At 59.0% G+C, this 114262-nt stretch carries 107 protein-coding genes and 2 tRNA genes (1 of these 109 cut by a window edge); 57 read left to right on the top strand and 52 right to left on the bottom strand.

Going from position 1 to position 114262, the window contains the following annotated elements:
* Together ACG74X_RS06400 and ACG74X_RS06405 are read left to right on the top strand one after the other, a co-directional pair.
* Positions 1 to 185, top strand: a 185-nt coding sequence (locus tag ACG74X_RS06400) for a hypothetical protein (protein ID WP_411233344.1), incomplete at its 5' end; no start/stop codon positions are given.
* Between the two features lie 129 nt (positions 186 to 314).
* Entirely contained in the window at positions 315 to 836 is a 522-nt protein-coding gene (locus ACG74X_RS06405; RefSeq protein ID WP_411233345.1) for an acyloxyacyl hydrolase, read from the top strand.
* Positions 837 to 844: 8 nt separating this feature from the next.
* Here the strand turns inward: ACG74X_RS06405 and ACG74X_RS06410 are convergent, their stop codons facing one another.
* Together ACG74X_RS06410 and ACG74X_RS06415 are read right to left on the bottom strand one after the other, a co-directional pair.
* A complete protein-coding gene (locus ACG74X_RS06410; RefSeq protein WP_411233347.1) occupies positions 845 to 1897 on the bottom strand; it encodes an ABC transporter ATP-binding protein in 1053 nt (350 codons plus the stop codon).
* On the bottom strand, positions 1878 to 2714 hold the full coding sequence (locus ACG74X_RS06415) for an IclR family transcriptional regulator (protein ID WP_411233349.1): 837 nt from the start codon (positions 2712 to 2714) through the stop codon (positions 1878 to 1880). The genes ACG74X_RS06410 and ACG74X_RS06415 overlap by 20 nt, the downstream gene beginning before the upstream one ends.
* Before the next feature lie 149 nt (positions 2715 to 2863).
* Between ACG74X_RS06415 and ACG74X_RS06420 the strand changes: the two genes are divergently transcribed.
* The 9 genes from ACG74X_RS06420 (at position 2864) to ACG74X_RS06460 (ending at position 12398) form a co-directional block, all read left to right on the top strand.
* On the top strand, positions 2864 to 4117 hold the full coding sequence (locus ACG74X_RS06420) for an ABC transporter substrate-binding protein (RefSeq protein ID WP_411233351.1): 1254 nt from the start codon (positions 2864 to 2866) through the stop codon (positions 4115 to 4117).
* Positions 4118 to 4252: 135 nt separating this feature from the next.
* Positions 4253 to 5179, top strand: a complete 927-nt coding sequence (locus ACG74X_RS06425; RefSeq protein WP_411233353.1) for a carbohydrate ABC transporter permease — start codon at positions 4253 to 4255, stop codon at positions 5177 to 5179.
* Positions 5179 to 6027: a carbohydrate ABC transporter permease gene (locus tag ACG74X_RS06430; RefSeq protein WP_411233355.1), complete on the top strand. Its 849-nt coding sequence runs from the start codon at positions 5179 to 5181 to the stop codon at positions 6025 to 6027. The genes ACG74X_RS06425 and ACG74X_RS06430 overlap by 1 nt, the downstream gene beginning before the upstream one ends.
* A gap of 13 nt (positions 6028 to 6040) precedes the next feature.
* A complete protein-coding gene (locus ACG74X_RS06435; protein WP_411233357.1) occupies positions 6041 to 7381 on the top strand; it encodes an alpha-glucosidase/alpha-galactosidase in 1341 nt (446 codons plus the stop codon).
* Positions 7381 to 8154, top strand: a complete 774-nt coding sequence (locus ACG74X_RS06440; protein ID WP_411233359.1) for an SDR family NAD(P)-dependent oxidoreductase — start codon at positions 7381 to 7383, stop codon at positions 8152 to 8154. The genes ACG74X_RS06435 and ACG74X_RS06440 overlap by 1 nt, the downstream gene beginning before the upstream one ends.
* Positions 8154 to 9053: a 2-dehydro-3-deoxygalactonokinase gene (locus tag ACG74X_RS06445; RefSeq protein ID WP_411233361.1), complete on the top strand. Its 900-nt coding sequence runs from the start codon at positions 8154 to 8156 to the stop codon at positions 9051 to 9053. Before ACG74X_RS06440 ends, ACG74X_RS06445 begins: the two co-directional genes overlap by 1 nt.
* Positions 9050 to 9655 (top strand): 2-dehydro-3-deoxy-6-phosphogalactonate aldolase, encoded by a 606-nt coding sequence (locus ACG74X_RS06450; protein ID WP_411233363.1) that lies wholly within the window; start codon positions 9050 to 9052, stop codon positions 9653 to 9655. Before ACG74X_RS06445 ends, ACG74X_RS06450 begins: the two co-directional genes overlap by 4 nt.
* Positions 9652 to 10500, top strand: a complete 849-nt coding sequence (locus ACG74X_RS06455; protein ID WP_411233365.1) for an SMP-30/gluconolactonase/LRE family protein — start codon at positions 9652 to 9654, stop codon at positions 10498 to 10500. Before ACG74X_RS06450 ends, ACG74X_RS06455 begins: the two co-directional genes overlap by 4 nt.
* Complete coding sequence (locus ACG74X_RS06460; protein WP_411233367.1) at positions 10497 to 12398, top strand: beta-galactosidase; 1902 nt, start codon at positions 10497 to 10499, stop codon at positions 12396 to 12398. Before ACG74X_RS06455 ends, ACG74X_RS06460 begins: the two co-directional genes overlap by 4 nt.
* A 33-nt stretch (positions 12399 to 12431) precedes the next feature.
* Here the strand turns inward: ACG74X_RS06460 and ACG74X_RS06465 are convergent, their stop codons facing one another.
* The 3 genes from ACG74X_RS06465 to ACG74X_RS06475 are packed head-to-tail and all read right to left on the bottom strand — an operon-like array spanning position 12432 to position 15760.
* Positions 12432 to 13388, bottom strand: a complete 957-nt coding sequence (locus tag ACG74X_RS06465; RefSeq protein WP_411233368.1) for a glucokinase — start codon at positions 13386 to 13388, stop codon at positions 12432 to 12434.
* Between the two features lies 1 nt (position 13389).
* Positions 13390 to 14718 (bottom strand): GH1 family beta-glucosidase, encoded by a 1329-nt coding sequence (locus ACG74X_RS06470; RefSeq protein ID WP_411233370.1) that lies wholly within the window; start codon positions 14716 to 14718, stop codon positions 13390 to 13392.
* Between the two features lie 16 nt (positions 14719 to 14734).
* Positions 14735 to 15760, bottom strand: coding sequence for a substrate-binding domain-containing protein (locus tag ACG74X_RS06475; protein ID WP_411233371.1), 1026 nt, complete (start codon positions 15758 to 15760; stop codon positions 14735 to 14737).
* A 243-nt stretch (positions 15761 to 16003) separates the two neighbouring features.
* Here ACG74X_RS06475 and ACG74X_RS06480 point away from each other — a divergent pair, with 243 nt between their 5' ends.
* The 6 genes from ACG74X_RS06480 (at position 16004) to uvrA (ending at position 25413) form a co-directional block, all read left to right on the top strand.
* Complete coding sequence (locus tag ACG74X_RS06480) at positions 16004 to 17272, top strand: ABC transporter substrate-binding protein (protein WP_411233373.1); 1269 nt, start codon at positions 16004 to 16006, stop codon at positions 17270 to 17272.
* 119 nt (positions 17273 to 17391) lie between these two features.
* Positions 17392 to 18411 (top strand): carbohydrate ABC transporter permease, encoded by a 1020-nt coding sequence (locus ACG74X_RS06485; RefSeq protein WP_411233374.1) that lies wholly within the window; start codon positions 17392 to 17394, stop codon positions 18409 to 18411.
* A gap of 27 nt (positions 18412 to 18438) precedes the next feature.
* Positions 18439 to 19602, top strand: a complete 1164-nt coding sequence (locus tag ACG74X_RS06490) for a carbohydrate ABC transporter permease (RefSeq protein ID WP_411233375.1) — start codon at positions 18439 to 18441, stop codon at positions 19600 to 19602.
* A gap of 69 nt (positions 19603 to 19671) precedes the next feature.
* Positions 19672 to 21330 carry an alpha-amylase family glycosyl hydrolase gene (locus ACG74X_RS06495; RefSeq protein WP_411233376.1) on the top strand — a complete coding sequence of 553 codons (1659 nt, stop codon included), beginning with the start codon at positions 19672 to 19674 and terminating at the stop codon, positions 21328 to 21330.
* Between the two features lie 27 nt (positions 21331 to 21357).
* Entirely contained in the window at positions 21358 to 22446 is a 1089-nt protein-coding gene (locus ACG74X_RS06500) for an ABC transporter ATP-binding protein (RefSeq protein ID WP_411233378.1), read from the top strand.
* Between the two features lie 105 nt (positions 22447 to 22551).
* Positions 22552 to 25413 (top strand): excinuclease ABC subunit UvrA, encoded by a 2862-nt coding sequence (gene uvrA / locus ACG74X_RS06505; RefSeq protein WP_411233380.1) that lies wholly within the window; start codon positions 22552 to 22554, stop codon positions 25411 to 25413.
* Positions 25414 to 25418: 5 nt separating this feature from the next.
* Here uvrA and ACG74X_RS06510 read toward each other — a convergent pair whose 3' ends face one another.
* The 8 genes from ACG74X_RS06510 to ACG74X_RS06545 all read right to left on the bottom strand — a co-directional run bounded on the left by ACG74X_RS06510 (position 25419) and on the right by ACG74X_RS06545 (position 34200).
* Positions 25419 to 27023 carry a Hint domain-containing protein gene (locus ACG74X_RS06510; protein ID WP_411233381.1) on the bottom strand — a complete coding sequence of 535 codons (1605 nt, stop codon included), beginning with the start codon at positions 27021 to 27023 and terminating at the stop codon, positions 25419 to 25421.
* A gap of 138 nt (positions 27024 to 27161) precedes the next feature.
* Complete coding sequence (locus ACG74X_RS06515) at positions 27162 to 27362, bottom strand: DUF2892 domain-containing protein (RefSeq protein WP_411233382.1); 201 nt, start codon at positions 27360 to 27362, stop codon at positions 27162 to 27164.
* A gap of 86 nt (positions 27363 to 27448) precedes the next feature.
* Positions 27449 to 28321 (bottom strand): 3-hydroxyisobutyrate dehydrogenase, encoded by an 873-nt coding sequence (mmsB, locus tag ACG74X_RS06520; RefSeq protein ID WP_411233383.1) that lies wholly within the window; start codon positions 28319 to 28321, stop codon positions 27449 to 27451.
* Entirely contained in the window at positions 28318 to 29367 is a 1050-nt protein-coding gene (locus ACG74X_RS06525; RefSeq protein ID WP_411233385.1) for an enoyl-CoA hydratase/isomerase family protein, read from the bottom strand. Before ACG74X_RS06525 ends, mmsB begins: the two co-directional genes overlap by 4 nt.
* Before the next feature lie 88 nt (positions 29368 to 29455).
* Positions 29456 to 30595, bottom strand: a complete 1140-nt coding sequence (locus ACG74X_RS06530) for an acyl-CoA dehydrogenase family protein (RefSeq protein ID WP_411233387.1) — start codon at positions 30593 to 30595, stop codon at positions 29456 to 29458.
* Positions 30596 to 30669: 74 nt separating this feature from the next.
* Positions 30670 to 31797 (bottom strand): carboxylate-amine ligase, encoded by a 1128-nt coding sequence (locus ACG74X_RS06535; RefSeq protein WP_411233389.1) that lies wholly within the window; start codon positions 31795 to 31797, stop codon positions 30670 to 30672.
* A 58-nt stretch (positions 31798 to 31855) separates the two neighbouring features.
* Positions 31856 to 32287: a hypothetical protein gene (locus tag ACG74X_RS06540; protein ID WP_411233390.1), complete on the bottom strand. Its 432-nt coding sequence runs from the start codon at positions 32285 to 32287 to the stop codon at positions 31856 to 31858.
* 413 nt (positions 32288 to 32700) lie between these two features.
* Positions 32701 to 34200 (bottom strand): CoA-acylating methylmalonate-semialdehyde dehydrogenase, encoded by a 1500-nt coding sequence (locus ACG74X_RS06545; RefSeq protein WP_411233392.1) that lies wholly within the window; start codon positions 34198 to 34200, stop codon positions 32701 to 32703.
* Positions 34201 to 34298: 98 nt separating this feature from the next.
* Here ACG74X_RS06545 and ACG74X_RS06550 point away from each other — a divergent pair, with 98 nt between their 5' ends.
* The 4 genes from ACG74X_RS06550 (at position 34299) to ACG74X_RS06565 (ending at position 37158) form a co-directional block, all read left to right on the top strand.
* Positions 34299 to 35192 carry a LysR family transcriptional regulator gene (locus ACG74X_RS06550; RefSeq protein WP_411233393.1) on the top strand — a complete coding sequence of 298 codons (894 nt, stop codon included), beginning with the start codon at positions 34299 to 34301 and terminating at the stop codon, positions 35190 to 35192.
* A 68-nt stretch (positions 35193 to 35260) separates the two neighbouring features.
* Positions 35261 to 35695: a CBS domain-containing protein gene (locus ACG74X_RS06555; RefSeq protein ID WP_411233395.1), complete on the top strand. Its 435-nt coding sequence runs from the start codon at positions 35261 to 35263 to the stop codon at positions 35693 to 35695.
* 79 nt (positions 35696 to 35774) lie between these two features.
* Positions 35775 to 36272 (top strand): pantetheine-phosphate adenylyltransferase, encoded by a 498-nt coding sequence (gene coaD / locus ACG74X_RS06560; protein WP_411233396.1) that lies wholly within the window; start codon positions 35775 to 35777, stop codon positions 36270 to 36272.
* Between the two features lie 34 nt (positions 36273 to 36306).
* On the top strand, positions 36307 to 37158 hold the full coding sequence (locus ACG74X_RS06565) for an Mbeg1-like protein (RefSeq protein WP_411233397.1): 852 nt from the start codon (positions 36307 to 36309) through the stop codon (positions 37156 to 37158).
* 60 nt (positions 37159 to 37218) lie between these two features.
* On the opposite strand, the gene ACG74X_RS06570 is transcribed toward ACG74X_RS06565, so the two are convergent.
* The 4 genes from ACG74X_RS06570 to gap (ACG74X_RS06585) form a co-directional block, all read right to left on the bottom strand.
* On the bottom strand, positions 37219 to 37383 hold the full coding sequence (locus ACG74X_RS06570; RefSeq protein WP_411233399.1) for a hypothetical protein: 165 nt from the start codon (positions 37381 to 37383) through the stop codon (positions 37219 to 37221).
* 148 nt (positions 37384 to 37531) lie between these two features.
* The gene (gene gap / locus ACG74X_RS06575) at positions 37532 to 38533 is read right to left on the bottom strand and encodes a type I glyceraldehyde-3-phosphate dehydrogenase (RefSeq protein WP_411233401.1); all 1002 of its coding nucleotides are present in this window, start codon (positions 38531 to 38533) and stop codon (positions 37532 to 37534) included.
* A gap of 135 nt (positions 38534 to 38668) precedes the next feature.
* Positions 38669 to 38812 (bottom strand): hypothetical protein, encoded by a 144-nt coding sequence (locus tag ACG74X_RS06580; RefSeq protein WP_411233403.1) that lies wholly within the window; start codon positions 38810 to 38812, stop codon positions 38669 to 38671.
* Between the two features lie 153 nt (positions 38813 to 38965).
* Positions 38966 to 39970, bottom strand: coding sequence for a type I glyceraldehyde-3-phosphate dehydrogenase (gap, locus tag ACG74X_RS06585; RefSeq protein ID WP_411233405.1), 1005 nt, complete (start codon positions 39968 to 39970; stop codon positions 38966 to 38968).
* 258 nt (positions 39971 to 40228) lie between these two features.
* Between gap (ACG74X_RS06585) and ACG74X_RS06590 the strand changes: the two genes are divergently transcribed.
* Positions 40229 to 41185: a DUF808 domain-containing protein gene (locus ACG74X_RS06590; RefSeq protein ID WP_411233407.1), complete on the top strand. Its 957-nt coding sequence runs from the start codon at positions 40229 to 40231 to the stop codon at positions 41183 to 41185.
* Positions 41186 to 41220: 35 nt separating this feature from the next.
* Complete coding sequence (locus ACG74X_RS06595; protein ID WP_411233409.1) at positions 41221 to 41535, top strand: N-(5'-phosphoribosyl)anthranilate isomerase; 315 nt, start codon at positions 41221 to 41223, stop codon at positions 41533 to 41535.
* Positions 41536 to 41597: 62 nt separating this feature from the next.
* Here the strand turns inward: ACG74X_RS06595 and tkt are convergent, their stop codons facing one another.
* Entirely contained in the window at positions 41598 to 43643 is a 2046-nt protein-coding gene (gene tkt / locus ACG74X_RS06600) for a transketolase (protein WP_411233410.1), read from the bottom strand.
* 237 nt (positions 43644 to 43880) lie between these two features.
* Here tkt and ACG74X_RS06605 point away from each other — a divergent pair, with 237 nt between their 5' ends.
* Entirely contained in the window at positions 43881 to 44438 is a 558-nt protein-coding gene (locus tag ACG74X_RS06605) for a hypothetical protein (protein ID WP_411233411.1), read from the top strand.
* Positions 44438 to 44830, top strand: coding sequence for a cell division protein ZapA (locus ACG74X_RS06610; protein ID WP_411233412.1), 393 nt, complete (start codon positions 44438 to 44440; stop codon positions 44828 to 44830). The genes ACG74X_RS06605 and ACG74X_RS06610 overlap by 1 nt, the downstream gene beginning before the upstream one ends.
* A 73-nt stretch (positions 44831 to 44903) precedes the next feature.
* Here ACG74X_RS06610 and grxD read toward each other — a convergent pair whose 3' ends face one another.
* The 4 genes from grxD to xth all read right to left on the bottom strand — a co-directional run bounded on the left by grxD (position 44904) and on the right by xth (position 46599).
* Positions 44904 to 45266, bottom strand: coding sequence for a Grx4 family monothiol glutaredoxin (gene grxD / locus ACG74X_RS06615; RefSeq protein ID WP_411233414.1), 363 nt, complete (start codon positions 45264 to 45266; stop codon positions 44904 to 44906).
* On the bottom strand, positions 45259 to 45396 hold the full coding sequence (locus tag ACG74X_RS06620) for a hypothetical protein (RefSeq protein WP_411233416.1): 138 nt from the start codon (positions 45394 to 45396) through the stop codon (positions 45259 to 45261). The genes grxD and ACG74X_RS06620 overlap by 8 nt, the downstream gene beginning before the upstream one ends.
* Positions 45397 to 45502: 106 nt before the next feature.
* Positions 45503 to 45745, bottom strand: a complete 243-nt coding sequence (locus tag ACG74X_RS06625) for a BolA/IbaG family iron-sulfur metabolism protein (RefSeq protein WP_411233418.1) — start codon at positions 45743 to 45745, stop codon at positions 45503 to 45505.
* 71 nt (positions 45746 to 45816) lie between these two features.
* Positions 45817 to 46599 (bottom strand): exodeoxyribonuclease III, encoded by a 783-nt coding sequence (gene xth, locus ACG74X_RS06630; RefSeq protein WP_411233419.1) that lies wholly within the window; start codon positions 46597 to 46599, stop codon positions 45817 to 45819.
* Between the two features lie 343 nt (positions 46600 to 46942).
* On the opposite strand from xth, the gene ACG74X_RS06635 reads away from it, so the two are divergent.
* Both ACG74X_RS06635 and ACG74X_RS06640 read left to right on the top strand, forming a co-directional pair.
* A complete protein-coding gene (locus tag ACG74X_RS06635) occupies positions 46943 to 47551 on the top strand; it encodes a hypothetical protein (RefSeq protein ID WP_411233421.1) in 609 nt (202 codons plus the stop codon).
* Between the two features lie 60 nt (positions 47552 to 47611).
* Positions 47612 to 48682: a DUF6902 family protein gene (locus ACG74X_RS06640; RefSeq protein ID WP_411233423.1), complete on the top strand. Its 1071-nt coding sequence runs from the start codon at positions 47612 to 47614 to the stop codon at positions 48680 to 48682.
* A 46-nt stretch (positions 48683 to 48728) separates the two neighbouring features.
* Here ACG74X_RS06640 and ACG74X_RS06645 read toward each other — a convergent pair whose 3' ends face one another.
* Positions 48729 to 49052 (bottom strand): HesB/IscA family protein, encoded by a 324-nt coding sequence (locus tag ACG74X_RS06645; RefSeq protein WP_411233425.1) that lies wholly within the window; start codon positions 49050 to 49052, stop codon positions 48729 to 48731.
* Positions 49053 to 49136: 84 nt separating this feature from the next.
* On the opposite strand from ACG74X_RS06645, the gene ACG74X_RS06650 reads away from it, so the two are divergent.
* The 8 genes from ACG74X_RS06650 (at position 49137) to ACG74X_RS06685 (ending at position 57777) form a co-directional block, all read left to right on the top strand.
* Positions 49137 to 50297: a deoxyguanosinetriphosphate triphosphohydrolase gene (locus ACG74X_RS06650; RefSeq protein WP_411233426.1), complete on the top strand. Its 1161-nt coding sequence runs from the start codon at positions 49137 to 49139 to the stop codon at positions 50295 to 50297.
* A gap of 11 nt (positions 50298 to 50308) precedes the next feature.
* Positions 50309 to 52138, top strand: a complete 1830-nt coding sequence (locus ACG74X_RS06655) for a cation:proton antiporter (protein ID WP_411233427.1) — start codon at positions 50309 to 50311, stop codon at positions 52136 to 52138.
* Positions 52139 to 52196: 58 nt separating this feature from the next.
* Positions 52197 to 53942: an arginine--tRNA ligase gene (argS, locus tag ACG74X_RS06660; protein WP_411233429.1), complete on the top strand. Its 1746-nt coding sequence runs from the start codon at positions 52197 to 52199 to the stop codon at positions 53940 to 53942.
* Positions 53943 to 54015: 73 nt separating this feature from the next.
* Positions 54016 to 55029 (top strand): SPOR domain-containing protein, encoded by a 1014-nt coding sequence (locus ACG74X_RS06665; protein ID WP_411233431.1) that lies wholly within the window; start codon positions 54016 to 54018, stop codon positions 55027 to 55029.
* Positions 55026 to 56039 (top strand): glycoside hydrolase family 3 N-terminal domain-containing protein, encoded by a 1014-nt coding sequence (locus tag ACG74X_RS06670; protein ID WP_411233432.1) that lies wholly within the window; start codon positions 55026 to 55028, stop codon positions 56037 to 56039. Before ACG74X_RS06665 ends, ACG74X_RS06670 begins: the two co-directional genes overlap by 4 nt.
* Positions 56036 to 56830 (top strand): segregation and condensation protein A, encoded by a 795-nt coding sequence (locus tag ACG74X_RS06675; protein ID WP_411233434.1) that lies wholly within the window; start codon positions 56036 to 56038, stop codon positions 56828 to 56830. The genes ACG74X_RS06670 and ACG74X_RS06675 overlap by 4 nt, the downstream gene beginning before the upstream one ends.
* A 40-nt stretch (positions 56831 to 56870) precedes the next feature.
* Complete coding sequence (gene scpB / locus ACG74X_RS06680) at positions 56871 to 57482, top strand: SMC-Scp complex subunit ScpB (RefSeq protein ID WP_411234175.1); 612 nt, start codon at positions 56871 to 56873, stop codon at positions 57480 to 57482.
* Between the two features lie 145 nt (positions 57483 to 57627).
* On the top strand, positions 57628 to 57777 hold the full coding sequence (locus ACG74X_RS06685) for a hypothetical protein (RefSeq protein WP_411233436.1): 150 nt from the start codon (positions 57628 to 57630) through the stop codon (positions 57775 to 57777).
* Here ACG74X_RS06685 and ACG74X_RS06690 read toward each other — a convergent pair.
* From ACG74X_RS06690 to ACG74X_RS06725, 8 genes are all read right to left on the bottom strand, one after another.
* A complete protein-coding gene (locus tag ACG74X_RS06690) occupies positions 57774 to 58853 on the bottom strand; it encodes a 2'-deoxycytidine 5'-triphosphate deaminase (RefSeq protein ID WP_411233438.1) in 1080 nt (359 codons plus the stop codon). The genes ACG74X_RS06685 and ACG74X_RS06690 overlap by 4 nt on opposite strands.
* Positions 58854 to 58952: 99 nt before the next feature.
* Positions 58953 to 59029, bottom strand: a tRNA-Pro gene (locus ACG74X_RS06695).
* A gap of 69 nt (positions 59030 to 59098) precedes the next feature.
* Positions 59099 to 60031 (bottom strand): MerR family transcriptional regulator, encoded by a 933-nt coding sequence (locus tag ACG74X_RS06700; protein WP_411233440.1) that lies wholly within the window; start codon positions 60029 to 60031, stop codon positions 59099 to 59101.
* Positions 60032 to 60037: 6 nt separating this feature from the next.
* Positions 60038 to 60340 carry an integration host factor subunit alpha gene (ihfA, locus tag ACG74X_RS06705; RefSeq protein ID WP_411233442.1) on the bottom strand — a complete coding sequence of 101 codons (303 nt, stop codon included), beginning with the start codon at positions 60338 to 60340 and terminating at the stop codon, positions 60038 to 60040.
* Positions 60341 to 60432: 92 nt separating this feature from the next.
* Complete coding sequence (locus ACG74X_RS06710) at positions 60433 to 61404, bottom strand: beta-ketoacyl-ACP synthase III (protein ID WP_411233444.1); 972 nt, start codon at positions 61402 to 61404, stop codon at positions 60433 to 60435.
* Positions 61401 to 62510 (bottom strand): phosphate acyltransferase PlsX, encoded by a 1110-nt coding sequence (gene plsX, locus ACG74X_RS06715; RefSeq protein ID WP_411233445.1) that lies wholly within the window; start codon positions 62508 to 62510, stop codon positions 61401 to 61403. The genes ACG74X_RS06710 and plsX overlap by 4 nt, the downstream gene beginning before the upstream one ends.
* A gap of 25 nt (positions 62511 to 62535) precedes the next feature.
* Complete coding sequence (gene rpmF, locus ACG74X_RS06720; protein ID WP_411233446.1) at positions 62536 to 62742, bottom strand: 50S ribosomal protein L32; 207 nt, start codon at positions 62740 to 62742, stop codon at positions 62536 to 62538.
* Between the two features lie 166 nt (positions 62743 to 62908).
* Complete coding sequence (locus tag ACG74X_RS06725; protein WP_411233447.1) at positions 62909 to 63466, bottom strand: YceD family protein; 558 nt, start codon at positions 63464 to 63466, stop codon at positions 62909 to 62911.
* 87 nt (positions 63467 to 63553) lie between these two features.
* Between ACG74X_RS06725 and ACG74X_RS06730 the strand changes: the two genes are divergently transcribed.
* The 4 genes from ACG74X_RS06730 to ACG74X_RS06745 all read left to right on the top strand — a co-directional run bounded on the left by ACG74X_RS06730 (position 63554) and on the right by ACG74X_RS06745 (position 67820).
* The gene (locus ACG74X_RS06730) at positions 63554 to 64009 is read left to right on the top strand and encodes an outer membrane protein assembly factor BamE (protein ID WP_411233448.1); all 456 of its coding nucleotides are present in this window, start codon (positions 63554 to 63556) and stop codon (positions 64007 to 64009) included.
* A gap of 29 nt (positions 64010 to 64038) precedes the next feature.
* Positions 64039 to 64785: a GNAT family N-acetyltransferase gene (locus ACG74X_RS06735; RefSeq protein ID WP_411233450.1), complete on the top strand. Its 747-nt coding sequence runs from the start codon at positions 64039 to 64041 to the stop codon at positions 64783 to 64785.
* A gap of 31 nt (positions 64786 to 64816) precedes the next feature.
* On the top strand, positions 64817 to 66643 hold the full coding sequence (locus ACG74X_RS06740) for an ABC-F family ATP-binding cassette domain-containing protein (protein WP_411233452.1): 1827 nt from the start codon (positions 64817 to 64819) through the stop codon (positions 66641 to 66643).
* A gap of 73 nt (positions 66644 to 66716) precedes the next feature.
* A complete protein-coding gene (locus ACG74X_RS06745; RefSeq protein ID WP_411233454.1) occupies positions 66717 to 67820 on the top strand; it encodes an acetoin utilization protein AcuC in 1104 nt (367 codons plus the stop codon).
* Here ACG74X_RS06745 and ACG74X_RS06750 read toward each other — a convergent pair.
* Entirely contained in the window at positions 67788 to 68429 is a 642-nt protein-coding gene (locus ACG74X_RS06750; protein WP_411233456.1) for a histidine phosphotransferase family protein, read from the bottom strand. The genes ACG74X_RS06745 and ACG74X_RS06750 overlap by 33 nt on opposite strands.
* Positions 68430 to 68462: 33 nt before the next feature.
* Here ACG74X_RS06750 and ACG74X_RS06755 point away from each other — a divergent pair, with 33 nt between their 5' ends.
* The 3 genes from ACG74X_RS06755 to ACG74X_RS06765 all read left to right on the top strand — a co-directional run bounded on the left by ACG74X_RS06755 (position 68463) and on the right by ACG74X_RS06765 (position 70365).
* Positions 68463 to 68645, top strand: a complete 183-nt coding sequence (locus ACG74X_RS06755) for a DUF3553 domain-containing protein (protein WP_411233458.1) — start codon at positions 68463 to 68465, stop codon at positions 68643 to 68645.
* A gap of 125 nt (positions 68646 to 68770) precedes the next feature.
* Positions 68771 to 69541: a GNAT family N-acetyltransferase gene (locus ACG74X_RS06760; RefSeq protein ID WP_411233460.1), complete on the top strand. Its 771-nt coding sequence runs from the start codon at positions 68771 to 68773 to the stop codon at positions 69539 to 69541.
* A complete protein-coding gene (locus ACG74X_RS06765) occupies positions 69538 to 70365 on the top strand; it encodes a lysophospholipid acyltransferase family protein (protein WP_411233462.1) in 828 nt (275 codons plus the stop codon). The genes ACG74X_RS06760 and ACG74X_RS06765 overlap by 4 nt, the downstream gene beginning before the upstream one ends.
* A gap of 581 nt (positions 70366 to 70946) precedes the next feature.
* Here ACG74X_RS06765 and gyrA read toward each other — a convergent pair.
* On the bottom strand, positions 70947 to 73646 hold the full coding sequence (gene gyrA, locus ACG74X_RS06770; RefSeq protein ID WP_411234176.1) for a DNA gyrase subunit A: 2700 nt from the start codon (positions 73644 to 73646) through the stop codon (positions 70947 to 70949).
* Between the two features lie 242 nt (positions 73647 to 73888).
* Between gyrA and ACG74X_RS06775 the strand changes: the two genes are divergently transcribed.
* Complete coding sequence (locus ACG74X_RS06775; protein ID WP_411233464.1) at positions 73889 to 74161, top strand: usg protein; 273 nt, start codon at positions 73889 to 73891, stop codon at positions 74159 to 74161.
* Positions 74162 to 74250: 89 nt separating this feature from the next.
* Here ACG74X_RS06775 and ACG74X_RS06780 read toward each other — a convergent pair whose 3' ends face one another.
* Genes ACG74X_RS06780 through ACG74X_RS06790 form a run of 3 tightly spaced genes read right to left on the bottom strand, consistent with a single transcriptional unit; the run spans position 74251 to position 77669 of the window.
* Positions 74251 to 75723 carry a carboxypeptidase M32 gene (locus ACG74X_RS06780; RefSeq protein ID WP_411233466.1) on the bottom strand — a complete coding sequence of 491 codons (1473 nt, stop codon included), beginning with the start codon at positions 75721 to 75723 and terminating at the stop codon, positions 74251 to 74253.
* Positions 75720 to 76868, bottom strand: coding sequence for a heme A synthase (gene ctaA, locus ACG74X_RS06785; protein WP_411233468.1), 1149 nt, complete (start codon positions 76866 to 76868; stop codon positions 75720 to 75722). The genes ACG74X_RS06780 and ctaA overlap by 4 nt, the downstream gene beginning before the upstream one ends.
* Before the next feature lie 57 nt (positions 76869 to 76925).
* Positions 76926 to 77669 (bottom strand): RNA methyltransferase, encoded by a 744-nt coding sequence (locus ACG74X_RS06790; protein ID WP_411233470.1) that lies wholly within the window; start codon positions 77667 to 77669, stop codon positions 76926 to 76928.
* 131 nt (positions 77670 to 77800) lie between these two features.
* Here ACG74X_RS06790 and ACG74X_RS06795 point away from each other — a divergent pair, with 131 nt between their 5' ends.
* Positions 77801 to 78424, top strand: a complete 624-nt coding sequence (locus ACG74X_RS06795; RefSeq protein ID WP_411233472.1) for a thiamine phosphate synthase — start codon at positions 77801 to 77803, stop codon at positions 78422 to 78424.
* Positions 78425 to 78524: 100 nt separating this feature from the next.
* Here ACG74X_RS06795 and ACG74X_RS06800 read toward each other — a convergent pair whose 3' ends face one another.
* Both ACG74X_RS06800 and hemB read right to left on the bottom strand, forming a co-directional pair.
* Entirely contained in the window at positions 78525 to 79082 is a 558-nt protein-coding gene (locus ACG74X_RS06800; protein WP_411233474.1) for a YSC84-related protein, read from the bottom strand.
* 117 nt (positions 79083 to 79199) lie between these two features.
* Complete coding sequence (hemB, locus tag ACG74X_RS06805; RefSeq protein WP_411234177.1) at positions 79200 to 80198, bottom strand: porphobilinogen synthase; 999 nt, start codon at positions 80196 to 80198, stop codon at positions 79200 to 79202.
* 103 nt (positions 80199 to 80301) lie between these two features.
* Here hemB and ACG74X_RS06810 point away from each other — a divergent pair, with 103 nt between their 5' ends.
* Together ACG74X_RS06810 and mfd are read left to right on the top strand one after the other, a co-directional pair.
* Positions 80302 to 80829 (top strand): component of SufBCD complex, encoded by a 528-nt coding sequence (locus ACG74X_RS06810; RefSeq protein ID WP_411233476.1) that lies wholly within the window; start codon positions 80302 to 80304, stop codon positions 80827 to 80829.
* Between the two features lie 33 nt (positions 80830 to 80862).
* Positions 80863 to 84366: a transcription-repair coupling factor gene (gene mfd / locus ACG74X_RS06815; RefSeq protein WP_411233478.1), complete on the top strand. Its 3504-nt coding sequence runs from the start codon at positions 80863 to 80865 to the stop codon at positions 84364 to 84366.
* A gap of 20 nt (positions 84367 to 84386) precedes the next feature.
* Here the strand turns inward: mfd and ACG74X_RS06820 are convergent.
* Positions 84387 to 84460, bottom strand: a tRNA-Gly gene (locus ACG74X_RS06820).
* A 189-nt stretch (positions 84461 to 84649) separates the two neighbouring features.
* Between ACG74X_RS06820 and ACG74X_RS06825 the strand changes: the two genes are divergently transcribed.
* The 3 genes from ACG74X_RS06825 (at position 84650) to ACG74X_RS06835 (ending at position 87922) form a co-directional block, all read left to right on the top strand.
* Positions 84650 to 85636, top strand: a complete 987-nt coding sequence (locus ACG74X_RS06825; protein ID WP_411233480.1) for a tripartite tricarboxylate transporter substrate binding protein — start codon at positions 84650 to 84652, stop codon at positions 85634 to 85636.
* 281 nt (positions 85637 to 85917) lie between these two features.
* Positions 85918 to 86400 (top strand): tripartite tricarboxylate transporter TctB family protein, encoded by a 483-nt coding sequence (locus ACG74X_RS06830; protein ID WP_411233482.1) that lies wholly within the window; start codon positions 85918 to 85920, stop codon positions 86398 to 86400.
* 1 nt (position 86401) lies between these two features.
* On the top strand, positions 86402 to 87922 hold the full coding sequence (locus tag ACG74X_RS06835) for a tripartite tricarboxylate transporter permease (protein ID WP_411233483.1): 1521 nt from the start codon (positions 86402 to 86404) through the stop codon (positions 87920 to 87922).
* A gap of 348 nt (positions 87923 to 88270) precedes the next feature.
* Here the strand turns inward: ACG74X_RS06835 and ACG74X_RS06840 are convergent, their stop codons facing one another.
* The 4 genes from ACG74X_RS06840 to ACG74X_RS06855 all read right to left on the bottom strand — a co-directional run bounded on the left by ACG74X_RS06840 (position 88271) and on the right by ACG74X_RS06855 (position 94790).
* Positions 88271 to 89512 carry a hypothetical protein gene (locus ACG74X_RS06840; protein WP_411233484.1) on the bottom strand — a complete coding sequence of 414 codons (1242 nt, stop codon included), beginning with the start codon at positions 89510 to 89512 and terminating at the stop codon, positions 88271 to 88273.
* Positions 89513 to 89707: 195 nt separating this feature from the next.
* Entirely contained in the window at positions 89708 to 91756 is a 2049-nt protein-coding gene (locus tag ACG74X_RS06845; RefSeq protein ID WP_411233486.1) for an ASKHA domain-containing protein, read from the bottom strand.
* A gap of 825 nt (positions 91757 to 92581) precedes the next feature.
* The gene (locus tag ACG74X_RS06850) at positions 92582 to 93733 is read right to left on the bottom strand and encodes a CaiB/BaiF CoA transferase family protein (RefSeq protein ID WP_411233488.1); all 1152 of its coding nucleotides are present in this window, start codon (positions 93731 to 93733) and stop codon (positions 92582 to 92584) included.
* 100 nt (positions 93734 to 93833) lie between these two features.
* A complete protein-coding gene (locus ACG74X_RS06855) occupies positions 93834 to 94790 on the bottom strand; it encodes an agmatinase (RefSeq protein ID WP_411234179.1) in 957 nt (318 codons plus the stop codon).
* Positions 94791 to 94937: 147 nt separating this feature from the next.
* Between ACG74X_RS06855 and guaB the strand changes: the two genes are divergently transcribed.
* From guaB to ACG74X_RS06870, 3 genes are all read left to right on the top strand, one after another.
* Positions 94938 to 96386: an IMP dehydrogenase gene (gene guaB / locus ACG74X_RS06860; protein ID WP_411233490.1), complete on the top strand. Its 1449-nt coding sequence runs from the start codon at positions 94938 to 94940 to the stop codon at positions 96384 to 96386.
* A gap of 18 nt (positions 96387 to 96404) precedes the next feature.
* Positions 96405 to 97556, top strand: coding sequence for an RsmB/NOP family class I SAM-dependent RNA methyltransferase (locus ACG74X_RS06865; protein WP_411233492.1), 1152 nt, complete (start codon positions 96405 to 96407; stop codon positions 97554 to 97556).
* A 94-nt stretch (positions 97557 to 97650) separates the two neighbouring features.
* Complete coding sequence (locus ACG74X_RS06870) at positions 97651 to 99975, top strand: ATP-binding protein (protein WP_411233494.1); 2325 nt, start codon at positions 97651 to 97653, stop codon at positions 99973 to 99975.
* Positions 99976 to 99982: 7 nt separating this feature from the next.
* Here ACG74X_RS06870 and ACG74X_RS06875 read toward each other — a convergent pair whose 3' ends face one another.
* The gene (locus tag ACG74X_RS06875) at positions 99983 to 100591 is read right to left on the bottom strand and encodes a gamma-glutamyl kinase (protein ID WP_411233496.1); all 609 of its coding nucleotides are present in this window, start codon (positions 100589 to 100591) and stop codon (positions 99983 to 99985) included.
* A gap of 181 nt (positions 100592 to 100772) precedes the next feature.
* On the opposite strand from ACG74X_RS06875, the gene recA reads away from it, so the two are divergent.
* The 4 genes from recA (at position 100773) to ACG74X_RS06895 (ending at position 105471) form a co-directional block, all read left to right on the top strand.
* Positions 100773 to 101849 (top strand): recombinase RecA, encoded by a 1077-nt coding sequence (recA, locus tag ACG74X_RS06880; RefSeq protein WP_411233497.1) that lies wholly within the window; start codon positions 100773 to 100775, stop codon positions 101847 to 101849.
* Positions 101850 to 102028: 179 nt separating this feature from the next.
* Entirely contained in the window at positions 102029 to 104704 is a 2676-nt protein-coding gene (alaS, locus tag ACG74X_RS06885; protein ID WP_411233499.1) for an alanine--tRNA ligase, read from the top strand.
* Between the two features lie 3 nt (positions 104705 to 104707).
* Complete coding sequence (locus ACG74X_RS06890; protein WP_411233501.1) at positions 104708 to 104995, top strand: DUF1330 domain-containing protein; 288 nt, start codon at positions 104708 to 104710, stop codon at positions 104993 to 104995.
* Positions 104992 to 105471 carry an MOSC domain-containing protein gene (locus ACG74X_RS06895; RefSeq protein ID WP_411233503.1) on the top strand — a complete coding sequence of 160 codons (480 nt, stop codon included), beginning with the start codon at positions 104992 to 104994 and terminating at the stop codon, positions 105469 to 105471. Before ACG74X_RS06890 ends, ACG74X_RS06895 begins: the two co-directional genes overlap by 4 nt.
* Before the next feature lie 6 nt (positions 105472 to 105477).
* Here the strand turns inward: ACG74X_RS06895 and typA are convergent, their stop codons facing one another.
* Both typA and ACG74X_RS06905 read right to left on the bottom strand, forming a co-directional pair.
* The gene (gene typA / locus ACG74X_RS06900) at positions 105478 to 107298 is read right to left on the bottom strand and encodes a translational GTPase TypA (protein WP_411233505.1); all 1821 of its coding nucleotides are present in this window, start codon (positions 107296 to 107298) and stop codon (positions 105478 to 105480) included.
* A 38-nt stretch (positions 107299 to 107336) separates the two neighbouring features.
* The gene (locus tag ACG74X_RS06905; protein WP_411233506.1) at positions 107337 to 107519 is read right to left on the bottom strand and encodes a hypothetical protein; all 183 of its coding nucleotides are present in this window, start codon (positions 107517 to 107519) and stop codon (positions 107337 to 107339) included.
* Positions 107520 to 107622: 103 nt separating this feature from the next.
* Between ACG74X_RS06905 and ACG74X_RS06910 the strand changes: the two genes are divergently transcribed.
* Positions 107623 to 108204, top strand: a complete 582-nt coding sequence (locus ACG74X_RS06910) for an outer membrane protein (RefSeq protein ID WP_411233508.1) — start codon at positions 107623 to 107625, stop codon at positions 108202 to 108204.
* Positions 108205 to 108277: 73 nt separating this feature from the next.
* Here ACG74X_RS06910 and ACG74X_RS06915 read toward each other — a convergent pair whose 3' ends face one another.
* From ACG74X_RS06915 to ACG74X_RS06940, 6 genes are all read right to left on the bottom strand, one after another.
* On the bottom strand, positions 108278 to 108607 hold the full coding sequence (locus tag ACG74X_RS06915) for a DMT family transporter (RefSeq protein WP_411233510.1): 330 nt from the start codon (positions 108605 to 108607) through the stop codon (positions 108278 to 108280).
* Positions 108608 to 108723: 116 nt separating this feature from the next.
* Complete coding sequence (locus tag ACG74X_RS06920; RefSeq protein ID WP_411233512.1) at positions 108724 to 110259, bottom strand: trimethylamine methyltransferase family protein; 1536 nt, start codon at positions 110257 to 110259, stop codon at positions 108724 to 108726.
* A gap of 371 nt (positions 110260 to 110630) precedes the next feature.
* Positions 110631 to 111863 carry a multidrug effflux MFS transporter gene (locus tag ACG74X_RS06925; protein WP_411233514.1) on the bottom strand — a complete coding sequence of 411 codons (1233 nt, stop codon included), beginning with the start codon at positions 111861 to 111863 and terminating at the stop codon, positions 110631 to 110633.
* Between the two features lie 79 nt (positions 111864 to 111942).
* A complete protein-coding gene (locus ACG74X_RS06930; RefSeq protein WP_411233515.1) occupies positions 111943 to 112308 on the bottom strand; it encodes a potassium channel family protein in 366 nt (121 codons plus the stop codon).
* Positions 112305 to 112949 carry a DsbA family oxidoreductase gene (locus tag ACG74X_RS06935; protein ID WP_411233517.1) on the bottom strand — a complete coding sequence of 215 codons (645 nt, stop codon included), beginning with the start codon at positions 112947 to 112949 and terminating at the stop codon, positions 112305 to 112307. The genes ACG74X_RS06930 and ACG74X_RS06935 overlap by 4 nt, the downstream gene beginning before the upstream one ends.
* A gap of 69 nt (positions 112950 to 113018) precedes the next feature.
* Positions 113019 to 114262 carry the 3' portion of a class I adenylate-forming enzyme family protein gene (locus ACG74X_RS06940; protein ID WP_411233519.1) on the bottom strand. Its footprint extends 265 nt past the window's final position, so only the last 1244 of its 1509 coding nucleotides appear in the window; its start codon lies off the right edge, out of view — the gene reads right to left on this strand; it ends in the stop codon at positions 113019 to 113021.

Raw genomic sequence — 114262 nt, forward strand, 5'->3', positions numbered from 1 at the left:
TGACCTGCAGCGTCGATCCCGACCGTCAAACGCCACCGCGCCAATGGCACGGACGTCTCAAGACCTGGGAAAGTAGATCACCGCCAAACCTACTAAAACGTGAAACCAAAATACACATATCTCTCAATACGATGAAAAAAATTCAATCAGGCCGGTGCGCAAGCGCCGGTTTTTTTGTATTTTGACTTACGCATATTGCAGCCTGGCTTCTTATCGCTTTCACCCTCACTCACACCGAAAACGCATCGGTCGCCAATTGCGCATTCAGGTGCGGTTTGGCATGGTGCCGGCGGGTATGACACAAAGGCAGGCACATGGCAGACGGAACTTTTGCGGCACTTCTGTTTATTATCGGACTGACCGATATGGGCATGAACCACTGCGGTACAGATGCCGGATGTCTTGGTAAGTCCGAGACACCGCCGCGCCTGTCGCTATCGGGTGGAGAGGTTCTGGAACGGCGAGCTGATCCGGCGGCAGAGGTGTATATACGCTATGATCTGGGCCACATGCGCGGCCCATTCGGCAGCGCGGCCGGTCTTTCGATTGGCGAAGACGGGGAAACCTGGGTTGGTTTTGGCGCGACCTATACGCACAATTTTGGCCGCAGCGGAGTCTATGCCGAATTGCATGCCATGCCGGGGCTGTATTTTGACAATGGGGGATTCGACCTTGGTGGGCCAATCGCCTTTCGGTCCGGACTTGAATTGGGTTACGAGACGCGACAGGGGTGGCGGATGGCGCTAAGCTATGACCATCGCTCCAATGCCGGGATCTATGAAGACAACCCGGGTGTGGAAACGGTGCAGTTCAAAGTGTCTGTTCCGCTGAACTAGGCCAAAGCTTATCGCAGGCGCTGTTCGGTTTGCGCGTCAAAAAGAAAAAGATGGTCCGGATCAATCTGCAAATTGACCATGTCACCCTCGGATGACCTGTGATCTCCGCGTTCTTCGACAACGATTTTTTCACCGCTGGGGCAGGTGATATAGGCATATGACACCCCGCCCAGACTTTCGGTGAGGTCAACACGATGCGCGCCGCCTGCGGTGATGGCAAGATGTTCGGGCCGCAGGCCGATCAGCACGTTCTGGCCGTCTTGGGCCGCGATGGTTTTGGCCACCGGCGCGCCCAGCCCGGCGGACGAGATCGTGTCGCCTTGCACCGTACCGGACACAAAATTCATCGCCGGAGAGCCGATAAACCCCGCAACAAACCGGTTGTCCGGGTCACGATACAGATCCATCGGGGCACCGACCTGTTCGATCCGGCCTGCCCGAAGCACCACAATCTTGTCGGCCAGGGTCATTGCTTCGACCTGATCATGGGTCACATAGATCATTGTGGCCCCGATTTCCTTGTGCAAACGGGCGATTTCAACACGCATTTCAACGCGCAATTCGGCATCCAGGTTGGACAGGGGTTCATCGAACAGAAACACCTCTGGTCCGCGCACGATGGCGCGGCCAATTGCGACGCGCTGACGTTGGCCGCCAGACAAGGCCGCCGGTTTCCGCGTGAGATAGTCATCAAGTTTCAGAATGCGGCTGGCCTCGGCGACTTTGCGGGTGATTTCAGATTTGGGATGGCCGGTCATCTTGAGCCCAAACCCCATATTTTCCTGAACGGTCATATGCGGATAGAGGGCGTAGGTTTGAAACACCATCGCGACGCCGCGATCTGAGGGATCAAGCCGGGTGACATCCCGTGTGCCAATGGTGATCCGGCCTTCCGTCGTTTCCTCCAAACCGGCCACCATGCGCAGTAATGTGGATTTGCCACAGCCAGAGGGGCCGACAAAGACGCAGAATTCGCCGTCTTGAATATCAAGATCGACCCCATGGATCACCTGTGTGGCTCCATAGCGTTTGATCACATGGTCAAGCGTCACTCCGGACATAGGTTTGTTCTCCCTGTGACATGATCTGCGGTGTTTGTGGCTGGGGAAAGATCCAGTTTTCCGCGTCTTGCGCAATAGATTGCGCGGCCTGTTTCAGACGCGGCCCAAGCTGGCGCAATGTGTCCAGATCGGTGCGCCGGGTGCTGTCGGTGATCGACAGGGCACCAAGAGGGCGCATCTGCCGGTTGAGGATTGGCACCGCCACACAGATGATTCCGACCTCGTGTTCTTCGCGGTCAAAACTAAGCCCCGTGGCGCGGATATCGGCCAGATCGACGCGCAATTCCTCGGGCGAGCCGTGGGTTGCATGGGTGAAGCGGTGCCAGCTTTGCTGCGCCAGAGCATGGCTCAAGTCCGGCTCCGGCAGAAACGCCAGCATCGCCTTGCCGACCCCGGTACAATAAGCCGGGCCGACTTTGCCGGCTTGACTGAACATTTCGATCGGATCGTGCGCGTTGCGTTTGTCAACATACAGCACTTGCGCGTGGTCCAGCTGGGCCAGATGAACGGTTTCGCCTGTTTCGGCGCTTAGCGCATCCACATGGGGGCGGGCAACCGGGGCCAATGACGATTGCGCCCAGGCCGCATGTGCCAGTCGGACAAGCCGCAAACCGGGGGCGTAGGTCTGTCGTTCCGGATCATATTGCAACATTGCCTGATTGGTCAGCGTTTGCACAAAGCGGTACAGCGTTGCTTTGGGCAACGAAGATGCCGCCAGCACTTCGCCAAATCGGACAGGCCGCCCGTAAGATGCGATCTGGTCTAGCACAGCCAGCGCTTTGCCCACGGTTCCGTCGTTTTTATCGACTGCCGACATATTCGCGAAAATCCTCCCTAAGCCGCCCGTCGCGTCGCTGCGGCTGTTGACAATGATAGGCGATGTGCTGTTATGATTTCAATATGCAAAACAAGGTTTCAAATAATGAAACCATTTGTACCAGATTTGGATGCATTAGGGAGGATACCATGCGTTCCACATTGAAAGCGTCAGCGTTGGCGCTTGCGGCGGCGTTTGCCGCTCCGGCTGCATTTGCAGAGACACTTAGCGGCGACCTGAAGATTTTCCTTGATACATCGAACCCGGCACCGCGCGCGACGATGGAGGCGATGATCGAGCGGTTTGGCGAAAAACACCCGGACTTGAACATCGAAACAACGGTGATCGACCGCGAAGCCTACAAGACGCAGATCCGCAACTTTCTGACCGCAGACGCACCGGACGTGGCCACGTGGTACGCCGCCAACCGAATGCGCCCCTATGTAGAGGCGGGGCTGTTCGAGGATGTGTCCGATCTTTGGGCAGAGCCTGCGATTGCCGAAAACCTTGCCTCGACAAAGGGCGCGATGACCATCGACGGCAAGCAATGGGGCGTGCCCTATACGTATTACCAATGGGGCATTTACTACCGCAAAGACATTTATGACGAATTGGGCCTGTCAGAGCCGTCCAACTGGGACGAGATGAAGTCCAACTGCCAGGCCATCGTCGAGTCAGGCCGCGCATGCTATACAATCGGGTCGAAATTCCTGTGGACCGCGGGTGGTTGGTTTGACTACCTGAACCTGCGCACCAATGGGTTTGATTTTCACATGCAACTGGCGGCAGGTGAAATCCCATGGACCGATGACCGCGTGCGTCAGACCTTTGCCAATTGGCGCGAACTGATCGACATGGGGGCCTATGTCGACAATCACCAGAACTACAGCTGGCAGGAAGCGTTGCCCTTTATGGTGAACGGCGAAGCGGCGGCGTACCTGATGGGCAATTTTGCCGTCGCCCCGTTGCGTGAAGCGGGACTGACGGATGATCAGCTTGATTTCTACCAATTCCCCCCAATCAACCCCGATGTCGAGCTGGCCGAGGACGCCCCGACCGACACGTTCCACATCCCGGCCAATGCCGAAAACAAAGACGCGGCGCGTGAATTCCTTCGCTTTGTGGTGTCGGCCGAGGAACAGACGATCATCAACAATGGCGAAAACCTGGGTCAGCTTCCGGTCAACGCATCGGCCTCCATTGACGATGACAAATTCCTGAACGAGGGCTTTGCCATGCTGTCGTCCAACAGCCCTGGTGGTGTGGCGCAGTTCTTTGACCGGGATTTTCCGGCCGAAATGGCCGCCGAAGCGATGCAGGGTTTGCAGGAATTCATGGTGATCCCCGACAATCTGGATGACATTCTGAACCGGTTGGAACAGGTGCGCCAGCGCGTTTACTAAAAATAATGGGGTGCGTGAAATCACGCACCCTACGCCAACCATCGTAGGGTGCGTGCTCTGCTTGCACCATGCTGCGCGACATATCCGCAAGCCGCCCAAAGGTTTTCGCATGTGCCGTGCGCAGGAGACCCGACCATGACCGTCACAGCTTTGCCAGACACCAAAGCCCCCAAACGCGGGTGGTACAAGCGCAACGAGATTGCGATCACGCCATGGCTGTTCCTCGCGCCGGCGCTGCTGTTTTTCGCGGTTTATGTGATCATCCCGATCTTTCAGAGCTTTTCGATCTCGCTTTACGATTGGGACGGGCTGGGAGAGGCCGAATATGTCGGTCTGCGCAATTATTCCGAATTGATGACCGACCGCGCGTTCGAAGTGTCACTGTGGAACAACCTCAAATGGCTGTTGTTCTATCTTCTGGCCATTCCGGCGGGATTGTTCATTGCGCTGTTTCTGAACCAGACGGTGGCGGGGATACGGATTTACAAGTCGCTGTTTTTCTTTCCCTTTGTGCTGTCTCAGGTTGTGGTTGGGCTTGTGTTTGCGTGGTTTTATCTGCCGAATGAAGGGCTATTGTCCAACATGCTGGGTTGGTTCGGGTTTGATCCGATCAACGTGTTGGGTGATCCGACGCTGGCAACCTATGGGATTATAGCCGCAGGGCTGTGGCCGCAGACCGCCTATTGCATGATCCTTTACCTGACCGGCCTGAACGCTGTTGATCCCGAACAAGTCGAGGCCGCGCGGCTGGACGGGGCCAAGGGGTGGAAAATGCTGTGGTACGTGATTGTGCCCCAGCTCAAGCCCGCGACGTTTATCGCGTTTGTCGTCACCATCATCGGCGCGCTTCGGTCGTTTGACCTGATCTCGATCATGACCAATGGCGGACCGTTTGGGCAAACCCGTGTGCTGTCGTTCTATATGTTTGAAAAGGCGCTATCGGAATACGGGTTCCGCATGGGCTATGGCGCGGCCATTGCGGTGGTGCTGTTTCTGATCATGCTGCTATTCATCGCCTATTTCCTGTGGTCGATGTACCAAGACGACAAGGGGGCGCGCTGATGTTTCCCCGTCCGATCCAACACTCTAGTCCGGTCGCGCAAACGGCGTATAAAACGATGCTGCCCATTGCGCTGATCATGTGGTTGCTGCCGCTGATCGCGGTGGCGATGTTTTCGATCAAGCCTGCATCTGACTTTACCCAAGGCAATTATTGGGGCGTGCCGGGATCGTTTAACCTGGTGGAAAACTACGGTCAGGTGTTCTTCAATTCGGACATGCCGCGCTACATGCTGAATTCGGTGCTGATCACTGTGCCGACCGTGATCGGGGCCGTGACGCTTTCGGCGATGGCCGGGTTTGCGTTGGGGATTTACAAGTTCAGATCGAACCTCTGGGTGTTTTTCATGTTTGTGGCCGGCAATTTTGTGCCGTTTCAAATCCTGATGATCCCGGTCCGCGATCTGACGCTGGATTTGGGGTTGTATAATACAAAAACCGGTCTGGTGCTGTTTCACATTGCGTTTCAGACGGGGTTTTGCACGCTGTTCATGCGCAATTTTATCCGGCAATTGCCGTTCCCGCTGATCGAAGCGGCCCGCGTTGAAGGCGTCGCCGAATGGCGCATCTTCTGGTTTGTGGTGTTGCCCTTGATGAAGCCTGCATTGGCTGCTTTGGCCGTATTGATCTTCACCTTCATCTGGAATGATTATTTCTGGGCCATCGTGCTCACCCAAGGCCCGGACGCACAGCCCGTCACCGCTGGCATCACCAGCTTTAACGCACAATTCCGCGCCGCCTATCACCTGATGAGCGCGGGCAGCATCGTTGCCGCCTTGCCGCCGGTGCTGATGTTCTTCCTCATGCAGAAACACTTTATCGCGGGTCTGACCTTGGGCGCGGTGAAATAAGGACATACGACAGATGACACGGATCGCCTTTATCGGGGCAGGCTCGACCATATTCATGAAAAACATCGTGGGGGATGTGCTGCACTTTCCGGCATTGGACGATGCAACTTTTGCGTTGATGGATATTGACGCGGCCCGGCTAGAGGAGTCGGCGCTGGTTGCGCGCAAACTGATTGCGGCGTCGGGGCAGTCGGCCACGGTGGAGACGACGACAGACCAGCGCCGGGCGTTGGCGGGCGCGGATTTCGTTGTGACCGCGTTCCAGATCGGCGGGTACGAGCCGTCGACCGTCATCGACTTTGACATCCCCAGGCAATATGGCCTGCGTCAGACCATCGGCGACACGCTGGGGGTTGGGGGCATCATGCGCGGCTTGCGCACAGTGCCGCATCTCTGGCGCGTCGCCGCTGACATGGCCGAGCTGTGCCCGGACGCGACGCTGTTGCAATACGTCAACCCGATGGCGATCAACACTTGGGCGCTCGCCGAGCGGTTTCCTCAGGTCAAGCAGGTCGGGCTGTGCCATTCGGTGCAGAACACGGTGGAAGAACTGGCGCATGACCTTGATCTGCCCAAAGACGAGATCCGCTACCGTGTGGCGGGCGTCAACCATGTCGCGTTCTTTTTGGACCTGACGCACAAGGGCCAGTCGCTCTATCCGGCCTTGCGCGATGGCTACCGCAATGGACGGCTGCCAAAGCCGCCGCTTCTGATGCCGCGTTGTGCCAATAAAGTCCGCTACGAGGTGATGGCGCATCTTGGGTATTTCTGCACCGAAAGCTCGGAACATCTGGCCGAATACGTGCCGTGGTTCATCAAGGACGGGCGCGATGATCTGATCGAAGCGTTTAGCGTGCCTCTGGATGAATACCCGCAACGCTGTGTGGAGCAGCTGGCGGATTGGTCGAAACAGGCCCAAGCCTATCGCACGGGCGAGGCAATCACCCTTGCCAAAAGCCACGAATTCGCCGCCGAGATCATGAACGCGATGGTCACGAACCAGCCCTACACGATCTATGGCAACCTGCCGAACCGCGGACAGGCACCGCAACTGCCCACAGGGGCGGCGGTCGAGGTGCCGTGCCTGGTGGATCACACCGGTGTGCAGCCTTCGGTGGTCGATGACATCCCGCCGCAACTGGTGGCGCTGATGCGGACGCAGATCAATGTTCAGGAACTGGTGGTGCGTGCCTTGGTTGATGAAGACGTGGAACACGTCTACCACGCCGCCATGATGGACCCGCACACCGCAGCCGAGCTGGACCTGCGCCAGATCCGCAGCCTCGTGACCGATCTGCTGGTGGCGCATGGGGAGATGCTGCCCGACTTTGCCCGACTGAAAAAGGCTGCTTAATGACATCTTACGCGACATTCCACGATCTCAAGGATGCCTCGGTCTTCATCACCGGCGGCGGGTCCGGCATTGGTGCGGCATTGACAGACGGCTTTCTGGAGCAGGGGGCGCAGGTGGCCTTTGTCGGCCGCTCTGACGCCTCCGCTTTCGCCGCCGAGATGGGCGAAAAGCACGGGCGCGCGCCGCTTTTCATCCCGTGTGACATCACCGATACCGATGCATTGCGCGCCGCAATTGCGCAGGCCTCTGATGCGCATGGCCCGGTGCAGGTTCTGATCAACAACGCGGCCAATGACAAACGCCACAGCGCTCTTGAGATCGACCCCGCGTTTTGGGATTGGTCTCTGTCGATCAATCTGGATGCCTACTTCTTCGCCTGTCAGGCGGTGATCCCCGGCATGCAGGCGGCGGGCGGGGGAGCCATCGTGAATTTCAGCTCGATCAGCTACATGATGGGCAATGCAGGCTATGTCGCCTATACCACGTCAAACGCAGGGATCACCGGCATGACCCGATGCCTCGCGCGGGAGGTCGGCGCGGACAACATCCGCGTCAATGCGCTTGCCCCCGGCTGGGTGTTGACCCCAAAACAAAAAGAGCTGTGGGCAGACCCCGCATCGCTGGCCGCGCATCTGGAAAAGCAATGCCTGAAAGAGCATCTGGTCGAACAGGACATCGTCGATGCGGTGCTGTTTCTGGCCTCAAAAACCAGCCGAATGATGACCGGTCAGACAATTGCGGTGGATGGCGGCGTTGTCACGGTGAGCGCGTGATGGACTGGATTGCGGTCGATTGGGGAACATCGCACCTGCGGGTTTGGGGCATGACGCGGGATGGTCAGGTCAAATTCCGCAAAGACAGCGATGCCGGAATGGGAACGCTGGACCGTGATGGATTCGAGCCCGCGTTGCTTGATCTGCTGGGCGATGCCTTGGGTGATGACACCATGCCGGTGATCATATGTGGCATGGCCGGTTCGCGACAGGGCTGGTCCGAGGCCACGTACCATTCCGCCCCTTGCGCGCCACCCGGAGCACGCTTTGCAACCTATGTGCCCACCCAAAGCAGCAACATCTCGGTTCATATCCTGCCCGGCGTCAAACAAGACAGTCCGGCCGATGTGATGCGCGGCGAAGAAACCCAGATCGCCGGGTTTCTTGCGCTCAACCCCAAATTTGACGGGGTGATCTGTTTGCCGGGCACCCACACGAAATGGGTGCATATCAGCGCAAACGAAATCGTCAGTTTCCGCACCTTCATGACCGGAGAGATGTTCGCGCTGCTGTCAGAGCAGTCCGTCCTGCGGCATTCGGTTGACGCAGACGGCTGGTCGGCTGACGCGTTTGAAGACGCGGTCGCCACCGGCATGTCGCATCCCGCAGAGCTGGCTGGACGGCTTTTTTCGTTGCGTGCTGAAGGGTTGCTGCACGATCTTGATGCGCAAACCGCGCGGACACGGTTGTCTGGTCTGCTGATCGGGGTCGAACTTGCCGCGGCGCGTCCATATTGGCTGGGTCAGCATGTGGCGCTGATCGGTGATGATGAATTATGCCAGGCCTATGCCAAGGCGTTGGGTGCGCAGGGCTTGCCGGTGGAACGTACCGATGCGGACCGCATGACGTTGGAAGGTCTCAAGGCCGCCTATACCCACATAATGGAGCGCCTGACATGAGCCGCAAGATCATCGCCATCCTGCGCGGCATAACTCCGGACGCGGTCATGCCCGTTGCCGAAGCGCTTGTCGACGCAGGGATTGACCGGATTGAAGTGCCGTTGAATTCACCCGACCCGTTTGTGTCAATCGAACGGATGCTTGCAACTCTTGGCCAATCGGCCCTGATCGGTGCCGGTACGGTCCTGTCGCCAGATGATGTCCACCGTCTGTCGCGCCTTGGAGCGGGCATGGTGGTGTCGCCCGATTGCAATCCCCGCGTGATTGTTGCGACCAAACAGGCGGGTCTGCAAAGCTATCCGGGTGTGATGACACCGACGGAATGTTTCGCCGCGCTGCGCAACGGCGCAGATGGGCTCAAGATGTTTCCCGGCGCGCTGATCGGACCGGATGGGCTCAAAGCCATGAAAGCGGTGCTGCCGGACGACACCGAAACCTATGCGGTGGGCGGGGCCGGCCCCGAGACCTTTTCGGCCTGGGCCGCCGCCGGTGCAAGCGGTTTTGGCATCGGTTCCGCGCTTTACACACCCGGCATGTCGGCTCAGGAGGTCAAGACCCGAGCGCAGGACATCGTCGCGGCCTATGATGCGGTGATGCGATGACGGTGGAGATATTCAGCGACACGATCTGCACTCTGGGCGAGGGGCCTTTGTGGCATCCGCAGGAACAGCGGCTTTACTGGTTCGACATTCTGGGCAAACGCCTGTTCCGCAGCGATGGCACCGACGAACAGGTGTGGGATTTTGACGAATATGTGTCGGCCGCAGGTTGGATCGACAGCGGGGTGCTTTTGATTGCCAGCGAAACGGCCCTGTCGGTGTTTGAGACAGACAGCGGGGAAAGCACGTTTTTGCAACCGCTGGAGATCGACACAGACAGGACCCGGTCCAACGATGGGCGTGCCGATCCCTGGGGCGGGTTCTGGATTGGGACCATGGGCAAAAACACCGAACACGGTGCCGGTGCGATCTATCGCTACATAGATGGCAGGCTGCACCGGTTGTTCGACAGCCTTACAATTCCAAACGCGATCTGTTTCGCCCACGACAGGTCCTGCGCTTATTTCACAGACACACCAACCCGGACCATCATGCGCGTGATGCTGGATGCAGATGGCTTTCCCGATGGCGCGGCCCAGGTGTTTGTTGATCTGAACCCAGAGGCGTTGAACCCGGACGGGGCGGTCGTGGATGCCAATGGCAAGCTTTGGGTCGCGCAATGGGGCGCATCGCGCGTCGCTTGCTATGGGCTGGACGGCGGATTTGAAACGGCGATTTCCGTGCCCGCACGCCAAGCGTCCTGCCCGGCATTTGGGGGCCCGGATCTTGGCACATTGTATATCACCTCGGCCACAGAGGGGCTGACCTCTGCCAATGCCGGCGATGGCAAGCTGTTCTCGGCTCCGTCGGGCACCACGGGCCAGTCAGAACATCGGGTTTTGCTATGAAACGCACGCTTGGCACCTGCTATTATCCCGAACACTGGCCGCAGGAGATCTGGGAACAGGATGCTGCCCGCATGGCGGCGCTTGGCATGACCTGGGTGCGGATCGGAGAGTTTGCGTGGTCCCGGATCGCCCCGTCAGAGGGCATTTTCGACTGGGCCTGGATGGACACGGCGATTGACATTCTTGGGGCGGCGGGGCTGAAGGTTGTGTTGGGCACACCCACCGCAACACCGCCGCGTTGGGTGTGTGACAAACACCCCGATATGTTTGCCCGTGATGCGATGGGGCATCCGCGCGGCTTTGGTTCCCGCCGTCATTACTGCTTTAGCCATGCCGGATATCTATCTGAAAGCAAACGTATAGTCACCGCTCTGGCCGAACGATACGGGCGCAACCCGCATGTTGCGGCATGGCAAACAGACAACGAATATGGGTGCCATGACACGGTTTTATCCTATTCTGATGCCGCCATGGCCGCTTTTCGCCACTGGTTGCGCGACCGGTACGGGACGATCACTGCCTTGAACCAGGCATGGGGCACGGTGTTCTGGTCGATGGAATACGATGATTTTGATCAGGTCGATCTGCCAAATAGGACAGTCACAGAACCGCACCCGGCCCATATGCAGGCGTTTAGACGGTTTTCATCCGATCAGGTCGTGGCGTTCAACCGCGCACAGGTTGAGTGCATTCGTCCCGTCTCAGACGCGCCGATATCGCACAATTACATGGGCCGCATCACCGAATTTGACCACTTTGCGGTGGGGCAAGACCTGGATTTTGCAACATGGGATTCCTATCCGCTTGGGTTCTTAGAGGATCGTGTCGGAGCCACACCCGAGGCGCAACGCCATTTTGCGCGACAAGGGGACCCCGATTTTCAGGCCTTTCATCATGATCTATACCGGGCGGTTGGGAAAAACCGCTGGTGGGTGATGGAACAACAGCCCGGTCCGGTGAATTGGGCCCCGTACAACCCGGCACCTTTACCGGGGATGGTGCGCCTCTGGACATGGGAGGCGTTTGCGCATGGGGCTGAAGCCGTTTGTTATTTCCGTTGGAGGCAGGCCCCGTTTGCGCAGGAACAGTTGCATGCCGGTTTATTGCGACCCGATTCTGTGGCGGCACCGGGCTATTTCGAAGCCGAGCATGTCGCAGAAGAGTTGAAAGAGTGTGAAGATATTGCGCACCAGACGGCTCCGGTCGCGATAATTTTCGATTATGACGCTGCATGGGCCTGGGATGTGCAGCCTCAGGGGCGGGGTTTAGACTATTTCAGCCTTGTTTTTGCGCTCTATCGCGCGATGCGAAAGCTTGGGCTTTCGATTGATATTCTTCCGCCCAAATGCCGGGATTTTGGCGCATATCGGCTCGTCTGTGCGCCGGGAATGGTCGTTATGCCCGACGACTTGAAAGCGGCCTTATCGACCAGCGGCTGCGAGGTTCTGATCGGGCCGCGATCGGCCGCGCGGGATGCGGAATTCAATATCCCGACACCCTTGCCGCCCGCATGGCCAAATCTTGATGTAGCCGTGTCGCGTCTTGAAACCTTACGGCCAGACATGCCGATTGCGATTGCCGGTGGCGGGCAGTGTCAGCATTGGTTTGAACATCTTGAAGGATCGGCCGAAACGGTCTTCGAGACCGAAACGGGCCTGCCCGTGGTGATGCGATCTGCACAGATAAGCTATTGCGGTGGATGGGGTGATGAAGTATTTTTCGAACGTCTTATCAGTGATCTATGCGACCGTGTTAATGTAAAAATACGCGCTCTTCCACGCGGGGTTCGTGTGCGTGAGACGGGGACTGAACGGTTCTGGTTCAATCACAATCCGCATCCTGTCACCTGTGAGGCCGGAGACCTGCCAGCGGCGGGTGTGATCCGTGAGAGCCTCTAACACTCTGCCCTGCGGTGGTTTCGGGAAAAAATGCTAACCGATAAGCTCTGTCAGATGCGCCGCAGAGCCAGACAGCGCCGCAAAGTCATCTTCGATGACGTGCACCGGAAACTGGGTCAGGAACTCTGCAAATCGGCCTTTATCCAAAAAGGCAGCTTCGAATTCCAACCGCTTGAGGTGGCGTGAAAAATGCCGTGCGACACCGCCGCAAAGATAGATGCCGCCAAACGGCAGGTGAACCAAAGCAAGATTGCCGGTGGCGCGTCCCAGGATGCGCACAAACAGACGCGCGGCGGCCTCGGCCCGGGGATCGGTGCCTGTGTTGACCGCCGCCATGATCTGGCCCGCGTTAAGCAAGCTATCGGCACCGTCTTCATGACACAGCCAGGCGTAAACCCTTTCGAAACCTCTGCCCGATAGAACGTCCTCCAAACCCGGCGGGCCATATGTGGCCGTGATCCAGTTCAGCAAGCGCAGTTCGGTGTCGTCCTGCACGGGAAGCGATACGTGACCCGCCTCGGAAGGGGGCACCAGCGTGCGTTCATCAAGTCGGTAGACCGCGGCGGCGTTCATCCCAGTGCCGATGCCAATCACCAACCGCGCCGCGTGGTCGCTTGCGGGATGACCGGCACGGATGGTGTGCACCGTGTCCGGTGTCAGATGGCCAAGGGCATGGCCCTGCGCCTGAAGGTCGTTCAGGACAGCGACGGTGTGCGCGCCGGTGACTGCGGCTATGTCATCGCGCGACACTGTCCAGCTGAGGTTCGTCAGCGCGCCGACACCGTCGCGCACGGGGCCTGCCATGGCGACACAGGCGGCGTCCGGCGTCACCGGCTGGTCGGCCATATACGCCCGCAAAACTGCCGGAAGATCAGGATGGTCGGCATTGCGGAACCGTTTGATCGTGTCGGTGCGCACGTGCGCGCCCTTGGTCAGGGCCACGCGTGTGTTGGTGCCGCCAAGGTCGGCGACGAGGGCGGTCAGGGGCATGTCAGCTCCGGGTCAAGGCGGATTGAAGCGCGTGATAAGAGGCTTTGGGCGTGCGGTCCAGACTGTCAAAATCCGTGTGAACCAGGCCAAATCGCTTTTCATACCCAAGCGCCCATTCGAAATTGTCCAGCAGCGACCAGATGAAATACCCCTGTACCGGCACCCCTTCGGCCAGCGCTTTTTGCACCATGCCGACATGCTGGTTGATGTAGTCGATCCGCTGTGTGTCGATGACGGCCCCGTCGCGGATCACATCCGGCGAAGCAAGCCCGTTTTCGGTCACATAAAGCGGTAGGGTGCCGGTATAGTCGCGCGCCGTTCGGGTTAGGAATTTATAAAGACCTTCCGGGTAGATTTCCCAATTCATGAGGGTCTTGCGCAAGGGGCCCTCAACCTCGTGATGGCTTGGCCATGGGCCATCGTTCGGGGCGATGATCTTACGGGTATAATAGTTGATGCCACACCAATCGAGGGGGGCTTGAATTACATCAAAATCATCCTGCCAGCCTTTCGGCATATGCGGGCCAAGACCGTCCAGAACAGTGTCGGGATAGCTGCCTTTGAACACGCCGGACATGAAAAAATGGTTGTAGTACCCATCATACAGCGCGGCTGAATCCTGTGCCGCTTGGCTGTCATCGACTGGGGTTGCCCATTCCATGTTGAACACGCCGCCAAGGTTCGACAGGCCCAATCCGCGCATGGTTTGGATGGCGTGACCATGGGCCAGCAGAACATGGTGCATTGCATGGGCCGTCGCCCGGATATCGCGAAGGCCGGGCGCGTGGTGGCCGAGGAAATGCGACAGCCACGCAACGCACCAGGGTTCATTGATCGGCGCGACCGAAAACATGCGATCTCCGATGCGGGACATCAGGATCTGTGTGTAATCGGCAAACCATTTGGCAATGTCGGGATTACGCCAGCCGCCAAGATCGGCCAAGGCGGCGGGCAGTTCCCAGTGATACAGCGTGGCGCAGGGTTTCAATCCCCGCTCTAGCATGGCATCGGTCAGACGGTCGTAGAAATCCAGCCCCTCGGGATTGGGTGTGCCGCGCCCATCAGGCAGGATGCGCGCCCAGCTGGTGGAAAACCGGTACGCATCCAGACCAGCGGCTGCGACAAGATCAAGGTCTTGTTCGAACCGATGATAGTGATCACAGGCACGGTCGCCGTTTTCGGCACGCACCACATTGCCAGGTGTGGCGGCGAAGGTATCCCAATGCGTTGGGCCAGCACCGCCAAAGGCGTGGCCTTCGATCTGGTAGCTGGAGGTTGCTGTGCCGAAAAGAAAATCGGCGGGAAACTCCGCGCGGGAAAACGTGAACATAAAATAAAAATGTCCTTCAGTTTGGGGCAGGGCCGGTGGAGCGGCCAATGATCAATTCTGCTTCCAGCAGCCGCGATGAGGGCGGATCGACGGGGGCCGCAATCAGCGACAGAAGCATCTCGGCGGCTTCGCGCCCGGCATAGCGGACAGATGACCGCAGCGCGGTGAAGATCGGAACATCGTCACCGTTTTCAAGATAGCTGAGCGCGTCGTCAAACGTGATGATCGAGACATCCCGCGCAAGGGTCAGACCGGCCTCGTGCACCGCGCGACGGGCCCCGATGGCGGTGATAATCGAAGAACAGACCACGGCGGTTGGGGCAGCTTTCTGCGCCAAGAGATCCTTGGTGGCGCGATAACCGTATATTTCGGTCATTTCTTCGCTGCGCATCAGGTGAGGGTCGATCGGCAAGCCATTATTTTGCAACGCAGTTTCATATCCCTTCCGTCTGCGAAAGGCGAAATCCATATGTTCCAGACCATTGAGCAAGGCAATTCGGCGATGGCCAAGTTCGATCAGGAATTGCACCCCCCGTTCAAACGCGCCGCGATTGTTCACGTCAATCCACGCATAAGGGATGTTCACATCCGTTGACCGCCCATGCACCACAAACGGCAACCCGATCCGCGACAGCAGGGCGATCCGGACATCGTTGATCACCGGTCCATGCACGATGATGCCGTCAACCATGCCGCGGGCGCGGATGTCCTGATAGGTGTGAGCCTCGTCCTGATCGGCGACCAGCGACAGCACCATGTCATACCCCGCCTTGGCATAGCTTTCCCCGGCACCGGCGATGAAATCCCCGAAAACCGGGTTCACCATTTCATGTTGGTTGGACACCGGGATGACATGGCCAATGGCCAACGCGCGCCCCGTGGCCAGACCTTTCGCGCGGGTGTTGGGGCGATAATTCAGGTCTTTCGCGGCTTTCAGAACGCGGCTGCGGGTGGTTTCATTCACCTCTGGATACCCGTTCAGCGCACGGCTGACCGTGGTTTGTGACAGATTCAGATATTCGGACAATTGTTTGAGGTTCACGATCCAAATCCCAAAGCGCTTTGATAATCATGTCTGACTAACACATAAAACGCTGACTCGGGAAAGCCCTTTTCTGATGGCAGTAATGCTGCAAAGCAGCGAAAAATAGTCGGTTTTTAAGAGGTGCTATGAATTGACAGGTGAGGGGAAATAAGCGACCGTCGCGCATCCAAAGCGCTTTGGACTGATTCCGGAGCAGCGACTTGACTACAGTGCCAACGTGCGCACCTTGGGAGGTATTTCATGAAAAAGACGCTCATATCGAGTGTGGCAAGCGCAGCGCTTTGCGCAACCGCCGCATCCGCAGAAAACCTGACCGTGTTCGGCCCGTGGCTGGGCCCGGACCAAGCGCTGGTTGAGCAGGTTCTTGCGGATTTCGCTGAAAAGTCCGGCCACTCGGTCAGTTACGTTGGCTCGGACAGCTTTGAGCAGCAGATCGTCGTGGACGCCGAAGCGGGCTCTGCGCCGAACGTGGCCGTCTTTCCCCAGCCGGGTCTGGCCTCTGACATGGCTGGACGGGGCTTTTTGACTCCATTCCGCGATGGCACCGCGGACTGGGTGCGCGACAATTATGCGGCCGGTCAAAGCTGGGTGGATCTGGGCACCTATGCCGGTCCGGACGGAGAAGAGGATCTTTACGGATTTTTCTATAAGGTCGATGTAAAATCACTGGTTTGGTACTCTCCCGAGAATTTTGAGGATGCCGGGTACGAAATCCCGGAAACCATGGAAGAGCTGAAGGCGCTCACCGATCAGATCGTGGAAGATGGGGAAACGCCCTGGTGCATCGGTCTGGGATCGGGTGGGGCTACCGGCTGGCCCGCGACGGACTGGGTCGAGGAAATGATGCTGCGCACGCAGCCGCCCGAAATCTATGACCAGTGGGTTGCCAATGAAATCCCGTTCAATGATGACCGCGTGGTTGCCGCCATCGAGGAATTCGGCGAGTTTGCCCGTAATGACGATTACGTGGCCGGGGGCGCGGGTGCCGTGGCGTCGACCGATTTCCGCGACAGCCCCAAAGGATTGTTTTCGGCCCCGCCCCAGTGCTACCTGCATCGCCAGGCGTCGTTTATCCCGGCCTTTTTCCCGGCGGGCACCGAAGTTGGCGCGGACGCGGATTTCTTTTATTTCCCGGCCTATGAAGGCAAAGACCTGGGCGCACCGGTTCTGGGCGCTGGCACGCTTTGGGCGATCACCAACGAAAACGAAGCAGCGCATGATCTGATTGCGTATCTGCAAACCACGGACGCGCACGAGATCTGGATGGCCAATGGGGGCTTCCTGACGCCGCATAAGGGTGTGGATCTGTCCAAATTCATTGACGAACCTACGGCCAAGATGAACCAGATCCTGCTTGATGCGACCACCTTCCGGTTTGATGCCTCTGACCTCATGCCCGGTGGTGTGGGGGCAGGGACGTTCTGGACCGGTATGGTCGATTATGCCGGGGGTGCCGATGCCGCAGACGTGGCAAGCGAAATTCAGAACAGCTGGGACGCGTTGAAATAGTCACGGCGGTCCATGCGCCCCGGGGACGACGCGGGGCGTTTTTGTAAAGCCGGGGCAAACATCGGTGTCGACGTTTCGGCGTTCGTCCGGAACAGGTTTTCAGCTTGGGAGGGGCAATTATGAATCCCGCGATACAAGGTCTATTGACCATCGCCATCGGTGTTGGTGGGTGTCTGAGTTATTTCTATTTCTCCAATCAGGTGTTGGACAAGGTGATCTTTCCGGCCAAGGGGCCGAATGCGGGCAAGAACATCAACCGCGCCAATCTTGTGCGCCCCTGGTTGTTCATGCTTCCTGCGCTTTTGGCGCTTGGTCTGTACCTGGCCTATCCGGTGGTCGAAACGATCCGTCTGTCGCTGACAGAGCGCGCGACGATGGCCGATGGCACAACCACCTACGATTTCGTGGGGTTCGCGAATTACGTGCAGATGGCGTCCGAGCCGAAGTTCTGGGAAGCCATGCGCAACAATATGCTGTGGCTGATTGTGGTGCCTGCGATGTCAACGGCGTTTGGTCTTTTGGCAGCACAGCTGACCGACCGGATCAGCTGGGGCAATATTGCCAAATCACTGATCTTTATGCCGATGGCGATCTCGTTTGTCGGCGCGGCGGTAATCTGGAAGCTGGTCTATGACGCGCGGCCGCCGGGCACGGAACAGATCGGCGTGCTGAACGCAATCTATGTCTGGCTGACGGGCAATGATCCGAACCAGTGGTTGACCATTCCGTTCTGGAACAGCTTTCTGCTGATGACCGTCCTGATCTGGATTCAGACCGGCTTTGCCATGGTGATCCTGTCAGCTGCGTTGCGCGGTATTCCAGAGGAAACCATCGAGGCGGCGATCGTGGACGGGGCCAGCCCGTTCCAGATCTTCTTCAAGATCAAAATCCCGCAGATTGCCGGGACCATCGTGGTGGTCTGGACGACGATCACGCTGGTGGTTCTCAAGGTGTTTGACATCGTGTTCGCGATGACCAACGGCCAATGGGAGACGCAGGTTTTGGCCAATTACATGTTCGACAAACTTTTCCGCGCCAATGACTGGGGCGTGGGGTCGGCCAGTGCGATTGTGATCATGCTTCTGGTGACGCCAATTCTGGTCTGGAACGTGCGCAACGCACGCAAGGAGATGCGCTGATGGCTCGCGACCAAAGGGAAGCAAATCATGGATAATATTGCAGGAACCAAATCGTCGCTAACCTGGGCGGTTCACATCTCGGTTGTGGTGCTTGTGGCGCTGTGGCTGTTTCCGACGGTGGGTCTGTTTGTGTCGTCGTTTCGTACTGCGGACCAGATCTCAACCTCGGGCTGGTGGAACGCCATGTTCCCGACCGAACAAAGCCTCACATTGCGGGCTGCCGGACCGGATGCGCAACAGCAGGTTGACGGGGTCTATGTGATCGAGGGCAACCTGTTCACAGACGCCGAGGCCGATGTGCCCGAAGGCATCGAAATGTCGGCATGGGGCACGTCCTCGCGGGATGTCGGGGCGTACCAGCCGGGGGAAACGGCCGAATTGCGCCGTGGCGGAACGGTTACTTTGAACGCCGATGGCAGCTACCGAATGGAAAACACCGAGGCGTTCGAGGGCAGTCGGGGGCAACGGATCTTTGTCACTGCCGAAGTGCCTCCGGATTTCACCACCGAGAATTATCAGCAAGTGCTGTTTTCAGGCGATGCGACCGACAGTATGGCCAAGGCGTTCTTTAACACGCTGACGGTGACAATCCCGGCAACGATCATTCCCATCGTGGTTGCGGCATTTGCCGCTTACGCACTGGCGTGGATGGATTTTCCGGGCAGGGCGCTTTTGATCGCCGTGGTGGTGGGTCTGTTGGTGGTGCCGCTGCAACTGGCGCTTATTCCGCTGTTGAAGCTGCATCTGGGGATCGGCATCGGCAAGGGGTATCTTGGCACCTGGCTGGCGCATACCGGGTTTGGCCTTCCGCTCGCCATATACCTTTTACGAAATTACATGGTCGGCCTACCACGGGACATCATTGAGAACGCCCGCGTGGATGGAGCGACGGAGTTTCAGATCTTCGTCAAGATCATCCTTCCGCTGTCATTCCCGGCGCTGGCCAGCTTTGCGATCTTCCAGTTCCTGTGGACTTGGAACGATCTGCTGGTGGCCAAGGTGTTCCTGATTGACGCCACGGGCCAGACCACGGTGATGACCAACCAGATCGTTGAATTGCTGGGCACACGGGGCGGCAACTGGGAAATCTTGGCCACGGCTGCGTTTGTGTCGATCTCGGTTCCGCTTTTGGTGTTTTTCGCGATGCAGAAATACCTCGTGCGCGGCCTGCTGGCAGGCTCTGTCAAATAACGTGTCGCGTCCGATGTGGCGCGGCCAATGTCAAAAGGTGCGGGCGCACCAGTTGAAGGAATGCAAATAATGAACGTGGCACATGCAAACGCCGCTGTGAAACCCGAGGTGGACAAGGACTGGTGGCGGGGGGCGGTGATCTATCAGATCTACCCGCGCAGTTTTCAGGACAGCAATGTTGACGGCATCGGCGACCTTTTGGGCATTGCGCAGCGGTTGCCCTATGTTGCGTCGCTTGGCGTTGATGCGGTCTGGATCAGCCCGTTTTTCACCTCACCGATGAAAGATTTTGGCTATGACGTGAGCGATTATTGCGACGTCGATCCGATGTTCGGGTCTTTGGCGGATTTCGATGTCCTGGTGCAAACCGCGCACCGGTTGGGCATCCGCGTGATGATTGACCTTGTGTTGTCACACACCTCGGATCAGCATCCATGGTTCATCGAAAGCCGTGCGGATCGGACCAACGACAGGGCCGATTGGTACGTGTGGAGCGACCCCAAAGACGACGGCACGCCGCCGAACAACTGGCTGTCCATCTTCGGCGGTTCGGCCTGGCAATGGGACGCGAGACGCGAACAGTATTATCTGCACAATTTCCTGACATCGCAGCCCGATCTGAACTTTCACAATCCCGATGTGCAACACGCGTTGCTGGACGTGACGCGGTTCTGGCTGGATCGGGGGGTTGATGGCTTCCGGCTTGATACCATCAATTTCTATTTTCACGACAAGGACTTGCGCAGCAATCCGGGTCTGCCCAAAGAGCAGCGCAATTCAACCATCGCGCCATCGGTAAACCCGTATAACCACCAGGATCACATCTATTCCAAAAACCAACCCGAAAACCTTGAGTTTCTGACCCGGTTTCGTGCGCTGCTGGACGAATACGATGCCACAACATCGGTGGGCGAAGTCGGAGACGCGCAGCGCGGGCTGGAATTGATGGGTGAATACACCAAGGGCGAGGACCGCGTCCATATGTGCTATGCCTTTGAATTCCTGTCAGGCGTTACGCCCACGGCGGATCGTGTCGTCTCGGTGCTGGGGCAGGTGGATCAGGTGGCCGCAGATGGCTGGGCCTGCTGGGCGTTTTCCAATCATGACGTGGTGCGCCATGCCACGCGCTGGGATTTGACGCCAGCGGCGCAACGTCTGTTTGCAACGCTGCTGATGTGCCTGCGCGGATCGGTGTGCCTGTATCAGGGCGAAGAGCTGGGCTTGTCCGAGGCTGACGTTGGCTTTGAAGATCTGCAAGACCCGTATGGCATTGAATTCTGGCCCGAATTCAAGGGCCGCGACGGGTGTCGCACGCCGATGGTCTGGGAGCTGTCAAACCAGAATGGTGGCTTTTCTGAAGGTCAGCCCTGGTTGCCGGTGAGCCATGAGCATCTGCAGCGCACCGTGGCCCATCAAGAGGATGATCCGGCCGCCATTCTGCATCATTACCGCCGCGCTATCGCATTCCGCCACGCGCAGCCTGCGCTGGCCAAGGGCGATCATGACGGCGTCAAGAAAACCGATAGCATCGTGTATTTCACGCGCAGCTATGAAGGCACCACGATTTTTTGCGCTTTCAACCTAAGCGATCAGCCCGCGACCATGAACATGCCAAAAGGCAGCTGGGCGCAAATCGGTCTTGAATTGGGCAGTGCCGGACCTCAGCCGGACGGCAAATTGCATCTTGGCCCGTGGCAACCCAGCCTCGCGCTGAAAATGAAATCCTGAGCGGTCAGGGTAAGGGAGGGACAGATCATGGCAAACCTGAAGCTGACGGATGTCGAAAAGACCTATGCTGGCGCGGTGAACGTGCTGAACAACATCAATCTTGATATCAAACAAGGCGAATTGATCGTGTTTGTCGGGCCATCCGGTTGCGGCAAGTCCACGCTTTTGCGCATGATTGCCGGGCTTGAAAAAATCACTGGCGGCACGCTCGAAATTGATGGAGAGATGGTCAATGACATGCCGCCTGCGATGCGCGGCATTGCGATGGTGTTCCAGTCCTACGCGCTTTACCCGCATATGACCGTGCGCGAAAACATGCAATTCGCGCTCAAGATCGCCAAGAAACCACAAGCCGAGATCGACGAGGCCGTGAACCGCGCAGCCAAGATGCTGCAGCTTGACGAATATCTTGACCGTCTGCCCAAGGCCCTATCAGGGGGACAACGCCAACGCGTTGCCATTGGCCGCTCGATTGTGCGCGATCCCAAAGTGTACCTGTTCGACGAGCCGCTTTCCAATCTTGATGCCGCGCTGCGGGTGGCGACCCGGATCGAGATTGCCCAGCTCAAGGAACAGATGCCTGAAAGCACCATGATCTATGTGACGCATGATCAGGTCGAAGCCATGACGCTGGCGACCCGGATCGTGGTTCTGGCCAATAAGGGTATCGCACAGGTCGGCGCGCCGCTTGAGCTTTATGAACGTCCGAACAGCGAATTCGTGGCGCAATTCATCGGCTCGCCCTCGATGAACCTTTTGCCCGGCGAAATTGTGGGCACTGGTCAGCAGACCACGATCAAGATGGACGGCGGCGGCACGGCTGTGTCGGATTACCCGACAACGGATGCGGATATGGGGTTGACGGTGAATGTCGGGGTGCGTCCCGAGGATTTCCTTGAAACCGATGGTGACTATATCTTTGAAGGCAAGGTCAACATCACCGAAGCCCTGGGCGAGGTGACGCTGCTTTATTTCGAAGAGCAGGGCGATGGCGAACCGGTGATCGGCAAACTGCCCGGTATTCACGCGGACCTGCGCGGCAAGCCGGTTAAGCTGGGCGCGGCTCCGGACAAGGTTCATGTCTTTCACAACGGAACGTCACTGCTCTATCGCTAGACGTTTCCTGCGGGTCACTGCCGCATGTTCCGCCTTCGTTCTCACTTTTCCATTGGCTAAACCGGCGCGCTCCCCTATGTGTTAATGCACGAGCATGGGGGCAGTATGGCTGAGTTGAAACAGATCGAAGTGCGCGGCGCGCGCGAACACAATCTTAAAAATATCGACGTGGATATCCCGCGCGATCAGCTTGTGGTGATCACTGGCCTTTCGGGGTCGGGAAAATCATCGCTGGCCTTTGACACGATCTATGCCGAAGGGCAGCGCCGCTATGTGGAATCGCTCTCGGCCTATGCGCGGCAATTCCTTGATATGATGGAAAAGCCCGATGTAGATCATATCGCGGGCCTGTCCCCGGCGATTTCCATCGAACAAAAAACGACATCGAAAAACCCCCGCTCGACCGTGGGCACCGTCACCGAGATTTACGACTACATGCGCCTTCTGTTCGCGCGCGTCGGCACGCCGTACAGCCCCGCAACCGGTCTGCCGATCGAGGCGCAGCAGGTGCAGGATATGGTTGACCGCGTGATGGCGATGGAGGAAGGCACGCGTGCCTACCTGCTGGCCCCCATCGTGCGCGACCGCAAAGGCGAGTATCGCAAGGAATTCCTGGAGCTGCGCAAGCAGGGCTTCCAGCGCGTCAAAGTGGACGGGCAGTTCTACGAATTGGACGAGCCGCCCACGCTCGACAAGAAATTCCGCCATGACATTGACGTTGTGGTGGACCGGTTGGTGGTCAAAGAGGGGCTGGAGACACGCCTGGCAGATAGTTTCCGCACGGCCCTGGATCTTGCTGACGGGATCGCAATTCTTGAAACTGCGCCCAGCGAAGGTGAGCCGGAACGTCACACGTTTTCCGAGAAATTTGCCTGTCCGGTCAGTGGCTTCACCATCTCTGAAATCGAACCGCGGCTGTTTTCGTTCAATGCCCCGTTCGGGGCCTGCCCGGACTGTGATGGGCTGGGTGTTGAATTGTTTTTCGACGAGCGGCTTGTCGTCCCGGATGCGACGCTGAAAATCGCGGATGGTGCGTTGGCCCCGTGGCGCAAGGGCAAATCCCCGTATTTCCTGCAAACCATCGAAGCCATCGCCAAACATTACGAATTCAACAAAAATTCCCGCTGGAAAGATCTTGATCCCTTTGTGCAGCAGGTCTTCCTTTACGGCTCCGGTGATGAAGAAATCCCGTTCCGCTATGACGAAGGCGGCCGCGTTTACTCGGTCACGCGCACGTTCGAAGGCGTCATTCCCAACATGGAGCGCCGCTACCGCGAAACAGACAGCAATTGGATTCGCGAAGAATTTGAACGCTATCAGAACAACCGCCCCTGCGGCTCCTGTGGCGGCTACCGCCTGCGGGAAGAGGCGTTGGCGGTCAAGATCGCGGGTCTGCATGTCGGGCAGGTGGTCCAGATGTCGATCAAAGAAGCGTTTGATTGGTGCAATACCGTGCCGGAGCACCTGACCAACCAGAAGAACGAGATTGCAAAGGCGATCCTGAAGGAAATTCGCGAACGGCTTGGGTTCCTGAACAATGTAGGTCTTGAATACCTGACCCTGTCGCGCAATGCCGGCACGCTGTCAGGTGGCGAAAGCCAACGGATCAGGCTGGCGTCGCAGATCGGGTCGGGGCTGACAGGTGTTCTGTATGTGTTGGACGAACCCTCTATCGGGCTGCACCAACGTGACAATGACCGACTTCTTGGTACGCTGAAATCCCTACGGGATCAGGGCAATACCGTGATCGTGGTGGAACATGACGAAGAGGCGATCCGCGAGGCGGACTACGTCTTTGACATCGGCCCCGGTGCGGGTGTGCATGGCGGTCAGGTGGTCAGCCACGGTGTGCCGAAACAGGTGGCCGATGATCCGGCGTCATTGACCGGTCAATACTTGTCCGGCGCGCGCGAAATCGCGGTTCCGACGACGCGGCGCAAAGGCAAGAAAAAGACGGTCAAGGTAGTCAAGGCCACGGGGAACAACCTTCAGAACGTCACCGCCGAATTTCCGCTGGGTAAGTTCGTCTGCGTGACCGGTGTGTCCGGCGGCGGCAAGTCAACGCTGACGATTGAGACCCTGTTCAAGACGGCTTCCATGCGCCTCAACGGCGCGCGCCAGACGCCAGCACCCTGCGAGACGATCAAGGGGTTGGAGCATCTGGACAAGGTGATCGACATTGACCAGCGACCGATTGGCCGCACGCCCCGGTCCAACCCTGCGACCTATACGGGCGCGTTCACGCCAATCCGCGACTGGTTCGCCGGTCTGCCGGAGGCCAAGGCGCGAGGCTACAAGCCGGGGCGGTTCAGCTTCAACGTCAAGGGCGGGCGCTGCGAAGCGTGTCAGGGCGATGGTGTCATCAAGATCGAAATGCACTTCCTGCCCGATGTCTACGTCACCTGCGAGACTTGCAAAGGCGCGCGCTACAATCGTGAGACTTTGGAAATCAAGTTCAAAGGCAAAAGCATAGCTGACGTTCTTGATATGACGGTTGAAGATGCGCAAGAGTTCTTCAAAGCGGTGCCCAGCATCCGCGAAAAGATGGATGCCTTGGTGCGGGTCGGGCTTGGTTATATCAAGGTCGGCCAGCAAGCGACGACGCTGTCCGGCGGAGAAGCGCAGCGTGTGAAGCTGTCGAAAGAGCTGGCAAAACGCTCGACCGGGCGCACGCTCTATATTCTCGATGAGCCGACAACTGGCTTACATTTCGAGGATGTACGCAAACTTCTTGAAGTGTTGCACGAACTTGTGGATCAAGGCAATTCGGTGATCGTGATCGAACATAACCTGGATGTGATCAAAACGGCAGACTGGCTGATCGACATTGGCCCCGAAGGCGGTGATGGCGGTGGTCAGATCGTGGCGACCGGCACGCCGGAACAGATTGCCGAAGTTGCCGCATCACATACCGGGCGATATCTCAAACCGATGCTGGACGCCAAAAAACAGATCGCTGCGGAATAAGGGGCTCAGGCCGCGCGCGCTTGCAAGGCGCGCGCTTCATGCGTCTTAAGGATCGGGCGCGCGGCTTGCCATTCATTTGAACCTGTGTCTGCAAGCTCGGGAAATAGCGTGATTATTTCGTTCTGCGCCTCGGCGTCAAAGCTTTTGGACATCATGGGGCCGGGCAAATAGCTTTCAGAAGCCAGCCCACAACTCTCTAGGATTTGATGGCGATCGAACAGCAGGTGAACATAGGTCACATTTGTCCCGGTCGCGACACGCTTCACACTGGTTCCGTTCACGAGATCCTTGGCTTTGACCAGAACCTCCGGCTCTCCGAAAAGCAGTTCGGCCCAGATATCACGCACCAGAACGCGATGCTGTGGCGACAGCCAGATATCCGATGTCGCGCCATGATGACCGGCGGCGATGCAAATGGGCGCAAAATCGCCTTCGGCGATGGTGTCCCGCGCACCGGCCCATCGCACCGGTTGCGGCCCGTCATCCAGCGTCAGAACAACGTCCCCGGCCTTTAGCGTTTGGACAGGCACGGGACCACCGGGTGTGTCGATCAGTGTTCCGGCGACAAAACACGGCATTTGCGTAACCTGCACGATGGCCGTGTCGGAATTCCCAAGACCATTTTCGACGGTATAGTTGAAATATGCGGTTTCGGCGTCCGCATCGGCGTCAACTGTCAACGTCCCGTCCGCGTTCAGCGTGACCACCTGACCAGAGGTGAGTGTCACAGAGTCGCCCGGGTTCACGGCAATTCCGTTGATTTCAGTGACCACCAAGGTGCCACCATTTGCAACGTCATTGCCCAGAACGTCGATCACTTTGGTGCTGTTCAGCCCGACATTGGCCGCATCGTCAACCGCCACAAGGTTCGATTGCGCAGACCCGCCTGCGATCAACAGATTGGTGTCGTATCGAAAGTCGGTCAGGTCAGCCACACCAATCTTGATCGTGTTCGGCTCCCCCGGATTAACCGGTGCCGATACGCTTAGAGTGACGGTGAAGCCGTCCATTTCGGTGTTGAAGGCATCGTTGTTGGCCCCAGTGAAATTATCATTGTACAGGTTTGGGGCAGTGGCACCGTTGATGTTGCCAACCGTCACCTGACCACTGCCTATGCTGACGGTCGCTTGCACGCCGTTGATCCAGATCCCAACCGCGTCAAGATATTGCGAGGTTATGAATTCCGGATATTCTTCAGAGCTGATCACGAAATCCAGCGTCAACACATTTCCGTTCGGGACGAATTCGGCCTGAAGGAAAGCCACGTCATACACCTGTGCCGCGCCGGCCAATGCGTTGAAATCGGCGTCCGAGCTTGGGAAAAAGTTGTTGCGCGAGGACGTTGACCCAGACGTGTTGGTGTTCAACGATCCTGAATTGTTGGTGATGTCCCGGGCGTCGCCGGTGGACAGGATGACCCCGCTGTCGCCAGGTGTCAGTTCCGGGGATATCGTATCGCCGTTGGAATAGATGCCAGACGCGCGGCCCGCGCCGCTGTAAAAGGTCACGGCCGCGCCTGGATTTACGGTGATGCCAGCGCCAAAAATGGCTTGTGCCATGTCGAACGCAGATGCGCCCGTATTGATGGGAAGATCCTGAGCTATTGGCATACCAACACCGCCTTGAGAAACATCAAACGATTTGACGTTTGATCGCGGAACAAGGCGGCATCAGTGCGCAGGAATTTAGGTTAATTATTGGTTGTTAAGCGGCGATTGTTTCCAATTTCGCCGCAATTGGTCACGTGGTTACGGTTTCGGGCAGGTTCTGATCCCGAACAGGCTATAGGCTGGGCAGGTCTTGGTCAGGCCGGTGACAAGCGGCACAATGCCGATCAGAAACAGCCAGTTCCAACTGCCTCCGACCCCGGCAAAGAAGGCAACCAACAAGGCCAGACCGACGACAATGCGGACAGTCCGATCGACGGTCCCGACGTTTTTCTCAAACATATCACTCTCCTGTTCAGTTCAACCTCCATCATAGGTGATATTCCGTCGCTCGCATATGACACAGGTCAAAAAGCTGAATCTCAGTTTCAGGTTCTGCGCCGTGTTTCAAACCGAGGCAACATCGCGGAAAAGTCTTTGCCCTTGCCATCTTCGTCCTCGACAAAGGTCGTATACAGATCGGTTGCGGACTGCCCCAGGGGGGTGTCGGCATCCACAGCCTGCGCGGCTTGCTGGCTAAGTCTGAGGTCTTTCAGCATCAATTCCGCGGCAAAACCCGGTTGATAGGAATTGTCTGCCGGGCTTTGTGGGCCCACGCCGGGGGCGGGGCAATAGGCGTTCATTGACCAGCTATACCCAGAGGAGGTGCTGACCACGTCAAACATCGCCTGACGATCCAGACCCAGCTTGTCGGCCAGCGCAAAGGCTTCGCAAGTGGCGATCATGGTCACGCCAAGGATCATGTTGTTGCAGATTTTGGCGGCCTGACCGTTTCCGGATGCGCCACAATGCACCGCCTTTTGTCCCATGATGTCGAACAAGGGCAGGGCGGTGTCATAGGCTGTGTCTGATCCACCCACCATAAAGGTCAACGTCCCTGCTGATGCGCCGCCAATGCCACCGGACACAGGTGCATCCAGCGGCAGCAAACCAGCCGCATCGGCATCTGCGGCCACCGCACGGGCACTTTCGACATCGACCGTCGAACAATCCAAAAGCACGGCCCCCGTCTTCATCGCGGGAATGATCTGTGCCGCAACCGCGCGCAGGATGTCGCCGTTGGGCAGCATGGTGATCACAACATCCGCATCTGCCACGGCGTCGGCCGCGGATGTGACCATCGAAACACCCTCGACCGTCACATCTACCGTGTCGAAGCCGACAACATTGTGGCCAGCCGCCGCCAGGTTGGCCGCCATGGGGGCCCCCATATTTCCCAATCCGATAAACCCGATATTCATTCCGCGCTCCTTTTTTCGAATGTCAGCCGGTCGCCTGAAACCGGACGCAGCATCGCGGCGATGTCGGCCTTTGGCACCCGGCCCATGTCATGCCGCCACTTGGGCGACTTGTCTTTGTCAATAATGGCCGCGCGGATGCCTTCGAGGAAATCACCCTGTTGCATGCTGCGCGATGTGAAGCGGTATTCCAGATCAAGCGCGCGGCGAAGGGTAGGCGTTTCCGCGCGCAAGCGTTGCAGGATATCCAGCGTACAGGCCATCGACAGCGGTGAATTGCGCGACAGTTTCTTAAGAGCCTTTGACGCGAAGTCGCTGCTGTCGTCCGACAGGGCGTCGACAATATCCTGGACCGACGCCCCTGAAAACAGCGTGTCGATCCTGGCTTGCACGTCGCGCAGCGGTGCGTTGTGTGTCGGGGTTGCGGCCTGAGACAGCCCGGCGACATCGCCGCTTGCGCAAAGCTGCGATTTGATCTTGTCCCACTGCGCTTGCGGGATAAACAGATCGGCAAACCCCACATGAATCGCATCGCCAGGGCCCATTCTGTCGGTCGTCAGCCCCAGATATTCTCCAAGCCGACCTGGCGCATGCGCCAGAAGATACGAGCCGCCCACATCCGGGATCAAACCAATCCCACATTCGGGCATCGCGATCTGGCTGGTTTCGCCGACGATGCGATGCGAGCCGTGGCAGCCCACGCCCACACCGCCACCCATGATAAAACCTTGCAGGAAACTGACCACCGGTTTGGGGTATTCCGCAATCAGCGCATTCATCCGATATTCATCACGCCAGAACCGCTGACCATAGCTATAATCGCCGGCGGTGCCTGTGGCATACATTTCAGCGATATCGCCACCGGCGCAAAACGCCTTGTCGCCTTCGGCGTCGATCAAGATCAGCTTGATCGTCGGATCGGTTCGCCAGGCCCATAACGCGTCTTCAATCGCCAGACACATATCATATGTCAGCGCATTCAGCGCTTTCGGCCGTTGCAGGGTGATATGTCCGGCATGGCCGTCTTGGCGAATGTGGATATCAGTCATCGCGCTTTGCCTTTTGGTCGCGGGGGCAGGGGGCGTTGCCCCCTCGGCCTGCGGCCTCACCCCCAAGATATTTATGAAACGAAGAAAATCAGGACGCCAGCATCTGTCGTGCCACGATCAGTCGCATGATTTCATTGGTGCCTTCAAGGATCTGATGCACCCGCAGATCGCGCACCAGTTTTTCGATGCCATAATCGGACAGGTAGCCATATCCGCCATGCAATTGCAGGCACTGATCGACCACGGTGCTGCCGGTTTCGGTGACCAGTTTCTTGGCCATGGCGCAGAATTTTGGGGCGTCCGGCGCTCCGGTGTCGAGCTTCCAGGCGGCTTGCCGCAGGAAGGTGCGCGCGGCTTGCAGGTCGATCTCCATATCCGCCAGGCGGAATTGCAGCGCCTGGAACTGGTCGATGGGTTTTCCGAACGCCTTGCGTTCGTTCATATAAGCCAGCGTCGCATCCAGCGCGGATTGCGCGGCCCCCAGCGAACAGGCGGCGATGTTCAGGCGCCCGCCATCGAGACCGGCCATGGCATATTTGAAACCCTGGCCTTCCTCGCCCAGCAGGTTGTCTGCCGGGATCTTGCAATCGTCAAACTGCACCTGGCGTGTGGGTTGCGACCGCCAGCCCATCTTGTCTTCCAGCCCGCCAAAGCTAAGCCCCGGGGTGCCATCCTCGACCAGAACGGCAGACACGCCTTTGGGGCCATCTTCGCCGGTGCGCACCATGGCGATATAAAGATCGGAATAGCCGCCGCCAGAAATAAACGCCTTGGTGCCGTTGAGCGTGTAGCCTTCATTGGTCCGATCAGCGCGGGTTTTCAACGCCGCCGCATCCGACCCGCTGCCCGGTTCGGTCAGACAATAGCTTAGCACGCTGTCCATAGTGATGGCCTTGGGCAGCACGCGGGCCTTGATGGTGTCATCGGCATATGTGTCGATCATCTTGGCACACATGTTGTGGATCGACAGAAAGGCCGCCACCGACGGGCAGGCCATGGAGAGGGCCTCAAACACCAGCGTCGCATCGAGGCGCGACAACCCGGTGCCGCCGCTGTCTTCGGAGACGTAAAGCCCGGCAAAGCCCAATGCGCCGATCTGCGACCACAGGTCTTTGGGGATGGTGCCCTGCGCCTCCCAATCGCGTGCATGGGGCGCGATGTTGTCCTGGCCAAACGCATAGGCCATATCGAAAATCGCGGTTTGCTCTTCACTCAGGGCAAAATCCATGGCGTCGCTCCTCTTGTGGGCCATACTTTTGGGCTGCGTGTACGTGCCAACTGTTTCAGAAGTTTTGCAAGCCCTCACAGCCCCTCGTGAAACGCCTCGACCAGATCGGCAACCACGGCGCGCATCTGGGCATCGGTGTCTTTGCCGTCTGCTTGCACTTTGGCGGCGACAGCGCGTTGGCGCGATGTTCCATTGCCTTTGGCGACAATCGTCTTGCTGTGTTCAACTTCGCGCACGCAGTGCAACACGCCGGCATCTTCTTCGATCAGCAGCATCAGTTCGTCCATAAGATCGGACATCGAGACAATTTCGCCCCGGCCAAAATCAATTAGCCCGTCGGTGATGCCGTACCGCTGCGCGCGCCAGCGGTTTTCGCCGATCAGAAAGGGGTCATAGCGCCGCCAGCGTTGGTTGCGCACCCGCAGACGCCACAGCATGCGCATCAGGCATTGGTTGAGCGCGGCCAGCGTCAATGTGTCCTCAATGCGGGGCTGCACATCCATGATCCGGGTTTCAAGCGTGGGAAACTGCGCCGAAGGGCGAAGATCCCACCAGATCTTGGAGCTGTCTTCAATGATGCCGATATCAATCAGCACCTGCACCGACCGTTGATATTCCGACCAATTGTCAAATTGCGGCGGCAGGCCGGTGCGCGGCAGGTTGTCAAAGACCGAAATGCGATAAGACGCAAGGCCGGTGTCTTCGCCCTGCCAAAACGGGGAAGAGGTGGACAGCGCCAATAGATGCGGCAGGAAATACGCCATTTGACCCATCAAATCGGCGCGCAGCGCATCATCGTTCAGGCCCACATGCACATGCATGCCACAGATCAGCATCCGCCGCACAACACCGCCAAGCGCATCCTGAAGATCATTATAACGGTCCTTGTCGGTGTGGTGCTGGGTCTTCCAGTCGCCGAACGGATGGCACGAGGCAGCAATCGGCGCGAGATTGTGCTGCCTGGCACAGCGCGCCACCGTGCTGCGCAGGCGCTTGAGGTCATCACGGGCCTCTTTGATATCGCCGCAGACCTTGGTCCCGATTTCGATCTGACATTGAAGAAATTCAGGGCTGACCTGTTTTTCCAACTCTGCCGCGCAGTCGGTCATCAAGTCAGGCGGCGCTTCGGCCAGTGCATAGCTGTCAAGATCGACCAGCAGGTATTCTTCTTCTATGCCCAATGAAAATTCGGGTTCCTGCATGCCGCACCTCATGTCTTGTTCATCGCATCTTAGCCCCTCGGACGCATTTGTCACCGGCTCAGGCGGATTGCGATGATCCCGCTTCCAGCAGCGCGGCAAATGTTTCAAACGGCACTCCCAGGGATGACAGGGCCGCGGCTTCGGAATCCTGAACAATGGCCACCACGCCATGCGCGTGCGACCAGCCGTTTTTGGCCAAGGCCGCCGCTTTTTGTGAAATCGGCGATATGGCATAGTAGACCATCATCGTTTCAAGCTCGCGCGCGGCAAGGTCTTCGCCTTTGCGCGCCTGCAGGGCCATCACGCGTGCAAAATCGCGTTCCATATCGGTGATGCGGGACAGGTCGATCAAATGGCGCTGCCCCGGTCGCGCCTCTGGATGTTGTGCATATGCGCCAAACGCTTTGAGGCTGTCTTCGACCAGCATGAGGCCGCTATATTGCACATAGACCAGGTTATGATCTGCGAGGATTTGAAACGTTGCAGGCATGACATCTCTTTTGAATAATGAGGGTGAGGGATGCAAAAATCTGGCACCGTCTGTTCGCACTGGACCGCGTGTGCGGCTGGGAGAAGGGCACGCCGATATTGCGCGGAAACCCAAGGTTTCGCTTTGGCGTGGTGTCGACTGCGATGGGCATAATGACTTTCGAGAAAACGGTGTGAACCGGATCAGCTTTTCCGAAGTCTTGCAAAAAATCAATGGATTAAAGATATTATCGCGCGGTCTTTCGCAATGAATGACGACCGGAACCAGAACCCGCCCCAACCGTAGCAGGCGAGATATGCGGTTTCGCATGTCGAGGACAGCCGGGCCGGCAGGACACGCGGCCATGTTTTCCAGCGCGACACAGGCGCGGCCAATGCGGCGGGCCGCCCCGAAATGGAGCGGCCCGGTCTGATTTAGTCCATTGCTTTGAAGTTAAACTCGCCGCCTTCTTTGATGCCCGAGGGCCAGCGCGACGTGATTGTCTTGGTGCGGGTGTAGAACTTGAAACTGTCCGGTCCGTGCTGGTTCAGGTCGCCAAACATGGATTTCTTCCAGCCGCCAAACGTATGATAGGCCAGCGGCACCGGGATCGGTACATTGATGCCGACCATGCCGATATTCACGCGGTGCGCAAAGTCGCGGGCCGTGTCGCCGTCGCGGGTAAAGATCGCGGTGCCATTGCCGTATTCGTGATCCATCGCCAGCTTGAGCGCCTCTTCGTAAGACCCTGCGCGCACGGTGCTGAGGACGGGACCAAAGATTTCCTGACGGTATATGTCCATGTCGGGCGTCACCTTGTCGAAAAGGTGCGGACCAACAAAAAAGCCGTCCTCATAGCCCTGCAATTTGAAGTCGCGGTTGTCGACGACCAGCTCCGCGCCTTGATCGACACCCGATTGGATCAGGCCCAGAATCCGCTCTTTTGCTTCGCGGGTGACAACGGGGCCGAAATCCACATCATCCCCGTCTGTATAGGGAGCGACACGCAGCTTTTCGATGCGCGGCACCAGCGCGCCAATCAGGCGGTCGGCGGTTTCTTCGCCGACAGGCACCGCAACCGACACCGCCATGCAGCGTTCGCCAGCCGCCCCGAAACCAGCCCCGATCAGGGCATCGGCGGCTTGGTCAATGTCGGCATCCGGCATGACGATCAGGTGGTTTTTCGCCCCGCCAAAGCACTGCGCGCGTTTGCCGTTCGCGGTGGCGCGGCTGTAGATATACTGCGCGATGGGGGTGGACCCGACAAAGGACACGCCCTGGATGATCTCGTGATCGAGCAGGGTATCCACGGCTTCTTTCGTGCCATTCACAACCTGGAACACACCGGCAGGCAGGCCCGCTTCGACAAAGAGTTCCGCCAGCATCAGCGGCACGGATGGGTCGCGTTCAGACGGTTTCAGCACCACGGCATTGCCGCAGGCAAGCGCAGGGCCGACATGCCACAGCGGCATCATCGCCGGGAAGTTGAACGGCATGATCGCCGCGACCACACCCAAAGGCTGACGCATGGAATACATGTCAATGCCGGGGCCTGCGTCATCGGTGTATTCCCCTTTGAGCATCTGCGGCGCGCCGATGCAGTATTCGATCACCTCAAGCCCGCGCTGCAGATCGCCTTTGGCGTCCGGGATCGTCTTGCCATGTTCGCGGCTCAGCGCCTCGGCCAGCTTGTCCATGTCGCGGTTCATCAGCGCGACCATCTTCATCATCACCCGCGCGCGTTTCTGCGGGTTGGTGGCGCCCCAGGCGACCTGCGCCTCTGCCGCGTCTTCGACGGCTTTCGACACCTCGTCCGGTGTGGCCAGCGGCAGTTTTGCCTGAACCTCACCGGTTGCCGGGTTGAAGACATCGCCGAAATCGCCAGAGGTGCCTTTGACCTGTGCGCCATTAATAAAGTGCGTAAGCTCTTGCATGATAATTCTCCCAATCTGCATGCAGGATAGCCTTGCAAATTTGCGTATCAAAGAGGCAATGTGCCAAAGGAGTTTTGCAAAAATGCAAAGGATGACCTGTGCAAAGCTGGGATGATCTGCGAATTTTCCTGTCCGTGACCCGCAATGAAACCCTGTCGGGCGCGGGCAAAGCGCTGCGCATGGACCCGGCGACAGTGGGTCGGCGGATTGCGCGGCTGGAAGAGGCCGTAGGGCAGGCGCTGTTTGTCAAAAGCCCCCAGGGCTATGCCATGACCGACGCGGCCACGCGGCTGGTCGATCATGCTGAACGAGCCGAACAGGCAATGCAGGGCGCGCGCTCTGTGCTGACGGGGGATGCGGAAACGCTGTCCGGTCAGATCCGTATCGGAGCTCCGGATGGCTGTGCCAATTTTGTCCTGCCACGCGTCTTTGCCGATCTGTCCAAGGCCAATCCGGATCTGGACCTGCAAATCGTGGCCCTGCCGCGTGTGGTGAACCTGTCACGTCGCGAGGCGGATATGGCGATCACGGTCAGCCCGCCAACTGCATCGCGCCTGTCTTACAAGCGGATCACCGATTACCGTCTGCATCTGGCGGCCAGCGACACCTATCTTTCGACCCTGCCACCGATCACGTCGCTGCAGGATCTGCACGGACACCGGATCGTCGGCTATATCCCCGACATGATCTTTGACAAGGAACTGGATTACCTCAGTGACCTGACCCTTGACCGCGTCGCGCTGGCGTCCAATTCGGCCTCAGTCCAGCTTCAGCTTTTGCGCCACCACGGCGGGATCGGGATCGCGCATGACTTTGCACTGCCGTTTGCGCCGGGTGTGCGGCGTTTGCTGATCAACGAGGTGTCGTTTTTGCGCAGCTTTTATCTGGTCCGTCATGCCGAAGACCGGCGTCTCGACCGGATCAGCCGGTTTGCCAACGCGCTTGCCCAGGGCGTCAAAGCCGAAGTGATGCGGCTGGAGGCGTTGTTATGATGACTTGACAGATCGTTGTCAGGTGAGGACGCTATAGAAAATGCGTCGCTACTGGAGGAGGAGCCGCTATGACCGTGCAAAAAATCCTGAAAAGTAAAAACAATGACGCTGTCGTGACGGTTGCATCCGGGACGATGGTGTCGGAAGCGGCAAAAATCCTTGCCGAAAAACGGATAGGGACCGTTGTCGTTTCGGATGATGGTGTGACCGCCAAGGGCATTTTGTCGGAACGGGATATCGTGCGGGAATTGGCGACACGCGGCAGTGCCTGTCTGACCGAAAGCGTGGATGCCTATATGACATCGAAACTGGTGACCTGCGAACGGCAGGAAAAAGCCGATGATGTGCTTGCCAAGATGACGGCGGGCCGGTTTCGGCACATGCCTGTGGTCGAAGACGGCAAGCTGGTGGGTCTTATCACCCTCGGGGATGTGGTCAAAGCCCGGTTGAATGAACTCACGATGGAGAAAGATGCGCTCGAAGGGATGATCATGGGGCACTAAAAGCGGATCTGGGTGCCTTGCACTTCCCAGAGTTTTGATGCCAGACAGGCGAAACACCACCACACGCCGGAGATCGCCCATGCGCATCGCTCTTTACCCCGGGACATTTGATCCGATCACAATGGGCCATATCGACATCATCCGCCGGGCCTCGGCGCTGGTGGACAGGCTGGTGATCGGTGTGGCCATAAATCGCGACAAGGGCCCGTTGTTCACGTTAGAGGAACGTGTGGCCATGATCGAAGCGGAATGTGTGGCGCTGGCGGAACAGACCGGGATCGAGATCATCGCCCATCCGTTCGAAAACCTGCTGATCGATTGCGCGCGGGATGTCGACGCAACCTTGATTGTGCGCGGTCTGCGGGCGGTGTCTGATTTCGAATATGAATTCCAGATGGTCGGCATGAACCGCGCGCTTGATGACAGTGTTGAAACGGTGTTCCTGATGGCCGAAGCGCGCCACCAGGCCATTGCCTCCAAGCTGGTCAAGGAAATTGCCCGTCTGAATGGCGATGTGAGCAAATTTGTGACAGCACCTGTGCGGGATGCCTTGGTCAAACGGTTCTCGGACGCGTAACGCGCCTTGCTGGTTGATCGGGGCGGAGCGTGACATGCCAACGGTGTATCAACTGGCGCTGATGGCGGAAGATATCTACACGCGGGACGACTCCGGTATTTATGCCGCGTCTTTCCCAGATCCTGCGCCTGCCGATCTGCCCGACGCTGCCACGCTCAACCGACTGTCCTATACCAGCGACAATGGCTTTGCGGCGGCCGTGTACGAAACGCATGATGCGGCAACGATCACCTATCGTGGCATTGATGCGTCGGCAGATCCGATACCGGTTGACGCAGCACCCGAAGATGTCCCGCCCCAATTCGCGCGGGCCATTGCCTTTGCCGAGGCCATGATCAAAGACCATCATCTGGTCCCGGACCGAACCTATCTGTGTGGTCATTCGCTGGGCGGTGCTTTGACGAAATACGTCGCCCATCATCTTGCCGGGCAGAATTGGCTTGCGGCGGCGGCGGTGTCGTTCAATGGACCGGGTTTGAGTGTCTCGATGCTAGATCGGGCACTGGTGGCGGGGATGTCCCGTTTGACCGATGACCTGCCGGTGGGTGTGGGCGTCCGTGCGGTGCATCGTTTGATGCAGCAGGCGGATGTGCCTTTGCGCGACCAGACCAAAGCCCATCTGATCAACATCAATCTTGACGGTGACATCGTCAGCAGGATCGGCGATGCGGCAGGTGTGACCTTTACGCTGACCGCGCCGGATTTTGTGTGTCCGGCGCAGTATAGCTATGGCGGTCGTGCCAGATTGCCCATTCATCCCCAGGCCAGAATCGCGTTGCTGCGCGAAGTGTATCTGCACAGCATGCATACCCTGCGCCGGGTGTTGGCAGACGATCCCTTGGGGCGCGCACAGGCGCGTGACCTGTTGGACCACCAGACGTCCTGAAACGACAAAAGCCGCGCAAGGACCGCGCGGCTGTGTCAGAGTGGCTTTGGGAATCGACGATCAGCGGCCGTAAACAGCCTCATATGCGATTTTCTCGGCATCGCCGGGATAAATATCCAGATCAAGCGCCACATCCAACGGCATAGAGCGGATTTCGCTGACAGTCTGATAATAGGCGGCCCGTTTTTGAAGACGGGTCCGCAGGGAAGACATAAATTGGGCCATGTACTAGTCCTTTCCGTGCTTTATGGTCCTGCGCTGCAGCGCTGTGAGCGCTAACAGCTACAAGAGACTAAATAGTCATGCTGCAGCGCAGCACAATGCACAGAAAGGAAAGGCCGCCTTGCATGTGCTGCAAGGCTGGATCAGGTGCCTAGATCAGCTTGCCCATGGCAACAGCCGTGTCCGCCATCCGGTTCGAAAAGCCCCATTCATTGTCATACCACGTCAGGATGCGCACCATCCGCCCATCCATGACCTTGGTCTGGTCGGTGTGAAAGATCGACGAATGAGGATCATGGTTGAAATCGGACGACACCAGCTTTTTGTCGGTATATCCAAGAACGCCTTTCAGCGGACCATCCGCAGCCTGCCGAATGGCGTCGTTGATCTCTTCGACGCTGGTGTCGCGGGTGGCGGTGAATGTCAGATCGACGGCCGACACGTTCGGGGTTGGCACACGGATCGCCACACCGTCGAGTTTACCATTCAGTTCCGGCAACACCAATCCCACCGCCTTGGCCGCGCCGGTCGACGTAGGGATCATGCTTAACGCCGCCGCGCGGGCGCGGTAGAGGTCGTTATGCATGGTGTCCAGCGTCGGCTGGTCGCCGGTGTAGGAATGGATCGTGGTCATAAAGCCGCGGTCGATCCCGATCGCGTTGTTCAAAACATAGGCCACGGGGGCAAGGCAATTGGTGGTGCAGGACGCATTTGAGACAACGATGTCGTCTTTGGTCAGGGCATCGTCATTCACGCCATATACAATTGTTTTATCGGCATTTTTACCCGGTGCGGAAATCAGGACACGGCTGGACCCATTGTCAAGATGCGCCTGACACGCCTCTTTGGAGTTAAAGACGCCGGTGCATTCCATCACCACATCCACATCCGACCACGGCAAATCCGCCGGGTTGCGCATGGCTGTGACCTTGATCGGGCCACGCCCCACATCAATGCTGTCCTCTGACGCACTCACTTCGACCGGGAAACGGCCATGGACGCTGTCATATTGCAGCAGATGCGCATTGGTTTCCACCGGACCAAGATCATTAACCGCCACCACCTCAAGGTCGGTGCGGCCGGATTCAATGATGCTGCGCAAGACGTTTCGGCCAATGCGGCCAAAACCATTAATCGCAACTTTGATGGTCATGGGATGTCCCTCGCTCAGTCTGAATTGGCCCACGCATTAAACCGCGCCGGAATGACCTCCGGAGGATAACACGCAGGTGTGTTACCGCTAACAATCAGAACAGCGCAGAGCTGTCAAGCAACCTGCGGATCGCGCTCAGCGCCAGAAGGCGATCCATTCGAGAAGGTCCAGAAATTTGACCGCGATAAATGTGATCCCGTCTCCGCCGGTCAAAACCGCGTCAAGAGTCAGACCTCCAACGATCAAAACCCCCAAGCCAATCGCGATTGAATTGGTCATCGCCTGTTCGCCCTTCTGCTCTGCGCCGCACCATGCCAGAGAGGATGAGGCTTGTCACGCCAGCGGGATTGATTGCCATGAAAGCGCGGCGTGACAAGCAAAAACGCCCCGCGTTTTCAGCGAGGCGTTGCAAATGTACGGACGAGGTGCTGATCAGTGCAGCAAACGCCCCATCGCGCCAGCAACATCTGCCATGCGCGCCGAGAAACCCCATTCGTTGTCATACCACGCCAGAACGCGCACCAACCGCTTGCCGACAACCTTGGTCTGGTCCGGCGCAAAGATCGAGCTGTGCGTGGTGTGGTTGAAGTCAATCGACACCTTGGGTTCGGGGTCATAAGACAGGACCGTACCCATATGTGTTGCGGCGGCTTCGGCGACGACCTCATTCACATTGTCTAGCGTCACATCCTTCTTGGCATAGAAGGTCAGGTCAACCGCCGACACATTCGGCGTGGGCACACGCACGGCCGAGCCGTCCAGCTTGCCTTTCAGGTTCGGCAGAACCTCACCCAGCGCCTTGGCGGCCCCGGTGGATGTCGGGATCATCGCCATCGCAGCGGCGCGCGCGCGATAAAGGTCAGCATGGCGGCGGTCGAGCGTCGGCTGATCGCCGGTGTAGGAGTGGATCGTGGTCATGATGCCCGACTCGATGCCAATCGCTTCGTCCAGCACTTTGGCCAGCGGTGCGAGACAGTTGGTGGTGCACGACCCGTTCGAGATCATCGTGTCGCCCGCCACCAGATCGCGGTGATTGACGCCGTAGACGACGGTTTTCTGAACATTCTTGGCAGGGGCGGAAATCAGAACCGATTTGGCCCCACGCTCCATGTGAACGCCCGCTTTTGCGCCATCGTTGAATTTGCCCGTGCATTCCAGAACCACGTCACAGCCGGACCAATCCAGCTCTGCGGGGTTGTAGGTCGAAAAGACCTCCATCGGACCACGACCCAGATCCATCGTGGACCCGCTGATTTTGACATCCCCGGCAAACCGGCCATGGACGCTGTCATAGCGCAGCAGGTGAGCATTGGTTTCAATCGGGCCGGTCGCGTTGATCTTGACCACCTGAACGTCATTTCGGGAACTCTCGGCGATATGCGCCAGCGTGCAGCGGCCAATGCGCCCGAACCCGTTTATCCCCAAAGTCACCGTCATGACACCATACTCCTGCAATCGCCGTTGCCTTGCGTATACGGGGCGCGGCATCTTTAAGGAAGGAAAAACATGTTTTCCGACAATATGTTAGCGTTAAATGTGACGGGCTGTCCCGTGCTTGCGCTAACATTTCCGCATTTCCAGGAAACCGTTTGCGGTAACGCCGCATTTGATTCAGCTTGGTCACGGAATCACAGGGCTGGCAGGTCACACCGCCGGACGGTACAGTTTTAACGAACGATACAGTGGAGAACCCATATGAGCGGCTTGTTGGCCTTGCTGGATGATGTCGCAGGCATTGCCAAAGTTGCAGCGGCGTCGGTCGACGACATCGGGGCCGCCGCCGCCAAGGCAGGCACCAAAACCGCCGGTGTTCTGATTGACGATGCCGCGGTGACGCCGAAATACCTGCAAGGGTTTGAACCGGCTCGCGAACTTCCGATCATCTGGCGGATTGCCCGTGGGTCCATCATCAACAAGCTGATCTTTCTGCTGCCTGCGGCCATGCTCATGTCAGCCTTTGCGCCGTGGCTTATCCCGCCCTTGCTGATCTTGGGCGGAAGTTACCTGTGTTTCGAAGGGGCCGAGAAGATTGTTCATGTGCTTAGGCCACATGACGCCCAGTCTGGCGGGCCGGATGGCAGTCACGATGTGCAAGATCCCACCCATCTTGAAGAGGAAAAGATCAAGGGCGCGATCAAGACCGACTTTATCCTGTCCGCCGAGATCATGACCATCGCCTTGTCCGTGATTGAAAGCCCGAATGTCTGGATGCAGGGCGCGACACTGGCGCTGGTGGGGCTGATGGTGACGGCCGCTGTCTATGGCGCGGTGGCGGTGATTGTGAAAATGGACGATGTTGGGCTTTGGATGACCAAGGTGGGACGCACCGGGATCACACGGTCTTTGGGACGTGGGATCGTGAAATTCATGCCGTGGCTTTTGAAAACGCTGACTGTGGTGGGCACGGCAGCAATGCTGTGGGTCGGTGGGTCGATCATTGTGCATTCGATCGCACAAATGGGCTGGCACAGGCCCGAGGACACGATCCATGCGCTTGCCGTGTCGCTGGGTGGCGGCTCGGGGTTTCTTGAATGGGCCGTGACGGCGGCTGTTGATTTTGTCCTGGGCCTGATGTGGGGGCTTTTACTGGTCCCCGTTGGGGTGAAAATTGTTGGTCCGGTTTGGAATGCCGTGACACCCAAAGGCATTTAACCCGGTGTTAACCCTCAGGCGGTCATGGTTTTGGCATGACAGCCTCAATTCATCCCGATCCTGATCTCTGGATTCGCACCATCTTTTCGGCCCAAGAGGTCGGGCAGGGTGGGGTGATCCATCATAGCATTCACGATGTTGACCACTATGCCGGGCGCGACCGGTTTTTGGCAGCGGTGCGAAAACGCGGTTTCACACTGGTTGAAAACAGCGACCATTACGTGATTTTCTGCAATCGCAACCCGGTGCGTCTGGTGACGCCGCATGCCACGCAAAGCTTGTCGGCACGGGCCTTTCCGGTTTTTCGTCGGTCATCAATCGCAAATGAAAACGCGACAACCCCGCCTTAGCGCTAGACGTCCTGGTAACATCGGTCCGACAGATCTGCCGGACCGATAAGGCGTGTCCCCGCTCAGGTGCGTGGATCGGCCTGCCAGCGGCCTTCGACCAGATCGCGCACTTTCTGCGCCACCGCTTCGGCAGTGATGCCGAATTCCTGGTAAAGCCGGTCCGCCGGGGCAGAGGCTCCGAACCCGTGCATGCCCACAAAACCGGATTTCTCGCGCTTGCCGCGTTCGCCGAACAGCCACCGGTCCCAGCCAAAGCGGATGCCCGCCTCGACCGCGACACGCACCGGACCGCCGGGCAGAACCCGTTTGCGGTATTTTTCATCTTGTTCTTCAAACAGCTCCCAACAGGGCATGGACACAACCCGCGTGCCAATGTCCTCGGCTTGCAGAATGTCCCGGGCAGCCAATGCAATCTCGACTTCTGATCCGGTTGCCATCAAGATCGCCTGACGTTTGCCCTCGGCATCGGCCAGCACATAGGCCCCTTGGGCCACCATGTTCTTGGTCTTGTGTTCGGTCCGCACGGTCGGCAGGCCCTGACGGGTCAAGGACAGCACCGATGGCGTGCTTGTCTGTGTCAGCGCGATTTCCCAGGCCTCGGCAGTTTCCACCGTGTCGGCGGGGCGGAACACCAATGTGTTGGGCGTCGCGCGGCTGATTGCCAGATGTTCAATCGGCTGATGCGTCGGCCCGTCTTCGCCCAGCCCAATGCTGTCATGTGTCATCACATAGACCGTCGGCACCTGCATCAGCGCAGACAGGCGCATCGCGGGGCGGGCGTAATCGGTGAAACACATGAACGTGCCGCCATAGGGGCGGATGCCGCCATGCAGCGCCATGCCGTTCATTGCCGAGGCCATGCCATGTTCGCGGATGCCCCAATAAACATAGCGGCCTTTGCGGTCGTCGATGTCGAACACGCCCATGTCACCGGTCTTGGTGTTGTTCGATCCGGTCAGGTCTGCCGAACCACCGATGGTTTCCGGCAAGATCGGGTTCACAACCTCCAGCACCATTTCCGAGGATTTGCGTGTCGCCACCTTAGGCGCGGTTTCGGAAATCTGCTTTTTCAGGGCCTTGATGGTCGAGGAGAGTTTCTTGGGCGCCTCTCCTGTCATGGTGCGGGCAAACTCCGCCTGTTTGGAGCCGGACATCTTCTCAAGCCGGGCGTTCCAGGCGTCGCGTTCGGATGCGCCGCGCGCGCCAATCGCTTCCCATGCGGATTTTGTCTCGGCTGGCACTTCGAACGGGCCGGTGGTCCAGCCCCAGAGCGCCTTGGCGGCGGCGTTCTGATCGTTATCCGTCAACGCGCCATGCCCCTTGGACGTGTCCTGTGCCGCGTGGCCCAGGGCGATATGCGTCTTGCAGGCAATCATCGACGGGCGGTCGTCTTTTTTGGCAGCCGTGATTGCGGCGTCGATGGCGGCCGGGTCATGGCCGTCGATTTCCTGCACATGCCACCCGGCTGCGGTAAAACGTGCGACCTGATCGGTGCGGTCGGACAGATCGACTGTGCCGTCGATGGTGATGTTGTTGTTGTCCCAGAACACAATCAGGCGTGACAATTGCTGACGTCCGGCGATGCCAATGGCCTCGTGACTGACGCCTTCCATCAAACAGCCGTCACCAGCGATGACATAGGTGTGGTGATCGACCAGCTTGGGTCCGAACCGGGCGCGCAGGGCCTCTTCGGCCATCGCAAAGCCAACCGAATTGGCAAGGCCCTGACCCAGCGGACCGGTTGTGGTCTCGATGGCTTGGGCAAGAAAGTTCTCGGGGTGACCCGCGGTCTTTGCGCCCCACTGGCGGAAATTCTTGATCTCGTCGAGCGTGATCTCCGGATCGCCACACAGGTAGAGCAGCGCATAGAGCAGCATCGAGCCGTGGCCAGCGGACAGGATAAACCGGTCACGGTCGTGCCAATCGGGGTGGGCCGCGTCGAATTTCAGGTGTTTTTCATAAAGCACGGTGGCAACATCTGCCATGCCGATGGGCATCCCGGAATGACCGGAATTTGCGGCTGCCACGGCATCAAGCGTCAAGGCCCGAATGGCTGCGGCTTTGCTCCAATGGTCAGGGTTCTGGGCTTTCAGGGTCTCGATATCCACGGGCCGTGTCGTCCTTGTCATTAAGATGATGGGGTCTGTTAACGCGCTCCATATCAGTGTTGCGCCAGAGTTCAAGCGGCACACCATTGCCGGTTGCGTATAGGGGGGCGCATTTTTGGTCGCGGATTGTTAAACTTTCACATTAAGAGGACGGAGCGATTCGTTTCGAGAGCACGGAAAAATGCGCCGCACCCTGCATTAGGTCGGCCAGGCGAACAACAAACAGGGATCAGGCAAATGACCCAGATCGACGAGCTTCAACACCGCATCACAGCGGCCCTTGACCGGGTGGCGCAGGGCGTCGCCCAAATCGAGGCGCGCGTTGCTGACGTGCCCGAGACCCCACCCGAGCCACAGGTGGACCCCGAGGAAATAACCCGTCTCAAAGAGGCGTTGGAGGATGAAAAGCTGGCAAATGCGCAATTGGAAGAGCGCGTGCGCAAGCTACACGAGACCCATCAGCGCGAGCTGGAAGAGGCCCGCGCCGCGTCGGTTCCGGCCCCTGCGCCGGCCCCGGAACCCGCGCCAGAGGTGCCAAGTGTTGATGTCGCGGCGCTTGATCTTGATATGCAGCGCTTGCAGCAATCCAACGAAATGTTGCGTCGCACCAACGAAGAGCTGCGCCGCGCCCTGGCCGAAAACGTCGGAGAGCCGCATCTGATCAACAAGGCCATGCTGGCCGAGCTGGAAGGGCTCCGCGCCGCGCGGGCTGTGGAAACGGCCGAAACCAAAGCGGTTTTGGCATCACTGACACCGCTGCTGGAGGCTGCAGCCGAAACACAGGAGGCCACCTGATGCCCGAAGTTGAAATCTCGATCGGTGGGCGCAGTTTTGATGTTGCCTGCCAAGAAGGGGAAGAACAGTACCTGCGTTCGGCGGCCAAGATGCTGGACACCGAAGCCCAGGTTCTTGCCCAACAGGTCGGACGTATTCCCGAAAGCCGGATGCTTTTGATGGCGGGTCTGATGCTGGCGGACAAGACAGCCGGTCTGGAAGACAAGCTTCGGGCCCTGGAGGATCGGGCGGCCGGGTATCTGTCAGAGCTGCAAACGCTCAAGGCCGCGCCCCCGCCAGAGCCAGAGCGGATCGAAGTGCCGGTTGTTCCAACCGAGGTGACAGAGACGCTGCAAGAGGTGGCCGCCCGCGCGGAAGCACTGGCGCGCGATGTCGAAGAGAAGATCGGCTAGGGCGCATGGCCCCGGACACAGAAAACGGCACCGCATCGGGTGCCGTTTCGAAACATCGCCCAGTGGTCTGGATCTAAGCGTTGGCTTCGCGGATTTTCTCGGCAGCCTCTTTGTCGAAGGCAACACCGTTTTCCTCAAGCAATGTGTCCAGCTCTCCGGACAATGTCATTTCGATGATGATGTCGCAGCCGCCCACAAATTCGCTTTTGACATAAAGCTGCGGGATTGTTGGCCAGTCGGAATAATCCTTGATGCCCTGACGGATGTCTTCATCGGCCAGCACGTTCACATCTTCAAATTCGACGCCCATATAATTCAGCACGCCCGCGACTTTGCTGGAAAACCCGCATTGCGGCATGGTTTTGGTGCCTTTCATATACAGCACCACATCATTCGCTTTGACGGTGTCTTCGATGGTTTGTTTTGCGTCAGTCATTCTTTTGCTCCAATTCTTCGCGACGTTTCCGGTCTTTGCGGATATACGGCATGGTCGCGCCAACGGTGATCAGGGTGACAAGACCAATGGCAAAGAACATCGGCCAGGTGTTTGTCAGAAACTCTATCATGTCGGTCCTGCCTGTCCCGGTGCGTCGCGATCCGGTGACCGCCACAGGAAATAGGCAAACGGGCCGATCATGGCAAGCATGAGACCATTCCACAACGCGCGTGACATCACTCGGGTGCCTTTGTGGTCAGCGCCAGCGCGTGAAGCTCTCCTGCAGAGCCGTCCATCTTTCCCTTGAGTGCGGCATAGACCGCGCGTTGTTGTTGCACCCGGTTCTTGCCTTTGAAGCTTTCGTCAATCACTTCGGCGGCGTAATGGTTTCCGTCACCGGCAAGATCGGTGATGGTGATCTTGGCTTGGGGAAACTCTGCCCGGATGAGATCTTCGATTTCCCGCGCTTGCATGGCCATGGGGCAGCCCTCCGTCGTTTGTTGATAAAGATGTATGTTGAACAAAGGTATTACGCAAGGCGACGCAACGCCTATGCGTCAAGTGTCACCCAGACGGGCACATGATCCGATGGTTTTTCCCGCCCGCGCACCGCGCTTTCGATCCAGCACTCTGTCAACAGATCGGCGCATTCCGGGGTCAGCAGGAAATGATCAATGCGGATGCCATCGTTGCGGTCCCAGGCACCGGCCTGGTAATCCCAGAACGAATAATGCCCGTCACCAGAGGTGCGCGTGCGGAACGCTTCGGTAAAGCCAAGGTTCAGGATTTCGCGAAAGGCCTGACGGGTTTCAGGCCGATACAAAGCGTCTTCCACCCAGCGTTCCGGTTTCTTGGCATCCTCGGCCTGCGGGATCACATTGTAATCCCCGGCCATCAATGCGGGCATTTCGTCATCCAGCAACGCTTGCGCCCGCGCCTTGAGCCGTTTCATCCAGGCCAGTTTGTAATCGTATTTCGGGCCTGGTGCCGGGTTCCCGTTGGGCAGGTACAGCCCGCACAGACGGACGGCGGTGCTGTCGCCGATCACGGTGGCCTCGATCCATCGGGCCTGTTCGTCGCTGTCATCGCCGGGCAAGCCGCGGGTGACGTCTTCCAACGGCAGCTTCGACAGGATCGCCACGCCGTTAAAGCCCTTCTGGCCATGTGTCTCGACAGTGTATCCCAGATCTTCCAACGCCTCGCGGGGAAAAGCCTCGTCCACGGATTTGATCTCTTGCAACAGGGCCACGTCCGGTGCGCTGTCTTGCAGCCAATCGGTCAGGGCTGGCAGGCGTGCTTTGATGCCGTTGATGTTGAATGTGGCGATTTTCATGCTGCACCTTTCGAAGTTGTCCTCTCTATCCCAAGTTGGCGCGGGGCGTACAAGGTGCCATTGCATCGAATCGTGCCTGCGATTCTTGCTGATTTTTCTGTGAGGCACCGGCGTATTGGCCCGATTGGCCGTTCAATTCTGACAGCGTCGCGAAGACGCGCGGACTTATCCCCAGTTTTCTTGCGTCTGTGCATAAGCCAAACTCCGTTGTCGCTTGAACAACCTATGCGAGAAACTTCTTGTGGATAAGTTGAATAGACACACGCTATACGTTATTTTAACTTTATAAAATCAACTTTGACGTGCCAGCCTGAGGTCATCAACCCAGCCACAGGAGGCAAACATGACCGCACTTCGTAAAATCCAAAATACTGAATATTCCGTTGACGCCCACATTTCAGATTCCGCTATCGCCACGCTTCATGGCGGCGATGCTACAGCGCTGTTCACATCCGGCTCGGCCCCTGTGTCGTCCGCCGACGCGGTGCTGGGCGATGCGGTCGAGATGTTCACGTCTGGCTCTGCTCCGCTGCAGCAAACCACCGCCCTGACAGGTGAGGCGACAGGCCTTTTCACCTCCGGCTCCGCGCCGCAAAGCACTATGGCATCGACGGGTGACGCGGTTGAACTGTTCACCTCTGGCTCTGGCCCGATAACATCGGATGCGCGTATAGGTGATGCGGTTGAGGTGTTCACCTCTGGCTCTGCACCCACCACATCGGATGCCCGCACAGGTGACGCGGTTGAGGCGTTCACTTCTGGCTCTGCACCCACCACATCGGATGCGCGTACAGGTGACGCGGTCGAGGCGTTCACCTCCGGCTCAAGCCCGGTCACCAGCGATGCGACGACCGGGGGTGCGGTTGAGGCGTTCACCTCCGGGTCCAGCCCAGCGATGGCCGAAAAGACCTTTGGCGGCGACGGTTGTGCGCTGTTCACATCTGGTTCCTAAGCGCTTGATGTGACCCGGGGCGGGGTGGCCGTCCTTTGTATCCCCAAGGAGACATGGATCATGACCAACATTGTCCAACTTACCCCCCCGTCCCGGATCGATCCTCAGGAAGCGCGTCTTGGCGCGCTTCTGAGCTGCTTTGCCGAGCACCGCCGGTTTGGCGATGATGTGTTCTGGCTCAAGGAAAATGCTGAAATCCTGAATATTCTGGAAAGCACAGGCACGGCTGCGGGCGACGCAGCGCTGGCCCCGTATCAGTCTTTTTACGACAGTCTGGAAAAACGCATGCGGTTTTTTCCGCAATATTACCGCTTTTTCCTGTCTTTGGCGCTGGATCTCGAAGACTTGGGCATGGCAGGTGATCAGGCGCAAAACCTGATTGACTGGGCCCATGCACAAGACCTGCCACAGGCGGAATTGTCGGATCTGCAGCGTCTTGAAGCGGTGCGTCTGATGGCGCGTCGGGGCGTGACGCCGAATGGCGATTGTGCGGCGCTGGAACAGCGCGCGCGCGATTTCATGGCCCGGTCCGACACGTTTGCCCTGCCAAACAAAAAGGCCGCTTATGAATTGACGCATATCGTATTCTATTTGAGCGAATATGGCCGCAAGGACCCGATGCTTGATCCGGCGGCAAAGCGCAGCCTTCATTTTGCCGGTCTGCTGGCCTTTATCGAACAAAACGCGGATTTGCTGGCCGAAATCTGCATCGCGCTGCAGTTTGCGAAAGACGTGCCGCCGCCGCTTTGGACAGACTGGCTGCGTCGCGAAACGGCGCTGTTTTCTGTGCAGGACGGGGCCGAAGTCAGTATCCATGACGATTATCATGAATTTCTGGTGTGCAATTGGCATCAGGCCGTGGTGGGCGATGCAGCCTTTGCCAAGGGTTTTGTTTACGACCGGATGCGCTTTGACCACAGTCCAACACGTGCGGCACCGATGCGTGAAATGTCCGAAGCAATGTTCAACCTCGACGACGCGCGCAGCGGCGACTGGATGTCCATGCGCCTGCACATGCAAGACGCATTGTCACCCGAGGCCATGACCGTCCTGTCACAGGCCGAAACCTCTTCCTTGCATTTCGAAGAGTTCTTCCACGGCTTTGCCCGCGCCGAACCCGCGTTATCCTGACGTTGATCGGACTGGCGCAAATGCGCGCCAGATGCGCCGCAATGGGCTACATTGAAAAACTGGTGCCGCATCCGCAAGAGGATGTGGCATTTGGATTTTCAATCACAAACCGCGCGCCGATCAGTTCTTCTGAAAAGTCGATGACGGCATTCGACAAAAACGGCAATGACACCGAATCCACCACCACCTGTTCGCCTTGCCCTTCGAGAACAAGATCGTCCTCGGCCGGTTCGTCCAGTTTGATTTCGTATTGAAACCCGGAACATCCGCCGCCTTCAACAGCGATGCGCAACGCCTTGCCATCAGCGCTGGCACCGATTTCGGACAAACGTTCGAATGCGCGGGGGGTGACAGTGGGGGGAAGCTGCATCTCGGCCTCGGCTTTGCTTTAACTCATGGTCATCTCTTCATATAAGGGCCAATGGGACAGGCGACAAGAACAGGCGGTGCGGCGATGACGGCGCGATTTGCGTGCGACCCAGATGGATCGCGCGGCAGGCTTTATCCAGAGGACGAAAGTGAATTCCGATCCTGCTTTCAGCGGGACCGGGACAGGATCATTCACGCATCCGCCTTCCGGCGTCTGAAACATAAGACACAAGTCTTTATCGAACATGAAGGCGATTACTTTCGCACCCGGCTGACGCATTCCATCGAAGTCGGTCAGGTCGCGCGGACAATCTCAAAGACACTTGGGCTGAATCTGGAACTGACCGAAGCGGTGGCGCTGGCGCATGATCTGGGGCACACCCCTTTCGGCCACACCGGAGAGGACGCGTTGAATGCACTGATGCAGCCCTATGGCGGCTTTGATCACAACGCGCAGGCCATTCGCATCGTCACCTCGCTTGAACGGCACTATGCCGAGTTTGACGGGTTGAACCTGACCTGGGAAACCCTTGAAGGCATTGCAAAACACAATGGCCCGGTGGGTGATCCGGTGCCGCTTGCGCTGGCCGATTACAACGCGCGGCACGATCTGGAACTGCACACCCATGCCAGCGCCGAAGCACAGGTCGCGGCCTTGTCCGATGACATCGCCTACAACCATCATGATCTGCATGACGGATTGCGCGCCGAGCTGTTTTCAACCGACGAGCTGGCCGAGCTTCCCATCGTAAGTGACTGCTTTTCCCGGGTCGATCAAAAATACCCCGGCCTGAATTACTACCGCCGCCGCCACGAAGCCCTGCGCCGCTTTTTCGGCATTCTGGTGTCCGACGTGATCGAGGTCAGTCGCGCAAATCTTCGGGATCTGGACCCGCACACACCACAAGACGTGCGTGCGGCGGGCCGTATGATGGTGCAATTTTCGCCCGATCTTTGGTCAGATCTTCAGGTTATCCGGAAATTCCTGTTTCACCGCATGTACCGAGCGCCCGATGTGGTCGAGATGCGCAAACAGGTCACGCACGTGATCAACGAGCTGTTTCCGCTGTTCATGTCGGACACGTCGCTGTTGCCCAAACAATGGCGCAAAGATGTGGCCGAGGTGCAGAACGATATCGAACTGGCCCGTATCGTGGCCGATTACATCGCAGGAATGACCGACCGTTTTGCCCTGCAGGAACATGCGCGCCTGACGGGGGCGGATGTCATTATTGCCCGGTCCTGAAAGGAACGTCCATGGCCACACCAACCGAAGCCGGTCTGAGCCCCGTTGCGGCATTTGCCCTTGTGGGGTGTCTTGGGGTTGGCGCGCAATGGCTGGCCTGGCGGCTGAAATTGCCGGGCATTGTTCTGATGCTGGCGGTTGGGCTTTTGGTGGGACCGGTCTTTGGGATTCTAAACCCATCGGACGCGCTGGGTGATCTGTTGCCCGCGTTGGTTTCGATCGCTGTGGCCATCATTCTGTTCGAAGGCGGTTTGACGCTCAAATTCAAATCCCTGTCGGATGCCGCAACCGGTGTCAGGCGACTGGTGATTGTGGGTGCCCCTGTCGGTTGGATCACTTCGGCCGCGGTTCTGCACTATGTCGGCGGGCTTAGCTGGGCAACATCGGCCGTGTTCGGAGGCATTATGATTGTCACTGGCCCCACCGTGATAGCACCGCTATTGCGGCAGGCGCGACTGAAACGGCGTCCGGCTGCCTTGTTGCAATGGGAAGCCATCTTTAACGATCCGGTCGGCGCGCTTGCGGCTGTTCTGGCGTTTCAGGTGGTTTTGGTCACCATGACCTCTGCCAGCGCGGCCGAGGCTATCTGGTCGCTTGTGCTCGGCGTTGTTGTGGCGACGTTCGCCGGCATCGCTGCGGGTTGGGGCATTTCCACCGCGTTTCGTCGGGCCTATGTTCCGGAATACATGAAAGTGCCGGTGCTGTTTGTGACCGTGCTGGGCACATTTGCCGCGACCGATGCGGTGCTGCATGAAAGCGGGCTTCTGGCGGTGACCCTTATGGGGGTCTGGATCGCCAATGCCCATTTGCCCAGCTATGCGGAAATGCACCGTTTCAAGGAACACGCCACGATCCTTTTGGTGTCGGGGGTGTTTATTCTGCTGGCCGCGAACATGTCAGCGGACACGTTGCTTGGCCTGAACTGGCAAAGCCTGGCAACCGTCGCTGCGGTGGTTCTTGTTGCGCGTCCGCTCACCGTCCTGGTGTCCTTTGCCTTTTCCGGCGTGCCATGGGCCGAACGCCTGCTGGTGGCCTTCACCGGACCGCGCGGTGTGGTTCTGGTTGCGGTGGCGGGGCTTTTTGGCGAACGGCTTGTGCAGGCCGGGGTCGAGGATGCGGCAGGGATTGCGCCGCTGGCCTTTGCGCTGGTGGCGGGCACCGTGGTGCTGCACGGCTTTACCCTGACCCCATTGGCGCGCCTTTTGGGACTGACCGCATCGACCACGCCCGGGGTTCTGATTGTTGGCAGCAATCGCTGGTCCGTCAGTCTTGCGCAGGTGTTGGCAAAACTTGAACTGCCGGTGATGATCGCTGATCCGAACCGCAGCCGTCTGCGGGTCGCGCGTGACGCGGGATTGCGGGTGTATTCCGGCGATATCCTGTCCGAAGCCGCCGAGCATCGGCTCGACCTCATGGCCTATGGACGTATCATCGCGGCCACCGACAATGATGCCTATAACACTCTTGTGGCAACGGATCTTGCGGCGGAATTCGGCCGGGAAAACATCTACCAACTGGCCCGTGATACATCCGAAAGCGCCCGCTATGCCTTGCCGCCGAAACTGGGCGGCAGGTCCATCGGGACCGGAGAAACCTATTGGGATCTGCAAAACCGCATGTGGAACGGCTGGGAATTTCGCGCCACGAAACTGTCCGAGGAATTCCCACTGGAGCGCTGGTTCGAGACCAATCCAGACGGCATCCCCTTTGCCGAGATGGACGCCAAGGGAGAGTTGCGAATTCTGGATGCCGACAGCGCCCCCAAGGGTGGTGAGGACGTGCATCTGATCGCAATGGTTCCGATGAAAGAAAAACGTGCCTTGGCCGAAGGGCAGGGCTGAGCCATTTGACCTTGGGCACCAAGGTGGTAGAGGACGTGCCGAACAAAGGACGTGAGACATGAACCTCTTTTCCGATATTCGGACCCTGGTGATCGACAATCTGGACGCAATGGTGGCAAGCGGCGCTTTGCCCGGCGGGCTGAGCTTTGACAACGTGACGGTGGAGCCTCCGCGCGATCCGCTGCATGGCGACATGGCGACCAATGCCGCGATGGTTCTGGCCAAACCAGCCGGTCAGAAACCGCGTGACATCGCCGACGCCTTGGCGGTGAAGCTTGCGGATGATCCGCGTGTGTCCAGCGCCGACGTGGCCGGACCAGGTTTTTTGAACCTGCGGCTTGATCCGTCGGTCTGGCAATCACTGCCCCGTGCAATTCTGACCGAAGGTGTCGCCTATGGGACATCGACCATGGGGCAGGGCAAGCGGGTCAACGTGGAATTCGTCAGCGCCAATCCCACCGGCCCGCTGCATGTCGGCCATACCCGCGGAGCGGTGTTCGGCGATGCGCTGGCCGCGTTGCTGGATTACGCAGGCTACGATGTTACCCGCGAATACTATATCAATGACGGCGGCGCGCAGGTCGATGTGCTCGCCCGGTCGGTTTACCTGCGCTATCTTGAGGCGCATGGCAAAGAGGTCGCCTTTGAAGACGGCACCTATCCCGGCGATTACCTGATCCAGGTCGGTCAGGATCTGAAAGCCAAGGTGGGCGATGCCTATGTCGATAAGGGCGAACACCTCTGGCTTGAAGAGGTGCGCGAGTTCGCCACCGACGCGATGATGACGCTCATTCGCCAGGATCTGGCCCAGCTTGGCGTCAAGATGGACACGTTCTTTAGCGAAAAGTCGCTTTATGGCACCGGTCTGATCGAAGCTGCGATCAAGGATCTGGACGATAAGGGCCTGATCTATCGCGGCACGCTTGAACCACCCAAAGGCAAAAAGCCCGAAGATTGGGAGCCGCGCGAACAGACCCTGTTCAAGTCTACGGCACATGGCGATGATGTGGACCGGCCCATCATGAAATCAGATGGGTCGTGGACCTATTTCGCCCCCGATATCGCCTATCACTATGACAAGGTGCAACGCGGCTATGATCTGTTGATCGATATTTTCGGTGCCGATCACGGCGGCTATGTCAAACGGATGAAGGCCGCGGTTTCGGCGTTGTCCGAGGGCAAGACGCCTTTGGATATCAAGCTGACGCAGCTGGTAAAACTGTATAAGAATGGCGAGCCGTTCAAGATGTCGAAACGGGCAGGGACATTTGTTACCCTGCGTGACGTGGTTGACCAGGTCGGCCCAGACGTGACCCGCTTTGTCATGCTGACACGCAAGAACGATGCGTCGCTTGATTTCGACTTCGACAAGGTGCTTGAGCAATCCAAGGACAACCCGGTCTTTTACGTGCAATATGCCAACGCCCGTGTGCATTCGGTGCTGCGCAAGGCGGCCGAGGCGGGCATTGCCGTAGATGATGCCACCCTTGCACAGACCGATCTTGCCAGCATGACACATGACAGCGAACTGGCCGTTGCGCGCAAGCTTGCCGAATGGCCGCGTCTGGTAGAGATCGCCGCGCGCACCAATGAACCGCATCGCATCGCGTTCTATCTGTTTGAATTGGCCTCTGATTTGCACGCGCTCTGGAACAAGGGCAACGACGTGCCCGAGCTGCGGTTTTTGCAAGACGGCAACACCCAGGCGACACAGGCGAAAATCGCCGTCGCACGGGCCGTGTCTGTTGTTATTTCCGCCGGTCTTGGTATCTTGGGCGTGACGCCAGTCGAAGAAATGCGCTGACAAAAGCGCCATGGCTGGCCGAGGCAAAGGCAAGGAACACCGGCGACCGTAATCGCCGGCACATGAGGCAGACATGGCAGACATGCATATGACGGGCTCCGTGCAGGGGCAGGAGTCGTCGGGCAATATCGCCTCGGCGGCCAATTGGCTGGGCGCGGCAATGTCACTGGCGTTGATTGTTGGTGTATCGGTCTGGGGATACCGGCTGATCATGCGGGACGTGTCAGGCGTGCCGGTGGTGCAGGCCATTGAGGGCCCGATGCGGGTGGCCCCCGACAATCCCGGCGGTCGCATAGCGCGGCACGAAGGTTTGGCGGTCAATGATGTGGCGGGCACGGGCGCGTCGACACCGCCGCCAGATCAGCTGGTCCTGGCCCCCCAGCCGCTCGACATCACCGAAGAAGACATGCCGGTGACGCAACTGGCCGCACCGCAAGAGCCGGATGCACAACAAATGCCGGGCGCGCTCAACGCACAGGAAGAGGTCGCGCTGGCCTCTTTGCAACAAGAGACCCAGACGGCTGACCCCGAACAGGCGCTGGCCGATATCGTCAACGCGGATGATCCGATTCAGGCGCTGGCCGATCAGATTGCGGCCAATGCGACACCGCTGGGCCAGATCGACGCAGACCCCAACGCAGGCGCGTTTGACGATGCCGTGCAAGCACAGGTTGCCGCCATCGCCCCTGTGGTTGACAGTATCCCCGCGTCGGTGCCCGGCGTGTCCCGGTCCTTGCGCCCCGCACCGCGGCCCGCCGGTTTGGTGCAGGCGTCTTTGTCGGTGCCCGCAGCCCCGTCACCCAGCACGTCTGAAATCAACCCGGCAGAAATTCCGGCAGGCACCCGGCTGGTTCAGTTCGGGGCCTATGACAGCCCCGAAATCGCCCGTGAACAATGGCTCAAACTCCAGGGCCGGTTTGGTGAATATCTGACCGACAAGGACCGCGTCATCGAAGAGGCCACATCCGGCGGTCGCGTGTTTTTCCGGCTGCGCGCGCACGGGTTCAGCGATCTAAGCGATTCCCGCCGGTTCTGTGCTGCTTTGGTGGCCGAAGGGGCTGACTGCATCCCGGTTGTGAGCCGGTGACACCACACCCCTGTGCGGCAGCCATTTTTGGATGCGACGGCGCACGTCTGTCAAAAGACGAACGCGCGTTTTTTGCTCGGGCCAACCCGTTCGGGTTCATACTTTTTGATCGCAACCTCAAGGATCGCGACCAGATCCGCGCGCTGACCGGAGAGCTGCGCGCGGCGGTGGGATGGGCCGCGCCCATCTTCATTGATCAAGAGGGCGGCCGTGTTCAGCGCCTGCGTCCCCCGCTGGCCATGGAATGGCAACCGCCGCTGGATCACGTCGCACGGCTTGGGGCCAATGCGGTCGAAGGGATGCGGCTGCGATACCAGATCATCGCGCATGAATTGATGGATCTCGGGATCGACGCCAATTGCGCCCCGATGCTGGATATTGCCCGCCCCGAAACGCACCCGTTTTTGAAGAACCGCTGCTATGGGTCCGATCTGGACACTGTGATCCGCATTGGCCACGCGGTGATTGACGGTCTGGTGGCCGGAGGCGTGTTCCCGGTGATCAAGCATATCCCGGGCCACGGGCTGGCGCAGATGGACAGTCATCTTGATCTGCCCAGAATCGACGCGTCGGCGGATGACATGATCAACATGGATTTCGCAGCGTTTCGGCCTTTTGCGGATGTCGCAATGGGGATGACGGCACATCTGGTCTATACCGCCTTGGGTGAAACCGGTCCGGCAACCACCTCTGCGACCATGATCAAGCGGATCCGCACCGATATCGGCTTTACCGGTTTGCTGATGACCGATGACATTTCCATGCAGGCCCTGTCAGGTACGGTTCCCGACCGTGCGGCTGCGTCGATTGCGGCGGGATGCGATGTTGTTCTGCATTGCAATGGCGATCTGCGCGAACGTCAGGCGGTGTATGACCGTATTGGACAGATGTCGGCAGCCAGTCAGGCCCGCGCCAAGGCCGCTCTCGACACCCGCACCGAAGCGCAGGATGTTGACATTGCAGCGCTCAAAGCCAAGCTGGCCACGCTAGAGCAAGGGCCCGGGACATGACAGACCCCACATCAGACGCGTTTGACACATCCGTCGCCGAACGGCTGGCGGCCGAGGCGCTGATTGTGGATGTGGACGGGTTTGAAGGCCCTCTGGACCTGTTGCTCAACCTGAGCCGCACGCAAAAGGTGGATTTGCGCAAAGTCTCGGTTCTGCAATTGGCGCAGCAATATCTGGCCTTTGTCGATCAGGCCAAGGCACTCAGGATCGAACTGGCGGCAGATTATCTGGTGATGGCCGCCTGGCTGGCCTTTTTGAAATCGCGGTTGCTTTTGCCGCCCGATCCCACGGATGACGGCCCCACCGGCGAAGACCTTGCTGCGCATCTGGCGTTTCAACTCGAACGGTTGCAAGCGATGCGGGATGTTGCCGCCAAACTGATGGCACGGGATCAATTGGGGCGGGATTTTTTCGCCCGCGGCCTGCCCGAAACGGTCGAACGTGTGCGCAAGGTGGATTACACGGCAACGCTTTTGGATCTGATGCAGGGCTATGCGCGCATTCGCACGAAAGACGAATTCCGCCCCTTTGTCATGGACCGCGACGCCGTTTTTACGATGGAACAGGCGCTGGAACGTATGCGGGGGCTGATCGGTTTTGCAGGCAGCTGGACCGACATCGCGACCTACATGCCCGATGGCTGGAGCGAAGATCCGGTGCGCTGGCGATCGGCCACGGCATCGACCTTTGCTGCCTCTCTGGAGCTTGCCAAAGAGGGCAAGGTCGAGATACGGCAATCCGATACGTTCGCCCCGATTGAACTGCGCCGCAAGGAGCCTCGCAGTGACTGAAACGTCCGATATTCCAGAAAGCCTGTTCGAAGCGCCCCCCATGGCCGAACAAGAGCGCATGGTCGAGGCGATCCTTTTTGCCACATCCGAACCTGTCACGGTCAAGGATCTGAACGATCGTATGCCACACGGCTCGGATGCCGCCGAAGCCCTGATCTATCTACGCAAACGCTACGAGGGCAGGGGGGTGACTGTCGTCAAGGTCGGAGATGCCTGGGCGATCCGCACGGCGCCCGATCTTGGGTTTTTGATGCAGAAAGAGACGGTCGAGACCCGCAAGCTTAGCCGCGCCGCGATCGAAACACTGGCGATCATCGCCTATCACCAGCCCGTCACCCGCGCCGAGATCGAAGAAATCCGCGGCGTGTCGGTCAGCCGGGGCACCGTCGATCAACTGCTTGAAATGGAATGGATTCGCTTTGGCCGACGGCGTATGACGCCGGGCAGGCCCGTGACCTTTGTGGTGACACAGGATTTTCTGGATCACTTTGGCCTGGAATCCGCCCGCGACCTGCCGGGGCTCAAGGAACTGCGCGCGGCCGGTCTTTTGGAAAACCGCCCACCGCCCGGCACCGTGCCGCAGATGGGCGACGGCGATGTGGATGCCGAAGAGCAGGCCGCAGAGGGCCAGTCCGAACTGTTCGAAGATTAACAGCGTCACAAGCGCGATTTTTCGGAAAGGCACTGGAAATTGGCGAAAAATACCTCAGATTTTAAGCACAATGCCCGAAAATCGACGCAATTGTCTCTTAGCTGACAGGCTGAGGCAGTCTTGAACGCAGTGATAGGAGGACACAATGAACCTCAACCAGATCATTAACATGGTCATGCGCACCGTGATGCGGCGCGTGGTCAATTCAGGCATCAATGCCGGTATGAACGCCGGACAAAAGGCGCTGACCAAGCGGAAAAAACCGGCAGAGCCGGTCGACGACAGGCAGCCCTAGGCGCTGGCGAAATGTTTGGACAGTTTTAACCCCTGTCCCTGATAATTCGATTTGATTCCCGCGCCATAAAGCTGGCTCGGGGATTGATCCATTTTTTCATACACCAGACGCCCCACGATTTGCCCGTGCTCCAACACAAATGGCGCTTCGTGGCATCGCACCTCAAGCACGCCGCGCGATCCGGTCCCGCCCGCCGCGTCATGGCCAAAGCCGGGGTCGAAAAAACCGGCGTAATGCACACGGAATTCTCCGACCATTGCCAAAAACGGAGCCATTTCAGCAGCATAGTCCGGCGGGATATGAACCGCTTCGCGGCTGACCAGGATGTAGAACGCATCTGGATCAAGGATCAATCGGCCATTGCTTGTGCGCAATTCTTCCCAAAATTCCGCCGGTGGGTAATGTCCCAGCTTATCAAGATCAATCACCCCGGTATGCGGCTTGGCCCGGTATCCGACCAGATCGCCGGTTTCGGGACGAAGATCGACAGAAAATCCCAAACCGTCGCTGATCACCGCCGGGCCGCCATTTACCAGCGTTTGCGCGTCGTGCAGGGCTTTTAAGGCGGTGTCTGACAAAACGGATTGGCCGCGGCGAAACCGGATCTGGTTAAGACGCATTCCCGGACGTACCAAAACCGAAAACGAACGCGGACAGATCTCGGCATACAGGGGGCCGGAATAGCCTTGTGCCACACGGTCAAATTCGGTGCCTTCGTCGGTGATTGTGCGGGTCAGCAGATCCAGCCGGCCTGTCGAACTCTTGGCATTGGCCACCGCGCTGATATCGTCGGGCAGGGATAGGCGCTCCATCAACGGCACCAGATACACGCAACCTTTTTCCAGAACCGCCCCGCCCTCCAGCGAAATCCGGTGCATCTCGAAATCAGCCAGCCGGTCCTCGACCCGTTGTCCCATACCCGCGAGAAACGACGCGCGCACGCGGTAAGCCACTGAACCTAAACGCAAATCAAGGCTTGCTGGTTGAACCTGACCGGCCACGAACGGGTGCTCTGCCGCGATGACACCTTGGTCCATCAGCTGCGTGATTTGCTGGTTGGCCAGAACGCCTGTCATAGTCTTTGTCCTTGTCCGCCGTTTGCTTTGCATATCAAGCCGGACACCCGCGCACGAGGGCGATTCGCGCGGCGCGTTGGTGATAGCGATGGAAATGATTGGTCGGGCTAGCAGGACTCGAACCTGCGACCTTCCGTCCCCCAGACGGACGCGCTACCAGGCTGCGCCATAGCCCGACTGACGCCTGTCATAACGGTTTTGCATCAGGCCGCAAGAGCGAAAATCGCACCTTGCGCACAGATCCGTTAACCGACTCTTGCCCGAAGCTGTTCGACAATCGGTGCAATCTGCCGGGCCGTTTCCGGTGTCAGATGGGTGATCCGCGCCAAAACCGACAGCGCACCCGGCGGCGGGTCATCCGCTGGCGCATCGACAACCGCCTCTGGCATTTCCATGGCAGGGGTAGGGTCGGGGTCAGCGGCAGCGACAGGTGTCGGATCAGGGGCCGATGGCGCAGGCGCGTTTGCTTGGACCTCCTCTGGCTGCTGTATAAATCCAGGCAAAGGGGCTGGCTCTGACGCATCTCCCGGCTCGTCATCAGGGATGTCAGACGTCTCCGGCACCGGTTCCGCAACCTCTTCGGGACTGTCCACCACATCCGGTTCAGGCGTGATGTCCGCATGCGCGACAGGCTCTGGTTCGGGCGGGATTGTCTCTGGCTGAGGCGCATCATCGGGCTGATCCTGCGCCTCTGGTTCAGGCTGCTCTGGTTCGGCGGAGGGTGTTTCGGGCGGCTCCGCTGCAATCTCTTCAGGACCGACATCTTCGGCGACCGCGTCTTCAGCAACAGTTTGCGGTGCTGGATCAGTGTCTACCGGCTTAGAGAACGGAATAACCCGGTCCTCGGGATCAGGGATAACGACATCGTCGATAAAGACATCTTCGGCATCCTCTTCGTCTCCTACACTTAATGTGCAAAGTGAAGAAACGTGTTTAATCCCTTTTTCACGCAGTATTTTTTGTGCGCCTTTGATGGTCATACCATCTTCGTGCAGCAGCTTTTTGATCCCCCCCAAAAGCCGCATATCCGCAGGCCGGTAATAGCGTCGGCCACCCGCACGTTTGACGGGTTTGACTTGGGTGAATTTGCTTTCCCAGAAACGCAGAACATGGGCGGGCGTGTCCATCCAGTCAGCGACTTCGCTGATGGTGCGGAACGCATCTGCGGACTTGCTCATGGCGATTTAGCCCTTGTTGCCAGCGGCGACGCGGTCTTTCATAAGGTGCGATGGGCGAAAGGTCAGAACCCGGCGCGGGTTGATCGGGACCTCTTCGCCGGTCTTGGGATTGCGGCCGACACGGGCTGCCTTGTCTCGAATGGAAAAGGTGCCGAAAGACGAGATTTTGACCTGTTCTCCGGCCACCAGAGCGTCGGACATATGGTTCAGAACCGCTTCGACCAGGTCGGCGCTTTCATTGCGCGACAGGCCCACTTCGCGAAAAACAGATTCGCTAAGATCCATCCGTGTCAGTGTTTTTTGGCTCATCAAACAATCCCCCGAGTTTTCGCCAGAATGAGGCCAGCGAATTTCCGAGTCAATATCAATGGCTTGCGGCAGGGAATTTAGAGGAAATTCGCCTACCAGCGCAGGACAACGGCCCCCCAGGCCAAACCGCCGCCAATGGCCTCGGTCACGATCAGATCGCCTTGCTTGATCTGGCCGCGCTCGACCCCGACAGACAGGGCAAGGGGGATGGATGCCGCCGACGTGTTGCCGTGGTCCTGAACCGTGACGACCACATGATCCATCGACAACCCAAGCTTTTTCGCGGTGCCCTGAATGATGCGCAGATTGGCCTGATGTGGGACAATCCAGTCGACCTCGTCACTGGAAATCCCTGCGCCGTCCATGGCCGCTGTTGCCGTTTTTGCCAGCTTTTCAACGGCATGGCGGAAAACCTCTTTGCCTTGCATGCGCAAAAATCCGGTGCTGCCGGTGCTGACACCGCCATCGACATACAAGATGTCTTTGTGCTGCCCGTCGGAATTCAGATCCACCGACAGGATGCCGCGATCGGTCTTGTCGCCAACGCCGTCCTGCGCTTCGAGGATCACCGCCCCGGCACCATCTCCGAACAAGACGCAGGTCGATCGGTCCGTCCAGTCCATGATGCGGCTAAAGGTTTCGGCCCCAATCACCATGATGCGCTTGGCCTGGCCAGACACGATCAGCGCATTGGCTGTGGTCAGCGCATAGACAAATCCCGCGCAGACCGCTTGCACGTCAAAGGCAAATCCGCGCGTCATTCCCAGGGCCGATTGCACCATGGTTGCCGCCGAAGGAAAGGTCAGGTCCGGGGTAGAGGTGGCCAGCACGATGGCGTCCAGATCATCGGGGGCAAGCCCGGCATGGGCCAGCGCCTTGCGCGCGGCCTGAGTCGCCAGATCCGAGGTGGTTTCCGTATCGTCGGCAAAATGGCGGTTTTGGATGCCGGATCGCGCGCGAATCCACTCGTCGGAGGTGTCGAGCGAGGCTTCGAATTCAGAGTTTGGTACAACCCGCTCGGGCAGGTAATGCCCCAGCCCAACGACAACCGCGCGTGTGGTCATTTCGGGCTCTCCTCCATGTCGTGATGCTCGGCCAGCGTGTCCGTAGCAATATCTGTGATGGATGCCAACCGCGCGGCAAGCCGATCCGAAAACCCCGATTGCGCCAGCTGAAAGGCCAGCTTGATCGCGGCCGAGACGCCGGTGGCGTCTGCCGATCCATGGGATTTGACAACGGTTCCGTTCAATCCAAGAAAAACCCCGCCATTGACGCGGCGGGGGTCGATTTTCCGTTGCAACCGGCGCAAGGATGTCAGCGCCAGAACAGACGCGATTTTCGACAGCAGGGAATAGGCAAACGCCTCTTTCAGACGGTCGCCGATCAGGGATGCGGTGCCTTCGCCGGTTTTCAGCGCCACATTCCCGGTGAACCCGTCGGTGACAATCACATCGCAGGCCTCGCCGGGGATATCACCACCTTCGACGAATCCAACAAATTCGAACTGCGCGCGGTCGGCGGCCTTGGAAATCAGCTCATGCGCGTCTTTCAATTCGGCACGGCCTTTATGTTCTTCGGTGCCGACATTCAGCAAACCAACCCGCGGGCGCTCAAGCTCTAGCCCGTTGCGGGCATAGGACACACCCATCAGGGCGTACTGCAAAAGGTCTTCGGCATCGGCGCGGATATCTGCGCCCACGTCCAACATCACGTTAAACCCCTGCGGATTGCGCGAAGGCCACAGGATCGCAATAGCCGGGCGGTTCACACCGGGCAGCTTGCGCAACCGGATCATCGACAGCGCCATCAACGCACCGGTATTGCCACAGGACACAGCCACGGTCGCGTCATTGTTGCGCACAGCGTCAATCGCTGCCCACATGGACGTGTCCTTGCCATTGCGCATCACATGGCTGGGCTTGTCTGTCATCGACACGACCTCACTGGCCGCGCGAATCTCGCACCGGCCCGCAAGCTCTTTGCGGCGGTCGATCAGACGGGTCAGTTCGGCCTCTGGCCCGCAGACCAAAAACCGAGTGTCGGGATGTGTGGCTGCAAAATGAGACATACCGGCGACAACAGTCGCCGGTCCCAGATCGCCACCCATCGCGTCGATCGAAAGCACAATCGGCGCAGCACCCGCTTTCTTATGATCCTGCGACGAGGTCATGCAAAGGGGTACGCCTTATCGTTGCTTATGCTGCGTCTTCGTCCAGGTCGATTTCGTCGGCCTGTGCAACCACTTCGCGGTCTGCATAGTGGCCGCAGGACGGGCACACATGGTGCGGACGCTTGAGTTCACCACAGTTGGTGCACTCGTTCGGGTTCGCTGCGACCAGAGCGTCATGCGCGCGACGATTGTTGCGGCGCGATTTCGATACTTTGTTCTGTTGGACAGCCATGTCTCAACCTCAATTTTGTAAAATCTATGGCATGATCGCCATGCCGCGTGTCGGGTGTGTCCGGCCTCTTACGTGGAAACCGGGCCGGGGGGCAACCCCCACTCTCAGATGAAGGCGCGAACATAGGGGCAATCGCAAAATCCGCAAGCGTTTTCTGTGCTGCGGATCAGCTCTTTTTTTCAAGCTCATCGCGCAGGGCGGCCAAACCTGCAAAGGGCTTTGTGTCTTCGTCTTTCAGCGGCGTCACACCGTCCTGCGCGAACACCGCTTCGCCCAGATCGACACCGGGCACGCGTGGATATTGCGGCAAGGACAGCAACAGCGATTCTATCATCACGTCATAGGCGGATATCACCGATCCCAACGGTTCGGCGTTTGTGTCCTCTGGCATCTCGGTTTCCGCGCCGTCTTCAATCTCGTCAAAAAACTCGGCGGGCATGTAGAGGCGCTCAACGGTTTCATCAATCCGCGTGGTTACCGGATCAAGTGTCACCACACAGGGCTGCACCACGGTTGCGCCAAGCTGCGCGGACAGCGCCCAGCTTTCACCGCCCGCCGGTGCGATTTCGCCCGCAAACCGCAGCTTTTTTAACGCTGACACGCCAAGACGCTCGGCAATTTTAGCACATTCCGCCGCATCCGGTCGAAGCTCGAACCGGGTTGGATGCCGTGTAGAAAGATCATTGACGCGAAATTCGCCGGATTTTCGGACCTGTTGTGGCATATCTTGTGTTCACCCTTTGCTTGAACGCAGGCCAAAGGCCGTGTAATCGAGATAGAAGGCAGTGAACGCCAACGCAAGAGAGGCGCTATGCAGGGCAACGGATCGAGACTCAGGATCGGACTTGGGGCGCTTGCGCTTGTTGTCCTGGCCGGATGTACGGCACAATATCGCACACATGGCTATGTGCCCTCCGAGGACGAGCTGCAACAGATTGTTCCGGGGGTCGACACACGCGCCACGGTGGAAGATCTGGTTGGGGTGCCGTCGACATCCGGCACATTGGAAAATTCCGGCTTCTATTATATCGAAAGCGACATCCGCCAATTTGCCTGGCGTCGTGCCGAAGTGGTGGACCGCGAAGTTCTGGCCATCACCTTTGACAGTGCCGGGGTCGTCGAAAATATCGAACGCTATGGGCTTCAGGACGGTCAGGTCGTGCCATTGACGCGCCGCATCACACGCTCTGGCGATGGCGATATCAGCTTTATCCGCAAACTCTTTGGCAATATCGGCGGCATCAACGTGGCAGAATTCATAGACTGATGGGGGCGCATGCCGCGACAAGGGGTGTCGTGGCGGCAAAGCCGCTGGTTGATCTTAGTTTTGGTCCGTATGTCGCGCGTGTCGATCGCGACATTCCGCATCAATCCAACGCGATGGCCCTGCGCGCGACCTGTTTTCGCGATGGCGCGTCGGATCGTGACCGCTTCGATCCGCTGTGCTGGCATGGGTTGGTCACCGGCCCCGGCGCAGTGCCTTTGGTGGCGTTTCGTCTGCGCCTTGCCTCGGGGTCGCTGCTGGGCTCGACCTATACGGGGGCGTTTTACGACCTGTCGCCGTTGGCGGCGATTGGTGGGCCGTTCCTTGAAATCGGACGATTCTGTCACGCGCCCGGTCGCTGTGATCCGATGGCCTTGCGTCTGGCGTGGGCCGCGATTGGCCAGCTGGTGGATCACCACGGCGTTAAAATGCTGATCGGGTGCAGCTCTTTGCCTGGGTCTGATCCGGCGGATCATACCGCAATCCTGGCGACGCTCCGCCGCGATCATGTGGGGCCCGACACCCTGCGCCCGCGTCGCACATCGCCAAGGGCGGTCGATCTGCCCTGTCTTGACATCCCGCGTGCGGCGCTGCCTGCGCTTTTGCGCAGCTATCTGGCGATGGGCGGGTGGGTCAGCGATCACGCGGTGCAAGATCCCGATCTGGACACGCTGCACCTGTTCACCGGCCTGCAGGTGGCAACAATTCCGGCCCGCCGCAAACATCGCCTGCGCGCCTTGGCGCAGGACGCCAGCCGACACGCCCGATCCGACACTTGACCTTGCCAGCCGCGCGCCGTAGCGCCGTGCCATGGCTGTTATTCCTCTTTTGCAACTGAACGACATCTCGTTGACCTTTGGCGGTGACCCGGTGTTTCACAATCTGGATCTGATTGTCCAACCGGGGGACCGCGTGGCGCTGGTGGGGCGCAACGGGTCGGGAAAATCGACCCTGATGAAAGTCATGGCCGGGCTGGTCGAGGCGGACACCGGTGACCGTGTCGTCGCCCCCGGCGTCAGCGTGGGTTATATGGAGCAAGACCCCGACCTGACCCGCTTTGACACGCTTGGGGCCTATGCCATGCATGGGCTGGACCCGTCCGAATTCTACAAGGTCGAACGCGCTGGAGAGGGGTTGAAATTCGACCCGGATCGTCAGGTGGCCACAGCGTCAGGCGGCGAACGCCGCCGCGCGGCCTTGGCGCGTCTGATGGCGCAGGACCCCGAACTGATGCTTTTGGACGAACCGACCAACCACCTGGATATCGAGGCGATTGGCTGGCTGGAAAACGAACTCAAGCGCACCCGCAAAGGGTTTGTCCTCATCAGCCACGACCGGCGCTTTCTGACCGAACTGACCCGGGCCACGCTGTGGATCGATCGCGGACAGGTGCGGCGGCAGGAAAAGGGCTTTGCCGCCTTCGAGGCCTGGCGGGATAAGACTTGGGAAGAAGAAGACCTTCAACGCCATAAGATGGATCGCAAGATCAAAGCCGAAGCGCGGTGGGCCGTGGAAGGCATCAGCGCCCGGCGCAAACGCAACATGGGCCGCGTCCGCGCGTTGAAAGACCTGCGTCAAGAACGCGCTTCCCTGATCCAGCGCCAGGACACGGCGGCGATGGCCTTGGCCACCGGGCCGAAATCCGGGCGCAAGGTAATCGAGGCCAAAGGGCTGAGCAAAACCTTTGGTGAGACACCGATCGTGCGCGATTTTTCTCTGACGGTGCAGCGCGGTGACCGCGTGGCCTTTGTCGGGCCGAACGGGGTTGGCAAAACCACTTTGATCCGCATGTTGATCGGCGAAATTGAACCGGACGCGGGACGTGTCAAACTGGGCACGAACCTTGCCGTGGCCATGTTCGACCAGACCCGCGCGCAACTAAACGGCGATCTGAGCCTTTGGGAAAACCTGACCGGTGATCCTGACATGCGGGTTTCGGGCAAATCCGACCAGATCATGGTGCGCGGCATCCCCCGGCATGTGGTGGGCTATCTCAAGGAGTTTCTGTTCGATGACCGGCAGGCCCGTGCGCCGGTGCGATCCTTGTCCGGCGGTGAAAAGGCCCGCCTGCTGCTGGCCCGGATTATGGCGCGCGAATCAAACCTTCTGGTGCTGGATGAACCGACCAATGATCTGGATGTTGAAACCCTGGATCTGTTGCAGGACCTGCTGGGCGAATATGACGGCACCGTTCTTGTGATCAGTCACGACCGCGATTTTCTGGACCGCGTCGCAACAACAACCGTTGCAATGGAAGGGCGCGGCCGCGCCACCGTCTATGCCGGCGGCTGGAGCGATTACCGCGCCCAACGCGGCGAGGATGGCCCAGACAGCCCTGACGCGAAATCCGCACCGATGCCACCATCGAAACCGGCCGCCAAATCCGCGCCTGCCGCGAAACCCAAAACCGGGCTGAGCTTTACCGAAAAGCACCGCCTCGAAGCGCTCCCGGACGAGATTGACCGCCTGACGGCCGAGATTGCAAAACTCGAAACGCTGATGGCCGATCCCGATCTGTTCACCCGCGAACCGGTGAAATTTCAAAAAGCGTCCGAAGCTTTGGTCAATCGGCAATCCGCTCTGGCCGAGGCCGAAGACCTGTGGCTGACCCTGTCGGAAAAAGCCGAAACCGGATGAGGTGGTGCACCATCCGAATGTCCAGACACGGTGCGGCGTTTTCTTGCGTCCTGCCCACTCTATCTGGTCGCAGATGACCAAACCGATCTTCATAGGGGCGCGCATCTATCGCGGCTCCAGCTATGGCGCGCATCATCCGCTGTCGATCCCGCGCGTTCCCACCGTAACCGATCTGTGCCGCGCCTTGGGCTGGCTGCCCCCCGAGGCCTATCGCACCAGTCCCTGCGCCAAGCCGGGTGCCTTGCTGGGGTTTCACACAGCGCCCTATATCGCGGCGCTGCAACAGGCCGAACGCACCCAGCAGCCCGATCTGGATTATGCGCTAGGGACGGTGTCAAACCCCGTCTTCACCGAAGTCTACCGCCGCCCCGCAACCGCTGCCGGTGGCGGCCTTCTGGCGGCTGAACTCGTGCGTCATGGCGGGCAGGTCTACAATCCGGGCGGCGGCACCCATCACGGTTTGCCCGACCGCGCCAACGGGTTTTGCTATATCAACGAACCCGTTCTGACCATCCAGCGCCTGCTGTCGATGGGGCTGCGCCGCGTGGCTTATGTCGATATAGACGCGCATCATTGTGATGGCGTCGCCGTGGCGTTTCATGGCTCTGAGCGCGTGAACATGATATCTTTGCACGAAGACCGGCGCTGGCCGTTCATCGGGGCACTTTCCGACACGGCGGGCGGGGCGGCGATCAATATTCCGGTGCCTCGGGGCTTTAATGACACCGAATTCGATGTTGTCCTGTCAGAGATCATACTGCCTGCAGTCGTCGCGCACAGGCCCGATGCCATCTATCTGCAATGCGGCGCGGATGCCGTCACCGAAGATCCGTTGTCGCGCCTGACCCTATCGAACCGTTGTTATGTTCAGGCGATCACCGCGCTGCGCGATCTGGCCCCACGGCTGATCGTTTCCGGTGGCGGAGGTTATAACCCCTGGAGCGTTGCGCGCGCGTGGTCCTGTGTGTGGGCCACTTTGGCCGGGCATCCGATACCTGACGATCTGCCCCCAGAGATCGCGCACATTCTGCGTGCGCTGCGCTGGACGCGCAAGGCGCAACCTTCCGAAAGCCTGTTAACCACCCTTCTGGATGCACCGCGCCCCGGTCCGATTTCTGACCAGGTCAAAACCGCGGTCAAACTGCTACGCGGGCGGATCACCGTCAGCAGCGGGTAGGGCAATGCGCAGCACCAACGCTTCTGGCAAGGCTTGCGTGTGCGTTGTCAGTGCCTGACCGTCACAAAGTTCGGCCAGCAAGGCAAACTGCACATGCGCGGGCCGCAATTCGGTGCTTTCGCGGCCCTGCGGGGATTCCAGCCAGCTCCACAGGTCAGAATCCCGGACAAGAGCCGGACCCGTTGCCGTGATCGACATATGGGTCGCATCAGAAGCAACAGAAATCACGCCTCCTTGTGGCAGGGCAATTTCCATACACATCACGCCAAGATAGGCCAGCTGCACAATATGACGTCCGGTGGCGTCTGGAATACACCACTCTGGTGTGATGCGCGTCCCGGTGTAATGATCCGCCAAAGTTTTTTCCGCCTGCAGGCGCGGCACGGGCCGCGTCTCACCTGCACTGCCGAACGCGATGCGAAAAAACTGAATACGGGCGGTGGCATTGTCGCAGCTTTGCTGGATCAGCGACATTTCGGGACTGACAGGGGCAGGCGCACCCATGGACACCAGTTCCAGACCGTTGGAAATGGCACCGATGGGGTTGATCAGATCGTGGCATATGCGCGATCCAATCAATGCCGCCAGTGAAGATGGTTCGTTTTGCACTATATCCTCCAACGAGCAGCAAGGAGCCCGCATATGTCTGACCTGAACGGCCTGTTGGAACCCGGTTCCCTGGTGCGCCATCCCGAACAACCGGATTGGGGCATCGGGCAGGTACAGTCCAACATCGGAAGCCGGATCACCGTGAATTTCCGCGAAGTTGGCAAGGTGGTGATTGATGGAACAAAAATCGGTTTGGTGCCTGTGTTTGATGAGTAGATAATCAACTAATAGTTGATAGACCGTTAACAGAGAAAAGATCAAACCTCTTTCCCGCAGTCTGATCGCGTTGCGTGGCTCTGGGGCAGGGATTACACTGCCCCGAACAGCACGTCGTTGGGCCCATGTTACAGAACACCGCCAGTTTGCACGCGTCTTTGGCGTGCTCGGATGCTGATATCCGGGCGGCGCAACGCCTGCGCTATCGTGTTTTTGTTCAGGAAATGGGCGCAGGTGGTCCCGGTGTGGATCATGCTCGGGAACTTGAAACAGACCGGTTCGACCCATACGCAGATCATCTTTTGCTGCGCGATACCCGTTTGACAGGCGGCGAAACAGATGGCGTTGTGGGCGTTTACCGGCTGATGACATCGGCCCATGCGCAGGCGGCGGGGCAATTTTATTCCGCCTCGGAATTTGACCTGTCGCCGATGATGCAAAGCGATGCGCAGGTGCTGGAGCTGGGCCGCTCCTGCTTGCATCCGGCCTATCGGGGCGGGGCGGCATTGCTTGCCCTGTGGCAGGGCCTTGCGCGCTATGTGCAGGATCGTCGGCTGGACCTGGTGTTCGGCGTGGCAAGTTTTCCGGGGGCCGATATACCACGCCATCTGCACGCCATTTCGCATCTGCACGCGGCCTATCTTGCCCCGCCCACGCTTCGGGTGACGGCGCGTATGACGCAGCCGTTGGATGTTCTGCCACCCGATAAGATTGATCGCAAGGCGGCGATGCGTCAGACCCCGGCCTTGATCAAATCCTATCTCAAGATCGGTGGCGTGATCGGGCAGGGCGTGTATGTGGATCACGCCTTTAATACCACCGATATTTGCCTCATCCTTGAGACCCGCAATCTTCGCTCACATGTGATGCACCGCGCGTCCGAGGCGGCGCAATGAGCCCGACATGGGACAGCGACACGCCGATCGAAAGGACGCCGATTTCCCCTTTGGGGTGGGCGCGCGTTGTGCTGCGCGGTACAGGTCTTGGTATCGTGGTTTTTGGCGGGTTGGCGTTGCTGCTTGTCCTGCGTGTTTTTGAACGCCCGATCTTTGGGATCGACCGCCCGATCACGCCCTATATCACCCAAGGCGTCTGCAGAACGGCGTTTGTGATCCTGGGTATGCCGATGCTGGTGCGGGGGCCACGTTTGAAGGTGCGCGGGGCGGTTGTTGCCAATCATAGTTCCTGGCTGGATATTTTCGCCCTGAATGCGCGCAAGAACGTCTATTTCGTCTCCAAATCCGAAGTCGCCAGCTGGCCTGGCATTGGCTGGCTCGCGCGGGCGACGGGCACAGTGTTTATCCGGCGGGATCGACGCGATGCAAAAAACCAGCTGGCGCTGTTCGAGGACCGTCTTCAACATGGTCATCGCCTTTTGTTTTTCCCCGAGGGCACTTCTTCCGATACGCTCCGGGTGCTGCCGTTCAAGCCGACTTTGTTTGCCGCCTTTTTCTCCGATGCTCTGATCCATGACATGCATATTCAGGCGGTGACCGTGATCTATCACCCGCCGGAAAACGCCGATCCCCGGTTCTATGGCTGGTGGGGCGATATGGGATTTGCTGACCATTTGATTAAAGTCCTGGCTCAACGCCGTCAGGGCAAGGTGGAATTGCTCTACCACGCACCAGTGCGGGTGGATGCCTTTCCCAATCGCAAATCGCTTGCCAGTTTTCTGGAAACGCAGGTGCGCTCCGGGCACAGCCGTTTGGCCGATTAGACACAAAGGGCAGGTGCCGCATATTAGGCCGGCATGTGTTTATGTGGCCTCGGCAGCCGTTACCAAGACACGGCAAAGGACCAATCGCGCCAAAATGCGCGGCGATCATCTGGCTGGTGGGCAACACCGCGTAACGCGGCGAATAAACCCGACCATCCAATGATGGATGATCGGGTCCTCGTGCTAAAAAATATGCCAAGTGAGGATGAGGGCCACACCCGGCACGGTCGTGAAAGGGTTTGGTCTTAAACAAGTTGGTCTAAATGCCTTTGCGCAACACACATGGTCAAACCGACTGACAGGGAGGTATAAGTCCGCAGTTTCGTGTGTGGCGTGAACAATCCTTTCAATATCTTTCTACGCCTGACGCCGGGTAAGCGCAGGTCAGGAATTCCGGACTTCGGATTATTTCCGATATGCGGACACAAGGAAAAAGTACAAAGACGCAGGCGCAGGGGTTTGAGTTTCGGGTTCAAACAAGACCTACGCCGGAAACATATACAAACAATTAAGCGGCGCAGAATTACTCTACGCCGCTGTCATTTTGACTCGATTGGATGCTCGCGCGGTGTTCCGCGTGATCAGCTCTCTGGCAAGGCGTCGTCTTCATCCCCCTGATCCGCAATCCAGGCAACCGACACCACGGTTTCGCCAGCGCCCGTGTTAAAGACTTTGACACCCCCCGCACTGCGCGACCGGAACGAAATACCCTCGACAGGCACCCGGATCGACTGACCTTTGGATGTGGCCAGCATGATCTGATCGTCCATTTCAACCGGGAAACACGCCACCAGAGCCCCGCCGCGCATGGCCTTGTCGATAGCCTGAACGCCTTGTCCGCCACGGCCGCGCACCGGATAATCATGCGATGACGACAGCTTGCCCGCGCCTTTGGCGGTGATGGTCAGGATCAGGTTTTCGGCCGCCGACATTTCGGCATAGCGCTCCTGCGGCAATTGCGCGTTTGCGTTGCCTTCGTCCTCATCGGTGATGTCGGTTTCATCGGTCACACCGGCCACCAGACGCCGTTGTTTCAGATAGGCGGCCCGCTCGTCTGCCGAGGCTTCGAAATGCCGGATCACTGCCATGCTAACCACGCGATCGCCATTGTTGAGACGAATGCCCCGAACGCCTGTGGATTTACGCCCTTTGAACACCCGGACATCGGTGGTCCGGAACCGGATGGCGCGGCCTGCATCGGTCACAAGCATGACATCGTCATCCTCTGACGCGATGCGCGCATTCACCAATTCCACCCCTTCGGGCAGGTCCATCGCGATCTTGCCGTTGCGCATCACATTTGTGAAGTCTGACAAGGCGTTACGCCGCACATCTCCGGCGCTGGTTGCAAAGACAATCTGCAAATCGGCCCAGTCTTTTTCATCCCGATCCACCGGCATGATGGCCGCAATCGACACACCCGCCGGGATCGGCAGGATGTTGACAATCGCTTTGCCTTTGGCCGTGCGCCCGCCTTGCGGCAAGCGCCAGGTCTTGAGCTTGTAGGCCATCCCGTCCGTGGTGAAGAACAGCAATTGCGTGTGTGTGTTGGCCACAAACAGCCGCGTGACCACGTCATCGTCTTTCGTGGACATGCCAGACAGCCCCTTGCCACCGCGTTTTTGCGCGCGGAAATCGGCCAATGGCGTGCGTTTGATATACCCCGATTGCGTGACGGTGACGACCATGTCTTCACGTTCGATCAGGTCTTCGTCTTCCATGTCGCCGGACCAGTCGACAATCTCGGTGCGGCGGGGCACGGCAAACAGGTCTTTCACCTCGCGCAGCTCGTCTGAAATGATCCCCATGATGCGGTCGCGCGATCCAAGAATTTCAAGGTATTCCTTGATCTTACCCGCAAGCTCTTCAAGCTCGTCCGTGACCTCTTTGACACCAATCTGGGTCAGGCGCTGAAGGCGCAGATCCAGGATCGCGCGTGCCTGTGTTTCGGACAGATTATATGTGCCATCGTCATTCGCCTTGTGGGTCGGATCATCAATCAAGGCGATATAGGGCAGGATGTCTTCGGCAGGCCAGCGCCGCGTCATCAGCCGCTCGCGTGCCTCGGCAGCATCGGCAGAGGACCGGATGGTCGCGACGACCTCGTCGATATTGGTGACAGCCACCGCCAGACCACACAAGACATGGCTGCGCTCGCGGGCTTTGCGCAACAGATAGGCGGTGCGCCGCGCCACCACATCTTCGCGGAAATCAATGAACGCCGTCAGGAACTTGCGCAGCGTCAGCTGTTCGGGCCGTCCCCCATTCAGCGCCAGCATATTGCAGCCAAAGCTGGTCTGCATCGGGGTAAAGCGGAAAAGCTGGTTCAGCACCACCTCGGCTGTGGCATCGCGTTTTAGCTCAACCACCACGCGCACGCCATTGCGGTCAGATTCGTCCTGAACGTGGCTGATGCCTTCGATCCGCTTTTCGCGCGCGGCTTCGGCAATGCGTTCGATCATCGTGGCCTTGTTGACCTGATAGGGGATCTCGTCAATCACGATGGCCCAACGATCCTTGCGGATCTCCTCGACCCGCGTTTTCGACCGGATGATCACCGACCCGCGACCTTCCAGATAGGCTTTGCGCGCACCGGACCGGCCCAGCATGATGCCGCCCGTGGGAAAGTCGGGGCCGGGGACATAGTCGATCAATTGCTCGGATGACAGGTCCGGTTCCTTGATCAGCGCCAGCGTGGCATCCACCACTTCACCAAGGTTGTGCGGCGGGATGTTTGTCGCCATGCCCACCGCGATCCCGCCCGCGCCATTGACCAGCATATTCGGGAACCGGGCCGGGAGCACCGTCGGCTCCTGGTCTTTGCCATCGTAATTGTCCTGGAAATCAACGGTTTCCTTGTCGATATCCGCCAAGAGATACGCCGCAGGCTTGTCCATGCGCACCTCGGTATAGCGCATTGCAGCCGCGTTATCGCCGTCCATCGACCCGAAATTGCCCTGACCATCCAAAAGCGGCAGCGACATGGAAAAATCCTGCGCCATGCGCACCAACGCGTCGTAAATCGCAGAGTCACCATGCGGGTGATATTTCCCCATCACATCGCCGACAGGCCGCGCCGATTTGCGATAGGATTTGTCGTGACTGTTGCCGCTTTCGTGCATCGCATACAGGATGCGCCGATGCACCGGCTTAAGTCCGTCGCGCAGATCGGGGATCGCGCGGCTCACAATGACGCTCATCGCGTAATCCAGATAGGATGATTTCATCTCATCCGTGATCGAGATCTGTGGCCCGTCATGCTTGGGACGCTCAGGCGGCATATCTTCTGTGTTTTCAGGAGTTTCTGGCGTGTCGCTCACGTGGATAGCCTGCTGTCTGTCAATCTATATTTTGTTGGCCGAACCTATATCAGATGCAGGATGTAGCCTCAATCCCAATGACGCGGCTTGGTGTGTCTGTGATTTGTCACTCAGTTGCTCTGGTGGCTAACATACTGTTTTTGTTGAAAAGTAACGAATTGATGGCACAGTGAGTCGGACAAGAAAAAATGAATGAGGTTTGCATGTCTGACGTGAGCGAAACGGAACTGATGTTGAAAGGCTACGGCCTGACCACGGCGCAACTTTTCTACCGGATGCCGGATTACCAGAATGTGCTGAACACATTTGTCTGGCAGGAATATGATCTGGCCCCCGACCATCCCAAACTGTTCGAATTTATCGAATTTTGGCAAGACAGCATCGAAGGCCCGCTGCATTCGGTGCAATACACGCATCGTAAAATGCTGGCGTCAGGGGAATGGCAGCAACTCGTCGGGGAATTTACGCTGCACTAAATCGCCTTTCGAAAGGCGATCAGACCGCGGTTTCGAAACCGCATCTCACGGGCTTTAGAAAGCCCGTGCCCAAGCCTTTTCGAAAAGGCTTATACCCCATAGATCTCCCCAAACTTCGCCTCCAAATACGCCAACAACGGCCCTTCGGACGGCGCAAACCCGCAGGCGCGCTCGATCACTTCGCGCGGCTCATAAAGCCCGCCATGCCGTTGCACGTTGTCCCGCAACCAGCCGGTCGCGCCCGAAGGATCGCCGACAGCAAGCTGCGCATCCAGATCCGGCACCGCCGTGCGCAGCGCCTCGTGCAGGCAACCCGCATACACATTGCCCAGCGTATAGGTCGCGAAATACCCGAACAGGCCCACGGACCAATGCACATCCTGCAACACCCCGTTTGAGGGCGTGTCCACCGGATAGCCGAAATCCGCCTCGAACCGCGTGTTCCACGCCTCTTCCAGATCGGCGACAGCAAGCAAGCCATCAATCAGCTGTCGCTCCAGATCAAACCGCAACAGCACATGCAGATTATACTGCACTTCGTCCGCTTCGGTTCGGATAAACCCCTTGTGAACACGGTTAACCGTTGCGTAAAACGCCAGCGGGTCGTCGATCCCGAAATCACCGAACGCGTCAACCATCTGCCCATGCAGCCAGCCGGTAAAGGCCCGTGACCGGCCCAGCTGGTTCTCGTAAATCCGGCTCTGGCTTTCATGCACCCCCATCGACACGCCAGAGCCCAGCGGCGTGAGCAGGTAGGCCTGATCAATGTTCTGTTCATAAGCCGCATGACCGACCTCGTGGATCGTCGAATAGATGCAGTTGAACGGATCTGTGCGCGACGTGCGCGTCGTGATCCGCACGTCATTGCCCGACCCAGAGCTGAACGGATGCACCGCCTTGTCCACCCGTCCGCGGCTCATGTCATAGCCAAAGGTTCTGGCAATCATCCGCGACAGCCGCATCTGTGCGGTCTCGTCAAACTCACCAACCAAAGCCGCCGGGGCAGGGGCACCCAGCACGGTATCGCGCAGTGCCACCAATCCGGGCCGCAAGGCACCGAACATCGCCTCAAGCTCTGCCGCCGTGGCACCCGGTTCATAATCCTGCAACAGCGCATCATAGGGATCGCCGCCCTCCGCCAGCGCCGCCCCTTCCTGCCGTCGCAGGTCAAGCACCCGCTCCAGCGTGGGCGCGAATGCCGCGAAATCATCATTCGCCCGCGCCTCGGCCCAAACGCCCTGAGCGACAGAGGTTGTGCGCGCGAGTTCCGCGGCCAGATCGGCAGGCACTTTCGACGCGCGTTCGAAACTCCGCCGGATATGGCGCAGATTGGCCTCTGCTTCGGCGTCCGACGGGGTGATCGCCTCAAGCCATGCGCCCACACGCGGGTCCATCCGGCGCGCATGCAGCACAGTCTCAAGCGCGCCGATCTCTTCCCCGCGCTGAGCTGCCGCGCCGCGGGGCATGGTGGTTTCCTGATCCCAGCCCAGCCGCCCGGCAATCTGGGCCAGCGCCTGCGTTTCGCGCGCATACGCCATCAACTCATCATACGCCGTGGTCATGCGGTCGCTCCTCGAATGGATTGCTCTTTTGGATATTGCGCCCCGAACCGCGCGCGTAGAATCAACACCCAAAGCACCACCGCACCGATCTGATGCGTGATCGCGATCTGCCACGGGGCCATATATAAAACGGTCACAACGCCAATGGCCATCTGCACCCACAACATCGCGTAAACCGCGTTAAAGCGGAACCGCGTGTCGGTGTTCGGCGACTTGCGCGCGCGCAGCCACACAACCGTGCCAAAGATCAACAAAAGATATCCCGCCACGCGGTGGATAAACTGCACAAGCCCCGCATTCTCGAAGAAGTTTCGCCATATCGGCTCCAGCTCGAACGGAAACGGCGGCAGGATACCTCCGGCCATCAGCGGCCAGTCATTATACGTGCGCCCCGCGTCGATCCCTGCGACCAGCGCCCCAATCAAGATCTGCAAAAACGTGAAATGCAACAGCCCGGTGCCCAGCCCGTACAGCTTGCCCTCGCGCGCCCTGCGGGCTTGCATCAGATCACGCTCTTCGCGGCCCAACTCAAACACATACCACGCGATAAAGCCCAGAATCACAAAGGCCAGCCCCAGATGTGTGGCCAGCCGGTAAGACGCCACATCCAGCATCGTGCCGGTCAGCCCCGACGACACCATCCACCAGCCAATCGCCCCCTGCACACCGCCAAGAACGCCAATAAACAACAAACGCCCGGTCCATCCGGTCGGAATTTTCCGCGCCACCAGAAAGCCGAAAAAACCCAGCGCCCAGACAAGACCGATCACCCGCCCCAATTGCCGGTGCCCCCATTCCCACCAATAGATGAACTGGAATTCGGCCATCGTCATGCCAGCATTTTGCAACTGGTATTCCGGAATCGCGCGATAAAGATCAAACTCGCGCTGCCAATCCTCCGCATTCAGCGGCGGGATCGCTCCGCTCAGCGGGGCCCAGACGGTGATCGACAAACCGCTATCCGTCAGCCGCGTCAGCCCGCCCACGGCGATCATCACCGCGACAAGGGCAAAGAGCACACTCAACCACATCCGGATCGCGCCGCGCGCGCCGCGTTTGCCCGCGTCGATCATGCCGCCCTTGGGTTCAGGTTTGCGCGGCGTCTCCGCGCTCACATCTTCAAAGATATTGCGTTGTCCGCTCATTGACGGGCCTCCATATTGAGCGAGAGACTAGGCTTGGGGCAGGGTTGCTTCAAGGCGTCAGCCCTTCTCCTTCCACCGCACCATTTGCCGCAGCACGCCATGCAACATCTGCACATCCGCCCGTGTCAGGGGCATGCGTGACCACATATTGCGCAAATTGCGCTTCATGCTGTCGGCCTTGGTGTTGGGAAAAAAGAAGCCGGCCGCCTCCAGTTGATCTTCATAATGAGCGGCCAGCTTTTCGGTTTCGATCGCCGTTGCCCAGTCGGTTCCCGCCAGTTCGGTTGTCTCGGGCAGGGTGTCCACTGTCTGACGCCGCCATTCATATCCGGTCAGCAGCACGCATTGGGCCAGGTTCAAGGATGGAAATTCCGGGTTCACCGGAACCGAGATAATCGCATTGGCCAATGCGATATCGTCGTTTTCAAGCCCAGCCCGTTCAGGACCAAACAGCACCGCCACCTTTTCGCCTGCGGTGATCCTGTCGCGCGCCATCTCCATCGCGCGTTCCGGGGTGACCACCGGTTTCGTCAGCCCCCGCTGCCGGGCTGTGGTTGCAAACACAAACGAACAATCCGCCACCGCGTCAACCGTACGTTCGACCAGCAGCGCGTCGTCCAGAACCCGTCCCGCCCCAGAGGCCAGCGCCACCGCGCTTTGGTTCGGCCAGCCATCGCGGGGGGCCACAAGCCGCATCCGCTCCAATCCGAAATTCAGCATCGCGCGGGCGGCCGCGCCGATGTTTTCGCCCATCTGGGGGCGCACCAAAACAAAAGCAGGTTGGGGTGTCTCGCTGGGCATCACACGCCGCTCCAAAATGTCAGATCGCCGGTACCTATTGCGCGCCCCGCAAAAGGGCAACCCGCGCAAGCCCTTGGCGGCCCGTATCAAATCACGGTATAGGGGCGCGACCATCATAAAAGGGGCCGCACATGTCCGACACCGAGCAGCCACAACTCTACTTGATCACGCCTCCCGAACTTGAACTGAGCCATTTCCCGACAGACCTGTCGCGCGTGCTCGATGCGGTCGAGGTGGCCTGTATCCGCCTGTCGCTGGCCAGTCGCGATGAAGATCTGATTCTGCGCGCCGCGGATTGTGTGCGCGAGGTGGCGCACCGGTTTGACGTAGCTCTGGTGATCGACACCCATGTCGTTCTGGCGCAGCGTCTTGGCCTTGACGGGGTGCATCTGACCGATGGCGCGCGCTCTGTGCGCATGGCGCGCAAGGAACTGGGGCCTGATGCAATCGTCGGGGCCTTCTGCCAGCAGTCGCGCCACGAAGGGATCACCGCAGGCGAAGTCGGTGCCGATTACGTCAGCTTTGGCCCGGTCGGAGACACCACACTTGGCGATGGCTCCAAAGCCGAGATCGACCTGTTCACCTGGTGGTCAGAGATGATCGAGGTGCCTGTCGTGGCCGAAGGCGGACTGACCGAAGATCTGCTGCGCAGGCTGGCACCGGTCACGGATTTTGTTGGCATCGGCGAAGAGATCTGGCGCAAGGACAATCCCGTTGAGGCTTTGCAGGCCCTGACACGCGCATTGGCCGGGTAATTTCTGCCACGTCTCTGTTTTTCAAATATCTCGGGGGTTTGGGGGCAGCGCCCCCAATCCTGTCGTCTGAGCCACCGGCCCGCCGAAGGTGATCGACCCCCTATGGAATGATCCGGGTGTATTTCACACCTTCCAGCGTCGCCCCAAGACGCAAGCCCGCCTGACCGAAAATCACCGCGATGACCGGTGACAAGGACGTTGTCGTCTCGGCTGCAATGGTCTCACCGCCTTCTGGGATTGCATATTCCACATTGGCCCCGGCCGCCCATCCGGGCGAGCGGCGGAAATTCATCAGCGCAGACTCGGTCATGAAAAACAGCACATGGGCATATTGCTGTGCGCCGATCTGCAACCCGGCGCTGGCTTTGGTGGTGGAATAGTAATCCACCGTCACACCATTCACCCGCAGCGCGCCGCGCCCATAAGCCCCGCCAAGCCCAAGCCCGGCTTCGGTGACAAGCGGCATCACCAAAAGCCCGCTGGCATTGGCCGCCAGGTTCTGCGTGCCGGGAAAGCGGCGATACATTTCGGCCAGCGTGGCATCGGCGCGCGCGTCGATCCGTGCGCCGCCATTGCCGCCCACGCCGTTGGCGCAACCGGCCAACATCAAAGTACCGCCCAGCCCGAAAGCCAGTTCACGTCGTGTGAGGGATGTCATCTGTCTGCTCTTTCTTTGCCGATGCCTCTGGGTCCGGCTGTTCCGCCGGTTGGCTTCACTATAGCAACTGCGCGCTATTCTGTCACGCGCATTGGAGCCCTGTCCGCCTGGGGCGGTTTACCCGTTCAGAAGACGCGCCGCCGCCGGGGCAAAATAGGTCAGCACCCCGTCACAGCCCGCGCGCTTGAACGACATCAGGCTTTCCAGCATGACACGGTCGTGATCCAGCCATCCGCGCTCTGCCGCACCGGCCAGCATCGCGTATTCGCCTGACACCTGATAGGCAAAGGTCGGCACGCCGAACATGTCTTTTGTGCGTCTGCAAATATCAAGATAGGGCATACCGGGTTTGATCATCACCATATCGGCCCCTTCGGACAAATCCCGCGCCACAAGGCGCATGGCTTCGTCGGAATTGCCGGGGTCCATCTGATAGCCCTTCTTGTCGCCCTTGAAGGCCCCGGACGCGCCCACCGCATCGCGGAACGGGCCGTAAAAGGCGCTGGCATATTTGGCGGCATAGCTCAGGATCGCAACATTATGGAAGCCGTCGCCCTCCAGCGCGCTGCGCATGGCTCTGATCCGGCTGTCCATCATATCGGACGGTCCGATGATGTCCGATCCGGCGCGGGCCTGGCTGAGCGTTTGCTTGACCAACGCCTCGACGGTGCGGTCATTCACGATATAGCCGTCTTCCATATATCCGTCATGGCCGGTGATGTTGTAAGGGTCCAACGCCACATCCGTCATCACCACTAAATCGGGCACCGCATCCTTGATGGCGCGTGTCGCGCGGTTGGACAGGTTGTCGGGGTTCCACGCTTCGGCGCAGTCTGCGGTCTTTAACGCGGGATCGGTGAACGGGAACAGGCAGATCGCCGGAATGCCCAGCGCATGCGCCTCGCGTGCCGCCTCGACCACCTTGTCCACCGACCGGCGCACCACACCGGGCATCGAGACCACCGGTTCCTCAACTCCTTCGCCATCCCGCACAAAGACCGGCCAGATGAAGTCCTCGGGGCTCAGACTGTGTTCGCGCACCATCGACCGCAGCCCCTCGGTTCGGCGCAAACGGCGCAGGCGTGTGGCGGGAAAGGCGGGGGTGATCGGTTTCATCATGGGCGGTCCTTGTCTTTGCCGTATTTGGGTGGCATGGAATGACCGCTGGAACAAGGCCTGCATCCGCCCAAGGCCGTGGAAACAAGGGAATTCACCCGCTTTGGATTGGTATTTTACCGTCTTTGAACTGATTGATATGCGGTCCTTTTCCAATCTGTGGTTCTGGATCGCGCTGGCTGTGGTGTGGTCCTCGGCCAGCCATTGGGTGCTTGGGGTGCCCTATGACATGGTAAGCCGGGCCCGTCGCAAGGGCGGGCAGGCGTCCGAGGATCTGACCGATCTGTTGCGGATCAACACCAACCGATTGCTTTATATTGCAGATGAGGCCGGTGTCTCGATCATCACGGCGGGCACATTTTTCCTGAGCGCGTTTCTGATTCTTGGCTGGGTGTACGGCGTTGAAATTGCGCAGGCGCTGTTTCTGCTGGGCTTTCCGATGTCGATTGTCAGCCTGCTCAGCGTGCGCACGGCGCGGGCGCTGCATACCAAAGACACCGATCTGGATGCGGTGTTCAAACGCCTGGCCCGGCACAGGCTGTATGTCCAGATCATCGGCATGGTGTCGATTTTCGTCACCGCGTTGTGGGGGATGTTCCAAAACCTGAGTGTTGGTGTTTTGGGCGGTTGACGCGGGTCGCGCTGCGGGCCACATGACCCTGCTATGAACACATCCAAGCACATCACGATGGGCGGCGCGCCCGAGGGGTTCGACGCACAGCTGGTCCTTGCCGAAGCCCGCGCATCCGGCGGTGCCGTCTGCCACATCGCCCGCGATGACAAACGCGCCGTGCAAATGGCCGAAGCCTTGCGGCTTTTTGCGCCCGACATGCCGGTGTTCATGTTCCCCGGCTGGGATTGCCTGCCCTATGACAGGGTGTCGCCCAACCCCGACATTTCGGCGGCACGGATGGCGACGCTTGCGGCGCTGACCCATGATATGCCATCGCAATATGTGCTGTTGACCACCATGAGCGCGGCAACCCAACGTGTCCCGGCGCGGGCCGTGTTGCGCGAGGCAGCGTTCAAGGCGCATGTCGGCAACCGCATTGACGAGGCCGCCCTGCGCGCCTTTCTGGTGCGCATGGGATTCAGTCAGGCCCCCACCGTGATGGAGCCGGGCGACTATGCCGTGCGCGGCGGCATCATCGACATTTACCCGCCCGGCGATGGCGGTCCGGTGCGTCTGGATCTTTTCGGCGACGTGCTGGATGGGGCGCGCCGGTTTGATCCGGTCACGCAGCGCACCACCGAAAAGCTGGATTTTGTGGATCTGGCCCCGGTCTCCGAGGTCATTCTTGACGAGGCCGCGATCACGCGCTTCCGGCAGAATTACCGCATCGAATTCGGGGCCGCCGGCAGCGACGACCCCTTGTACGAAGCGGTCAGTGCCGGGCGCAAACAACAGGGGATGGAGCACTGGCTGCCTTTCTTTCACGACGGTCTTGAGACGCTTTTTGACTATTTACCCGGTGTCACCGTCACTCAGGACGATCAGATCACCCCGGCGCGCCTGTCGCGGTGGGAGGGCATTGTAGACCAATACGAGACCCGCAAAATCGCGCTTCAGCAAAAGTCGCGGCTGGACACGGTGTATAAACCGGTCTCTCCCGAACAGCTTTATCTGAATGATGCGGATTGGGAGGCCACCCTGGGCGACCGCCGTGTGGTGCAGTTTCACCCGCTGCCCCAGGCGTCAGGCCCCGGTGTGGTCGATGCCGGCGGGCGCATCGGGCGCAATTTTGCCCCCGAACGTCAACAGGAAAACGTCAGCCTGTTTGCCGCTCTGGCCGATCATGTACGTGCAAAGATGGAAGCGGGCCCTGTGCTGATCGCATCATATAGCGACGGCGCGCGGGAACGGTTGACCGGCCTGATCGAAGACGAAGGTCTGGCGGAAACGATCCCGGTCAATACCACGGCTCGCATCGGCAAACGCGGCGTGTACCTGACGGTCTGGCCGCTGGAACACGGGTTCGAAGCGCCCTGGTCCGGCACTGGTACGGGCGGCGAGGCGGGCCGCGGCTCTGACACCACGCGCATCACGGTGATTTCAGAGCAGGACGTTCTGGGCGACCGCCTGATCCGTGCCCCCAAGAAACGCCGCAAGGCCGAGAACTTCCTGACCGAAACGCAATCGCTCAGCCCCGGAGATCTTGTGGTGCATGTCGATCACGGCATCGGACGCTACCTGGGGCTTGAAGTGATCACCGCAGCCGGTGCCGCGCATGAATGTCTCTTGCTGGAATACGCCGAAAGCGCGAAACTCTACCTGCCGGTCGAAAACATCGAATTGTTGTCGAAATATGGCCACGAGGAAGGCTTGCTGGACAAGCTGGGTGGTGGCGCATGGCAGGCCAAGAAGGCGCGGCTCAAGGAGCGTATCCGCGAGATGGCGGACAAGCTGATCCGTGTGGCCGCGGAACGCGCCTTGCGCAAAGCCCCGGTGATGGACCCGCCGCCGGGGGCGTGGGATGCGTTTTCCGCGCGCTTTCCCTATCAGGAAACCGACGATCAGTTGCGCGCCATCGAAGATGTCATGTCCGACATGCATTCCGGTCAGCCGATGGACCGGCTGATCTGCGGCGATGTGGGCTTTGGCAAAACCGAAGTTGCCATGCGCGCGGCCTTTGTGGCCGCCATGTCGGGGGTGCAGGTGGCAGTCATCGCGCCGACCACTTTGCTGGCGCGCCAGCATTACAAGAGCTTTGCCGAACGGTTCCGGGGCTTTCCGCTTGAGGTGCGTCCGCTGTCGCGCTTCGTGTCGACCAAAGATGCCAGTGCAACCAAGGACGGTCTGGCCCGTGGCACGGTGGATATCGTGGTAGGCACCCACGCGCTTTTGGCCAAGGGCATCCGGTTCCAGAACCTTGGTCTGCTCATCATCGACGAAGAACAGCATTTCGGCGTTGGCCACAAAGAGCGGCTCAAGCAGCTGCGCTCTGACATTCACGTTCTGACCCTGACCGCCACACCGATCCCGCGCACGTTGCAACTGTCGCTGTCGGGCGTCCGCGATCTGAGCATCATTGGCACGCCGCCCGTCGACCGTCTGGCGATCCGCACCTATGTCAGCGAATTCGACGCCGTCACCATCCGCGAGGCGCTCTTGCGCGAACATTATCGCGGCGGGCAGTCGTTCTATGTGGTCCCGCGCATCAGCGACCTGCCCGAGATCGAGGAATTCCTGCGCGAACAGGTGCCGGAAGTATCCTATGTCGTAGCCCACGGTCAGATGGCGGCGGGCGAGTTGGACACCCGCATGAACGCGTTTTACGACGGCAAATATGACGTGCTGCTGGCCACAACGATCGTGGAATCCGGTCTCGACATCCCGACCGCGAACACCATGGTGATCCACCGCGCCGATATGTTTGGCCTCAGCCAGTTGTACCAGATCCGGGGCAGGGTGGGTCGCTCCAAAACCCGCGCCTATGCGTACCTCACGACCAAACCCCGCGCCAAGCTGACGCCGACCGCCGAAAAGCGCCTTCGCGTGCTGGGCAGCCTCGACACGCTTGGGGCGGGGTTCACGCTGGCCTCACAAGACCTCGACATTCGCGGCGCGGGCAACCTTCTGGGCGAAGAGCAATCCGGCCAGATGCGCGACGTGGGATACGAGCTTTACCAATCCATGCTGGAAGAGGCGATTGCCAAGATCAAATCCGGCGAAATGGAAGGCCTGTCCGAAGCGGATGACCAATGGGCCCCGCAGATCAACCTTGGCGTGCCTGTCCTGATCCCCGAAGACTACGTTCCCGACCTTGATGTGCGCCTTGGCCTCTACCGCCGCCTGTCGTCGCTTTCCACCAAGGTCGAACTCGAAGGCTTTGCCGCCGAACTGATCGACCGTTTCGGCAAGCTCCCGCGCGAGGTGAACACGCTGATGCTCGTCGTGCGCATCAAGGCGATGTGCAAACGTGCAGGCATCGCCAAACTCGATGGCGGACCCAAGGGGGCGACGATCCAGTTCCACAACGACAAATTCGCCTCGCCCGAAGGGCTGGTCGATTTCATCAAGGATCAGAACGGTCTGGCCAAGGTCAAGGACAACAAGATCGTCGTGCGCCGGGACTGGAAAAAGGACAGCGACAAGATCAAGGGCGCCTTCGCCATCGCGCAGGATCTGGCCCGCAAGGTCAAAGAAGCGAAGACAGCCAAGGCGTGATCGTGTCGGTCGAAACCTGCTGGAGCGGGTAACGGGAATCGAACCCGTAACTTAAGCTTGGGAAGCTCGCGTGATACCTTTTCACCATACCCGCGCTCGATATCGAAATACGCAGGCCAATCCCGCAGGTCAAGCACCGCAAAGGGTGGCTTTTTTCGCCAGGCCGCGCCAAAGTCGTGCGACACGCCTTGAAAAGAGGCTTGTCTGCAACGCGCTTTTCCGGTTCTTTACACGCGTAAATTATGTCTCACGACCGGTGCGTGAGGATCTTTGGGAGGATAACATGAAAACACTGAACCTGGGCCGTCGGGCCCTGATCGCGGCCGCCGTGGCAGCATTTGGCCTGGGCAGCCCGGCCTTTGCGAATGACGATCAAAAGCTGGACAGCCTGCATTTCATCATTCCCGGCGGTGCCGGCGGTGGCTGGGACGGCACTGCGCGTGGAACCGGCGAAGCCCTCACAGAAGCGGGGCTTGTCGGGTCGGCATCTTACGAAAACATGTCCGGCGGCGGCGGCGGCAAAGCCATTGCCTATATGATCGAAAACGCCGAAAGCAATCACGGCACGTTGATGGTGAACTCGACACCCATCGTGATCCGGTCGCTGACCGGTGTCTTCCCGCAGAGTTTCCGTGATCTGACATTGATCGCCGGAACGATCGGCGATTACGCGGCCATTGTGGTTGGCAAAGACAGCCCGATCAACACGATGGACGATCTTTTGGCCGCCTATGATGCCGACCCTGCGGCAACAGCCGTTGGCGGTGGATCGGTGCCCGGTGGCATGGACCATCTTGTGGCTGCGATGGTGATGGAAGCGGCGGGCAAAGACGCGCTTGGGGTGAAGTACATCCCCTATGACGCGGGCGGCAAAGCGATGGCCGCATTGCTCTCGGGCGAGATTGCGGCGCTCTCCACCGGATTTTCCGAAGCGGTCGATCTGGCCAATGCAGGTGAGGTCAAGATCATCGGCGTCACGGCCCCCGAACGTGTAGACGCAGCACCGGATGCCATGACCATGATTGAACAGGGCATCGACACCACCTTCATCAACTGGCGTGGCTTTTTCGGTGTTCCCGGTCTGCCGGAAGACATCGCTCAGACCTACCGCGATACGTTTGCTGCCATGTATGACACCGAAGCATGGGAAACGGTCCGCGCCCGCAATGGCTGGGTGAACATCCATAATTCAGGCGATGACTTTCGCGCCTTTCTGGAAGAGCAGGAAAAGGTCATTGGTGATCTGATGAAAAAGCTTGGCTTTCTCTGATTCAAATGTGCGGCTGACGCCGCGCAGTATATAATTATTGAGGGGCTTTGGCCCCTCAAACGCCCCAAGGTATTTTTGGCAAGAGGAAGGGAAAGACACCGCTCTCCCTTCCACTGGTGAAGGCAAAACCTTCCCCTTGCACGGTCATCGGCTCCTCAGCCTGTACCGCGCGTCATGGAATAGCGACATTTGGTTAAAAATGTCTTTCCTCTTGCTAAAAGTACCTCGGGGTCCGGGGCAGCGCCCCGGTCCAACAGACGTCTCATAAGGTGAGGGATGGTATGGCACTCGACAGATGGATCGCTCTTGTTCTTTTGGGCATCTGCGGCATTTACGGCTATGCCGCGTGGTTCACGATGGATGCGGGCCTGCCGCCCTTTATGCAACGCAACCCGATCTGGCCATCGACCTTTCCGAAGGTACTGAGCATCCTTGCGATGCTGGCCGCGTTGGCCATTCTTCTCGGTGTTGAAAAAGGCGAAGAGAAAATCGGAGATATCGATTACCGCAAGCTCTGGCAGTACAATCTTGGGCAAGCGGTGCTGTTGCTGGGACTCATGGTCGCCTATGCACTGCTCCTGCGTCCTGTCGGGTTTATTGGTGCCACAGCCGGGTTCCTGATCCTCGGCGCGGTGATCCTTGGTGAACGACGCTGGCTGTTGATGATCGTGGTCGCTGCCGTGGCCACCGGTGGAGTCTGGTATCTGGTCTCTGAAGTGCTAGGCATCTTCATGGCCCCCCTTCCTGCGATGATGAGGGGCTGACATGCTTGAAGGACTTCTGATCGGCCTGCAGACGGCCTTTTCATTGCAAAACCTGATCATGGTGATCGGCGGCTGCCTGATCGGCACGTTCATCGGCATGCTGCCCGGTCTTGGCCCGATGTCAATCATCGCGATCATGATCCCGGTGGCGATCTCAATGGGCGATCCCTCCGCCGCGCTGATCCTGCTAGCAGGCGTCTACTACGGCGCGATCTTTGGTGGCTCAACGTCTTCCATTCTCCTAAATGCACCGGGCGTTGCGGGCACGGTTGCGAGCAGTTTCGACGGCTACCCGATGGCACGACAAGGCAAGGCGGGCAAGGCGCTCACCATTGCGGCCATCGCCAGTTTCGCGGGCGGCACCATTGGCGCGCTGCTGCTCATGGTCTTTGCGCCTGCGCTGTCCTCGGTCGCGCTGCTCTTCCACTCTGCTGAATACTTTGCGCTCATGGTCGTGGGGCTATCGGCCATTGCCGCCTTTGCGGGTAACGGGCAAGTGGCCAAGGCGCTGCTCATGACGCTCCTGGGCCTCATCATGGCAACTGTGGGCGAAGGCGCGCTGTTCAACATGCCGCGGTTCACGATGGGGCTGATGGACCTGCAGTCCGGCTTTGGCTTCATCACGCTGGCGATGGCGATGTTCGCGCTGCCCGAGGCACTGTTTCTTGTGCTCAAACCCCGCGACCAGAAAGAGACCAGTGGCGAGATCAAAGACCTGCGCATCACCCGCGCCGAGGCGAAGTCCATCGCCCCCGTCGTGGGCCGCCAATCGGTCCAGGGCTTCTTCATCGGCGTTCTGCCCGGTGCGGGGGCCACCATCGCATCATTCCTCGGCTACGCGGTCGAACGCAACATCGCCCCCAAAAAGGAACAGGAGGAGTTCGGCAAAGGTTCTGTCAAAGGCCTCGCCGCGCCCGAAACCGCCAACAACGCCGCCTGCACCGGGTCGTTTGTGCCGCTCCTGACGCTGGGCATCCCCGGCTCTGGCACCACGGCGATCCTGCTGGGCGCACTCATCGCGCTCAACGTCACGCCGGGGCCGCGCCTCATGCTGGACGAGCCACAGGTGTTCTGGGCCGTCATCATGTCGATGTTCATCGGCAACCTCGTGTTGCTGGTCCTCAACCTGCCGCTCATCCCCTACATCGCCAAGGTCCTGAGCGTCCCGCGCACGTTCCTCATCCCGTTCATCCTCTTCTTCACCCTGATGGGCGCCTATATCGGCCAGAACAACGCCACCGAGCTGCTGATCCTCGTGGGCTTTGGCGTCTGCGCGACGATCCTCAAATTCGCCGACTACCCGCTGGCCCCGCTGCTGATCGGGTTCATCCTGGGAGGCATGCTCGAGGACAATTTCTCCCGTTCCATGCAGCTCTACGACGGCATCTCGTTCATCTGGGAGCGCCCCATGACCCTCGGCCTGCTGGTCATCGCGGTGATCCTCGTGGTCCTGCCAAGCTGGCGGACCCGCAGAGAGCGCGCCAAGGCCCGGCGCGAGGGCGGCGTGGCGGATGGGGATTGATGGCGGAGGTGCGTGAGATCCCGCACCCTACATCCCGCACACGCCCGTAGGGTGCGTGTTCACACGCACCGCTGACGCGCCAAGCCGGGCGACCGCCAGCCCGTGGGAGGGCGATCCAACCGCTGCTCCAAAGCGCTTTATGCCAGCCAAACCCGCCGGTCCGATGTAAGACGCGAGACCCAAGCCAAATCGCCATCCCGCCGGAACGGGCTGGCGATCACCCGGCGGCTTCGCCGCTGTTCGGGTGGGGTGGATTGATGTCACATGCCCGAAGCGCCGCAGGGTGTATGCTTGCACGCACCGTGTTTGGCGACCGGGTGGTGCGTGAAATCACGCACCCTACGTTTTCTAAAGTGGACTGAAGCTATCAGCGCAATTCGTGACGGGATTTCTTGCCACTTCATTTTCTTCAATTGCAAGATCTCCAAACAATCGCGCGGCTTCGCGTGTCAATTCGAGGTCAGTTTCGTCTGTATGCTCTAGCGTTTCTAACTGCTCGGCCATCACGTTAAGAGATTTTTGCATATTGGCGAAAACGCTTGTGTGAGCCTCCATCGCACTTGTCTGCGCTTCGATAGCCGCGGTATGAGCGATCGTCGCAGCGGTATTATCTTTGAGGGCTTCAATCGCTTCATCACTGTCTTCAGCAGCTGCGAGAGAGAAATGTATTACTATTGCCAAAGTAATTATACTTACTAAAAGGTCGAGAAAGGCCAGCCGTACTTGAATTCTCGCCAGTCTGTTCGCATCATGTGGGTTCGCAAGTGCTTCTTGCTCAAGGGCTTCGTGTCTTGCCAAACTGCGCGCAAGAAGGTCTTGCAAACTATCACTTGAACTTAAACCGAGTGCGGCCGAAGCAGTTGCTTGTGCAAAATCTAATGTTGATGAGTGGTTTTCTAGTTGAGAATGGATTGCTTGAAAATGACTTTCGATAGAAGAGTTTAGTCCTAACGCGCTACTCGTATCACTCCCGAGCGAGGTGCAAAGTGAGTGAATTTCAGGAACATGATTGATAACGTTGTCACTAAGTGCAACCATCGCTTCTATTGAGCGTCTCATTTCGGAGAACATGTCCGCGTGTCCAGCAAATGAGCGGTGGTGCATAGTCATGTCATCTGTGGCTCGCGAAACCGCTCTCTGGCTTCCAAATACCTCATCAATAAAACGCTTGGAAATTACACCAAGCGATTGCATTTGAGCTTCTTCCACAGTTATGTCAGTATATCTGATGCGGTCTGCGATCCCAGTGCTCGATGCTAAAGCCATTTGATCTGCACAATCCCTAAGAACTGTTTCACTTACATTAGTTCTGGCGCTGTCATATAGAGCCGTGTGCTGCTCGGTGGCATTATGAAGACTGTAACAGTCATACTCTTTTATTACATCGTGGAAAATGCCATGCGAGCGAATAGCGTCCTCCACGGCTTTGACGCCACCTATGTCGCATAGCGCACCGGCCATAGCAGTTGCGCCTTTCGCCAATTCGTCAAAATGCCCTTCTGCTGACTTGCGCGTTCCCAGACCCGTTAACGCTCCGAACGTTGAATTGTCGAAGTCAATGAAATGGTCATTGAGATACCTGTTGCTCATCGCCTAAACCTTGTTGCTCAACCACGACTCCTAACAATATATAGTGGGTGTTGACTTGCTTTTCTAGCGATAGTTCAAAATATTTTTTGCGAGTAGTATTTTGCTTATTCAATTTGGCACATGCAGCTAGGGATTGGATGCCTAATTCTAAATGGAAGGGGCTGCGACAATTGGTTTGTCAAATCCACTTTTCGTTCACCCCCGCCGTCTCCTCCGCACTCGCCCCCCATCACTTCCATCCCCCTGAGCATTGAACCCCACAACAGGCAACGCCACCACTTTCCCCAATTCCGGGAAGGGGTCCGTGGCGTGGGGGATGGCGTTGGCGGCGACGAAGTGCTCTTGGAATTTCAGCTCGATGGCGGTTTCGACCTTGGTGATCTCGCGGACGGTGCGGGTGATGGTCGCGCGGGCGGTGAGGTTGCAGAGCGCGATGCGGGCACCCGTGCCGGCGGCGTTTCCGGCGCTGGTAACTTTATCTAAAGGAACGTCTGGAATCATGCCCAGCACCATCGCGTGTTTGGCCGAGATGTGGGCACCGAACGCCCCGGCCAGCACAACGCGGTCGACGGTGTCGGTTTGCATTTCGTCCATGAGCAGGCGTGCGCCCGCGTAAAGGGCGGATTTGGCGAGTTGAATGGCGCGGATGTCGCCCTGGGTCACGGTGATGCGCGGGCCGCTGTCCGCTGTGGCGTCATGGATGAGGTAGGCATGGGTGCGGCCTTCGGGCACGCAGCGCGCGGTTCCGGTTTGCTGTGCCGATCCGATGAGCCCCGAGGGGTCCATCAGCCCCGCGATGCGCAATTCGGCCACAGCTTCGATTATGCCCGACCCGCAGATGCCGGTGATGCCGGTGCCAGCGGTCTGGTCCCAGAACCCGTCCTCGTCGGACCAGAGGTCACAGCCGATGACGCGGAAGCGCGGTTCCTTGGTGACGGGATCAATGCGGATCGCCTCGATCGCGCCGGGTGCTGCGCGCTGCCCGCTGGAGATCTGCGCGCCCTCGAAGGCGGGGCCGGTGGGCGACGAACAGGCCAGCACGCGGGTGGTGTTGCCCAGCAGGATTTCGGCATTGGTGCCCACGTCGACGATGAGCACAAGGTCCTCGGACTTGCCCGGCTCCTCGGACAGCGCCACAGCGGCGGCATCCGCCCCGACATGCCCCGCGATGCAGGGCAAGATGTGGATCTGGGCGCTTGCGGGCAGGGCGTTGAGGTGCAGGTCAGCGGCGGTGAGGTTCAGCGCCTCCGACGTCGCCAGCGCGAAGGGGGCTTGCCCGAGTTCCACAGGGTCTATCCCGAGGAGCAGGTGGTGCATGACCGGGTTGCAGACAAAGACCGTCTCAAGGATCAGGTCTGGCGTGATCTGCGCCTCGGCCGCGATTTCGGTGGCCAGCGTGTTGATCGCCTCGCGCACCGCGCGGGTCATTTCCGCGTCGCCGCCGGGGTTCATCATGGCGTAAGACACGCGGGACATCAGGTCTTCGCCGAACCGGATCTGCGGGTTCATGATGCCGGAACTGGCCACGACTTTACCCGTGTCGAGGTTCGTGAGATGCGCCGCGACGGTGGTGGAGCCGAGGTCGATGGCCAGCCCATAGAGGCCACCTTCGTGCAGGCCGGGCCATGCGGCGATGATTTGGGGCGTGGCGTCGTGGGCCGTCTTGTGCAGGGCGACGGTGATCGTCCATTCGCCCTTGCGCAAGATCGGTTGCAGGCCGCTCAGGACCGAAAAGGCGCATGTGATTTGCGGGATATCCCACTGATCTTCCAAAGCGCGCGCGACACGCTCCAGATCACCGGTGGGTTCGTGCATATCCGGCTGCGCAACTTCGATGTAATACAGCCGCGTCGCCGGGTCCATTTCGATGACCCGCGCGGAGGCGGCCTTGCGCACAACCTGGCGGTGGACCTGGCTTTCGGGGGGCACGTCGATGACAATATCGCCCATGACCTGTGCCTGACAGCCCAGCCTACGCCCCGGTTTCAGCCCGCGCTTTTCGTCATATCGCGCCTCGACCTTGTTCCACGCAGAGAGCGCCCCGTCGACTGCCGTTAACCCGTGCTTAGAGAATTCGCCGTATGACGGGGTGATCTGGCATTTGGAGCAGATGCCCCGCCCGCCGCAGACGGAGTCCAGATCAACCCCCAATTGCCGCGCGGCGGTCAGGACGGGCGTGCCAATAGGAAAGTGACCGCGTTTGCCAGACGGGGTGAAAACAACGAGAGGGTCAGTATCGGACATCGGAATCCCTTTACGATCAGTTATCGGGGATCATAGGGCTGCAGATATTTTCAAAGAGGTGATTTGCGTCATTATGATCCCGCAGAGCGGCATAGTGTCGGTGTGACCGCATTGCTTTGCGGTGGGCGTGGCGGGATAACGTCTGGCTTGTGCGGGCCTCGGCTTGGGTCGCAAGGCGCGGCGGTGATGGTGGGGTGTGTGCTTGGCATCTGCGTCGTCTTGTTCCGGACAGCGTGGCGGCAGATGCGGATCTGTTGCGGATAAACGCTGGCCTTGCGCGATTAGCGGCTCGCATGACGCGGGATCTGCGCCGCAAGACTCGACTGCGTTAGGGCGAGGGGCATGTCCCGGACAACGGCGATTGCCCCGCACCGTCAGGGAACGGGCAGGGTGTGTGTTCAATCGTCTGGTTAAGAAAGCGGCGCCGCTCTTATTGGCTGACGGGCTCTCACTATCCGCGAGTCACCGCGGGACCTGTACTTTGGGGAAACCAAAGCCTGTTCAGACCGGTCTCTCATGGTCGACCTTTCGGCGTATGAGAGAAAACGCGTTTGGCGAAGTCATGAACCGGCAGCGCCCCGTCGCCCGAACGCGATGGGAATGGTGCCGATACACGGTGTTTTATCTTCGCAAAACATGCGTGTCAGTTCCGTTATGTCGCGGCATGGGAGTGACCCTTCCCGCTCGATGCGCATCGTGGTGACGGGTATGCGGTGCAATGGGTTAAGGAAGTCGTAGTGCAGCGTTCGCTGATCTGACCGACGCACTGCCAGCGGATGTGGCTTTGCGACAGACATGGGTGATGTTGCCGCGTCCCCCGATCCTTTATTTGGGTCCAGCCAGCCAATGAAGGATTTCGCCCCGGTTTCCGTCCAGATCAGGTGCCGCAGAGCGCACGGTGGGATCGTTGATGCCGGACAGTTTGATCGGGTTTCCGGCGGCTTTGAATGCAGGGCGGCCATTTCTGTCAAGCACGTCAACCACCATGTTGCGCGCCTGAATCTGTGGGTCTCGCATCACCTGATCCACGGTCTGGATCGGCCCGCTTGGAATACCGGCAGCGCCGAGTTTTGCAATCCATTGCGCGCGCGGGGTGTCGATGGTGACCGCTTCGATCAGGCGTTTGAGCAGACGAGCGTTTGTGACGCGCGCGGCGTTGCTGGCAAAGCGGGGATCCCCGGACAACGGCAAGTTCAAGGTCACACACAGCTTTTCAAACAGCACATCGTTGCCGGCGGCGATCACAAACATGCCGTCAGAGGCGTGGTATGTCTCGAACGGTGCAATGCTGGGATGGCGCGCGCCGAAGGGGCCGGGTGCCACACCGGTGACAGCTGTCATGGCAATGGCGTGTTCCAGAACCGCAAGTTGCGCATCCAGCATGGAGATGTCGACCTTGCGCCCGATGCCGGTGCGGTTGCGATCAAGCAGGGCGGCAAGGATGCCCTGCGACAGGTACAGACCCGCCACAATATCGCTGACAGAGGCCCCAACCCGGATCGGATCATGGCCCTTTTCACCGGTGATCGACATCATCCCGCCACGGGCCTGGATCACCATGTCATAGGCGGGGCGTTTTGCCTCGGGTCCGGTCTGGCCAAAGCCGGACACCGCACCGTAGATCAGTTCGGGATATTGCGCGTGCAGGTCGGCATAGGCATAGCCCAGACGGTCCATCACACCGGGGCGAAAGTTCTCCAAAAGGATGTCGGCGCGCGCCAAAAGTCGTTCAAAGATGTCTCGGTCGGGATCGGATTTGAGGTCCAGAGCGATGGATTTCTTGGAATGGTTCAGGGCGGCAAAATAGGCCGATTTTCCGTTGAGGAAGGGTGGAAAGGCGCGGGCGTCGTCGCCCGTGCCGCGGCGTTCCACCTTGATCACATCTGCCCCGAGATCGGCCAGCGTCATAGAGCAGAACGGGCCTGCCAAGACATGGGTGAGGTCCAGGATCGTGATCCCGTCGAGTGGTTTTGCCATTATATGCCTGCCGCTGCGTTTTTCCTTTAGTCAACGCTGTGAGAGGCTTGCGCGCAAGGCTTCATGTGTTGATGCCCCCGCGATCGGCGGAAATCCGTCGTCACCTGTGTGTCGAGCGGGCGTGAAAGACAAAGCCAAGCAGGTTCATAAGCACCTGTGCCGCCAGGATAGAGGTTGCGCCGGTCGGGTCGTAATCGGGGGCCACTTCGACAAGGTCTATGCCGATGATGTCGTGGTTCTGGGCCACCTGTTGCAGCAGTTCGAGCACGTCATAGTAGAGAAAGCCCCCATGGCTCGGCGTGCCGGTACCGGGCGCGATGGAGGGGCAGAAGGCGTCGATGTCGATGGTGATGTAAACCGGGGTGTTGGCGGGCAGGCGGGCGGCGAGCTTGCGGGGACCCAAAGCGCGTGCTTGGCGCACCGAGAGGATATCGGACCCCCGGGCGCGGGCGTCTTCATACCCGTCGCGGGCGGTCGAGCTGACATTGCGGATGCCGACCTGGGTCAAGCCCGACACCCAGGGTTTTTCAGAGGCCCGGCGCATCGGGTTGCCGTGACCGTTGCGCACACCGTGCCGTTCGTCGACGAAATCAAGATGGGCGTCGATTTGCAGGATGTGGAACGGCGTATGGCCTTCGAAGGCATCAATGCAGGGAATGTTGACCGAATGATCGCCGCCGATCACCACCGGCAGCGCGCCCGCATCGCGGATGGCGCGCACGCCTTTGGCGATATTGGCATGGCTTTGCACGGTGTCGGTGTGGACGATGTCGGCATCGCCCAGATCGACGATTTTGGTGTCGGCCAGATAGGTCACGTCATCTTCGTGGTCATAGGCCCCGGCATGGCCAAAACTGAACAAGGTCGAGGCATCGCGCACACCGCGCGGGCCGAACCGCGCCCCGGCGCGCCATTGGGTGCCGGCGTCAAACGGGGCCCCAAGGATGGCAATATCGGCGTCAATGGTGCTCCAGTCGGGGTGATAGGGGCTGCGCGCAAAGGTGCAGATGCCGGTAAAGGGCAGGTTCAGGCGGCCGGTGTCATATCCGTGGGTCATATCGTCCTCATGCAGTGATACCGTCAGATTGGGCGAGACGCGCGCGAAGGTAAAGACATCGTGCAGGGCGCGATTTGGGCTTTCCCCCACGGCAGACCCATGCGATAGGGACGTGCCTAACGATGCTGTCCGTGGAAAGGGATTCCGATGGAGATTCGAGAGGCTCTCACCTTTGATGATGTTTTGCTGGTGCCGGGGGCGTCCGAGGTGCTGCCCGCCACGGCCGATACACGCACGCAGGTTACCAAAACGATTGGCCTGAACATACCGTTGCTCAGCTCGGCGATGGACACGGTGACCGAAGGGCGTATGGCGATCACCATGGCGCAGGCCGGGGGTATGGGGGTTATCCACAAGAACCTGTCGATTCACGAACAGGCGCGCGAAGTGCGGCGGGTCAAAAGGTTTGAATCCGGCATCGTCTACAGCCCGGTGACCCTGCGCGTCGATCAGACGCTTGCGGATGCGAAAGAGCTGATCGAGCGCTACAACTTTACCGGCTTTCCGGTGGTGGATGACGCGGGCCGTGTGATGGGCATTGTCACCAACCGGGATATGCGCTTTGCCACCTCGGATGACACGCCGGTCAGCCTGATGATGACATCCGACAACCTTGCTATTCTGCGCGAACCGGCCGACCGGGACGAGGCGATCAGCCTGATGCGGGCGCGGCGGATCGAGAAATTGCTGGTCGTGGACGCAGATAATAAGCTGACCGGCCTGCTGACGCTGAAGGACACGCAACAGGCGGTGCTGAACCCGACCGCGTGCAAGGATTCGCTGGGACGCTTGCGTGTTGCGGCGGCGACATCGGTTGGGGATGCGGGGTTCGAACGGACAGAGGCGCTGGTCGATGCGGGTGTCGATATCGTTGTCATCGACACCGCGCATGGCCACAGCGCCGGCGTTTTGCAGGCCGTAACCCGGGCCAAATCACTGTCAAACGAGGTGCAGGTGATCGCTGGAAATGTGGCCACAGCAGAGGCCACACGCGCCCTGATTGACGCCGGTGCGGATGCGATCAAAGTGGGCATCGGGCCGGGATCGATCTGCACCACCCGCATGGTGGCGGGTGTGGGCGTGCCTCAGCTGACCGCCATTATAGATTGCGCCAGGGCCGCCGAAGACACTCCGGTTATCGCCGATGGCGGGATCAAGTTCTCGGGCGATTTTGCCAAGGCGATTGCCGCCGGTGCGTCCTGCGCGATGGTCGGGTCGATGATTGCCGGAACCGATGAAAGCCCGGGCGAGGTTATCTTGTACCAGGGTCGGAGTTTTAAGGCCTATCGCGGCATGGGGTCGATCGGGGCCATGGCGCGCGGATCGGCGGATCGCTATTTCCAGAAGGACGCGGCCAATGACAAGCTGGTGCCCGAAGGGATCGAGGGCCAAGTGCCGTATAAAGGCTCGGCCGGAACGGTCATTCACCAATTGGTGGGCGGGCTGCGCGCAGCCATGGGCTATACCGGATGCGCCACGGTTTCGGACATGCGAACCAAGTGTGAGTTTGTCAGAATCACCGGCGCGGGGTTGAAGGAAAGCCATGTGCATGACGTGCAGATCACCCGCGAATCGCCGAATTACCGTCTTGCGTAACGCTTTGGGCAGCGCGCAATGACACCGGCGGCACGCTGGGCGGCGGCGGCCCAGATCATGGATCAGATTTCGGCTGGCAGCCCGGCGGAAAAGGCGCTGACCAATTGGGCGCGACAGTCGCGGTTTGCAGGATCGAAAGACCGTGCTGCGATCCGCGATCATGTGTTCGATATCCTGCGGTGCTGGCGCAGTGTCGCCGCGTTGAGCGGAGGAGAGACCGGACGGCATCTTGTCTTAGGCCGGTTGCGGCAAACCGGCGTCGATGCAACATCGGTTTTTACCGGCGAGGGATACGCCCTGCCTCCATTGACGCCTGATGAGCTGGCGGCGGGGCGGCCCCCCGAAGGAGCCGAGACCGCCGATATGCCGGATTGGGTATTCGATATTCTATGGAATGACTTGGGGGATAAGGCTCACTCAATCGCGGAGGTATTGCGCTCTCGCGCTTCGGTGTTTTTGCGTGTCAATACTCTGAAATCCGACGTGGCATCCGCGCAAGCTGCACTTGCGGATGCGTTGATTACGACCCGGCGACATCCGCTGTCTGAAACGGCTCTGGAAGTGGTCGAGAATCCCCGCCGCATCGCGCAAAGCAGCGCCTTTCTGTCCGGTCTGGTCGAATTGCAAGACGTGGCCAGTCAGGCTGTGGTAGAGGCGCTTCCGCTGTCGCGCGGGATGCGGGTGCTGGATTATTGCGCCGGAGGGGGTGGCAAGACATTGGCGATGGCGGCGCGACTGGCGGGCCCTGTGGATGCCTATGACCACAATTCGGGTCGGATGGCGGATCTGATGCCCCGGGCCGAACGGGCCGGTGCCCATATCACCTGTGTGCGCCTGCCGCGTGGTCCGTATGATCTTGTTTTGGCTGATGTTCCCTGTTCGGGAAGCGGGTCATGGCGCAGAGCGCCCGAGGCAAAATGGCGGCTGACGCAGACCGCGCTTGACGCGGTGACCAAGACGCAGGCAGAGATTCTGGACAAGGTCGCGCCCCTTGTCGGCCCATCCGGCGTTCTGGCCTATGCAACCTGTTCGGTTCTTTCTTGTGAAAATGAGCATCAAATTAAAGGGTTTTTGGATCGTCACCCGGATTGGAAATGCCATATTCAGCGGCGATTTGACCTGCAAGACGGGGGCGATGGGTTCTTTTTGGCGATCTTGACGCGAGAGTAATCTCAAAATACAACTTATAGATGTTAACGGCTTAAGTGTCGCTTAATCATCTTGCGGTCTGATGGCGGCAACAACATGTCTTGGGGCTGGCTAGATGACCTATTCCGAACGATCCACTGCGGTGCCTTTCCGACTGGGATCTGCAAAAAGCCTTTTGGCAATCTTTGCAATCCTATGTGCCGCGTTGGGTTTTGTAGCACCCCATGCCACGCTGCAAGCCGGATTTTGGGCAGCCGGATTGGCGTTTTCATGTGCGTTTTTGGGCAATGTGTCTGTCAGTTGGTGGCGAAAACGTCAGAAAAAACGCACGTTTCGACAGCTTTCGATGCTGGTGGAACACGATGTCGCGGCCTGTGTGATGGCCGATCTGGACGGGCGTGTCCTGCGCGCCAATCGCACGGCATCCAAGCGGTTCAAAGCGTCCAGCGGGCAAATGCTGCGCACCCTGATCGGAGCGCATGTCGCGGATGCCACGGGGCTGGTTCATCGGGTTCAAACCGCAGCCCTTGCAGAGGGAATCGCGTCGGAAAATGTGGTTCTGCCAGACAAACACATGCGGCTTTGCGCGCATCTTGCCGGGCCAGACATGCTTTTGTGGCGGCTTGAACTATTTGAGGACCGTGGCGCAAACAGCAAGGGCGCGGTGACATATCCGACATTAACGATCGGTCGGGCCGGCACGGTTTTATGGATGAATGACGCCGCGCGCGCGCTGGCGGGGGGGCGTGTGCGTTGCATTGACGACATTCTCCCTGACGCGCCACTGTCAACCGGCAGCACCCATCGCGTCGGTACAAAAGACCATGCCGCCGATTTCATCGTGAATATTCATGACGCCGGGTTGGGCCGTGAAGAGGTTGTCTTGGTCCCGACACAAGTGGCTCCTGAACCCAAAGCCAAAGATGCCGGGTTTGAGGATTTGCCGGTTCCACTTTTGAAGCTCTTGCCCACGGGGCAGATCAAACGTGCAAACCGCGCTGCCAGACGGCTGTTGAGCATTGATGCGTCCGACAGCCAAAGCCTGACCGACGTGATGGAGGGGCTGGGACGGTCGATCCCCGATTGGTTGAACGACGCCGCCACAGGCAAAGGTCTGCGCCGGTCGGAATTCCTGCGTCTGACGCGATCAGATCGCGAGGTGTTTGTTCAGGTCACGCTGACGCGGATCGTCGAGCAGGACCAAAGCATGCTGATTGCAGTATTGAACGATGCGACCGAGCTTAAAAGCCTGGAGGCGCAGTTCGTTCAAGGCCAGAAAATGCAGGCAATCGGTCAACTGGCCGGGGGTGTGGCGCATGATTTCAATAATCTTTTGACAGCAATATCAGGGCATTGCGATCTTTTATTGCTGCGTCACGATCAGGGCGATCCGGAATATGGCGATCTTATCCAGATCCACCAGAATGCCAATCGCGCCGCCGGTCTGGTTGGTCAGCTTCTCGCGTTTTCGCGCAAACAAACCTTGCAATCCGAACAGCTGGATTTGCGCGATATCCTGTCTGACCTCACGCATCTGCTGAACCGCCTTGTCGGGGAACGGGTCGCATTGGAATTGAGCCAAAACCCGGTTTTGCCGCCCATTCGGGCAGATAAACGGCAATTGGAACAAGTGATTATGAACCTGGTGGTCAACGCGCGCGACGCGATGCCAGATGGTGGCACGATTCTGATTGAAACCGATGAGCAGGTTCTGGAAGACACGCTGCAAAACGGCCGCGCCAAAGTGCCTGCCGGTGCCTATGTCATTGTGCGTGTCACGGACAAAGGTATGGGGATTCCGCAGGACAAGTTGGAAAAAGTGTTCGAGCCATTTTACACCACAAAACGCACCGGCGAAGGCACGGGGCTTGGTTTGTCGACCGTGTATGGCATCGTCAAACAAACCGGTGGGTTTATTTTTGTCGACAGCCTGCCGGGAAAAGGCAGCACCTTTACACTGATGTTCCCGGCTTGCGAAGATGCCCCCCCGGTCGAACCCGAAGTGCCGGAAAAAGTGGTTGAGGTCCCGATGAGCTTTGACGGCGGTGTCGTCTTGCTTGTCGAAGATGAGGCCCCGGTCCGGGCCTTTGCATCGCGCGCATTGGAACATCGGGGTTTCAAGGTCATCGAAGCCGATTGCGCCGAACGTGCTTTGGATCTGTTAAAGGATGAAACCCTGAAAGTAGATGTCTTTGTGACCGATGTCGTCATGCCGGGTCTGGATGGTCCAAGTTGGGTGAGAAAAGCGCGGGCGGACAGGCCGGAGGTTCCGGTGGTTTTCATGTCCGGCTATGCAGAAGATGTGTTCAAATCGCAGGGATCGCGGCTTGATTCCTCTGCTTTCATCGCCAAGCCATTTTCGTTGACAGAGTTGACGGCTGTTGTGAACCAGCAGGTGATGTCCGGCGCGCAGAACCTGTCGATGAAACCAGCGGAATGACGCCGTACTATCTGGTGCCCCCAATGGGAATCGATTCCCATAACGCAAAATCGGCGTGGCGTGCTGTGCGCACCAGCGCCTGTGTGTCTGCGGATGCGGTTAGGGTTTGGGCCGGGGATACGTTAACAGGGGCAATTTGGGGCAAATCTCCCAGGCGAGACGATAAAAACGCCTTTAGTCCCTCTTGATCTTCGTAGCGAAACAGATGGCGCACCGAAACGCCGTTTGGGCGCGCTTCGACAAATTTCGATTGATAGCCCACATTGGCGCAGGCGGGGGGGCGCGCTTCGCAACTGGCTCTTAAAAATGCATCAAACGACAGGCCTTTGGTCGAGACAGGCCGCCCATCCAACGCGGCGCGCTGGCGATACCGATACCAGCTGCCCAGCCAATCCATGGGGTCCCGAATAACCGCAACAAGATCGAGGTCATCGGCGCCCATCTTTTCGAACATTGGGCGAAAGAACCGGTTATACCGATAAAGCGGCGCGTGTTTTAGTTCCGGCGGATCGCTTACCACCAAAGACGCGCGGGGCCCGAGCGCCTGTTGATAGGCCTGTGTGCCCGTCTTTGGCACCGACAACAGCACCAGCCGTTCTTTCCAAAACACCAACATTGACGCCTGCCTTGTCGTTAAATTGACGTTATAAACCACTCCTTAACCATCAGGCGCAACAGTGGGGATGAAAATAACGATTGAAATGTTCTCTTTTTGGTCTCATATTGTTTGAGAACAAGAGGCGAACAAAAGCAGCAATTGCCGCCCGCGTATGGGTGTGGAATAAGGATCAAAAGCAATGGCAACGGCAGATCTTCTCACTATGGACAGCAAGCGCGACGCGAATAAGCAAAAGGCCCTCGATTCGGCCCTGGCCCAGATTGAACGGCAATTTGGCAAAGGCTCGATCATGAAGCTGGGCGGGGATAACGCGCTTCGCGATATCGAGGCCACGTCAACAGGGTCTCTGGGGCTGGATATCGCGCTGGGAATCGGCGGTTTGCCAAAGGGCCGTATCATTGAAATCTACGGGCCGGAAAGCTCGGGCAAAACAACTCTGACGCTGCATTGCGTTGCGGAAGAGCAGAAAAAAGGCGGGGTGTGCGCCTTTGTCGATGCTGAACACGCCCTTGATCCGCAATACGCGCGAAAGTTGGGTGTTGATCTGGATGAGCTGCTGATTTCCCAACCCGACACGGGCGAACAGGCGCTTGAGATCACCGACACATTGGTTCGATCCGGCGCGGTGAGCCTTGTTGTTGTGGACTCGGTTGCGGCGCTTACACCCAAATCCGAACTTGAAGGCGATATGGGCGACAGCAGTGTTGGCGTTCACGCCCGTTTGATGAGCCAGGCCATGCGCAAATTGACCGGATCCATCGCCCGGTCCAATTGTATGGTGATATTTATCAACCAGATCAGGATGAAGATCGGCGTGATGTTCGGCTCGCCCGAAACGACCACAGGTGGCAATGCGCTGAAATTCTACAGCTCTGTCCGGCTGGATATTCGGCGTATTGGCGCGATCAAGGATCGGGACGAGGTGGTGGGCAATGCGACCCGGGTCAAAGTTGTGAAAAATAAGGTTGCGCCCCCGTTCAAGCAGGTTGAATTCGACATCATGTATGGCGAAGGCATTTCCAAGATGGGCGAGCTGATTGACCTTGGAGTAAAGGCCGGTGTCGTTGAAAAGTCGGGTGCCTGGTATTCCTACGGGGATGAACGGATCGGGCAGGGCCGGGAAAACGCCAAGACCTTTTTGCGGGAAAACACCAAAACGGCGCTTGAGATTGAGGACAAAATCCGCGCCGCGCATGGCCTGGATTTTGAGATGGAGCGCGACGGCGAAGAGGATGACGACATCGTCGAATCCTGAATACGGGGCCTGTGCAGCCCCTCGGATGACAACAAAAACGGCGCATTTTGCATCACAAGACTATCAGGGCGGCCGGATTGGCGGCCCTGTTTGCGTTTTGACGAAGTGTCGCCTGTGGACAGCCCCTCAACCAAGGGCTATTCCACATCGCACCGCAACGCCGCTACATCAGGTCTTACATGCCCACGTTGAATGATATCCGCTCTACGTTTCTGACTTATTTCGAAAAACAGGGACACGAGGTTGTCGCATCAAGCCCGCTTGTGCCGCGCAACGATCCGACCCTGCTTTTTGTAAATTCGGGTATGGTGCAATTCAAAAACCTGTTCACCGGGGTAGAACGCCGCGATTACCAAAGGGCGACCACGTCCCAGAAATGCGTGCGGGCCGGGGGCAAGCATAACGATCTGGACAATGTGGGCTATACGGCACGGCACCATACGTTCTTTGAAATGTTGGGAAATTTCAGCTTTGGGGATTACTTCAAAGACGAGGCAATTGCCTTTGCCTGGGAGTTGATCACCCGGCATTTCGAAATTCCGGCAGAGCGTCTTTACGTCACCGTGTATCACACCGATGACGAAGCGTTTGACATCTGGAAAAAGGTTGGTGTTCCCGAAGACCGGATCATCCGCATCGCCACGTCTGACAATTTCTGGCAAATGGGCCCAACCGGGCCGTGCGGTCCGTGTACTGAAATTTTCTACGATCACGGCGATCACATCTGGGGCGGTCCTCCGGGAAGCCCCGAGGAAGATGGCGACAGGTTTATCGAGATCTGGAACATCGTTTTCATGCAGAACGAGCAGTTCGAGGACGGCTCTATGAAAGCGCTGGATATGCAGTCGATCGACACCGGTATGGGACTGGAACGGATCGGTGCGCTGTTGCAGGGCAGCCATGACAATTACGATACTGACACGATGCGCGCGTTGATCGAGGCGTCGGCGGATGCGACGTCGAGTGATCCGGACGGGTCGGGCAAGACCCACCACCGGGTGATCGCCGACCATTTGCGGTCCACTTCGTTCCTGATTGCCGATGGGGTGATGCCATCGAATGACGGGCGGGGCTATGTCTTGCGGCGGATTATGCGGCGGGCCATGCGTCATGCGCATTTGCTGGGGTCACAAGACCCGGTGATGCACCGGCTGGTGCCCGCTTTGGTGCGTCAGATGGGGGCGGCGTATCCGGAATTGGGGCGGGCGCAGGCGCTGATTGAAGAGACGTTGCGCGCCGAGGAGACGCGGTTCAAACAGACGTTGGATCGGGGTTTGAAACTGTTGGACGATGAGATGTCCAGCCTGCCAGAGGATGCCCCTTTGCCGGGCGCGGCGGCGTTCAAACTGTATGACACCTATGGATTTCCGCTGGATCTGACACAGGATGCCTTGCGCGAGAAAGGCCGCACGGTCGATATTGACGGGTTTGATGCGGCCATGGCCGAACAAAAGGCCAAGGCGCGCGCGGCCTGGTCCGGGTCTGGCGAAGCGGCTGATGCGGCGGTCTGGTTTGACTTGGCCGAGGAACATGGCGCGACGGATTTTCTTGGATATGACACCGAAGCGGCAGAGGGTCAGGTGCTGGCTCTTGTGCAGGATGGGGCCGCTGTGACCAAGCTGGAAGAAGGACAAACCGGCTGGGTTGTGCTGAACCAGACCCCGTTTTACGGCGAGGCCGGGGGTCAAGTTGGTGACACCGGTTGGTTGCGCCGTCTGGAAAACGAGGATGAACAGGCCGAGGTGACCGACACGCAGCGCATGGGCGGTGGCTCTGTTTTGGCGCATCAGGTGACACTCACGCGTGGCACGCTTTCAAAGGGTGACGCGTTGCAGCTTGAGGTCGATCATGCGCGACGCACGTCAATTCGCGCCAATCACTCGGCGACGCACCTGTTGCACGAAGCCTTGCGTCGGGCGCTGGGGGATCATGTTGCGCAGCGCGGGTCGCTGAATGCGCCGGATCGACTGCGCTTTGATTTCAGCCATGGCAAGGGTTTGACCGCCGAGGAATTGCAGCAGGTCGAAGCGGAAGTGAACGCCTATATCCGCCAGAACGCCGCGGTCGAGACGCGGATCATGACGCCGGATGACGCGCGCGCGCTTGGTGCGCAGGCGTTGTTTGGTGAAAAATACGGCGATGAAGTGCGGGTTGTGTCGATGGGCACGCAGACCGGGTCCGGTAAGGGCACGAACGGCAACACCTATTCGTTGGAACTGTGTGGCGGCACGCATGTGCGCCAAACCGGCGATATCGGTGTGTTTGTCACGCTGGGTGACAGCGCGTCGAGTGCCGGTGTGCGCCGGATCGAGGCGCTGACCGGGGCCGAAGCGTTCGCCTATTTGTCCGAGCAAGACCAGCGGCTGGCGGAAACCGCGCTGGAATTGAAAGCGCAGGCGGCTGATGTTCCGTCCCGTGTGCGAGCTTTGTTGGACGAACGCAAGGCGCTGAGCAATGAAGTGGCCCAGTTGCGTCGCGAACTGGCGATGGCGGGTGGGGCCGGTCAGGGCTCTGGCTCCGAGGCACGCGAGGTGAATGGCGTCAAGTTTGTGGCACAGGTGCTGTCCGGGGTGTCGGGCAAAGACCTGCCGCCGTTGATTGATGAACATAAACAACGGCTTGGCTCTGGCGCTGTGCTTTTGATCGCGGATACGGGCGGCAAGGCGGCTGTGGCCGCCGGGGTGACATCCGATCTGACAGGAACCGTGTCTGCGGTTGATCTGGTCAAGGCGGCCGTGCCAGAATTGGGTGGCAAGGGCGGTGGTGGCCGTCCGGATATGGCGCAAGGTGGCGGCGCGTCGGCGGACAATGCCGATGCGGCGATCACAGCCGCTGAAGCCGTTTTGAAAGGATAGACGATGCCTGCACTCTGGATTGCCCATGTGACGGTCACAGACCCGGATGCTTATGCGAAATATGCCGAATTGGCGGGGCCTGCCATTGCGAAACATGGCGGGCACTTCATTGCCCGCGGCGGGCGGTATGTGCAGCTTGAGGGACAGGAACGCCCGCGCAATGTGGTGGCGAAGTTTCCATCGGTTGAAGCGGCGGAAGAGTGCTACAACAGTGCCGAATATCAGTTGGCACTCAACCACGCGCGGGACGCATCCAAACGCGAATTGTTGATTGTCGAAACGACCGAGTGATTGAGCTTCGCACGCTGTTGTCCCGCCATGCGCAGGACGGGCGGGTTGCGTGGATCGGAATTCGGCCCAAACGGCATGACAGCATGGTGCCGCAATCCGATGTTCATGTTTTGCAGGACGGATTGAGCGGCGATCACGCGCGCCCGGGCAAACGGGCTGTCACACTTATTCAGGCCGAACATTTGCCGGTGATTGCTGCGTTGATCGGGCGTCAGGATATCGCGCCGGACATCTTGCGGCGCAATATCCTTGTGTCCGGGTTGAACCTGTCCGCGTTGCGCGGCGCGATCCTGTCTGTGGGGACGGCGCGGCTTCGGATCACGACGGTTTGTGCGCCTTGTTCCCGAATGGAGACAGCGCTTGGGCATGGTGGCTATAACGCGATGCGCGGGCATGGCGGGTGGTGCGCCGAAGTGGTTGCGCCGGGCCACCTGTCATTGGGCGACCCGGTGCAGGTTGTCGAACATGCACAGTGACCCGGCTTAGCTGGTTTTCGACATCCGCTTGCGTTCATGCGGATCAAGATAACGCTTGCGCAGGCGGATCGAATTGGGCGTGACCTCGACCAGTTCATCATCGTTGATATAGGCGATGGCCTCTTCCAGAGACAGGGTGATGGGGGTGGTCAGGCGAACAGCCTCGTCGGTGCCGGATGCACGCACATTGGTCAGTTTCTTGCCTTTCAGCGGGTTCACCTCAAGATCGTTTTCGCGGCTGTGTTCGCCGATGATCATGCCGGTATACACCGCCTCTTGCGCGCCGATCATCATCTTGCCGCGATCTTCGAGGTTCCAAAGCGCATAGGCGACCGAGGTGCCGTTTTCCATCGAGATCAGAACACCGGCACGGCGGCCCGGGATCGCACCTTTGTGCGGGGTCCAGCCGTGAAAGACGCGGTTCAGCACCCCTGTGCCGCGCGTATCGGTCAGGAATTCACCATGATAGCCGATCAGGCCACGGGACGGGACATGCGCGATGATGCGCGTTTTGCCCGCGCCTGCAGGGCGCATTTCGACCAATTCACCTTTGCGCGCACCGGTGAGTTTTTCGATCACGGCCCCGGAATAGTCGTCATCCACATCAATTGTGGCTTCTTCGACGGGTTCCAGCATTTTGCCGTCTTCGCCCTCTTTCATGATCACCTGCGGGCGTGAGATCGAAAGTTCGAACCCTTCGCGGCGCATGTTTTCGATCAGGACGCCCATTTGCAACTCGCCGCGTCCGGACACTTCGAAGGCTTCGCCGCCCGGAGTGTCGGCGATTTTGATCGCCACGTTGGATTCGGCCTCTTTCATCAGGCGGTCGCGGATCACGCGGGACTGAACCTTTTTGCCATCGCGGCCCGCAAGTGGGCTGTCATTGATGCCAAAGGTGACGGTGATGGTGGGCGGATCAATCGGTTGCGCCGCGATCGGCTCTTCCACGGCCAGTGCGCAGATCGTGTCGGCGACGGTGGCTTTTGACATACCCGCAATGCTGACGATGTCGCCGGCCATTGCCTCGTCGATGTCTTGCGGGCCAAGGCCGCGAAAGGCCTGAATCTTGGTCACGCGAAACTGTTCGATTTTCTGGCCCACACGGCTTAGCGCCTGAACAGTTGCACCCACCTTGAGCCGACCGGATTCGACGCGGCCGGTCAGAATACGGCCAACAAACGGATCAGAGCCAAGGGTGGTGGCCAACATGCGGAAATCTTCGTCCTGATGTTTGATCTGCTTTGGGGCAGGGACGTGATTGACGATCAGCTTGAACAGCGCGTCCAGATCCCTGCGCGGTCCGTCAAGATCGGCATCGGCCCAGCCAGAGCGGCCAGAGGCGTAGAGATGCGGGAAATCAAGCTGGTCTTCGTTCGCATCCAGCGTCGCGAACAGGTCGAAACATTCATCCAGCGCGCGGTCGGGTTCGGCGTCGGGTTTGTCGACCTTGTTCAGCACCACAATCGGGCGCAGGCCCAGCGCAAGCGCTTTGGAGGTGACAAATTTGGTCTGTGGCATCGGACCTTCGGCGGCATCCACCAACAAAACCACCCCGTCCACCATGCTGAGGATGCGTTCCACTTCGCCGCCGAAATCGGCGTGGCCGGGGGTGTCAACGATGTTGATCCGGGTGCCTTTCCATTCCACGCTTGTGGGCTTGGCAAAGATCGTGATCCCGCGTTCGCGTTCCAGTTCATTGCTGTCCATCGCGCGTTCAGCCACGGCTTGGTTGGCGCGAAAGGCACCGGATTGCTTTAGAAGCTCGTCCACCAGCGTTGTCTTGCCGTGGTCCACGTGTGCGATGATCGCAATATTGCGAAGGTCCATTGGGTCTCTATCTCGTGCAGGAATGATTTGCGCGGGGGTTACAAGGCCGCGCCCCGGAACACCAGCAAAAAAGCCGCCGATAGAATGTTGCGTTCAGGCAACTTCGGTTCGGTTTCCGGCTGATCGGAAAAATTCGGGCAACTATGCGCCGACCTGAACGACCTCTTTAAGCCATAACGGGCCGAAAGTTCCTCCCGCTCGGTGCATAGCGGATATTCCATTGAAACCATCCGACGAGTTACGACATTACACTCTAAGACACGCCACTGAAGCGCAGTGACGCAGTCGAACGAGACGCGAACAGACAATAAGAAAGGATACGACGTGAAACGTATTTTACTTGGCACGGCATGTGCAGCCCTGACCGGCTCGATGGCATTTGCTGGCAGCATCGACAGTGCACCAGCAGAACCCGTGATTGCCCAACCAGTGGCCGTTGCCCCGGTAACCATGGGTGGTGACTGGACCGGGGGCTATGGTGGTTTGAGCCTTGGCAAAGGCTGGATCACAGGCGACGATCTTGATGACGACGAATTGGTCTATGGTGTCCACGGTGGTTACGATTACGACTTCGGTCGGTTTGTTCTTGGTGGCGAACTTGACTACCAGGCCGGTGATGACCTGAACCTTGGCGCAGAAGACGTGGATGACATCCTGCGCCTGAAGATGCGGGCGGGTTACGATCTTGACCGGACCTTGGTCTATGGTGTTCTGGGTGCAGCACAGCTGAACACAGATAACTTTGAAGATACCGGCTGGGTCGCGGGCGTAGGCGCCGAATATCTTGTGACCGAAAGCATCAGCCTTGGTGCAGAGTATCTGTATCATCAGTTCGACGATTTCGACGATACCAATGTCGACATCGACGCGGACACGTTTTCCTTGCGGGCCAACTTCCGCTTCTAAGCCTTTTCTAACAAAATCGAAACGCGCGCCTTGTTCCCTCGGGCGCGCGTTTTTTTGAATCAGCCGTTGTGGATCAGAGTGTGGCCGTTTTGGACAACAGGTTGATGACCAGAATCCCGCCGATGATCATGGCCAGCCCGACAATCGCAGCCAGATCCAGCTTTTGACCAAAAAGCATAAAGCCGATGATAGAAATGAATACGATGCCAAACCCTGACCACATCGCATAGGCAATTCCGACCGGAAAGGTCTTGAGAGCAATCGCCAACAGATAGAACGCGGCACCATAGGCGATCACGACGATGATGGAGGGTGTGATTTTCGTAAATTGCTGACTGGCCTGCAACGCGGTCGTGCCTATGGTTTCGGCAAGAACCGCAAGCATCAGGATAAGATAGGGCATGGGCTGATCCTTTGATATCGCGGCCAACATGCGGGAATGCGGGGGCAGGGACCAGACCCCAAAGCGGTTGATCCTGGCACATGTCCCGGCTGGTCGGGGATTTTCGGACCCGTGGGTCAGGACAGATGAATGTTGAACCGGGCGCGAATGGCGGTGTCCACATCCGGCGTCAGCCGGGCGCGCGACGGTTGGGCAAGAATGCTGTCTTTTCGGCTGGTTGCGGTGTCGATCAGGATCGGCTGGCCCTGTTCCGCCCATTCCTTGGGGGACGCCCTGTTGCCCAGCGCCGGATAGACATAATCGCGCTGCATGCGACTGAGCGTGTCGTCACTGCCCAGATAGTGACCGGGTCCGCCGACACAGGTGGCGCGCATGACCTCGATGCTGAGATCGTCTTCTGTGACCTCGATCCCGCGGACACAGCGAATGGCCTGCCCAATCAGATCATCGCCCAAAATCAGGCTTTCGTGACAAAACCCCAAAAGCGATGCGTGCATACCGGCCGCCTCGTACACCATATTCAGCCCTGACAAACCCGCCATCACGTTCGAGCACATCTGTTCCCATCCGGCCTGCATATCGGGCAATTTGGCGTCGGCAATGCCCGCCGCCGCTCCGCCGCAGAGACCGTAATATTGGTGCATCTGCGCACATCCCGCGGTCAGCAACGCCTGTTCGCCGGACCCGCCGGACATTGCGCCGGTGCGCAGGTCCGACACGAACGGCCAGGTGCCGAACATGGCCGGATGACCCGGAGCCAGCGCGTTGACATAGACAAGCCCGGCCAGGCATTCCGCCACCGCCTGCACAATGGCCCCTGCGATAGAGGCCGGAGCCGTGGCCCCGGCCTGTCCTGCGCTGAGCAAAAGAACCGGCATTCCGCCACGAATACAGGCCTCCATGACCTCGCAGGATTCGGTTGCGAATTTCATTGGAGGCACAACAAAGCAATTGCTGTTGGACAGAAATGGCCGTGCGCGCCAGCTGTCCTCGCCGCCTGCGATCATGTGCAAGAGGTCAAGCGCGTGGGGCACAAAATCAGGTTGCGTGAAGGACGTGCCGATATGTTTGGTGGTGCCGGAACAGCAGGCGTAGATCGTGTTCAGATCCATTTCCAGGGTGTCGGTCACATCACGGGCGACCATCGGGCGCTGCAGGAAATGAATATTGTCCAGCGTATCCGCGATCCGGGCGGCATCATACAGGTCTTGCAACGTGCTGTCGCGATAGGAGCCGGTGTGAATATCCACCAGATGCACCGCAGCCCCGGCGGTGCCATAGTGAACGCGGGTGCCAGACAGATCGAGATCGTGCCGGGCGTCGCGTCCGCAAAGCGTGATAGAGCGATTGGCGCGTGCCAGCATGTCTTCGACCAGTGCGGGCGGGAATCGAATGCGCCCGTCATCCCCCAATTCGGCACCCGCGTTAGTCATGATTTCAATGCCGGATGCGGGAGCGTCGGACAGCCCGATCTCGTGCAGTGCGCGAAGGGCGGCGTGGTGGATACGGTCAAGATCCGTATCGGCCAATGGTTTGTAGTGGCCTCCGCTCAGTCCGGCACGGATCGGACGCAGGTGATCGGCCAGCGGATTGGCGCGGGCCTCTCGGCGGGCGGCGCGGCCTCCGGTGCGGCGCGGTGAAAGATCGGTCATGGGGGTGGCTTTCGGTAAGAAACAACAGAAACAGGGGGCAGTCAGGTCAGTGTTCCGGTCGTCCTCGGGCCGCCCGGCCACGCCGTGCGCCCGTTGTGCGCAATATGAGGGTCAGAGCGGAGCGTTCCTGCCGCATATCTGTCCTTTTCCTTGCCAAAGCCTGTCGAGGCGCAAAATCACCCAAAGACGATCCCGGATGCAGGACAGCCCTTGGTGAACACGGTGCGGTGTCATGGACTGCGAGTCTGCGCGAATTGCGACAGAATGTCGTTTTCCAGCCTTCGGTCGCAACCGGGCGTGCCCATCCGGCCCGCCGCAGGGGCAGGGATCAGGCGAAGCGGTCTAGCCGATGTCGGGGCACCCGTTCCGGTTCAGTTCATCGGCGACGGAGTGAGCTGCGCCTCGGCCTGCATCATCAGGCGCATGAGCCACAGCGCGAGGCTTGCCTCAAGAAAGGTGGCCATCGCCAGCGGGATCGGTGTTCCGTCAAACAACAGACCAACTGGAATCGCGAGGCTCACTCCGACGACCGTCGCCACAGAGCCGATCACACTGGCCGCCATTCCTGCGATATGGCCCATCGGTTCCTGCGCAATGGCGGCAAGATTGCCAAGGGTCATTCCGGCCTGGAAAAACACAGAGATTTGCCAGACAACAAAAAATCCGAAAAACAGAGTTTCGGAGATGTGACCGGCCCCGGCGGCAAATCCGATCAGAACCAGAAGTGCTGAAAGACCCACCTGCGCCATCAGCATGGCGCGCACCAGAAACATCATGCCAAGCCGCATCACCAGGCTTGCATTCAGAAACCCCGAACTGCCCGCGATGATGGCCACAAAACCGAACCAAAGCGCAAAGGTCTCTGCGCGGCCAAAGGTGATGTCGTAAATCTGCTGGACGCTGGACAGCATGGAAAACAGCATCGCAAAGCACAGCCCCTGAACCGCGATTGACAGGCGCACCACCGGATGCACGAACATTTCAACCACAGCACCGCGCAGCGCATGGAATCGAAACGCCCGCCGCTTTTCGCGGGGCAGAGTTTCGGGCAGCCGCAGCGCCAGCCAGATCGCAGAAATCAGCGCGAAGAGGACAAAACCGTAGAACACAGCGCGCCAGTCATAGGCATTGATCACCACCGACCCCAAAAGCGGGGCAATCGCGGGCACAAGTGTGAAAATGATCATGATGAAGGACACAATCTGCGCCATGCCGCGCCCGGCATAAAGATCACGCACCACGGCCATCGCCACCACGCGCGGACCGGCGGCACCAAATCCCTGCACGACGCGGGCGATCAGCAAAACCTCAAGGCTTTGCGCCTTGGACGCGATGAATGCCGCGATGATATAGACAACCGCCCCGGCCAGCATCACTGGCTTGCGGCCAAACGTGTCAGATAGCGGGCCGGTGACAAAGGTGCCAAGCCCCATGCCAAGCACGAAACTGGTCAGGATCAACTGGGCGCGGTTTATGTCCTGGGGTGTCAGCTCTGCCGCGATTTGCGGAAGTGCGGGCAACATGGCATCAATTGACAGCGCAACGGTCGCTGACAACATCGCCATCAAGGCAATAAATTCGGTGCGCGGCATCGCTTTGGGCATAGATGCTCCGGACAAAAGGATGCTGCTGGCCTATCACCAAGCACGCGCAGCGCCTAGAGGCGGTGTGACAAACGTGGATTTACGGATCGTCAGGTTTTTTGCCGGGCAGTTCTGCGTCTGTATTGGCGGTTTTGTGCGGGTCGATCAAATGCGCGACAAGCCATTCGGCATGTTCTTCACGCTTGCGCATGGCAAAGGCACCGAATTGTTGAATGGCGACCGCAAAGATCCCCAGACCCACGATGATGAACACGGTTGTCCCGATCTTGCCAATCGCGGTTTCCGGCACCAGGCTGCCATAGCCGACGGTCGACAGGGTGATCACGGTAAAGAAATAGGAATCCAGCCAGCTCCACCCTTCGGCCCAGCGGAAAAACACCGTGCCTGCAAGAATGACTGCGGCAAGTGTCGCCAGAATTGTTGCGACTCGGAATCCGTTGATCATGCGTCGAGTGCAGCCCCCTGTTCGATGTCATCCAGCACCTTTAGCCACAACTCGGTGGGTTGCGCCCCGGGGACAGCATGTTGACCGGCCACGATAAATGTCGGCACAGAAGTGACCCCCATACCGCGCGCCGCTGCATCCCGATCAACGATTTCGCGGCGGTCTTCATCGGTTTTCAGAAGGCGCAGGATGACGCTTGCGTCCAAGCCGACGCTGTCGGCGATATCGGCCAGAACATCGTGATCGCCAATGTCGCGGCCCTCGACAAAATACGCCTGAAAGACCGCATCAACGGTTTCGATCTGCCGTTGTTCGATCCCGGCCCAATAGATCACCCGATGCGCATCCAACGTGTTCGGCGTGCGTTTGATGGCCTCCAGGTTCAGCGGCAGGCCCGCGGATTCTGCATTGGCCACCACGGGCGCATAGGCTTTGACGGCCCCGTCCTGACCACCGAATTTGGTCTCAAGATATGTGCGCCGGTCCATACCCTTTGCTGGCATATCCGGATTAAGCTGGAACGGGTGCCATGTGATGACAAACGGATGATCCGGACGCTGTTGAAGCGCGCGGTCAAGATTGGCTTTGCCGATATAGCACCACGGGCAAATCGGGTCGGACATGATGTCAAGCTTGACCATGATCGGTTCCTTATCGTTCTGACGCCTTCGGTTTATCAGATTGCACCCCGAATGGTAAGACGGTCGCCGCTACACGGCTGGCAGATCAGGAAGCTTGCGCCGCACCAGTTTGCCATTGGCATTGCGCGGCAATGCGGCCACGTGACGGAACACACGCGGCTGTTTGTACCGCGCCAGCGTGTCCGACGCCCATTGCTTTAGATGTGCCTCGTCCAATGTGGTATCAGCCGTGTAATAGGCGGCGATAATCCGTGTGTCCGCTTTGATTTCGATATCCGTAACACCAACGTCATGAACATCAGGATGCGCCATCAGCGCGGCCTCAACCTCTAGCGGGCTGACCCTGTACCCGCCTGCATTCATCATGTCATCAGCCCGACCGTGATATAGGATGTCGCCCTTTTGCGTCATCTCTCCGGTGTCGCCGGTCAGGAACCAATCGCCCTGATATTTGGCCTGCGTGGCCTCGGGCTGATCAAGATAACCCAGCATCAAACCAGGATCGGACCGGTGGATCGCGATGATCCCGGTTGTGCCTTTTTCAACCGGACCGGTGGCGTCAACGATCGCCACGCGGCGTCCCGGCTGCGGCCATCCAAGACTGGTTTCGCCCACATGCCCGGTGCCGGGAGCGGTTGAAATGAATGTCGAACATTCGGACATGCCAAAGGCTTCGTATATCCGGGTTCCGGTTCGCTCTGCCCAGGCGGCTCTGGTGCTTTGGGGCAGTTTTTCACCAGCGGACAAGCCATGCCTCAACTTTGGGACATCCAACTTGTCGGACTTTAGGATATTTCTGTAAACACCTGGTGCAGCTGCAAAAATGCTGACTTCGTTGCGCGCCAGCAAAAGCGGGATCTGAGCATGGTCAACGCCTTGCGCCGGGATCAGCGCAGTCGCCCCTTTGGTCCACGGGTCCATCAGGCCCGTGCCCAATGTATAGGTCCAGTTGAACGCGCCTGCATGCATCAGCCGGTCACTTTCGGTCAATCCATACCACCCGTTCATCATCATGCCCCGCGCCCAGATCGCCCTGTGCGCATGACACACGGCGCGCGGAACGCCCGACGTGCCAGAGGTGAAGATGATATAGGCCAAGCGGTCTGGATCGCCGAATTCATAGGCGGCTGGCGCAAGGTTGGCCCAGTCTTTCATCTGTGACGTGGTCAGGATGCGGGTGTGCGGCGGGCAGGAGGTCACGCCATCATGCAAAACGGCTGCAGGCTGTGTCACATCCACCAACACGCTGACTTCGCGTTCGGTCAGTTGCGAAGATGTCGGGACAGGGATGATGCCAACAGCAATCGCCGCCA

This window comes from Marivita sp. S0852 (assembly GCF_046591575.1).
Classification (GTDB): domain Bacteria; phylum Pseudomonadota; class Alphaproteobacteria; order Rhodobacterales; family Rhodobacteraceae; genus Marivita.

Coding starts and splice junctions, on each gene's coding strand:
- plsX (WP_411233445.1), bottom strand. CDS start 62,510: ATGACCTCGTCGCAGGATCATAAGAAAGCGGGTGCTGCGCCGATTGTG.
- ACG74X_RS06455 (WP_411233365.1), top strand. CDS start 9,652: ATGACGGTGGAGATATTCAGCGACACGATCTGCACTCTGGGCGAGGGG.
- ACG74X_RS06730 (WP_411233448.1), top strand. CDS start 63,554: ATGCAGGGCAACGGATCGAGACTCAGGATCGGACTTGGGGCGCTTGCG.
- ACG74X_RS06590 (WP_411233407.1), top strand. CDS start 40,229: ATGAGCGGCTTGTTGGCCTTGCTGGATGATGTCGCAGGCATTGCCAAA.
- ACG74X_RS06930 (WP_411233515.1), bottom strand. CDS start 112,308: ATGATCAACGGATTCCGAGTCGCAACAATTCTGGCGACACTTGCCGCA.
- ACG74X_RS06490 (WP_411233375.1), top strand. CDS start 18,439: ATGGATAATATTGCAGGAACCAAATCGTCGCTAACCTGGGCGGTTCAC.
- ACG74X_RS06635 (WP_411233421.1), top strand. CDS start 46,943: ATGACCGCACTTCGTAAAATCCAAAATACTGAATATTCCGTTGACGCC.
- ACG74X_RS06870 (WP_411233494.1), top strand. CDS start 97,651: ATGACCTATTCCGAACGATCCACTGCGGTGCCTTTCCGACTGGGATCT.
- ACG74X_RS06595 (WP_411233409.1), top strand. CDS start 41,221: ATGACAGCCTCAATTCATCCCGATCCTGATCTCTGGATTCGCACCATC.
- ACG74X_RS06755 (WP_411233458.1), top strand. CDS start 68,463: ATGTCTGACCTGAACGGCCTGTTGGAACCCGGTTCCCTGGTGCGCCAT.
- ACG74X_RS06500 (WP_411233378.1), top strand. CDS start 21,358: ATGGCAAACCTGAAGCTGACGGATGTCGAAAAGACCTATGCTGGCGCG.
- ACG74X_RS06855 (WP_411234179.1), bottom strand. CDS start 94,790: ATGACCCACGGATATGACACCGGCCGCCTGAACCTGCCCTTTACCGGC.
- ACG74X_RS06890 (WP_411233501.1), top strand. CDS start 104,708: ATGCCTGCACTCTGGATTGCCCATGTGACGGTCACAGACCCGGATGCT.
- grxD (WP_411233414.1), bottom strand. CDS start 45,266: ATGACTGACGCAAAACAAACCATCGAAGACACCGTCAAAGCGAATGAT.
- ACG74X_RS06840 (WP_411233484.1), bottom strand. CDS start 89,512: ATGAGCAACAGGTATCTCAATGACCATTTCATTGACTTCGACAATTCA.
- ACG74X_RS06415 (WP_411233349.1), bottom strand. CDS start 2,714: ATGTCGGCAGTCGATAAAAACGACGGAACCGTGGGCAAAGCGCTGGCT.
- ACG74X_RS06825 (WP_411233480.1), top strand. CDS start 84,650: ATGAAAACACTGAACCTGGGCCGTCGGGCCCTGATCGCGGCCGCCGTG.
- ACG74X_RS06555 (WP_411233395.1), top strand. CDS start 35,261: ATGACCGTGCAAAAAATCCTGAAAAGTAAAAACAATGACGCTGTCGTG.
- ACG74X_RS06435 (WP_411233357.1), top strand. CDS start 6,041: ATGACACGGATCGCCTTTATCGGGGCAGGCTCGACCATATTCATGAAA.
- ACG74X_RS06510 (WP_411233381.1), bottom strand. CDS start 27,023: ATGCCAATAGCTCAGGATCTTCCCATCAATACGGGCGCATCTGCGTTC.
- ctaA (WP_411233468.1), bottom strand. CDS start 76,868: ATGAGCGGACAACGCAATATCTTTGAAGATGTGAGCGCGGAGACGCCG.
- argS (WP_411233429.1), top strand. CDS start 52,197: ATGAACCTCTTTTCCGATATTCGGACCCTGGTGATCGACAATCTGGAC.
- ACG74X_RS06425 (WP_411233353.1), top strand. CDS start 4,253: ATGACCGTCACAGCTTTGCCAGACACCAAAGCCCCCAAACGCGGGTGG.
- uvrA (WP_411233380.1), top strand. CDS start 22,552: ATGGCTGAGTTGAAACAGATCGAAGTGCGCGGCGCGCGCGAACACAAT.
- ACG74X_RS06915 (WP_411233510.1), bottom strand. CDS start 108,607: ATGCCCTATCTTATCCTGATGCTTGCGGTTCTTGCCGAAACCATAGGC.
- ACG74X_RS06625 (WP_411233418.1), bottom strand. CDS start 45,745: ATGGCCATGCAAGCGCGGGAAATCGAAGATCTCATCCGGGCAGAGTTT.
- ACG74X_RS06645 (WP_411233425.1), bottom strand. CDS start 49,052: ATGCAGCTTCCCCCCACTGTCACCCCCCGCGCATTCGAACGTTTGTCC.
- typA (WP_411233505.1), bottom strand. CDS start 107,298: ATGGACCTTCGCAATATTGCGATCATCGCACACGTGGACCACGGCAAG.
- ACG74X_RS06850 (WP_411233488.1), bottom strand. CDS start 93,733: ATGGCAAAACCACTCGACGGGATCACGATCCTGGACCTCACCCATGTC.
- ACG74X_RS06495 (WP_411233376.1), top strand. CDS start 19,672: ATGAACGTGGCACATGCAAACGCCGCTGTGAAACCCGAGGTGGACAAG.
- ACG74X_RS06775 (WP_411233464.1), top strand. CDS start 73,889: ATGTCTGACGTGAGCGAAACGGAACTGATGTTGAAAGGCTACGGCCTG.
- ACG74X_RS06845 (WP_411233486.1), bottom strand. CDS start 91,756: ATGTCCGATACTGACCCTCTCGTTGTTTTCACCCCGTCTGGCAAACGC.
- ACG74X_RS06405 (WP_411233345.1), top strand. CDS start 315: ATGGCAGACGGAACTTTTGCGGCACTTCTGTTTATTATCGGACTGACC.
- ACG74X_RS06465 (WP_411233368.1), bottom strand. CDS start 13,388: ATGCCCCTGACCGCCCTCGTCGCCGACCTTGGCGGCACCAACACACGC.
- ACG74X_RS06700 (WP_411233440.1), bottom strand. CDS start 60,031: ATGAGCAAGTCCGCAGATGCGTTCCGCACCATCAGCGAAGTCGCTGAC.
- mmsB (WP_411233383.1), bottom strand. CDS start 28,321: ATGAATATCGGGTTTATCGGATTGGGAAATATGGGGGCCCCCATGGCG.
- recA (WP_411233497.1), top strand. CDS start 100,773: ATGGCAACGGCAGATCTTCTCACTATGGACAGCAAGCGCGACGCGAAT.
- ACG74X_RS06460 (WP_411233367.1), top strand. CDS start 10,497: ATGAAACGCACGCTTGGCACCTGCTATTATCCCGAACACTGGCCGCAG.
- ACG74X_RS06650 (WP_411233426.1), top strand. CDS start 49,137: ATGACGGCGCGATTTGCGTGCGACCCAGATGGATCGCGCGGCAGGCTT.
- ACG74X_RS06790 (WP_411233470.1), bottom strand. CDS start 77,669: ATGCCCAGCGAGACACCCCAACCTGCTTTTGTTTTGGTGCGCCCCCAG.
- ACG74X_RS06920 (WP_411233512.1), bottom strand. CDS start 110,259: ATGACCGATCTTTCACCGCGCCGCACCGGAGGCCGCGCCGCCCGCCGA.
- ACG74X_RS06765 (WP_411233462.1), top strand. CDS start 69,538: ATGAGCCCGACATGGGACAGCGACACGCCGATCGAAAGGACGCCGATT.
- ACG74X_RS06725 (WP_411233447.1), bottom strand. CDS start 63,466: ATGCCACAACAGGTCCGAAAATCCGGCGAATTTCGCGTCAATGATCTT.
- ACG74X_RS06865 (WP_411233492.1), top strand. CDS start 96,405: ATGACACCGGCGGCACGCTGGGCGGCGGCGGCCCAGATCATGGATCAG.
- ACG74X_RS06640 (WP_411233423.1), top strand. CDS start 47,612: ATGACCAACATTGTCCAACTTACCCCCCCGTCCCGGATCGATCCTCAG.
- ACG74X_RS06445 (WP_411233361.1), top strand. CDS start 8,154: ATGGACTGGATTGCGGTCGATTGGGGAACATCGCACCTGCGGGTTTGG.
- ACG74X_RS06485 (WP_411233374.1), top strand. CDS start 17,392: ATGAATCCCGCGATACAAGGTCTATTGACCATCGCCATCGGTGTTGGT.
- ACG74X_RS06570 (WP_411233399.1), bottom strand. CDS start 37,383: ATGGCCCAATTTATGTCTTCCCTGCGGACCCGTCTTCAAAAACGGGCC.
- alaS (WP_411233499.1), top strand. CDS start 102,029: ATGCCCACGTTGAATGATATCCGCTCTACGTTTCTGACTTATTTCGAA.
- ACG74X_RS06525 (WP_411233385.1), bottom strand. CDS start 29,367: ATGACTGATATCCACATTCGCCAAGACGGCCATGCCGGACATATCACC.
- ACG74X_RS06665 (WP_411233431.1), top strand. CDS start 54,016: ATGGCAGACATGCATATGACGGGCTCCGTGCAGGGGCAGGAGTCGTCG.
- ACG74X_RS06795 (WP_411233472.1), top strand. CDS start 77,801: ATGTCCGACACCGAGCAGCCACAACTCTACTTGATCACGCCTCCCGAA.
- ACG74X_RS06685 (WP_411233436.1), top strand. CDS start 57,628: ATGAACCTCAACCAGATCATTAACATGGTCATGCGCACCGTGATGCGG.
- ACG74X_RS06420 (WP_411233351.1), top strand. CDS start 2,864: ATGCGTTCCACATTGAAAGCGTCAGCGTTGGCGCTTGCGGCGGCGTTT.
- hemB (WP_411234177.1), bottom strand. CDS start 80,198: ATGAAACCGATCACCCCCGCCTTTCCCGCCACACGCCTGCGCCGTTTG.
- ACG74X_RS06780 (WP_411233466.1), bottom strand. CDS start 75,723: ATGACCACGGCGTATGATGAGTTGATGGCGTATGCGCGCGAAACGCAG.
- ACG74X_RS06835 (WP_411233483.1), top strand. CDS start 86,402: ATGCTTGAAGGACTTCTGATCGGCCTGCAGACGGCCTTTTCATTGCAA.
- ACG74X_RS06745 (WP_411233454.1), top strand. CDS start 66,717: ATGACCAAACCGATCTTCATAGGGGCGCGCATCTATCGCGGCTCCAGC.
- ACG74X_RS06675 (WP_411233434.1), top strand. CDS start 56,036: ATGACAGACCCCACATCAGACGCGTTTGACACATCCGTCGCCGAACGG.
- ACG74X_RS06690 (WP_411233438.1), bottom strand. CDS start 58,853: ATGACAGGCGTTCTGGCCAACCAGCAAATCACGCAGCTGATGGACCAA.
- ACG74X_RS06480 (WP_411233373.1), top strand. CDS start 16,004: ATGAAAAAGACGCTCATATCGAGTGTGGCAAGCGCAGCGCTTTGCGCA.
- ACG74X_RS06925 (WP_411233514.1), bottom strand. CDS start 111,863: ATGCCCAAAGCGATGCCGCGCACCGAATTTATTGCCTTGATGGCGATG.
- ACG74X_RS06440 (WP_411233359.1), top strand. CDS start 7,381: ATGACATCTTACGCGACATTCCACGATCTCAAGGATGCCTCGGTCTTC.
- rpmF (WP_411233446.1), bottom strand. CDS start 62,742: ATGGCTGTCCAACAGAACAAAGTATCGAAATCGCGCCGCAACAATCGT.
- xth (WP_411233419.1), bottom strand. CDS start 46,599: ATGAAAATCGCCACATTCAACATCAACGGCATCAAAGCACGCCTGCCA.
- ACG74X_RS06540 (WP_411233390.1), bottom strand. CDS start 32,287: ATGCCTGCAACGTTTCAAATCCTCGCAGATCATAACCTGGTCTATGTG.
- ACG74X_RS06535 (WP_411233389.1), bottom strand. CDS start 31,797: ATGCAGGAACCCGAATTTTCATTGGGCATAGAAGAAGAATACCTGCTG.
- ACG74X_RS06410 (WP_411233347.1), bottom strand. CDS start 1,897: ATGTCCGGAGTGACGCTTGACCATGTGATCAAACGCTATGGAGCCACA.
- ACG74X_RS06430 (WP_411233355.1), top strand. CDS start 5,179: ATGTTTCCCCGTCCGATCCAACACTCTAGTCCGGTCGCGCAAACGGCG.
- ACG74X_RS06470 (WP_411233370.1), bottom strand. CDS start 14,718: ATGTTCACGTTTTCCCGCGCGGAGTTTCCCGCCGATTTTCTTTTCGGC.
- ACG74X_RS06905 (WP_411233506.1), bottom strand. CDS start 107,519: ATGGAATATCCGCTATGCACCGAGCGGGAGGAACTTTCGGCCCGTTAT.
- ACG74X_RS06610 (WP_411233412.1), top strand. CDS start 44,438: ATGCCCGAAGTTGAAATCTCGATCGGTGGGCGCAGTTTTGATGTTGCC.
- coaD (WP_411233396.1), top strand. CDS start 35,775: ATGCGCATCGCTCTTTACCCCGGGACATTTGATCCGATCACAATGGGC.
- ACG74X_RS06450 (WP_411233363.1), top strand. CDS start 9,050: ATGAGCCGCAAGATCATCGCCATCCTGCGCGGCATAACTCCGGACGCG.
- ACG74X_RS06935 (WP_411233517.1), bottom strand. CDS start 112,949: ATGGTCAAGCTTGACATCATGTCCGACCCGATTTGCCCGTGGTGCTAT.
- ACG74X_RS06620 (WP_411233416.1), bottom strand. CDS start 45,396: ATGATAGAGTTTCTGACAAACACCTGGCCGATGTTCTTTGCCATTGGT.
- ACG74X_RS06710 (WP_411233444.1), bottom strand. CDS start 61,404: ATGACCACACGCGCGGTTGTCGTTGGGCTGGGGCATTACCTGCCCGAG.
- mfd (WP_411233478.1), top strand. CDS start 80,863: ATGAACACATCCAAGCACATCACGATGGGCGGCGCGCCCGAGGGGTTC.
- ACG74X_RS06605 (WP_411233411.1), top strand. CDS start 43,881: ATGACCCAGATCGACGAGCTTCAACACCGCATCACAGCGGCCCTTGAC.
- gyrA (WP_411234176.1), bottom strand. CDS start 73,646: ATGCCGCCTGAGCGTCCCAAGCATGACGGGCCACAGATCTCGATCACG.
- ACG74X_RS06515 (WP_411233382.1), bottom strand. CDS start 27,362: ATGTTTGAGAAAAACGTCGGGACCGTCGATCGGACTGTCCGCATTGTC.
- gap (WP_411233405.1), bottom strand. CDS start 39,970: ATGACGGTGACTTTGGGGATAAACGGGTTCGGGCGCATTGGCCGCTGC.
- ACG74X_RS06530 (WP_411233387.1), bottom strand. CDS start 30,595: ATGGATTTTGCCCTGAGTGAAGAGCAAACCGCGATTTTCGATATGGCC.
- ACG74X_RS06760 (WP_411233460.1), top strand. CDS start 68,771: ATGTTACAGAACACCGCCAGTTTGCACGCGTCTTTGGCGTGCTCGGAT.
- ACG74X_RS06800 (WP_411233474.1), bottom strand. CDS start 79,082: ATGACATCCCTCACACGACGTGAACTGGCTTTCGGGCTGGGCGGTACT.
- guaB (WP_411233490.1), top strand. CDS start 94,938: ATGGAGATTCGAGAGGCTCTCACCTTTGATGATGTTTTGCTGGTGCCG.
- ACG74X_RS06565 (WP_411233397.1), top strand. CDS start 36,307: ATGCCAACGGTGTATCAACTGGCGCTGATGGCGGAAGATATCTACACG.
- ACG74X_RS06830 (WP_411233482.1), top strand. CDS start 85,918: ATGGCACTCGACAGATGGATCGCTCTTGTTCTTTTGGGCATCTGCGGC.
- scpB (WP_411234175.1), top strand. CDS start 56,871: ATGGCCGAACAAGAGCGCATGGTCGAGGCGATCCTTTTTGCCACATCC.
- ACG74X_RS06740 (WP_411233452.1), top strand. CDS start 64,817: ATGGCTGTTATTCCTCTTTTGCAACTGAACGACATCTCGTTGACCTTT.
- ACG74X_RS06545 (WP_411233392.1), bottom strand. CDS start 34,200: ATGCAAGAGCTTACGCACTTTATTAATGGCGCACAGGTCAAAGGCACC.
- ACG74X_RS06875 (WP_411233496.1), bottom strand. CDS start 100,591: ATGTTGGTGTTTTGGAAAGAACGGCTGGTGCTGTTGTCGGTGCCAAAG.
- ACG74X_RS06655 (WP_411233427.1), top strand. CDS start 50,309: ATGGCCACACCAACCGAAGCCGGTCTGAGCCCCGTTGCGGCATTTGCC.
- gap (WP_411233401.1), bottom strand. CDS start 38,533: ATGACCATCAAAGTTGCGATTAATGGTTTTGGCCGCATTGGCCGAAAC.
- ihfA (WP_411233442.1), bottom strand. CDS start 60,340: ATGAGCCAAAAAACACTGACACGGATGGATCTTAGCGAATCTGTTTTT.
- ACG74X_RS06580 (WP_411233403.1), bottom strand. CDS start 38,812: ATGACCAATTCAATCGCGATTGGCTTGGGGGTTTTGATCGTTGGAGGT.